Origin of the sequence: Agrobacterium sp. MCAB5 (assembly GCF_052114365.1) — a bacterium.
In the GTDB taxonomy this organism is placed as follows: Bacteria; Pseudomonadota; Alphaproteobacteria; order Rhizobiales; family Rhizobiaceae; genus Agrobacterium; species Agrobacterium tumefaciens.
Genome location: NZ_JBFREP010000015.1, coordinates 1 through 115,343, shown reverse-complemented (window position 1 = coordinate 115,343; position 115,343 = coordinate 1). Strand labels below are relative to the sequence as shown.

At 58.2% G+C, this 115,343-nt stretch carries 101 protein-coding genes and 2 pseudogenes (1 of these 103 running past the window's edge); 43 read left to right on the top strand and 60 right to left on the bottom strand.

The genetic code is table 11. The features are described 5' to 3' along the window. The 3 genes from AB4Z23_RS24845 to AB4Z23_RS24835 form a co-directional block, all read right to left on the bottom strand. Positions 1–871: the 5' portion of a nickel/cobalt transporter gene (locus AB4Z23_RS24845; RefSeq protein ID WP_060642665.1), read on the bottom strand. It extends 191 nt beyond the left edge of the window; the window shows 871 of its 1,062 coding nt (coding positions 1–871); it begins with the start codon at positions 869–871; its stop codon lies off the left edge, out of view. Then, entirely contained in the window at positions 865–1,506 is a 642-nt protein-coding gene (locus AB4Z23_RS24840) for a DUF1007 family protein (RefSeq protein ID WP_004430943.1), read from the bottom strand. The genes AB4Z23_RS24845 and AB4Z23_RS24840 overlap by 7 nt, the downstream gene beginning before the upstream one ends. A gap of 103 nt (positions 1,507–1,609) precedes the next feature. Next, on the bottom strand, positions 1,610–2,788 hold the full coding sequence (locus tag AB4Z23_RS24835) for a hypothetical protein (protein ID WP_065688489.1): 1,179 nt from the start codon (positions 2,786–2,788) through the stop codon (positions 1,610–1,612). Between the two features lie 270 nt (positions 2,789–3,058). On the opposite strand from AB4Z23_RS24835, the gene AB4Z23_RS24830 reads away from it, so the two are divergent. The 3 genes from AB4Z23_RS24830 to AB4Z23_RS24820 all read left to right on the top strand — a co-directional run bounded on the left by AB4Z23_RS24830 (position 3,059) and on the right by AB4Z23_RS24820 (position 5,850). Then, positions 3,059–3,346, top strand: coding sequence for a hypothetical protein (locus AB4Z23_RS24830; RefSeq protein ID WP_004430950.1), 288 nt, complete (start codon positions 3,059–3,061; stop codon positions 3,344–3,346). A gap of 484 nt (positions 3,347–3,830) precedes the next feature. Continuing rightward, a complete protein-coding gene (locus tag AB4Z23_RS24825; protein WP_441360923.1) occupies positions 3,831–4,478 on the top strand; it encodes an outer membrane protein in 648 nt (215 codons plus the stop codon). A gap of 190 nt (positions 4,479–4,668) precedes the next feature. Then, positions 4,669–5,850, top strand: coding sequence for an MFS transporter (locus tag AB4Z23_RS24820; RefSeq protein ID WP_013762339.1), 1,182 nt, complete (start codon positions 4,669–4,671; stop codon positions 5,848–5,850). Between the two features lie 216 nt (positions 5,851–6,066). Here AB4Z23_RS24820 and AB4Z23_RS24815 read toward each other — a convergent pair whose 3' ends face one another. The 3 genes from AB4Z23_RS24815 to AB4Z23_RS24805 form a co-directional block, all read right to left on the bottom strand. Then, entirely contained in the window at positions 6,067–7,059 is a 993-nt protein-coding gene (locus tag AB4Z23_RS24815; protein WP_013762340.1) for a WD40 repeat domain-containing protein, read from the bottom strand. Positions 7,060–7,303: 244 nt separating this feature from the next. After that, positions 7,304–8,425: a CobW family GTP-binding protein gene (locus AB4Z23_RS24810; RefSeq protein ID WP_441360922.1), complete on the bottom strand. Its 1,122-nt coding sequence runs from the start codon at positions 8,423–8,425 to the stop codon at positions 7,304–7,306. A 115-nt stretch (positions 8,426–8,540) separates the two neighbouring features. Then, a complete protein-coding gene (locus AB4Z23_RS24805; protein WP_060642662.1) occupies positions 8,541–9,341 on the bottom strand; it encodes a creatininase family protein in 801 nt (266 codons plus the stop codon). Positions 9,342–9,420: 79 nt separating this feature from the next. Here AB4Z23_RS24805 and AB4Z23_RS24800 point away from each other — a divergent pair, with 79 nt between their 5' ends. The 3 genes from AB4Z23_RS24800 (at position 9,421) to AB4Z23_RS24790 (ending at position 12,347) form a co-directional block, all read left to right on the top strand. After that, positions 9,421–9,930, top strand: coding sequence for a MarR family winged helix-turn-helix transcriptional regulator (locus tag AB4Z23_RS24800; protein ID WP_004430960.1), 510 nt, complete (start codon positions 9,421–9,423; stop codon positions 9,928–9,930). Positions 9,931–10,062: 132 nt separating this feature from the next. Then, on the top strand, positions 10,063–11,085 hold the full coding sequence (locus AB4Z23_RS24795; RefSeq protein ID WP_004430963.1) for a LacI family DNA-binding transcriptional regulator: 1,023 nt from the start codon (positions 10,063–10,065) through the stop codon (positions 11,083–11,085). 299 nt (positions 11,086–11,384) lie between these two features. Beyond that, positions 11,385–12,347: a 2-hydroxyacid dehydrogenase gene (locus tag AB4Z23_RS24790; RefSeq protein WP_013762344.1), complete on the top strand. Its 963-nt coding sequence runs from the start codon at positions 11,385–11,387 to the stop codon at positions 12,345–12,347. 133 nt (positions 12,348–12,480) lie between these two features. On the opposite strand, the gene AB4Z23_RS24785 is transcribed toward AB4Z23_RS24790, so the two are convergent. The 11 genes from AB4Z23_RS24785 to AB4Z23_RS24735 form a co-directional block, all read right to left on the bottom strand. Continuing rightward, positions 12,481–13,608, bottom strand: coding sequence for a Gfo/Idh/MocA family protein (locus AB4Z23_RS24785; protein WP_441360921.1), 1,128 nt, complete (start codon positions 13,606–13,608; stop codon positions 12,481–12,483). A 145-nt stretch (positions 13,609–13,753) separates the two neighbouring features. Beyond that, on the bottom strand, positions 13,754–14,566 hold the full coding sequence (iolB, locus tag AB4Z23_RS24780) for a 5-deoxy-glucuronate isomerase (RefSeq protein WP_013762346.1): 813 nt from the start codon (positions 14,564–14,566) through the stop codon (positions 13,754–13,756). 100 nt (positions 14,567–14,666) lie between these two features. Then, positions 14,667–15,575 carry a myo-inosose-2 dehydratase gene (iolE, locus tag AB4Z23_RS24775; RefSeq protein WP_060642660.1) on the bottom strand — a complete coding sequence of 303 codons (909 nt, stop codon included), beginning with the start codon at positions 15,573–15,575 and terminating at the stop codon, positions 14,667–14,669. Between the two features lies 1 nt (position 15,576). After that, positions 15,577–17,403, bottom strand: a complete 1,827-nt coding sequence (gene iolD / locus AB4Z23_RS24770) for a 3D-(3,5/4)-trihydroxycyclohexane-1,2-dione acylhydrolase (decyclizing) (protein ID WP_035200203.1) — start codon at positions 17,401–17,403, stop codon at positions 15,577–15,579. Then, positions 17,400–19,316 (bottom strand): bifunctional 5-dehydro-2-deoxygluconokinase/5-dehydro-2-deoxyphosphogluconate aldolase, encoded by a 1,917-nt coding sequence (locus AB4Z23_RS24765; protein ID WP_035200205.1) that lies wholly within the window; start codon positions 19,314–19,316, stop codon positions 17,400–17,402. The genes iolD and AB4Z23_RS24765 overlap by 4 nt, the downstream gene beginning before the upstream one ends. Positions 19,317–19,486: 170 nt before the next feature. Beyond that, positions 19,487–20,302 (bottom strand): MurR/RpiR family transcriptional regulator, encoded by an 816-nt coding sequence (locus tag AB4Z23_RS24760; RefSeq protein WP_004430982.1) that lies wholly within the window; start codon positions 20,300–20,302, stop codon positions 19,487–19,489. Positions 20,303–20,488: 186 nt separating this feature from the next. Then, on the bottom strand, positions 20,489–21,205 hold the full coding sequence (locus tag AB4Z23_RS24755; protein ID WP_013762350.1) for an ABC transporter ATP-binding protein: 717 nt from the start codon (positions 21,203–21,205) through the stop codon (positions 20,489–20,491). Beyond that, on the bottom strand, positions 21,186–21,950 hold the full coding sequence (locus AB4Z23_RS24750) for an ABC transporter ATP-binding protein (protein ID WP_013762351.1): 765 nt from the start codon (positions 21,948–21,950) through the stop codon (positions 21,186–21,188). The genes AB4Z23_RS24755 and AB4Z23_RS24750 overlap by 20 nt, the downstream gene beginning before the upstream one ends. Then, positions 21,947–22,954 carry a branched-chain amino acid ABC transporter permease gene (locus AB4Z23_RS24745; RefSeq protein WP_441360920.1) on the bottom strand — a complete coding sequence of 336 codons (1,008 nt, stop codon included), beginning with the start codon at positions 22,952–22,954 and terminating at the stop codon, positions 21,947–21,949. Before AB4Z23_RS24745 ends, AB4Z23_RS24750 begins: the two co-directional genes overlap by 4 nt. A gap of 1 nt (position 22,955) precedes the next feature. Further along, entirely contained in the window at positions 22,956–23,819 is an 864-nt protein-coding gene (locus tag AB4Z23_RS24740) for a branched-chain amino acid ABC transporter permease (protein ID WP_013762353.1), read from the bottom strand. Positions 23,820–23,901: 82 nt separating this feature from the next. Beyond that, on the bottom strand, positions 23,902–25,074 hold the full coding sequence (locus AB4Z23_RS24735; RefSeq protein WP_025595026.1) for an ABC transporter substrate-binding protein: 1,173 nt from the start codon (positions 25,072–25,074) through the stop codon (positions 23,902–23,904). A gap of 380 nt (positions 25,075–25,454) precedes the next feature. Between AB4Z23_RS24735 and AB4Z23_RS24730 the strand changes: the two genes are divergently transcribed. Continuing rightward, positions 25,455–25,826, top strand: coding sequence for a hypothetical protein (locus AB4Z23_RS24730; protein ID WP_013762356.1), 372 nt, complete (start codon positions 25,455–25,457; stop codon positions 25,824–25,826). 192 nt (positions 25,827–26,018) lie between these two features. Here AB4Z23_RS24730 and AB4Z23_RS24725 read toward each other — a convergent pair whose 3' ends face one another. The 5 genes from AB4Z23_RS24725 to AB4Z23_RS24705 form a co-directional block, all read right to left on the bottom strand. Further along, complete coding sequence (locus AB4Z23_RS24725) at positions 26,019–27,752, bottom strand: M14 family metallopeptidase (RefSeq protein WP_060642793.1); 1,734 nt, start codon at positions 27,750–27,752, stop codon at positions 26,019–26,021. Positions 27,753–27,757: 5 nt separating this feature from the next. After that, entirely contained in the window at positions 27,758–28,606 is an 849-nt protein-coding gene (locus AB4Z23_RS24720) for an ABC transporter permease (protein WP_004430999.1), read from the bottom strand. A gap of 6 nt (positions 28,607–28,612) precedes the next feature. Next, entirely contained in the window at positions 28,613–29,536 is a 924-nt protein-coding gene (locus AB4Z23_RS24715; protein WP_003499197.1) for an ABC transporter permease, read from the bottom strand. Between the two features lie 76 nt (positions 29,537–29,612). After that, positions 29,613–31,148 (bottom strand): ABC transporter substrate-binding protein, encoded by a 1,536-nt coding sequence (locus tag AB4Z23_RS24710; protein ID WP_441360919.1) that lies wholly within the window; start codon positions 31,146–31,148, stop codon positions 29,613–29,615. Between the two features lie 41 nt (positions 31,149–31,189). Beyond that, positions 31,190–33,010: an ABC transporter ATP-binding protein gene (locus AB4Z23_RS24705; RefSeq protein ID WP_060642658.1), complete on the bottom strand. Its 1,821-nt coding sequence runs from the start codon at positions 33,008–33,010 to the stop codon at positions 31,190–31,192. A gap of 523 nt (positions 33,011–33,533) precedes the next feature. Between AB4Z23_RS24705 and AB4Z23_RS24700 the strand changes: the two genes are divergently transcribed. Further along, positions 33,534–33,827 (top strand): putative quinol monooxygenase, encoded by a 294-nt coding sequence (locus tag AB4Z23_RS24700; RefSeq protein WP_013762362.1) that lies wholly within the window; start codon positions 33,534–33,536, stop codon positions 33,825–33,827. An 80-nt stretch (positions 33,828–33,907) separates the two neighbouring features. Here the strand turns inward: AB4Z23_RS24700 and AB4Z23_RS24695 are convergent, their stop codons facing one another. Then, positions 33,908–35,809 (bottom strand): bifunctional sugar phosphate isomerase/epimerase/4-hydroxyphenylpyruvate dioxygenase family protein, encoded by a 1,902-nt coding sequence (locus tag AB4Z23_RS24695; RefSeq protein WP_441360931.1) that lies wholly within the window; start codon positions 35,807–35,809, stop codon positions 33,908–33,910. Positions 35,810–35,930: 121 nt separating this feature from the next. On the opposite strand from AB4Z23_RS24695, the gene AB4Z23_RS24690 reads away from it, so the two are divergent. Then, complete coding sequence (locus AB4Z23_RS24690) at positions 35,931–36,626, top strand: TetR/AcrR family transcriptional regulator (protein ID WP_004431011.1); 696 nt, start codon at positions 35,931–35,933, stop codon at positions 36,624–36,626. On the opposite strand, the gene aroQ is transcribed toward AB4Z23_RS24690, so the two are convergent. From aroQ to pcaD, 12 genes are all read right to left on the bottom strand, one after another. Next, a complete protein-coding gene (gene aroQ / locus AB4Z23_RS24685) occupies positions 36,598–37,041 on the bottom strand; it encodes a type II 3-dehydroquinate dehydratase (RefSeq protein WP_004431014.1) in 444 nt (147 codons plus the stop codon). The genes AB4Z23_RS24690 and aroQ overlap by 29 nt on opposite strands. Then, on the bottom strand, positions 37,038–37,925 hold the full coding sequence (locus tag AB4Z23_RS24680; protein ID WP_013762364.1) for a shikimate dehydrogenase: 888 nt from the start codon (positions 37,923–37,925) through the stop codon (positions 37,038–37,040). Before AB4Z23_RS24680 ends, aroQ begins: the two co-directional genes overlap by 4 nt. A gap of 58 nt (positions 37,926–37,983) precedes the next feature. After that, positions 37,984–38,745 (bottom strand): amino acid ABC transporter ATP-binding protein, encoded by a 762-nt coding sequence (locus AB4Z23_RS24675; RefSeq protein ID WP_004431018.1) that lies wholly within the window; start codon positions 38,743–38,745, stop codon positions 37,984–37,986. A gap of 29 nt (positions 38,746–38,774) precedes the next feature. Further along, positions 38,775–39,614 (bottom strand): transporter substrate-binding domain-containing protein, encoded by an 840-nt coding sequence (locus AB4Z23_RS24670; RefSeq protein ID WP_013762366.1) that lies wholly within the window; start codon positions 39,612–39,614, stop codon positions 38,775–38,777. A 34-nt stretch (positions 39,615–39,648) separates the two neighbouring features. Next, entirely contained in the window at positions 39,649–40,485 is an 837-nt protein-coding gene (locus AB4Z23_RS24665) for a transporter substrate-binding domain-containing protein (protein WP_004431022.1), read from the bottom strand. A 43-nt stretch (positions 40,486–40,528) separates the two neighbouring features. Continuing rightward, positions 40,529–41,179 (bottom strand): amino acid ABC transporter permease, encoded by a 651-nt coding sequence (locus AB4Z23_RS24660; RefSeq protein WP_004431025.1) that lies wholly within the window; start codon positions 41,177–41,179, stop codon positions 40,529–40,531. Positions 41,180–41,189: 10 nt separating this feature from the next. Further along, a complete protein-coding gene (locus tag AB4Z23_RS24655; protein ID WP_004431026.1) occupies positions 41,190–41,858 on the bottom strand; it encodes an amino acid ABC transporter permease in 669 nt (222 codons plus the stop codon). 368 nt (positions 41,859–42,226) lie between these two features. Then, positions 42,227–43,288, bottom strand: a complete 1,062-nt coding sequence (locus AB4Z23_RS24650) for a 3-carboxy-cis,cis-muconate cycloisomerase (protein ID WP_019566998.1) — start codon at positions 43,286–43,288, stop codon at positions 42,227–42,229. An 18-nt stretch (positions 43,289–43,306) separates the two neighbouring features. Further along, positions 43,307–43,927, bottom strand: coding sequence for a protocatechuate 3,4-dioxygenase subunit alpha (pcaG, locus tag AB4Z23_RS24645; protein WP_025595017.1), 621 nt, complete (start codon positions 43,925–43,927; stop codon positions 43,307–43,309). A gap of 2 nt (positions 43,928–43,929) precedes the next feature. Then, on the bottom strand, positions 43,930–44,670 hold the full coding sequence (gene pcaH / locus AB4Z23_RS24640) for a protocatechuate 3,4-dioxygenase subunit beta (protein ID WP_441360918.1): 741 nt from the start codon (positions 44,668–44,670) through the stop codon (positions 43,930–43,932). Beyond that, a complete protein-coding gene (pcaC, locus tag AB4Z23_RS24635; protein WP_004431033.1) occupies positions 44,667–45,089 on the bottom strand; it encodes a 4-carboxymuconolactone decarboxylase in 423 nt (140 codons plus the stop codon). The genes pcaH and pcaC overlap by 4 nt, the downstream gene beginning before the upstream one ends. 3 nt (positions 45,090–45,092) lie before the next feature. Continuing rightward, positions 45,093–45,890: a 3-oxoadipate enol-lactonase gene (gene pcaD / locus AB4Z23_RS24630; protein ID WP_441360917.1), complete on the bottom strand. Its 798-nt coding sequence runs from the start codon at positions 45,888–45,890 to the stop codon at positions 45,093–45,095. Positions 45,891–45,985: 95 nt separating this feature from the next. Between pcaD and pcaQ the strand changes: the two genes are divergently transcribed. After that, positions 45,986–46,927, top strand: a complete 942-nt coding sequence (gene pcaQ / locus AB4Z23_RS24625) for a pca operon transcription factor PcaQ (RefSeq protein WP_019567002.1) — start codon at positions 45,986–45,988, stop codon at positions 46,925–46,927. Here the strand turns inward: pcaQ and pobA are convergent. Further along, positions 46,924–48,096, bottom strand: a complete 1,173-nt coding sequence (pobA, locus tag AB4Z23_RS24620; RefSeq protein ID WP_441360916.1) for a 4-hydroxybenzoate 3-monooxygenase — start codon at positions 48,094–48,096, stop codon at positions 46,924–46,926. The two genes, pcaQ and pobA, sit on opposite strands and share 4 nt — an antisense overlap. A gap of 119 nt (positions 48,097–48,215) precedes the next feature. On the opposite strand from pobA, the gene AB4Z23_RS24615 reads away from it, so the two are divergent. After that, entirely contained in the window at positions 48,216–49,139 is a 924-nt protein-coding gene (locus AB4Z23_RS24615; RefSeq protein WP_145166907.1) for a helix-turn-helix domain-containing protein, read from the top strand. Here AB4Z23_RS24615 and AB4Z23_RS24610 read toward each other — a convergent pair. Next, a pseudogene (locus tag AB4Z23_RS24610) lies at positions 49,109–49,701 on the bottom strand (IclR family transcriptional regulator domain-containing protein). The gene AB4Z23_RS24615 and the pseudogene AB4Z23_RS24610 overlap by 31 nt on opposite strands. Positions 49,702–49,837: 136 nt before the next feature. On the opposite strand from AB4Z23_RS24610, the gene AB4Z23_RS24605 reads away from it, so the two are divergent. From AB4Z23_RS24605 to AB4Z23_RS24565, 9 genes are all read left to right on the top strand, one after another. Beyond that, positions 49,838–50,545: a 3-oxoacid CoA-transferase subunit A gene (locus AB4Z23_RS24605; RefSeq protein WP_441360915.1), complete on the top strand. Its 708-nt coding sequence runs from the start codon at positions 49,838–49,840 to the stop codon at positions 50,543–50,545. Then, positions 50,542–51,237 (top strand): CoA transferase subunit B, encoded by a 696-nt coding sequence (locus AB4Z23_RS24600; protein ID WP_025595010.1) that lies wholly within the window; start codon positions 50,542–50,544, stop codon positions 51,235–51,237. Before AB4Z23_RS24605 ends, AB4Z23_RS24600 begins: the two co-directional genes overlap by 4 nt. Before the next feature lie 10 nt (positions 51,238–51,247). Next, positions 51,248–52,453 carry a 3-oxoadipyl-CoA thiolase gene (gene pcaF / locus AB4Z23_RS24595; RefSeq protein ID WP_441360914.1) on the top strand — a complete coding sequence of 402 codons (1,206 nt, stop codon included), beginning with the start codon at positions 51,248–51,250 and terminating at the stop codon, positions 52,451–52,453. A gap of 402 nt (positions 52,454–52,855) precedes the next feature. Then, positions 52,856–53,884 carry a LacI family DNA-binding transcriptional regulator gene (locus AB4Z23_RS24590; protein WP_441360913.1) on the top strand — a complete coding sequence of 343 codons (1,029 nt, stop codon included), beginning with the start codon at positions 52,856–52,858 and terminating at the stop codon, positions 53,882–53,884. A 282-nt stretch (positions 53,885–54,166) separates the two neighbouring features. After that, a complete protein-coding gene (locus tag AB4Z23_RS24585; RefSeq protein ID WP_013762379.1) occupies positions 54,167–55,108 on the top strand; it encodes a sugar ABC transporter substrate-binding protein in 942 nt (313 codons plus the stop codon). A gap of 142 nt (positions 55,109–55,250) precedes the next feature. Continuing rightward, positions 55,251–56,150 (top strand): sugar phosphate isomerase/epimerase family protein, encoded by a 900-nt coding sequence (locus AB4Z23_RS24580; RefSeq protein ID WP_004431052.1) that lies wholly within the window; start codon positions 55,251–55,253, stop codon positions 56,148–56,150. Positions 56,151–56,160: 10 nt separating this feature from the next. After that, a complete protein-coding gene (locus AB4Z23_RS24575; protein ID WP_441360912.1) occupies positions 56,161–57,171 on the top strand; it encodes a Gfo/Idh/MocA family protein in 1,011 nt (336 codons plus the stop codon). Positions 57,172–57,180: 9 nt separating this feature from the next. Then, positions 57,181–57,966 carry a TIM barrel protein gene (locus AB4Z23_RS24570; protein ID WP_441360911.1) on the top strand — a complete coding sequence of 262 codons (786 nt, stop codon included), beginning with the start codon at positions 57,181–57,183 and terminating at the stop codon, positions 57,964–57,966. 220 nt (positions 57,967–58,186) lie between these two features. Next, positions 58,187–59,233 (top strand): LacI family DNA-binding transcriptional regulator, encoded by a 1,047-nt coding sequence (locus AB4Z23_RS24565; RefSeq protein WP_065660242.1) that lies wholly within the window; start codon positions 58,187–58,189, stop codon positions 59,231–59,233. A gap of 10 nt (positions 59,234–59,243) precedes the next feature. Here AB4Z23_RS24565 and AB4Z23_RS24560 read toward each other — a convergent pair whose 3' ends face one another. The 6 genes from AB4Z23_RS24560 to AB4Z23_RS24535 are packed head-to-tail and all read right to left on the bottom strand — an operon-like array spanning position 59,244 to position 67,390. Further along, on the bottom strand, positions 59,244–60,302 hold the full coding sequence (locus AB4Z23_RS24560) for a carbohydrate ABC transporter permease (RefSeq protein WP_441360910.1): 1,059 nt from the start codon (positions 60,300–60,302) through the stop codon (positions 59,244–59,246). Between the two features lie 2 nt (positions 60,303–60,304). Beyond that, complete coding sequence (locus AB4Z23_RS24555) at positions 60,305–61,300, bottom strand: carbohydrate ABC transporter permease (RefSeq protein WP_004431062.1); 996 nt, start codon at positions 61,298–61,300, stop codon at positions 60,305–60,307. Position 61,301: 1 nt separating this feature from the next. Next, positions 61,302–62,408: an ABC transporter ATP-binding protein gene (locus AB4Z23_RS24550; RefSeq protein WP_441360909.1), complete on the bottom strand. Its 1,107-nt coding sequence runs from the start codon at positions 62,406–62,408 to the stop codon at positions 61,302–61,304. Further along, entirely contained in the window at positions 62,408–63,760 is a 1,353-nt protein-coding gene (pglB, locus tag AB4Z23_RS24545) for a polygalacturonase PglB (protein ID WP_441360908.1), read from the bottom strand. Before pglB ends, AB4Z23_RS24550 begins: the two co-directional genes overlap by 1 nt. Continuing rightward, on the bottom strand, positions 63,757–64,851 hold the full coding sequence (gene bglB, locus AB4Z23_RS24540) for a beta-galactosidase BglB (protein WP_013762386.1): 1,095 nt from the start codon (positions 64,849–64,851) through the stop codon (positions 63,757–63,759). The genes pglB and bglB overlap by 4 nt, the downstream gene beginning before the upstream one ends. Before the next feature lie 13 nt (positions 64,852–64,864). Next, positions 64,865–67,390, bottom strand: coding sequence for a hypothetical protein (locus AB4Z23_RS24535; protein ID WP_441360907.1), 2,526 nt, complete (start codon positions 67,388–67,390; stop codon positions 64,865–64,867). Between the two features lie 194 nt (positions 67,391–67,584). On the opposite strand from AB4Z23_RS24535, the gene AB4Z23_RS24530 reads away from it, so the two are divergent. Both AB4Z23_RS24530 and AB4Z23_RS24525 read left to right on the top strand, forming a co-directional pair. Beyond that, positions 67,585–68,865 carry an ABC transporter substrate-binding protein gene (locus AB4Z23_RS24530; RefSeq protein ID WP_004431072.1) on the top strand — a complete coding sequence of 427 codons (1,281 nt, stop codon included), beginning with the start codon at positions 67,585–67,587 and terminating at the stop codon, positions 68,863–68,865. A 231-nt stretch (positions 68,866–69,096) separates the two neighbouring features. Continuing rightward, complete coding sequence (locus AB4Z23_RS24525; protein WP_441360906.1) at positions 69,097–71,079, top strand: phosphatase PAP2 family protein; 1,983 nt, start codon at positions 69,097–69,099, stop codon at positions 71,077–71,079. Between the two features lie 56 nt (positions 71,080–71,135). On the opposite strand, the gene AB4Z23_RS24520 is transcribed toward AB4Z23_RS24525, so the two are convergent. Then, entirely contained in the window at positions 71,136–72,284 is a 1,149-nt protein-coding gene (locus AB4Z23_RS24520) for an ROK family protein (protein WP_441360905.1), read from the bottom strand. A gap of 145 nt (positions 72,285–72,429) precedes the next feature. Between AB4Z23_RS24520 and AB4Z23_RS24515 the strand changes: the two genes are divergently transcribed. The 6 genes from AB4Z23_RS24515 to AB4Z23_RS24490 all read left to right on the top strand — a co-directional run bounded on the left by AB4Z23_RS24515 (position 72,430) and on the right by AB4Z23_RS24490 (position 78,227). Then, a complete protein-coding gene (locus AB4Z23_RS24515; RefSeq protein WP_441360904.1) occupies positions 72,430–73,659 on the top strand; it encodes an extracellular solute-binding protein in 1,230 nt (409 codons plus the stop codon). Positions 73,660–73,744: 85 nt separating this feature from the next. Next, positions 73,745–74,785 carry an ABC transporter ATP-binding protein gene (locus AB4Z23_RS24510; protein ID WP_441360903.1) on the top strand — a complete coding sequence of 347 codons (1,041 nt, stop codon included), beginning with the start codon at positions 73,745–73,747 and terminating at the stop codon, positions 74,783–74,785. Then, positions 74,785–75,639 (top strand): ABC transporter permease, encoded by an 855-nt coding sequence (locus tag AB4Z23_RS24505; protein WP_441360902.1) that lies wholly within the window; start codon positions 74,785–74,787, stop codon positions 75,637–75,639. The genes AB4Z23_RS24510 and AB4Z23_RS24505 overlap by 1 nt, the downstream gene beginning before the upstream one ends. Then, positions 75,639–76,502: an ABC transporter permease gene (locus tag AB4Z23_RS24500; RefSeq protein WP_441360901.1), complete on the top strand. Its 864-nt coding sequence runs from the start codon at positions 75,639–75,641 to the stop codon at positions 76,500–76,502. Before AB4Z23_RS24505 ends, AB4Z23_RS24500 begins: the two co-directional genes overlap by 1 nt. A 46-nt stretch (positions 76,503–76,548) precedes the next feature. Continuing rightward, positions 76,549–77,445: a glycerophosphodiester phosphodiesterase family protein gene (locus AB4Z23_RS24495; protein ID WP_441360900.1), complete on the top strand. Its 897-nt coding sequence runs from the start codon at positions 76,549–76,551 to the stop codon at positions 77,443–77,445. Next, on the top strand, positions 77,433–78,227 hold the full coding sequence (locus AB4Z23_RS24490) for an inositol monophosphatase family protein (protein ID WP_441360899.1): 795 nt from the start codon (positions 77,433–77,435) through the stop codon (positions 78,225–78,227). The genes AB4Z23_RS24495 and AB4Z23_RS24490 overlap by 13 nt, the downstream gene beginning before the upstream one ends. 91 nt (positions 78,228–78,318) lie before the next feature. Here the strand turns inward: AB4Z23_RS24490 and AB4Z23_RS24485 are convergent, their stop codons facing one another. Further along, positions 78,319–79,452, bottom strand: a complete 1,134-nt coding sequence (locus tag AB4Z23_RS24485; RefSeq protein WP_004431088.1) for an ROK family transcriptional regulator — start codon at positions 79,450–79,452, stop codon at positions 78,319–78,321. Between the two features lie 294 nt (positions 79,453–79,746). Here AB4Z23_RS24485 and AB4Z23_RS24480 point away from each other — a divergent pair, with 294 nt between their 5' ends. The 4 genes from AB4Z23_RS24480 (at position 79,747) to AB4Z23_RS24465 (ending at position 84,679) form a co-directional block, all read left to right on the top strand. Next, entirely contained in the window at positions 79,747–80,739 is a 993-nt protein-coding gene (locus AB4Z23_RS24480; RefSeq protein ID WP_441360898.1) for an ABC transporter substrate-binding protein, read from the top strand. A 116-nt stretch (positions 80,740–80,855) separates the two neighbouring features. Continuing rightward, positions 80,856–81,941, top strand: a complete 1,086-nt coding sequence (locus AB4Z23_RS24475) for an ABC transporter ATP-binding protein (protein WP_441360897.1) — start codon at positions 80,856–80,858, stop codon at positions 81,939–81,941. Then, positions 81,938–83,623 (top strand): ABC transporter permease, encoded by a 1,686-nt coding sequence (locus AB4Z23_RS24470; RefSeq protein ID WP_441360896.1) that lies wholly within the window; start codon positions 81,938–81,940, stop codon positions 83,621–83,623. The genes AB4Z23_RS24475 and AB4Z23_RS24470 overlap by 4 nt, the downstream gene beginning before the upstream one ends. Positions 83,624–83,722: 99 nt before the next feature. Then, positions 83,723–84,679 (top strand): hypothetical protein, encoded by a 957-nt coding sequence (locus AB4Z23_RS24465; RefSeq protein ID WP_441360895.1) that lies wholly within the window; start codon positions 83,723–83,725, stop codon positions 84,677–84,679. Between the two features lie 32 nt (positions 84,680–84,711). Here AB4Z23_RS24465 and AB4Z23_RS24460 read toward each other — a convergent pair whose 3' ends face one another. Then, entirely contained in the window at positions 84,712–85,779 is a 1,068-nt protein-coding gene (locus AB4Z23_RS24460) for a linear amide C-N hydrolase (RefSeq protein ID WP_025594990.1), read from the bottom strand. Positions 85,780–85,917: 138 nt separating this feature from the next. On the opposite strand from AB4Z23_RS24460, the gene AB4Z23_RS24455 reads away from it, so the two are divergent. Both AB4Z23_RS24455 and AB4Z23_RS24450 read left to right on the top strand, forming a co-directional pair. After that, entirely contained in the window at positions 85,918–86,718 is an 801-nt protein-coding gene (locus AB4Z23_RS24455) for a hypothetical protein (RefSeq protein WP_441360930.1), read from the top strand. A 208-nt stretch (positions 86,719–86,926) separates the two neighbouring features. Then, positions 86,927–87,877, top strand: a complete 951-nt coding sequence (locus tag AB4Z23_RS24450; RefSeq protein WP_004431095.1) for a bile acid:sodium symporter family protein — start codon at positions 86,927–86,929, stop codon at positions 87,875–87,877. A 145-nt stretch (positions 87,878–88,022) separates the two neighbouring features. Here AB4Z23_RS24450 and AB4Z23_RS24445 read toward each other — a convergent pair whose 3' ends face one another. The 5 genes and pseudogenes from AB4Z23_RS24445 to AB4Z23_RS24425 all read right to left on the bottom strand — a co-directional run bounded on the left by AB4Z23_RS24445 (position 88,023) and on the right by AB4Z23_RS24425 (position 95,110). Next, complete coding sequence (locus AB4Z23_RS24445; protein ID WP_441360894.1) at positions 88,023–88,802, bottom strand: 2-keto-4-pentenoate hydratase; 780 nt, start codon at positions 88,800–88,802, stop codon at positions 88,023–88,025. 24 nt (positions 88,803–88,826) lie between these two features. Next, positions 88,827–89,061, bottom strand: a pseudogene (locus AB4Z23_RS24440) (fumarylacetoacetate hydrolase family protein); the annotation flags it as partial. Between the two features lie 247 nt (positions 89,062–89,308). Beyond that, positions 89,309–91,072: an ABC transporter ATP-binding protein gene (locus tag AB4Z23_RS24435; RefSeq protein WP_441360893.1), complete on the bottom strand. Its 1,764-nt coding sequence runs from the start codon at positions 91,070–91,072 to the stop codon at positions 89,309–89,311. A gap of 836 nt (positions 91,073–91,908) precedes the next feature. Continuing rightward, a protein-coding gene (locus tag AB4Z23_RS24430; protein ID WP_441360929.1) for an IS630 family transposase occupies positions 91,909–92,855 on the bottom strand; the annotation gives its coding sequence in 2 pieces (ribosomal slippage) (positions 91,909–92,516 and positions 92,516–92,855; 948 coding nt in all). A 377-nt stretch (positions 92,856–93,232) separates the two neighbouring features. Next, positions 93,233–95,110, bottom strand: coding sequence for a hypothetical protein (locus AB4Z23_RS24425; protein ID WP_174004430.1), 1,878 nt, complete (start codon positions 95,108–95,110; stop codon positions 93,233–93,235). 231 nt (positions 95,111–95,341) lie between these two features. On the opposite strand from AB4Z23_RS24425, the gene AB4Z23_RS24420 reads away from it, so the two are divergent. From AB4Z23_RS24420 to AB4Z23_RS24380, 9 genes are all read left to right on the top strand, one after another. After that, the gene (locus AB4Z23_RS24420; protein ID WP_441360892.1) at positions 95,342–96,811 is read left to right on the top strand and encodes a UbiA family prenyltransferase; all 1,470 of its coding nucleotides are present in this window, start codon (positions 95,342–95,344) and stop codon (positions 96,809–96,811) included. Between the two features lie 59 nt (positions 96,812–96,870). Then, positions 96,871–98,145, top strand: coding sequence for an FAD-binding oxidoreductase (locus tag AB4Z23_RS24415; RefSeq protein ID WP_441360891.1), 1,275 nt, complete (start codon positions 96,871–96,873; stop codon positions 98,143–98,145). A gap of 10 nt (positions 98,146–98,155) precedes the next feature. After that, positions 98,156–98,893, top strand: coding sequence for an SDR family NAD(P)-dependent oxidoreductase (locus AB4Z23_RS24410; RefSeq protein WP_441360890.1), 738 nt, complete (start codon positions 98,156–98,158; stop codon positions 98,891–98,893). Next, positions 98,893–99,825, top strand: a complete 933-nt coding sequence (locus AB4Z23_RS24405) for an NAD-dependent epimerase/dehydratase family protein (protein WP_111809807.1) — start codon at positions 98,893–98,895, stop codon at positions 99,823–99,825. Before AB4Z23_RS24410 ends, AB4Z23_RS24405 begins: the two co-directional genes overlap by 1 nt. 12 nt (positions 99,826–99,837) lie before the next feature. Next, entirely contained in the window at positions 99,838–101,121 is a 1,284-nt protein-coding gene (locus AB4Z23_RS24400) for an NAD(P)/FAD-dependent oxidoreductase (RefSeq protein WP_111809808.1), read from the top strand. Further along, positions 101,118–101,531, top strand: coding sequence for a GtrA family protein (locus tag AB4Z23_RS24395; protein ID WP_111809809.1), 414 nt, complete (start codon positions 101,118–101,120; stop codon positions 101,529–101,531). Before AB4Z23_RS24400 ends, AB4Z23_RS24395 begins: the two co-directional genes overlap by 4 nt. Before the next feature lie 93 nt (positions 101,532–101,624). Beyond that, positions 101,625–102,362, top strand: coding sequence for a class I SAM-dependent methyltransferase (locus tag AB4Z23_RS24390; protein WP_111809810.1), 738 nt, complete (start codon positions 101,625–101,627; stop codon positions 102,360–102,362). A 223-nt stretch (positions 102,363–102,585) separates the two neighbouring features. Next, on the top strand, positions 102,586–105,654 hold the full coding sequence (locus tag AB4Z23_RS24385; protein WP_174004433.1) for a glycosyltransferase: 3,069 nt from the start codon (positions 102,586–102,588) through the stop codon (positions 105,652–105,654). Between the two features lie 15 nt (positions 105,655–105,669). Further along, positions 105,670–106,593 (top strand): NAD-dependent epimerase/dehydratase family protein, encoded by a 924-nt coding sequence (locus tag AB4Z23_RS24380; protein WP_065660258.1) that lies wholly within the window; start codon positions 105,670–105,672, stop codon positions 106,591–106,593. A gap of 40 nt (positions 106,594–106,633) precedes the next feature. On the opposite strand, the gene AB4Z23_RS24375 is transcribed toward AB4Z23_RS24380, so the two are convergent. The 9 genes from AB4Z23_RS24375 to AB4Z23_RS24335 form a co-directional block, all read right to left on the bottom strand. Further along, the gene (locus AB4Z23_RS24375; RefSeq protein WP_441360889.1) at positions 106,634–107,518 is read right to left on the bottom strand and encodes a glycosyltransferase family 2 protein; all 885 of its coding nucleotides are present in this window, start codon (positions 107,516–107,518) and stop codon (positions 106,634–106,636) included. Between the two features lie 88 nt (positions 107,519–107,606). Continuing rightward, positions 107,607–108,473: a glucose-1-phosphate thymidylyltransferase RfbA gene (rfbA, locus tag AB4Z23_RS24370; protein WP_097171084.1), complete on the bottom strand. Its 867-nt coding sequence runs from the start codon at positions 108,471–108,473 to the stop codon at positions 107,607–107,609. Further along, complete coding sequence (gene rfbD / locus AB4Z23_RS24365) at positions 108,470–109,363, bottom strand: dTDP-4-dehydrorhamnose reductase (RefSeq protein ID WP_441360888.1); 894 nt, start codon at positions 109,361–109,363, stop codon at positions 108,470–108,472. The genes rfbA and rfbD overlap by 4 nt, the downstream gene beginning before the upstream one ends. 5 nt (positions 109,364–109,368) lie before the next feature. Then, positions 109,369–110,424: a dTDP-glucose 4,6-dehydratase gene (gene rfbB, locus AB4Z23_RS24360; RefSeq protein WP_441360887.1), complete on the bottom strand. Its 1,056-nt coding sequence runs from the start codon at positions 110,422–110,424 to the stop codon at positions 109,369–109,371. A 2-nt stretch (positions 110,425–110,426) separates the two neighbouring features. After that, positions 110,427–110,996, bottom strand: coding sequence for a dTDP-4-dehydrorhamnose 3,5-epimerase (rfbC, locus tag AB4Z23_RS24355; RefSeq protein WP_112199234.1), 570 nt, complete (start codon positions 110,994–110,996; stop codon positions 110,427–110,429). Positions 110,997–111,148: 152 nt separating this feature from the next. Further along, positions 111,149–112,045: a MurR/RpiR family transcriptional regulator gene (locus tag AB4Z23_RS24350; RefSeq protein WP_065660262.1), complete on the bottom strand. Its 897-nt coding sequence runs from the start codon at positions 112,043–112,045 to the stop codon at positions 111,149–111,151. A gap of 96 nt (positions 112,046–112,141) precedes the next feature. Continuing rightward, complete coding sequence (locus AB4Z23_RS24345) at positions 112,142–113,101, bottom strand: ABC transporter substrate-binding protein (protein ID WP_441360886.1); 960 nt, start codon at positions 113,099–113,101, stop codon at positions 112,142–112,144. A gap of 7 nt (positions 113,102–113,108) precedes the next feature. Next, positions 113,109–114,149 (bottom strand): FecCD family ABC transporter permease, encoded by a 1,041-nt coding sequence (locus tag AB4Z23_RS24340; RefSeq protein ID WP_441360885.1) that lies wholly within the window; start codon positions 114,147–114,149, stop codon positions 113,109–113,111. Next, a complete protein-coding gene (locus tag AB4Z23_RS24335; RefSeq protein ID WP_441360884.1) occupies positions 114,146–115,189 on the bottom strand; it encodes a FecCD family ABC transporter permease in 1,044 nt (347 codons plus the stop codon). The genes AB4Z23_RS24340 and AB4Z23_RS24335 overlap by 4 nt, the downstream gene beginning before the upstream one ends. Positions 115,190–115,343: the final 154 nt, after the last annotated feature.

Sequence of the window (115,343 nt, the reverse complement as noted above, 5' to 3'; positions counted from 1 at the left end):
TGGCAAGCACGGAAAGCACGCCGCCGAGAAAAATCCCGTTCAAGAGCGCAAAGCTCATGACGATGATGGCACCGGAGCATGGCCGCAGGCCAACTGCGATGATCGCCGACCACGCTTCGTGCAGGCTGAAATTCTTGCCTTTGAGAAGCAGCGGATCGGGCGCGTGCGATTTTCCGCAGGAGACGCAAAGATCACCTGTGCCGCTATGGGCGTGGTCCGCGAAAACCGGCTTGCCCTGAAACCTGAGGCCCGTGCCCATGCCCGTGGTTCTGACTGCTGTTGCTTCCCCCGCAACCGCGAAGGCTGCAACCGGTACGCGCCGGATGCGCAGCGACCAGAGCTTGCGTAGCAGAAGCCAGGCGCCGAACAGCGCCACCATGGCAAAGCTGGCGATCTCCATTGCCTGCGTGGCTTTCGTCATGGTGATGGAGGTGCCGCGCAGCACGAGCCAGGCTGCGACAACGAGGCCGATGGCCATTGCGCCCTGAATGAGTGCTGAAATGAAGGAAATGAGAATGCCGCGTTTCAGCTGCGTTTCATTGGCGATCATATAGGAAGAGATGACAGCCTTGCCGTGGCCAGGACCGGCGGCATGAAAGACCCCGTATGCAAAGGAGAGGCCAACCAGCGATGCCATCGCCCAATTGTCTTCGCGCATGGCTTTCAGGGCACCGGTCAGCGCCCGGTAGAACATCTGCTGGTGCACGTTGATCCATTGCATCAGCGGCGCGAACGGCCCGCCAGGGGCAAAGGACGGCTCGGCCGAGCCTATGCCGAGCGGCGATTGCGCATGGGCAGCACCTGCCACAGCCAGCACGCAGATCGCGACGATGGTCAGGTGTCCGCAAAGGCGCCCGTTTCGGCTCAGCATGTCACCTCCAGCCGGGTGGCGAAGAGTTTGGTCATGTCGGTGCCGGTCGGGTCGTTGAAGAAGGCGTCGGTGAGCGAACTCTGGTTTTGTGAGATCACCTCGTCCGGGTCGGGACGCACGACATGGTGCTTGCAGGCGGCGAGATCCTTGCCGACGGTCGCCAGATCGCCGTCTTTCGCAAAATCGATCGCCGTATACATGGTCGGGTCCCACGCGCCGAAGCTGAGCTTGCCCTTGATGGAAAGCGGCGTGTTTGGCTTGACGGAAAAGAACATCAGGATCTGCTTGTCCTTGTAGTCCACATGAATGGTGTCGGGCTTTGCGAAATCCACCTGTTTTCCGTTGGCGGTAATGAAGGTGTAATAGGAATATTCGCCGAGCGATTCACGCACGGTGTTGCCGATTTCGGCCAGCTCATTCTTGTCCAGCTTCAGGTCGCCGTTCTTGTCGTAATCCATCACCACGCTTGCCGAGAACATCTCGTCGAAACGCCAGATGTTGCGCACCTCCTGGATGGTACCGTTCGGCCCCTCGACGATTTCCATGCGCGCTTCGGCGAAAATATGCGGATGTGCCGCGGCGGCAACGGGAATGGAGGTCAGGCCAGCCGCAAGGAGCAAAAGTCGTCTGTTCATTATCCGGTCTGTCCTGCCTTCGAATCTCGGAGCTGGATTCTAGCAGAAATTGGGACCGAATTTCGACCTGATATGCGCTTTGGTGATGTGGCTGCCCTATGTTTCAGAAGGTGCCGGTGAAACGCGAGGTGACGCTCGATCCGCTATAGGACAGGTCGGTGTCGCGCTCGCCATGCAGAAGGCGGTTGAATTCCACCTCCAGCTTGCTGTTCTTGCCGGTGTCGAAGGACAGTGTGGCCACCAGCCTTCGTTCGCTGGTGTCGTAATTGTAATAGATCCAGTCCTTGTGGACACGCTGCAGCGCCAGGTCCAGCCCCACCTTGTCGGTGAGCTTGCTTTTAACCACGAACTGCCAACGGCGGTGGAACTCGGCAATGGGATCATCAGGGTCGAAAAGCGCGTAATCCTGGGAGAAGCCAGCACCGAAGGCGATGCGGTCGGTAGCCTTCACCTCGGCTTCGGCCCTGAGATAGGGCCGGGTGCGCTTCACCTTGTCGCTGATATCGTCGCCGGAAATGGTCGTCAGGCCCCCTTCGGCCAGAACGGCGAAGCGTTCGGAGAACTTGTAACCGTAGGCAAGTGATCCCCGCAACGTGCTGGCCGGAAAACGCTCGTATTTCTCCTGCTGGCTTTCCGGCACGACAATGCGGTCATAAGCAATTGTCAGTCCGGCCTCGCCGCCGGCCAGCGGGCGCACATGTTCGGCCTTGAGCGACAAGAGCGCTTCATTGGCCTCCAGGCGGGTGGGCTCGAAATAGGCCGGACGAAAACGCGCCCTGCCTTTCATCAGGCTGGCAAAACCCGCCGTCAGCGTGTTCTTTCCGCCAAGAGCAAGGATGCCGAGCTGTGTCGATGCCTCCAGCTTGTGGTCCAGTCGCCGGTAACCGATGTCTTCTTCCGGCAGATGCAGGAAGATATCGCCGGCATCGCTGCGTGTGCCACGCAGTTCCACGGCCCATTCCAGCCGCTCCGACAGACGCCTGGTCAGCCCCAGGCTGGCAATGGTGTTGTGTTCATTGGCAAAACGGTAACGGGGGAGGCGAACCTCCTCATGCTCGAGCGAATAACGCAGTTCCGTGCCATCAAGCACGAACTTTCCGTTAAGCCCGAAGCCCGCGCGCAGCGAAATCGCCTTCAGCCGGTTGGTATCGCCGAAGTAATTGGTGTCGTAGCCGATGCCGGTTTTATAGGTGATATTGTGATCATCGGCGTTTTCCCCCGCCTGCGCACCGCAGGTGCAGGCAAGCCCAAGAACAAGCGCGATGTATCCTCCCAGCCGCATTTGCATCTCCGGTCTCTAATTAAGCAATATCTTATATTTGGATGGTTAATAAAGTTTCAGGGGCGATATATTGTCGAGGCCGGAATTCATGGTGTATTCCACGGAAATTCCAGGAGAATAGACCGGCGCCAATCGCGTAAAACTTGATTAAAATCACCAGTATTAAAGTTAATTGTTTATTGTAATATTAGGCTTTGCTTGAATTAGAATCCTCTAAATATACAGTTCGACTACGCCATGGGGCGTGATCAAACATAAGAGGAGAGAGAAATGATTGCCAAATTTGCTTGCATAGCCGCTGTTCTTACTGTCGCTTCCGTTGGTCAAGCCAATGCCGGTGGTCTGCTGGGCGGTATCCTGTCCGGAAACAGTAACAAGGGCGGCGCACTCGTCGTCGTGTCGCCAAGCATCGATCTGGGTGTCAGCGGTATCCTGTCCAATAACGGGATTCTGAACGGCAACAAGACCGGTATCCTGAATGGCCTTCTCAACGGCAACAAGACTTCCGTCGATGTCATCGACAACAAGAACGATGGCGGCAAAAAGCGTCGCCACTAATGGTGTAGATCGAAAATCGACAGGGATTTTCGGCGTGAACGATGCGCGCAGGATATAAGCCGGAAGCTGTCCTCCAGCTACGTGTGTATGACACACGGTGCTTCCGGAAATAACAAACGGCGCATCGCATGACTGCAAGGGGGCCTTCGGGCTCCCTTTTTTTTGTGTGGCCGCCAATGACTGCACACACAAAACTGCGGGATGGCCACTACTCATGAGGGTTTTGTGACGCGATCGCTGTCGTCATATGTCGGGACTCACGGTTCGGGATCATCCGCGTGAGTTCTGATTTATATTTGATAAATATTGGCAATATTAACGGGAATACGTTCTGCAAGGGCCTTTTTGTCCGTGCCGTTTACTCGATTTTAACCACGATGTTCTTCAATCTAGGGGTGCGTCAACCCCGTCATTACGCTGCGTTTCTGGTCGCGAAAACTCGCATCACGCAGGTGCCGGGATGGTATTTTCAAGGAGCTATCGCATGTTGAAACAATCTCTTCTCGCCMTCGGCCTGCTCGGCATTCTTTCTGACGCATCCGTTGCCGCCGACGCCGTCGGCGATATTCCAGCGGCACCGGTCGTCAACGATGTTGCGCCTGCCTTTTCCTGGGACGGTGTTTATGTCGGTGCCTCCGCCGGTTATGGCTGGAACCGCGTGAAGTCGACCACTTTCGGTGTCACCACGAAGCATGAATTTGACGGCGGCCGTTTTTCCGGTTTCGCTGGTTATAACGCTGAAGTGGCCCCCTCCATCATTCTGGGTGTCGAGGGCGATCTCGGTTATGCCTGGGGCGACAAGACCATCGTCACCAGCGAGGTTTCCGCAGGCCTGAACGGCTCCGCGCGTCTGCGCGCCGGTTATGCGATCGACCGGGCGCTGATCTACACCGCTGCCGGCTACACCGCGACGGACAGCGAAGTGAAGGCGCCCTTCGGTGAGGACAGCAAGGTGCTGCACGGCTGGACGGTCGGCGCGGGTGTAGACTATGCCTTTACCAACAACCTGTTTGGACGCGTCGAATATCGTTACAACGACTTCGGCAAGGCAACCTACCATACCGGTCCGATCACTTCGACCGGCGATGTCAGCGAACATGTCGTCAAGGTTGGCCTTGGCGTGAAGTTCTGACGGTTTTTCCGTCTTCGACAAGGGGCGGCGCAAGCGCTGCGACGCCCCGGTGCTTAAGGAAACAGGGGTGGTGTGCTTCGTGAGGAACGAAAACACACATCGCCTTCCGCTCGGGCTTGAACAGCATACCCTTTTGGTGTGATGGTGGCATCAATCCACTTCCCGCTGCCGATCTCCAGTCGATTCTCCCATGCTACAGAAAAACACCTCGCCGGGCGTTTTTGATCGTCAGGCCTATATGATTGCCGTGCTGGTCTTCATCGCCGGCGGCACCAATGCGGCTGTTGTGCCATTTATCGGTTTTTACATCATACAGGTCCTTGGTCACCCGCCGGCCACGCTTGGTCTCTACAGCGTGACGGCAATGGTTGCTTCGATCATCGCCAGCCGCACTTATGGCGAACGTGTCGATGCCGGTGTGCGGGTGCGGCCATTGCTGCTGCTCTCTGTGTTTGGTGCTTTTATCGCAGCGGCGGCGGCGACCTCCGGGCATCTGGCATTGCTCGTGGCGGTGACGGCAACGGGAATGGGGCTTTCCAACGCCGCCAGTACCCTGATTTTCAGTTATGGTCGCTATTATGGCCGGGTAAAAGCACTGGATGCACCTGCCTATAACGCCTTTCTGCGGACAATGGTGTCGCTGGCATGGATGCTGCTTCCGGCCGCCGCCTATCTGATCCTCGATCTTGCCGGTGCGCAGGCCGTGTTCATGAATGCCATGCTGATGGCGGCCATCTGGGGCGGTCTTGCCCTTGCCTTCGTGCCGCGCGGCCAGACGTGCCCGATGGAACGACGGAAAGAGGGCGACAACGATACGCGGCGCAACCTGCCATTGTTGATGGCGGCAGCGGCCAGCTTCTGCATGTCTTTCGCCCACGCCCTGTGCGCCTCGGCCCTGCCGGTATTTCTGGTGCGCGAGGTGGGCCTGCCGGATTACGTGCCGGGCCTGTCGCTCAGCGTCAAATGCGCGATGGAGGTTCTGCTGATCCTGCTTGCGCCAAGGATCATGCGCCGGGTCAGCGCCCGCATCCTTCTTTGCATCTCTGCGGTGATGGCAATCGTCGCCTTCAACGTCATAGCCTCGGTCCAGACCCTTCCGGCCATGTTGTTCGGAGCAGCACTTGAAGGGGCCTATTACGGGCTTTGCGCCGGCACGTGCCTCACCTTCGTGCAGGGCTTTGCGCGCGGACGCACCGCGCGGGCGACCGCGCTCTACATGAATTCCATTTTCCTTGCCGGGTTGTTTGCGGTGCCGCTTATGGGGTTTGTGTCGCAATATGCAAGCTTCGGTACGTCGATCAGACTTGCTTCGGTTGGTGCAGGGGCAGCCCTGCTGCTGCTGTTCCTGACGCGGCGTCAGGTCAGCGAATAGCGAGACAACGCCGAGGTTTCTGGCGCTGACACCTATCAGCCCTCATCCCTGTGCTTGTCACAGGAATCCAGTCGATGCGCGTCTGCGTCCGAAAAGAGCCCCTTTCAGCCCAAGGACTTGGGCTGGCTAGATTCCCGTGACGAGCAGAGGAATGAGGGCGGATATTGAGCCGTATCGAGCCATCCGTCGAAACCGGACGTGCGCCTGTTGCTGTCCTTACGCCGAAATATCGACAATGCCGCAGTCGCCTGCCTCGGAGGCAAATGCGAGCAGTTTGCCGGTGGCGCTCCAGTCCATGCCGGTAATGGCGCCCTTGCCGGGGCGGCGAAGCAGGGCTTCCTTGCCATCCGCAAGCCGCACGCCAAGGATCATGCCGTCAATGAAGCCAATGGCCAGCACATCTTCCAGCGGGTGAAAAGCGACATTGGTAGCCATGATGTTGGCGCGGCTGCCGAGTTCTTCGGGTGCCTTGCCCATCGGGCCGTCCTTGCCAGAAAACGGCCAGACGATCGCGGCCGGGGCACCTGATGAGGCGAGCCACTTGCCCTTTGCCGACCACGAAACGGATTTCACCTTGGCGGGATAACCCGTCATGCGCATATGGCGGGCTTCCATGCCGCCCTTGGTGGCCTCCATCTTCCAGCCATGCAGGGCGTTTTCCTGCATGGTGGTGACGAGGAACTTACCGTCAGGCGAGAAGGTGACGCCGGTATGGGCACCTTTCCATTCCAGATCGACCGGATCGCCTGCACTCGCCACCCAATGCAGCGTCACGCCGTTATAGCGTGCAACGGCAATGCGCAGGCCCTTGGGCGCGAAGGCTATTGCCTCCACCGTGCGTTCTTCCTTGAATTCCTTGACCGTGCCGTCCGAGAGGCGCACGAAGCTGGACTTGCCGACACCATAAGCGACCGCCTTCTGCGGTCCGCCCGCAACGACGCCCACCCATTTGCGCGGCACATTGGCGATCTCGCTGAGGCTGCCATCATGGCCAATGCGCAGCACGCGCCCGTCCTCGCCGCCGGAAAGCAGCGTGGCGCTATAGGGATCGCGGATGCAGGTCAGCAGACCCTCATGCGCCTCAGTGACCTTCTCGCCGCCATCCAGCCGGTGAATGGTGCCGGCGGCGGTGGCAAACAGCGGAATGTCGCCGAGAAAATGGGTCGAGACCACGTGGCCTTCGATATCAAGCGGGGCAACAGTCGGCATGGGGCATCGGTCTTTCGTCTATGTGTTTGTCATTGATGGATTTCGGTCGCAGACCAGGTCGGGAAGACCCGTTGGTGCGGTTTCAACCCGTGGCGTCAAGGTCGGTCCTCGGGTCATACCCGGGGATCACTCGACCATCCATATGCTGGCCGCAATGGCTCCTCGGGTCAAGCCCGAGGATGACGTCGAAAGTGAGGACGGGCACCGAAAACACCAAGGGTGACACGGTGCCCCGTCAAGGATGTCAAGCCGTGGCAAGGCAGGCGTTGAAGCTCTTTTCCAGCTTTTCGCGGTCGAGTTCGCGGCCGATGAAGACAAGGCGGCTTTCGCGCTTTTCGCCTTCCTTCCACGGGCGCTGGTGATCGCCCTCGATGATCATGTGCACGCCCTGCACCACGTAACGTTCCGCATCGCCCTTGAATGCGATGATGCCCTTGAGGCGCAGGATGTTCGGGCCGTCCGTCTGGGTGACCTTCTGGATCCACGGGAAGAAGCGCTCAGGGTTCATTTCGCCGCCGCGCAGCGACACCGACTGCACCGTTACGTCATGAATCGGGGAGGCGGCGCCATGGTGGTGGTGATCGTGGCCGTGGTCATGATCGTGGTGCGCGTGATCATGGTCGTGATGATGGTGGTCATGGCCGTCGTGCCCATGATCATGGTGGTGGTGGTCGCAATCAGGACCGCATGCGTGATCCTCGTGGCCGTGCTCGAGGAAATGCGGATCGTTTTCGAGCGCACGTTCCAGATTGAAGGCGCCCTGGTCGAGAACGCGGGCGAGATCGACGCCGGAACGGGTGGTCTTGTAGATGCGCGCAGAGGGATTGATGGCACGCACGATATCCTCGATGCGGGCGACTTCTTCCGGCGAAACGAGATCGGTCTTGTTGACGATAACGACATCGGCAAAAGCGATCTGGTCTTCGGCTTCGCGGCTGTCCTTCAGGCGCAGCGGCAGGTGCTTGGCATCGACAAGTGCGACCACCGCGTCAAGCTCGGTCTTGGCGCGCACGTCGTCATCCATGAAGAAGGTCTGGGCGACCGGAACGGGATCGGCAAGGCCAGTGGTCTCGACAATGATGCCGTCGAATCGGCCGGGCCGGCGCATCAGGCCTTCGACCACGCGGATGAGGTCGCCGCGCACCGTGCAGCAGACGCAGCCATTGTTCATTTCGTAGATTTCTTCGTCGGATTCGACGATCAGATCGTTGTCGATGCCGATCTCGCCGAATTCGTTGACGATGACAGCGTATTTCTTACCGTGGTTCTCGGACAGGATACGGTTGAGAAGCGTCGTCTTGCCGGCGCCTAGATATCCCGTCAGGACGGTGACTGGAATGGGCTTGGCTGGTGCTGTTTCGGTCATGGAAACCTCGCGTGGAGAAAGGCCGGTTGAGGCCTCAAGGAATAAGTGTCGACGTCCATATAGGCGCGACGTTCGGGCAGTTCAAAGGGATTCTGGCTGGTTTCGGCGCAGTTTTTCAAATTTTGTTATGAAATAACGTTATGTCAAAAGCGTGGACGTCTTCAAGCAGTTCGACAAGGCCCGAAACGGCATGGGAAATGATCCTTTCGCCTTTCTCGGCTGAGGCGGCGGCGGCGTTTCCGGCAACGCCATCCGGGTTCAGGTCGCCCATAAGCCAACCGAAAGCGTGTGGACCATAGGCACGCAGATGCCTGAAACGGCTGGCGAAATCGCTCTGGCGGGAGGGGAAGTTGGCGGCTTTTTCCATCGCCACCCGCTCCGGGCAAAGCGCCAGCATGACCGACGTCTCGATATCGCCACCATGGATATCGATCGCCTTGTCTTCAGGCTTCACGATATCCACCGGCACGCCGAAACGAGTCCAGCTGGTGGCGACCGCCAGCATACCGAAGCGGGCGCGCGCCTCGGTGGCGACGATGGTCATCAATGGCGAATTGCCGCCATGGGCGTTCAACATCACGAATTTGCGCACGCCTTTTTCATATTCGGCCTTAGCAATGCCGAGCCAGCGCTCAACGGCCTCATCGTAACGCAACGACTTCGTGCCCGGCACATTCATGTGCTCGATGGAATATCCAACGGGCTCCACCGGCAGGAAGGAGACCGGCAGACTGGCGGGCAAAACAGCAGCCAAACGGGAGACAATGCCCGCCGCAATCAGCGTGTCTGTCTCGAAGGGCAGGTGCGGCCCGTGCTGTTCGTGCGCACCGAGCGGCAGCACTGAAATTGCACCTGTTGCGCGAAGATGAGGGTCTGTTACGTTTTCGTCGTGATAATGCGTGTATGAGTTTGGCATCTGGCAGTCCGCGCGTGCATTCGGTAAGGATTTCCAGCAACATATATCGGTTCCGCCACAGGGTAAAAGGCACTCGCATATGAGCAAGGACAAAACTGGGCATAAGGACAAGGGCGCCAAAAAGGACAAGGGCACCAAGAAAGTAAAGGACGCCAAAAAGAGGGATGAGAATTTCAACCCTGAGGAACTGGCGCAATCCATCACCCAGGCCGCCCGTTCCATGCGCACGGCGCTGAGCCACAGCCTTGCCGAAAGCGGCCTTTATGCCGGGCAGGACGGCGTTATTCTGGCGTTGGCGCAGGAAGGCAGCCTCACGCCTGGGCAGATCGCCCAGAAACTTGGTGTCAAGGCGCCGACCATGACGCGAACCATCGGCCGCATGGAAGCCCAGGGCTTCGTGGAGCGCAGTGGCGATGACGAGGATGGCCGCGTAACACTGGTGAAACTGACGGAGACGGGCCTGAAAAGCGTCGAACATATCAACGTATCCATCGCAAATTGCGGTGCGCGGGCGATTGAGGGGCTTTCGGCCAAGGACATCAGGACGGTGGTTAAACTTCTCAAGGTGATCGATACCAACCTTCAATAATTTGTTGAGTTTTTAAAAAACCACTGTCTTTTTGTTGATATTCCTTAAACCGGTTGCGGATTTTGTTTAAATTGTTTAATTGCGATTTAAACAGAAACGTCTGTCAATGACATGGGTTTGGGGAGAAATGCCGTGGCACAAAAGATCAAACTGTCGACGATCGCCGAAAGCCTCGGTCTATCGACTGCCACCATCTCCCTTGCATTGCGCGACAGTCCGCTGGTCGCCTCTGACACTCGCGACAAGATCAAGGAACAGGCCCGGGCGCTCGGTTACATCTACAACCGCCGGGCCGCCAGCCTGCGCACTTCGCGCTCCGGCATTATCGGCGTGGTGTTCCACGATGTGATGAACCCGTTTTATGGGGAAATTCTCAAGGCCATCGAAACCGAGCTGGATCGCAGCCGCCAGACCTTCATTCTGTCCAACCATTATGATTCGGTTGAAAAACAGCGCACCTTCATCGAAACGCTGCTGCAACTTGGTTCTGATGGTATCATCATGTCGCCCGCCATCGGCACGCCGATCGAGGACATGACGCTGGCTGAGGAAAACGGCATGCCCGCCATTCTGGTGGCCCGCTCGCTCGAGGGCGTCGACATGCCGACCTATCGCGGCGATGACAGCTATGGCATTTCGCTTGCGACCAATCATCTGATCAGTCTTGGCCATCGCACCATCGCCATGGTTGGTGGTACCGACCAGACCTCGACCGGCCGCGATCGTTATCAGGGTTATGTCAACGCGCTGCGCAAGGCGGGAATCGAGGTCGATCCGAACCTGCGTATTCCCGGCCCACGCTCCAAGCAGGGCGGTTTCGAGGCCGCAGTGCATTTCCTGTCGCTGCCGCAGAAGCCCACCGCTGCCGTCTGCTGGAACGATCTGGTCGCCATCGGCCTGATGAACGGCATTTCGCGCGCCGGACTGGTGGCGGGCGTGGATATTTCCGTGACGGGTTACGACGATCTGGAGGAGGCGGCCATCGCCACGCCGGCGCTGACCACGGTGTCCAATGGACAGGCCGAGGTGGGGCGCCTTGCGGCGCGCGCGCTTCTGGACAGGCTGGCGGGCAGCCACGAGCCGGATGGCGTGCACCTCATCAAGCCGGAAATGCGCATCCGCCAGTCGACAGGGCCGGTGCGTCCGAGGGTTTGAGCAGCGTTTCCCTCTCTTTCGTCATTCCGGCCTTCAGCCTAAAGCCAGCCAGCTCAAGCCCTTGAGCTGGAAAGACTCTTTGCGCCCCGCCGACGCGCGCCTCAAGTGCGGCATGACGGAGGCGGGCGCGTAAAAAAACGGCATGAAACTTCCGTCTGCCCCCATAGCTTCCCCTTATTGCCCTTTTCACGGCCGCCGTTGTTTGAAAAGATCGCGGCCCAGAAGAGCGGGATGGCGAGTGGTTCGCCCATGAATCCGCTCTGACGATATCGGAATGCAATCAGGAGGAATATCCACCCATGTCTGACAGACAAGCCGTCGTTCTCGTTCCCGGCAAGATCAACCCGCGCGTGCTCGAACGCCTCGAAGGCAAAGTCGAGATCGTGACAGTGCCCGCCGGTGCTGAGCCGGTTCTGCCTGATGGTGCGGCTGAGCGCATTAATGCCATCGCCGTTTCAGGCGTCGTCAACGCCAAATGGATCGATGCGCTGCCGAAACTCGAGATCATCGCCAATTTCGGCGTCGGTTATGATGGCGTTGATGCCAAACATGCCGCCACGCGCGGTATCGTGGTGACCAATACGCCCGATGTGCTGAACGACGAAGTTGCGGACACGACGATTGCGCTGCTGATCAACACGGTTCGCCGTCTCTATCAGGCCGAAACCTGGCTGCGTGAGGGAAAATGGGTTGGCGAAGGCCCCTTCGCGCTTTCGCCGTTTTCCCTGCGCGGCCGCAAGGTCGGCCTGTTCGGCATGGGCCGCATTGGCCAGGAAATCGCCAAGCGGCTGGAGCCATTCAAGGTGGAGATCGGCTATCATACCCGCAGCAAGCGCGACGGCCTGCCCTATACCTATTACGGTTCGCTAAAGGAGATGGCGCAGGCTGTCGACACGCTGATCTGCATCGTGCCCGGCACCCCTGAAACGCACAAGGCGATCAACGCGGAAATCCTCTCGGCACTTGGTCCGCAGGGCGTGTTCATCAATGTCGGACGCGGCTCCAGCGTCGATGAGGATGCGCTTTTGCAGGCCCTCAAGAGCGGTGCGGTGGGTGCTGCCGGTCTCGATGTGTTCTACGCTGAACCGAAGGTGCCGGAAGCGTTCCTGTCACTGCCGAACGTTTCCCTGCTGCCGCACGTCGCCTCTGCGTCCATCCCGACGCGCAATGCGATGGCCGATCTGGTGGCCGACAATATTCTCGGCTGGTTTAGGGATGGCAAGGTGCTGACGCCGGTGCCGGAAACGCCGGTTAAGGGATAACACCTCTCCGCCGTCATCCTCGGGCTTGTCCCGAGGATCCAACTACGTAGCGTTAAATCAATCGGTTGCAGATGCTTGGGACAGGCCCGAGCATGACGAAAGAGGCAAAGTTCCGCGCTAACCCCGCCTCTGCCTATTCCGCAATCTCACTCGTCGCGACCCATCGTCCCTCGGCGAAGGACCGGGCCATGGCATGAATGCTGCGCTCGATCTTCAGGCCTTCCTCGAAGTCGATGATATGCGCCGTCTTGCCCTCGACGGCCGCGATCAGTTCCCGGCACTCGATGACCTTCAGATCGTTGAAGCCGAGCCCGTGGCCGGGTGCGGGGATGAAGCGGTCATACGGCTTGTGGTGAGGGGCGGCGAGAATGGTTCTGAAACCCTGCTCCTCCGGGCGCCCGTCCGTGGTGTAGAGCTGGAATTCGTTCATCCGCTCCTGGTCGAAAAGGATCGAGCCGGTGGAGCCGTAAATCTGGATGGCGATACGGCCCTTGCGACCCCAGGCCGAGCGGTTGGCGATCAGCACCGCCGAAATGCCGCCTTCGAGCTTCAGAAGCACGCTGGCAAGATCATGCGTTTCCACAGCGCGCTCGCCGCCGCCACTTAGCGGCCGCGTCTCGTAAGGCTTCACCATATCGGTGATCGCGCTTTCGGCATGGCCGAAAAGGGAAAACAGAAGTGACAGCGGATGAACAGCGAAATCATCCAGCGCGCCATAGCCGGAGGAGGCTTCGCTCTTCCAGTAGAAGGGCTGGGTGGCATCCGCCATGAAGTCCTCATCCATTTCCGCACGGACATGGTAGACATTGCCGATCGCGCCTTCGTCGATAAGGCGGCGCATATGGCGGATGACAGGGTTCTGGATGTAGTTGTAGCCCATGGCCGCCGCCTTGCCCGAACGGCGGGCCGCATCGCGCATCTTCACGGCATCCGTGAAGGCAGGCGCCATCGGCTTTTCGCACCAGACGTGTTTGCCGGCATCAAGGGCGGCAATCGCCATTTCGGGGTGAAAGGCATTGGGTGTGGTGACCGAGATCACATCGATTTCAGGGTCGGCAAGCAGATCGTGCCAGTCGCCGGTCGAGCGGGCGAAACCGAACTCGGCGGCCTTCTTCGCCGCAAGCTCGGGATTGACCTCTGCCAGTGTGACCAGTCGTGGACGCTCCACATCGCCGAAAACGCTGGTGACGTTGTTCCACGCCAAAGCGTGGCACTTGCCCATGTAACCCGTGCCAATAAGGCCAACGCCAAGAGCGGCCATGGTCTCTTCTCCCCTAAATCATTACGATGAAATCAATACGTTCGATTGCTTTTTTCTCTACGGCAATCGCGACGCGGACTTTCCTCGCCCCTCATTCCTGTGACAGGCACAGGGATGAGGAGGGTGCCGTGGACGCTGGCATGCCTCAGGGATTGTCGCGCTTGAAAATCCAGTCGTGATCGGGGTGGTTCTTGAAGCGCCATTTGCGCATCGGCCCGGCCATCACGTTCAGATAATACATTTCGTAGCCATAAGGCGCGCCGCAGGGGTGGTGTCCCTTGGGAACCAGCACGACATCGCCGTCCGCTACAGCCATGGTCTCGTCCAGCGACCCATCCTCGGTGAAAACGCGTTGGAAACCGAAACCCTGTGCCGGGTTGAGACGGTGATAATAGGTCTCTTCCAGATAGGTCATATCGGGGTAATTGTCTTCGTCATGCCGGTGCGGCGGATAGGACGACCAGTTGCCCGACGGGGTGAACACTTCCGTCACCAGGAGACTATCGGCGACATCGCGTTCTTCCATGGCGATGGGGAAAATGTAGCGCGTATTGGCGCCTTTGCCGCGCTCGGTCAGTTGCACGCCATCGGGACCGATCTGTTGCGCTTCGCGGCTACCTTTTTCACCCGGTGCGGTGCAGACACCGACGGTGCAATCCGTCGTGGCTGTCAGCGACCATTCGGAGCCGGCGGGGACATAAACGCAGTGCGGCGGCTTGCGCTCGAACACGTTCATGCGGTCGCCGAGTTCACCGAACTCCTTGCCCCCGGCGGAAATCTTCGCCTTGCCTTCGACAAGCACCAGAATGACTTCCGTATCGCCAGTCTTCTCGGCTGCGGTTTCACCGGGCTTCAGACGATAAAGGCCGAAACCGACATAACCCCAATCCGCGCTTTGGGGCGTGATGTCGTGCACCTTGCCGCTTGTCGCGACCGGCTTGCGCAGAAGTGAGGTCATGTTGGTGTTCCTTTTTGGTCAGTCGTTCAATTTTTCGGGCGGCTATTCCCGCGTTTCCCTCATCCCTGTGCTTGTCACAGGGATGAGGGAGTAAAGGGCCTCAAGCCGCCTGAGCCTTGTCCAGTCCGGCCTCACGCGCAAAAGCCTTCAGCGATTTCAGGCCGAGGCTCTGATATTCGAAGGGGTTGCGCACATCCGGGTCCTGTTCGGCCTCGATGACCAGCCAGCCGCTGTAATTGTGCTCGGCGGCAATTTTCAGAACCGGCGGGAAGTTTACGCCGCCCTCGCTGTCACCCGGCACGGTGAACACACCGCGGCGAACGCCTTCGAGGAAGGAAAGCCGCTCGTTCCGAACCTGATCGGCAATCACCGGCCGCACGTTCTTGGCGTGGATATGGCCGACGCGGTGCATGTATTTCTGCGCGACGCGCACGGGATCTCCGCCGCCGAACAGGCAATGGCCGGTATCGAGGAGCAGATGGGTCTTCGGCCCGGTATGCTTCATCAGAAGGTCGATTTCGTCTTCGCTCTCGACCACGGTTCCCATGTGGTGATGGTAGACGAGGGTGATGCCCTGTTCGGCAGCATAGGCCGCCAGCGCCTCCACACCCGCGCCGAACTTCGCCCAGTCCTCGGCCGCAAGGCGCGGACGGTCAACCAGCGCCGTGTCGTCGGCACCGTGAACGGCGTTCGAGGTCTCGCAGACGATGATGACTTTCGAGCCCATGGCTTTCAGCAGATCGAGCGCCGGCTGCATGGCCTTCTTTTCGGATTCGATGCTGTCGGTCAGAAGGTTCAGCGAATGCCAGCCGGAGACGAAGGAAAGGCTACGCGGCGCAAGCACACCCTTCAGGCCTTCCGGGTCAGTCGGGAACTTGTGGCCCTTCTCGATGCCGTCGAAGCCGATCTTGGCGGTTTCGTCGAGGCATTGTTCAAGGCTGATATGGGCGCCCAGCGTGCGGTCGTCGTCGTTGGACCAGGCAATCGGGTTGGTTCCGTAACGGATCATCTTACTGTCTTTCCTTGATATGGTTTTCGTAGCGCGCGCGCGCCGGTCCGATTTCGGCCCGGTCGGAAACTTCGGGTACCGCCACATCCCACCAGTGGCCACCGGCCTGCGGGGTCGGATAGGGGTCGGTATCGATGACGATGACAGTCGTGCGGCTGGATTCGCGAGCAGCCGCAAGCGCCGCTTCCAACTCGGCGATGGTGGAAACCTTGCGCGCATCCGCGCCCATAGAGCCGGCATGGGCGACGAAGTCGATGGCGATGGGGTTGACGTTGGTGTGGGCGTAAAGGTTGTTGAACTCCGCGCCGCCGGTTTCCATTTGCAGCCGGTTGATGCAGCCGTAACCCCTGTTATCGGTGATGACGAGCGTGATCTTGACGCCCATGGCAACCGATGTCGCAAGCTCGGAATTCATCATCATATAGGAGCCGTCGCCGACCATGACGATCACGTCCCGGTCCGGTTCCGCCATCTTGATGCCGAGGCCGCCGGCAACCTCATAGCCCATGCAGGAGAAGCCGTATTCCATGTGATAGGAAAGCGGCAGCTTGGATTTCCACAACTGGTGCAGCTCACCCGGCATGGTGCCCGCCGCGCACATGACGACGGTATTGTCGCGCGACTGGCGCTGCACGGCGCCGATCACCTGCATGTCGGTGGGCAGGCTGTTGGCGTTTTCCTCACCCGGTGCCGCCGTATCGGCATCGGCCTTCTCGAACCATGCCGCCTTGAGCTTGGCATCCGGTGCCGTGAAGCGGTGGCTGCCAAGGGCGGCCGACAGTTTTTCGAGACCGATCTTCGCATCCGCCGTCAGGCTGATCGCATCGTGTTTGGCGCTGTCATAGGGCTGCACGTTGAGGGCGAGGATCTTGCGGTCCGGGTTCTTGAACAGCGCCCAGGAACCGGTGGTAAAGTCCTGAAAGCGGGTGCCGACGCCGAACACCAGATCGGCTTTCTCGCTTATGATATTGGCGCTTTCGGCACCCGTGACGCCGACCGGGCCGAAATTGAGATCGTGATCCCACGCCAGTGCCGATTTGCCGGCCTGCGTTTCGACGACCGGAATGGAATGGGTTTCCGCAAAACGCTTCAGCGTTTCGGTGGCGCCGGAAAAATGCACACCCCCGCCGGCAACGATGACGGGGTTCTTCGCAGCCTTCAGCGCGGCGACGGCCTCTTCGAATTCCACCACATCCGGTTCCGGGCGGCGTTGCCGCCAGACGCGCTTTTCAAAGAAGCTGACGGGATAATCATAAGCTTCCGCCTGCACGTCCTGGCAGAAGGCAAGCGTTACCGGGCCGCAATCGGCAGGGTCGGTCATGGTGCGCATGGCGCGGGGAAGGGCGGTCAGCAATTGTTCCGGGCGCATGATGCGATCGAAATAACGGCTAACCGGGCGGAAGCAGTCATTCACCGTCATCGTGCCGTCGCCGAAATCCTCCAGCTGCTGGAGCACGGGGTCGGGACCGCGATTGGCGAAGACATCGCCGGGGATGAGAAGAACCGGCAGGCGGTTGACATGGGCGAGCGCTGCCGCCGTTACCATGTTGGCAGCACCGGGGCCGATGGAGGAGGTGACCGCCATTGCCCGCCGGCGACGCAGCTGCTTGGAATAGGCAATCGCCGCATGCGCCATGGATTGCTCGTTCTGGCCGCGATAGGTCGGCAGTTCCTCGCGAATGCCATAAAGCGCCTCGCCGATGCCGGCGACATTGCCATGGCCGAAGATGGCCCAGACACCGGCAATATAGGTCTCGCCATGCTCATTCATCTGCGCGGCGAGGTAACGAACCATAGCCTGCGCAGCCGTCAATCTGATTGTCTTCACGCTGCCTCTCCCTTTTTGGCGCGCGCCTCATCCCATATGCGGCACAGGCTGGTATAGCGCTGCGCCATGTCCTTCACCGCTTCCTCATCGGTGATCTTGCCACCGAGCCAACCCCGCGCGGCGTCGGCGAAAATCGTGCGGCCAACCGCGAAACCTTTGACCAGATCGAAACCGGCGGCAAGGCGGAAGCTCTCCTCCAGCTCGCTTTGCGGTGCGTCGAGACCAAGAACGACGATGCCGCGCACGTAAGGATCGTTGCGATGCACGGCGTCGCAGGCATTTTTCCAGGCGGCTTTGGTTTTCATCGGCTCCAGTTTCCACCAGTCGGGATAAACGCCGATCTCGTAGAAGCGTTCGATGATGCGCGCGGCGGTCAGATCGTCGGTCGGGCCGACCTTGGAGGGAATGACCTCGAGCAGCATTTCCAACCGGTTGCGGCGTGTCGCCTGGAACAGACGCATCACCGTCTCCTCCTGCGCGGCGCGCATTTCGTCGGTATCATCCGGGTGATAGAAGCACAGAACCTTGACGACATTTTCCAGCGGCCATTCGGAAAGCCCGCCGAAATCCTTGCCGAGTTCCGGTTCCAGCGTCAGCGGGCGCGAACCCGGCCATTCCACCGGCCTGCCGATCCACAGACCGGAGCCGCTGGCTGCGAAAAGCGCATCGCGTCCGAGGCGGCCATCGCAGAGAATGCCGTAACCCGCCTTGCCACCGGCGACCGTTTGCGCGGCCTCGAGGCAGAGCTTCTTGAAGGCGCCGATGCGCTCATGTTTAATGCCGAGTTCGTCGGCGATCGCTTCCAGTTGCATGCGATGGTCGAAGGCGAAGACGCGCATTGTGTCCCATTCGCCCTTGCGATTGGTTGACCAATGCACCTGTTCCAGCGCCTCGTCCTTGCGCAGCGCCTTGTTGCGGATGCCGGCCTTGAAGAAATATTGCAGCTCTTCCCAACTCGGATAGGCGGGCGTGCAGCCGTGGCGGGAAACGGCAAAGGCGCCACAGGCATTGGCGTATTTCAGCGTTGTCGGCCAGTCCTCGCCGCGCAGCCAGCCACGGAAAAGCCCGGCCATGAAACCATCGCCCGCGCCGAGAACATTGAAGACCTCGATCGGGAAACCTTCGCCCGTCTCGCCATCGTCCAGGCTTGCCGGAATTTCGCCGGCGAAAACCGAAGCACCCATCGGGCCACGCTTGCACACCAGCGTCGCGTTCGACACCTTGCGTACGGCGTTCAGTGCGGCCAGCGTATCGGTCGAGCCGCCGGCAATGTGGAATTCTTCTTCCGTGCCTACAATCAGATCGAAGAGATGCAGGGTGGATTGCAGCTTGGCGGTGACCTTCTGCGATTCCACGAAGCGGCTTTCGCCATCGCCATGGCCGGCAACACCCCAGAGATTGGGTCGATAGTCGATGTCGAGCGCTGTTTTCGCACCGTTTTCGCGGGCAAGTTTCAGCGCCTTCAGTACGGCCGCTTCCGTCTTCGGATGCGACAGATGCGTGCCGGTGGCGCAGACACAGCCTGCTTCGGCAATAAAGGCGGGATCGATGTCGTCTTCGCTGAGCGCCATGTCGGCACAGTTCTCGCGATAGAAAATCAGCGGAAACTGGTTCTGGTCGCGAATGCCGAGAAGCACCAGCGCCGTCAACCGCTCCGGGTCGGTTTTCACGCCGCGTACGTCCACGCCTTCGCGCACCAGCTGTTCACGGATGAAGCGGCCCATATGCTCGTCACCAACGCGGGTGATGACGGCACTGGCAAGGCCGAGCCGCGCAGCGCCGGCCGCAATATTGGTGGGGGAGCCGCCAATATATTTGGCAAAGGAGGCCATGTCCTCCAGCCGGCCGCCGACCTGTGAACCATAAAGGTCGACCGACGAGCGCCCGATCGTGATAAGGTCAAGTTTTTTCAAAAGCTTCCTCCTTCGGACCCCGCATTGAGGGAGCCTGATGTCAGTGGGCCTCCTCCGCCCACTTTCTGTCTCACCACCTTCGGGTGCATTCACGAGACGGACAATTATGGAATGCCCGTTTCATGAATTTGGATCATAAATTCTATTTTTTATGTTTTCAATAAAAATATTCAGGCTGTTTTGCGCGTTCCCACAGCGACAGCGAGTGTAATGGCGAGACAGAGCGTGGCGGAAAGCGAGCGGAATGCGCCAAAATCGATTTCCGTTACCGTGAGTAGCGTCGCGCCGGACTTGCGCAGCGGATTGACGGCCGAATCGGACATGGCGACGACCGGAATACCATTGGCGCGGGCCATTTCCGCCAGTTCCAGCGTTTCAGCCGAATAGGGGGAGAAGGTGATCGCAATCAGCGCGTCATCGCGGGAGATGGCGCTGAGGTTGCCGAGGCCACCGACGGCGCTGTGCAAAACCGCAGGTACCTTCATTTTCTCGAAGGCGTAAGCGAGGTAACTGGCAATGGGGAAGGAGCGCCGCAAACCGATGATATGCACGGTGCGCGCCTGTGCCAGCGCCGAGACCGCCTCGTCAAGCTGCCGTGTATCGACCGATTTCAGCAGCATTTCCAATGAAGAACGGCCAGCCTCCACGAACTCCGCCAACAGGCCCGACGCGCTCTCGTCGCCCTTTTCGCGCAGGTGGTCCAGCCGGGTCGCATAATCCGGCCAGCCGCCGACATAGGAATCGCGAAACAGGCGCTGCATCTCCGAAAAGCCGGAAAAACCCATGATCTGGCAAAAGCGCATGAATGCAGACGGCTGCACGCCGGCACCTTCTGCCATTTCGGCGACGGTGGAAACGGCAATGCGATCCTGATTGGACGCGACATAATCCGCACATTGACGTAATCGTTTCGGCAGGCCTTCCGCGACCTGAAGCAACCGCTCCTCAAAAGCCTTCACGGAGTCTGGCGCATCGATTGCCGTCATTGTCGTTCCTTTGTGCAGATTGAAATCGTGTGCACTTTAACTGCAATGGAATTTTTATTCCATTGTGTTTTTTACGAACGGATCATGAAGCGGGATCGGGATTTGTTGCGGTGTGTGATCGGGTTAACTTTCATCATTCCGGCTCGAGGCCGGAACGATGAAGAGGGGGTGATTGACGCTTTTGGGTCAGTGCAATCCACCCACACCAAGATGCGTATCAACAATATCCGGGTTCGCCGCAAGATCGTCGGACGGTCCTGACCAGACGATGCGGCCGCGTTCCATGATGATGGCGTGGTCGGCGAAGTCGATGGCCATCTGGATGCGCTGTTCGATGAGAAGAATGGTCATTTCGCCCGATTGCGCGAGTTTCGAGAAGGCCGCCATCAGTTCCTCGCAGATAACAGGGGCGAGACCTTCGAGCGGTTCATCGAGAAGCAGCACCTGCGGCTGGCCGAGGATGGTGCGAGCGGTGGAAAGCATCTGCTGCTCGCCACCGGAGAGTTGCGAGCCGAGATTGCGGCGTCTTTCCTTCAGGCGCGGAAACAGCGTGTAGGCTTCCTCGATGGCTGATTTCGGCCGGCCCTTGAGGCCGACGAAGAGGTTTTCTTCGACTGTGAGTGTCGGAAAGACATCGCGGGTCTGCGGCACGTAACCGAGACCGGCGAGGGCGCGGGCAGCACTCGGCAGGGCGGTGATGTCCTGCTCGCCGAGATGGATATCACCGGCAAATCGTTTCGTCTGCCCGGCAAGCGTGGCAAACAGGCTCGTCTTGCCAACGCCGTTACGCCCGAGCACCGCGAAACGCGAACCGGCGGGAACGGAGAGCGACAGACCCTCGATGACACGGGTGGGGCCGTAACCGGCGGTCAGGTTGGCGATTTCAAGCGGCGCTGCGGGCATTGGCGTAACTTCCGAGATAGGCTTGGCGGACTTCTGCGTTGCTGGTGACTTCGCCAGGCGAACCGTCGAATATGACGGCGCCTGCGGCGAGCACGACCACACGTCTGGCGAAACGGAAGACCAGATCCATGTCGTGTTCGATCATCAATATGGCGAGGTCGGCGGGCAGGCGATCGAGCGCCTGTTCGATACGCGCCGTCTCCGTCGAGGGAACGCCGGCGGCAGGTTCATCAAGCAGCAGGATTTTGGGCCTGAGCGCCATGGCAAGCGCGATCTCGATCAGCCGCTGCTGGCCATAGGCGATTTCACGAACGCGGGTTTCGGCGATGGCAAGCAGGCCAAGCGTTCCGAGAATGTCGCGCGCCTCGCTCATCACCGTTGGCATGGCGCGGTAACGGCCGAAAATCCGGCCCGTTCTGCCTTCCCTTTGCAGAATGGCGAGTGCGACATGTTCCTCCGGCGTCATGTCCTGGAACAGCCGCGTCACCTGAAACGAGCGGACAAGTCCGCGCTTCACACGCTGACTGGCGCTGAGCCCCGTCACGTCTTCTCCGGCAATCCGCACGGTTCCGGCGGATGGCTTGATGTTTCCGGTAACGAGGTTGACGAATGTGGTCTTGCCGGCGCCGTTGGGGCCGATCAGCACGGTGCGATCGCCGGGCGAAAGCGACAGCGAGACATTGTTGGTAACGACGAGACCGCCGAAATTTTTCTGCAGGCCGGAAACTTCGAAAATAGCGCTCATTTGCGATCTCCCCGCAGGCGCGCGATGATCTGTTCGCCCGCGCCATAAAGGCCGCGTGGCGCAAACAGCACGACGGCGATCAGAAGCAGGCCGACGATTGTGAGCCAGTGGAACGGGTTAGCGGCGGAAACGACGTCCTCGAACCACATGAAGGTGACGGTGCCGATCAGCGCGCCATAAAGCGAGCCCGCGCCACCGAGAACCAGCATGACTAGCGCTTCGGCAGACAGCGTGAAGCTGAGGCTGTCGAGGCCGACCACCTGCGTGGAGATGGCGTTCAGCGCGCCGCCGATTCCGGCGACGATGCCTGATATCACGAACATCTTCAAAATCGTGCCATTGACCGAACCGCCCATGGCCTGAATGCGGATGCTGTCCTGCTTGACGCCGCGACACAGCATGCCGAAGGGCGAATTGACGACGACGCGAAGTGCCAGAAAAACAAGAAGCAGCAGGCAGACGCCGTAGATATAGGCGGTGCGGCCGTAAAGATCGAATTCGAAGGTGCCGAACAGCGCATCGGGCGAGACGCCGGCAAGCCCGTCGCTGCCGCCCGTCCAGTCCGACGCCTTGTTGGCCGCCTCATGGAAAAGATGGACGACGGCGATGGACAGCACCAGTTGCGGCAGGCCGTGCGCGCGCAACAGAACGGTGCCGGACAGCAATCCCGCGATGCCGCCCACTGCTGCGCCGATGAGGGTCATGAGAAGCGGGTCCGTGATACCGTAGTGGGCAGCGGCAATGCCGGCGGCATAGGCGCCAGCACCGAAAAGGGCCGCATGGCCAAGTGTCGCCACGCCGCAATAGCCGGTAACGAGATCGATGGAGAGCACGAGAAGCGCTAYCGCGATGATGCGCGTCAACAGCGCCAGATTATCCGGAAACAGGAAGTAACCGGCGATGGCGGCGATGATGATGAGCAGCGGACCGCCAATCGCGCGCAGGGGCGAGCGGGCCTTCGGCGGTTTTGCCGTTTCAGTGAGGTCGTTCATGAGCACCGCCATCTCATTTCGCCCTTCCAAGAAGGCCGCGCGGAAACAGCGTGATGATCACGATGACCGCCAGATAGAAGAAGAATTCGCCATATTCGGGGGCAAGATACCGCCCGGTCGTATCGATGGCGCCAAGCAGCAGACAGGCGATCAGCGCGCCGGGGATCGAGCCTGCGCCGCCGACTGATACGACCACCAGGAAGGTGACCATGTAGCGCAGCGCATAATAGGGTTCGACCGGCAGCAATTCTGCGCCGATGACGCCGCCCATGGCCGCAAGGCCGACGGCGATGGCGAAGCTAACGGCATAGATGATTTCGGTGCGCACGCCGAGGGCTGCTGCCATGGCCGCATTGTCCACCGCTGCCCGCAGCTTGATGCCGAAGGCGGTCTTTTCGAACGTGAACCAAAGTGCCGCCGCCACCACGAGGCCAGCGACGATGGCGAAGATGCGGTGGGTGGCGATGGTGCGAAACCCGAGATCGGTGGGACCGGCCAGTTCCTGCGGCAGCGGAATGGTTTTGAGCGTTGGCCCGAACACGAAATTGGCGATGCCGATGATGCAGAAGGTGATGCCGATGGTCATCAGCACCTGCGTCAGTTCAGGTGCGCCGTAGATGCGCCGGTAGAGAAACCGTTCAAGCGGTATGGCGATCACGATGGTGCCGACAATCGCAACGAGGATTGCCGCCGCGTAACCAAGGCCGAGGCCATGGGCGGCATAGGAGGCGAGATACCCGCCGATCATGGCGAAGGCGCCGTGGGCGAGATTGACCACACGCATCAGCCCCATTGTCACGGATAGGCCGATGGAGATGATGAAAAGCACCATGCCATAGGCAAGCGCATCGACAAGGATGCTGAAGACCGTCTGCATGTTCGAAAGCTCCTCCCGATGCGTTTGCGCCCGTGCCGGAGCCGCCCGCAAAAGGCGGCGCCGGTCATTTCCGTCTCAATACTTACTTGGCGGCGGCAAGGCCCGGATCGCCCTGTTTTTCGAAAGTCTGGACTTCCTTGTTGTAATAATTGCCGTCATCGCCCTTGGAGACTTCGCGCAGATAGATGTTCTGCGTGATGTGGCGGCTCTGCGGATCGATGCTGACAGGGCCGCGCGGGCTTGTCCAGGAAAGGCCCTTCACCGCCTCGACAGCCTTTTCCGCATCCTGTTTGCCGCCGGTCGCCTCGATCATCTTGGTGATGACATACATGCCGTCAAACGCGCCGACCGCGGGGAAGGACAGTTCCTTCTGATTGCCAATGGCCTTGGTTGCGGCCTCCACGAAGGTCTTGTTTTCGGCTGAATCGTGGGAGACGGCATAGTGGAAGGTAGTCTGCATGCCGAGTGCTGCTTCGCCAAGGGCCGGCAGATCCGATTCCTGTGTAAGATCGCCCGGCGCGAAAAGCTTGATGCCTGATGATTTCAGGCCGTTGTCGTTGAAGGCCTTCACGAAGCCGAGCGTCGTCGGGCCGGAGGGCAGGAAGGCGAAGACGCCTTGTGCGCCGGAATCCTTCACGCGCTGCATGATGGGGCTGAAATCATTGGTGGAAAGCGGCATGCGAATGCTCTCCACAACTTCGCCGCCAGCGGCGGTGAAGGCTGCCTTGAAGGCGTTCTCCGCGTCAACGCCCGGGCCGTAATCGCTGACCAGCGAAATGACCTTCTTGACGCCGCCATCAAAAGCCACCTTGGCGATGGGCGTGGATGTCTGCCATGTCGTGAACGAGGTGCGCACCACATAGGGGCTTTTGGTAACGATGGCCGAGGTGGCCGCATTCATGATGACCATGGGCACATTGCCCTGTTTCAGAAGTGGCGTAACCGCCATGGCGTCGGGCGTAAAATAGAAGCCCGCGAGATATTGCACGCCTTCCTTTACAACCAGCTCCTGCGCCAGCGCCTTGGATTGCGCCGGATCGGCCTGCGGCACATCGCGGTAGACGACTTCGACAGTGTCATTGCCCACCTTGTTGCCGTGAAGCGAAAACCAGGCGTCTATGCCGGCCTTGAAGTTCTTGCCCTGCAGCGCGAAGGGGCCGGAGAACGGGCCGACCACGCCGACCTTGATCGTCTCGGCATAGGCAACGGAACTGAAGCAGATGGCCGCGATTGCGGCGGTGATCCGTAATTTCATGATTTCCTCCCAATTGATCCGTGGCTCCCTCCACCGATCCAGCCAGTCAAACTGGTAAGTGCGATGGCCAAAGTAAAATGAAAAAAAAGGGGGCAATAAATAACCTGATGGTTATGGATTGCTACCTTATCCGGTTCTGCCCGATATTGGATCATACAATAGGGATAGTCTGGCGATTCTCAATTGCCGCAGCCGCTGCAGCCATCACGAAAGGTCCCGTTGCAGCATGCTGCTTCCAAATGCCGCCGTTATGAAAAATGCCCTGCTCCACGGGGCCGGAAAATGACGATAATATGCACGTAATCCCGGTGCCTTAACCAGTTCTAAGGGGATTGTCCGTAGTCTCCCGAAGCATATTTTGAATTTCATTTGGTGTCTTGATGGGCGAATATCAGAATAAAGCCGTTGATCTTATGCGGAATCGCGTTGGCGACAGTATACTCAACAACAAGATCGAGCGCCGCGAAGCTTTTCTCCGCAAGGCGCTGGCGCTGTATCACGTCATGGGCGGCGCGGCGGATGGCATGCGCGCCGCGGTGGAAGATGTTGTGCACCTGCCGAAGCCGAGCGTCGATGTCGCTGTTGGCGACGTGATGCATGAACTGGCAGCAATCGGTCACGTCGCCGATCTCGATATTATTCAGGCCGGATATAACAAACTCGATGCCGCCAATCTGCATATTTTGAGCAAGGGCAAGCGGCTTTTGCAGAAGCAGCAGGAAAAGAAGCTTGCCGCCACGGCTGAGAAGTAAGCCGTACAAGGCAACTGAGGGTGATGACAAAGCTCCCTCACACCCGGCGTCATCGCTGGATTGCCCCAAGGATCCAATCACGTCCAACTAGACCAAGACGTTGCAGCTGCTCCGGACAAGTCCAAGCATGACGGACGAGGGCTTCGGGACTTCGTCATCATTCTGAGGCCCCCAATCGGGGGCGCTTCAAAATCAGGCAACGTCCGCGACGAAAATATCCTGCCAGGCGTCGTAAGCGGAAAGAACCGTTTCCATCTGCGCCGTGTGGCCGGTGATGAAGTCATCGCCGTAGATCGTCTCATCAGGATATTCGGTAATCAGCGTCATCGGCACTGTGTGGCGGTCGTCGATGGACGACAGGCACGGGAAACCGTTGATGATGCGGAAACCGGTTTCACCGGCGTGAATCTCATAAAGCGCGATCTGGCGGTTGTTGTAATCCAGCAGGCCCGGAATGGCGCCGAGATGGCGGGTAACCCGGTCGAGCAGGGCTTCCGCCTGCTTTTCCCAATCCGCATGGTGGCGGATGATGAGGAAGAAACCCTTCGGCAGGGTCCACATGGCGAAATTGCGCGGCACATAACCGGAAAGCGGACGGGTCCATTCGTGCGAGGGATAACCGTGCAGGTTCACATGCAGGCTCGCGCCGCTCATCTCCTGCGCGCTGAAACGGATTGCCTTCTCGTTGAGATGGACGCCCGAATTTTCCCGCGTGCGATATTCGAGATCGTCGCCGAGCGCCGTGTACCGCGCCGCATGGTGCATGTGGCGTGGATTGTCGGCGCGCAGCCGCTGGTGCAGGGCATAACCATCGGGGTTTTCCAGCGGCGAAATGGTGAAATGCGCGCCCTGTCTTTCCGCAAGTTTGCAGGCGGCGCGGACGGCGCCAACGATGCCGGTGGTTTCATTGGGATGCTGGCCGCCGCTGATCATCACGGCGGCATCGCTGCCCGCGACATAACGGGCGGCAAGAACGCGGCCCGACCGCGAGCGGGCCTCGAACGCCTCGCCGTCGATCTCGGCAAGCATACGCGCGATCTGACCCGCCGCCACCGGTTCGCGGGCCTCGTCGATCCGCTGTTCGCCGCCATCCAGGAAAGCGGTGGTGAGTGCACGGGTCTCGATACGGACCGAAACGTCGCCGTTGCTTTTGACGACTTCCGGAACGATCTGGCCGGGTTTCAGGCCGCGGTCGCCCAGCGGCCGGCCGGACTTCTTCTGGAAGAATTCGAGGAGGGAGAAATAGAAATCCTCATGCAGCGCTTCACGCAGGCTGACCACCTCTTCCCCGACCGGCAGCGCCATGTCTTCGGACGGGTGCGTGACGCGGATGTTCAATTCCTCGAAATAGGGTTCTTCATCGCCCCAGCCGTGATTGGCAACGGCATTGATTGCCGCTTCGAAAAGCTGCTCGTAATCCGTCTCCAGCCGCTCGCCCGTAGCGTCACCGGCCGGACGGAACCAGCCGGTTGGCGAGACATTGGTTTCGCCGACGATATCGGTATGAACCCGGTTGGGAGCGAGAACCTTCAGGGTTTCCTTCTTGCCGTTGCGGCTCAGCGTAACGTCATAATGAAGGGCGTCGTCGTCGCGGGCGATAAAATCGATCTTCGCGTCGCCGGCTAGTGCCGCCAGCGGATAGGCCTCCAGCCGGAAACGATTGGCGGGTGCATTGGCGTGCACCGGGTAATGCACCTCGATGGCATCGACGCCACCAAGATTGATCTCTTCCAGAAAGGTGAAGAGAAGTGGCTTGTAGGCGCTGCGGATGCGGGCACTGACGCCTTTTTTCTTCAGCCTTTCTTCGGCCTCGCGGCGGCTTTTGGCGTCATCGAACGTCCATGCCTCGAAGGACTGGCCGGGCGCGGCATTGGCGAGAAGCACATCCAGAGTACGCTTGAAGGTCTGGTCGAAAATCTGGCTCATCACGATCACCTTGAGGTTCTGCCGGTGGGGTCGAGGCTGTCGCGCAGCCAGTCACCGAGAAGGTTGAGGCCAAGCACGGTCAGAAGGATGGCAAGACCGGGGAAGACGCTGACCCACCATGCCGTCTGCAGATAGGTGCGGCCATCCGCCAGCATGCCGCCCCAGCTCGGAATGGTCGGATCGACACCGAGGCCGAGGAAGGTGAGGCTGCTTTCCAGCAGGATGTTGTTGGCGACGTTGAGCGTCATCAGCACGATGACCGGGCCGATCAGGTTCGGCAGAAGGTGCTGGAGGATGATGCGCCAGTCCTTCACGCCAATGGCGCGGGCGGACAGGATGAATTCCCGTTCGCGCAGCGTCAGCACCGAGCCGCGCACCAGACGGGCATATTGTACCCATTGCGAGACGATCAGGAGGATGATGGTGTTGGTGAGGCTGCCGCCAACAATTGCGATGAAGGTGATCGCCAAGAGAATGAAGGGCATGGCGAGCTGGATATCGGCAAAGCGCATGACCAGCATGTCCCAGAAGCCGCGATAATAACCGGCGACCAGGCCGACGATCACGCCGAAGACCACGGCCCCGATGACCGAGGTGAAACCGACGAGCAGCGAAATCTTGCCGCCGGCCACGACACGGGCCAGTACGTCACGGCCGAGCGGATCGGTGCCGAGCGGATGGGCGGCGCTAGTGAAGGGCTTGGCAAGGCGCGCCATCAGGTCGATCTTTTCGGCACCGCCCGGAAACAGCACGTCGGAAAGAAGAACGGCAAGGCAGATGACGACGGTAAGCAGGGCGCCGAGGATGAATTCGAGATTGTTGAAGCGCGACAGGCGCGAGGTTTTGGCAGCCATCGTCAATTACTCCGTGCGGATGCGCGGATCGACCAGCCCGTAGGCGATATCGACCAGAAGGTTGATGCCGACGATCATCAGCGACAGCACGGTGATGACGGCCTGAAGCACGGGATAGTCGCGCGCGCCCACCGCATCGAAGGCGAGCGTGCCGAGACCCGGCCAGTTGAAGACGCGCTCGATGACGACGATGCCGCCGAGAAGTCCGCCGAATTGCAGGCCGAAATAGGTAATCAGCGGAATGGCGCAGTTACGCAGCGCATGCTTGTAAAGCACCTTGTTTTCGCTGAGGCCCTTGGCGCGCGCCACCATGACATATTGCGAGCGCAGCGTATCGAGCATCGCCGTGCGCACCAGACGCACATTGGTAGCCGTCAGGATAACGCCCATGGTGACCGATGGCATGATGTAGCTTGCAAAGCCGCCCATGCCGCTTGGCGGCAGCCAGCCGAGCGTGATGGAGAAAAGCAGCACCAGCATGGTGGCCAGCCAGAAATTGGGGAAGGACAGGCCGACGAGCGAGAAGATACGGATCACCTGATCGGCCGTCTTGCCGCGCGAGGTCGCGGCCTTGATGCCGAGCGGAATGGAAAGCGCAATCGACACCGCCATGGAGATGAAGGCGAGAAGCAGCGTGGCGGGCAGGGCATCGGCGATGAGCCGCGATACCGGCGTGCTGCCGGTGAAGCTGCGGCCGAAATCGAGCGTAACCAGGCCTTTCAGGAAGCTGAAATATTGCACGAAGAACGGCCGGTCGGTTCCAAGCGCCGCACGAATGCGCGCCAGATCGTCTTCCGTCATGCTGCCGCCGCCCTGGAACATGGTGACAGCCGGATCGCCCGTCAGGCGGATGGCGAAGGAAACGAGAAGGGTGATGGCGATGACGACGAAAATCGCCTGCAGCAATCGCTTGATGAGGAAACCGGCCACGTTTTTTACCTTGAAGAGAGACCCGACCTTGCCCGCGGGATGGCGGGCAAGGCGCTTTTTGGGAGGATAAGCCTGATTATTCGACGGTGACGTCGGTCAGCTTCAGGCGGTTATCCGGCGGTGCCACGAAACCCTTGACCCGCTTGTTGATGCCGTAAATGGCATTGGTGTTGTAAAGCGGAATTTCCAGCGCGCGCTCGGCGGCATAGGCGCCGACTTGCTTGAGGATCTTTTCGCGCTCGGCTCGGTCAGTCAGCGGGCGCTGCGATTCCAGCAGCTTGTCCAGCTTCTCGTCCTTGTCGTAAGGATTCCACTTTTCACCCGAGTGGTACATGGAATAGGCTGTGTTGTCGTAATCGAAGGTCCAGCCGCCCCACTTCTGCTGGAACATGGCGCCGGTCTTGCCCTGCGGGATGATGTCGTTCAGGAGCACGTTGGTCTCATAGGGCTTGATGGTGGCGGTGATGCCGACCATGGACAGATAGCTGGAGATGACCTGCGCGACTTCGTTCATCGTCGCATCGTTGCCTCTGATATCGATCTGCAGTGCCGCACCCGGCTTGACGCCGGCTTCCGCGAGCAGCTTCTTTGCGCCTTCCGGATCATAAGGCAGCGGCTTCAGATCGGCGTCGTAACCGAAGGACAGCGCGCTCTGGAAGCTGGCGATTTCCGAGGCCTGACCGGCAAGGATCGACTTGACGATCGTGCCGCGATCAACGGCCATGATGATGGCCTTGCGCACCTTGGGATCAGCGGTGATGCCGTCACGAGTGTTGAAACGCAGCGCATCCACCGTCGGGCCTGGAACGCTGACGATCTCCAGCTTGGAATCGCCTTCGATGACCGGGATCATGCCGATCGGGATGGTGGGCGGAATGACGAGATCGACGCGGCCGGCCTGCAATTCGGCAACCGCAGTCGCCGGCTCGGCGATGAAGCGGAATTCCAGTTCGGAGAGCTTTGGTGCGCCGCCCCAGTAATCCGGGTTGGCTTCAAGCGTGATGTTGGTCTTCGGCGCATAGGAGACGAATTTGAACGCGCCGGTGCCGACCGGGTTGAGGTTGAAATTATCCTCACCCTTTTCCTGAATGTATTTCGGCGGCACGATCATGCCGCCATAACCGGCAAGCTTGGTCAGAAGCACCGGATCGGGCGCCTTGAGCTTCATGTCGACGGTGTAGTCGTCAATGACGTCGACGCTTTCGATGGCGACATAGTTGGAGCGCTGCGGGCCCTTGGCACCCTGTTCRCCGAGAAGGCGCTCGAAGGTGAACTTGACGGCGGCGGCGTTGAAGGGCTCGCCATTATGGAACTTGACGTTCTGGCGCAGCTTGAAGCGGATGCGCTTGCCTTCATCCAGCTCTTCCCAGGATTCGGCAAGGCCGGGCACAAGTTTCAGGTCCGGACCGCGATAGGTCAGGCCATCGAAGATGTTGGTGGCGACAGCTGCCCATTGCACCAGGAAGGTGTCGATCGGATCCCAGCTGCCGGGGTCCTGCGGGCTGGAAATGGTCATCTTGCCAGCGGCGAAAGCCGGCGCTGCGGTGAAGGCCGTGCCGGCCAGCGCAAGCGCGACGAACGTTGCCGTCATCCCCTTTTTGATTTTTGTCATCTACCTGTTCCTCTTCAGATGGTTACGGTTTTGGTTATTGTTCAGGCACTCTTCGCGATGAAGTGGCCTGGATTGATTTCCTCATGGGCGAGAATGGCGGGCTCATCGCCGACGCGGCGCACGGGATTGGGAATTTCGCCCTCGATCATGGCGATGCGGCGCTCGATCAGGGGATCGGCAACCGGCACTGCGGAAAGCAGCCGGCGCGTATAATCATGCGTGGGCGTTTCGAAGACCTGCTGGCGGCTGCCCATTTCCATGATCTGGCCGAGATAAAGCACCGCGACGCGGTGGCTCATCTTTTCCACCACCGCCATGTCATGGCTGATGAACAGGTAAGCAAGACCACGTTCCGCTTGCAAATCCATGAACAGATTGATGATCTGCGCCTGGATGGAGACATCGAGCGCCGACAGCGCTTCGTCGGCGATAATGAGCTTAGGATCGGAGGCGAGCGCGCGGGCAATGCAGACACGCTGCCGCTGGCCGCCCGAAAACTCGTGCGGATACCGCGATGCATGTTCCGAACTCAGACCCACCCGTTCCAGCAGCTCATCCACCCGGCGGCGCACCGCCTTGGCATCGTTGATCAGGCTGTGGGTGTTGATTGGTTCGGCGATCGAGAAGCCTACCGTCTTGCGCGGATCGAGCGAGGCGAAGGGGTCCTGGAAGATATATTGCACTTCCTGCCGCATGCGGAAACGTTCCGCCGCCGACATCTCAGAATAGCTGCGGCCGTTGAAGGATATTTCGCCTGATACCGCCGATTGCAGCTGCTGGATTGTGCGGCCGATGGTGGATTTGCCCGAACCGGATTCACCGACCAGCGCCAGTGTCTCCCCGGCGTGGATGTCGAAGCTGACCTTCTGCACGGCGCTGCAACGGTGCGTCGCCTTGCCGAACAGGTTCTTGCGAATATCGAAGCGAACGAACAGGTCGCGAACCGAAAGCAGCGGCTTCTCATCGTATTTTGCGGTGTTCTGCACCCGTTCCTCGCCCACCACGACCGGCTGGCCATCCTGCAGGACGGTGAGCGGAAGGCGCTTGGGAAACTCTTCGCCGGTCATGCTGCCGAGGCGCGGAACGGCGGAAAGCAGCGCCCGCGTATAGGGATGCTGCGGATTGGCGAAGATGTCCTTGACCGGGCCTTCCTCAACCTTCCTGCCTTTCCACATCACGACGACGTCATCGGCCATTTCCGCCACCACGCCCATGTCATGGGTGATGAAGACCATGCCCATGCCGAGCTTCTTTTGCAGGTCGCGCATGATGTTGAGGATCTGCGCCTGAATGGTGACATCAAGTGCCGTCGTTGGTTCGTCGGCGATCAGCAGCTTCGGCCGACAGGCAAGCGCCATGGCAATCATCACGCGCTGGCGCATGCCGCCGGAAAGCTGATGCGGATAACGGTGCAGAAGCTCGGCCGCATCCGGCAATCGCACCATGTCGAGCAACTTTTTTGCCTCGGCCATGGCCGCCGCCTTGCCCATTTTCTCGTGCAGGACAAGCACTTCGCAGATCTGGTCACCGATGGTGAAGACCGGGTTCAGCGACGTCATCGGCTCCTGGAAGATCATGGCGATCTCCTTGCCGCGGATCGACCGCATTTCCTTCTGCGATGCCTTCAGCAGATCCTTGCCTTCGAACATGATGCGACCGGCGGGGTAAGTCGCGCCCATCATATCCGCAAGACGCATGGTCGAGAGCGACGTGACCGATTTGCCCGATCCGGATTCGCCGACGATCGCCACCGTCCTGCCGGCTTCCACGGCAAAGGAAATATCGTCCACGACGCGGCTGTCGCCGAACTCAACGCTCAGGTTTTCAACCGAGAGGAGGGCGTTGCGGTTTGCGGCAGTCATGTCAGCGTCTCCGGCTTGGCATGCGCGGCAATGCCGGCGCGGCCATCTGAAATAGTGAGGGGGCAAGGGCGTGGGGCAGGCGCGCGGGATGAAACGCTGTGCCGGAGGATGGGAGTGTCAAAAAGAAAGCGCATGGCGTTTCAGGCGCGATGTAGATTGGCTGCTGCCGGTCGATACGGAAATTGCGACCTGGTCGAAGTGCTACGGGCGACCTCACCGGTGCCGGTAAAATGCCTGTTGCCAGTCTCAGAATCGATGATGCGCATGAACTTGTATTCCCCACCCCTTGTTTTACAAAAAAGCTAACAAAACAGGACAATCATGTCCAGAGTGTTGAACAATTTTTGTATACTGCTCTACAAATACGCAAGTGCATTTATTTTGGGCGCGGGTGTGCCGAAGGGCCGGACCCCGATTAAGGGATGTTTTTAGTCTGTATTGAGGATGTATCGATTTCAGTGGTTGTGGGTGCCGCTGCCCGTGATACAGGCCGGACGAAGACCATTGAAAAAGGATACCGGGTATGACGAATAGAACGGGTGCGGTCAGGCTATCCGGCTTCCTCCGTTGCGCATCGGTGCAGGATGTCCAACTTGTGGAAAGCCATCTACCCGATCACATTCGCCTGACCAGAGCGGAGCCGGGCTGTATTTCTTTTGAGGTATCGCAGACCGAAGACCCCCTGATCTGGAGGGTGGAAGAGCTTTTTGTGGACCGCGCTGCTTTCGATTTTCATCAGCAGCGCACGCGCGCATCTAAGTGGTTTGTGGCCACCTCCGCCATTCCACGGGACTATGAGATAGTGACGCTGGCGTAAATAAAGACAGGCCGCAGCGGCATTCCTGCCGGCTGCGGCCTGTTTGGATTTTTGAAGCACCAGTGGACTGGTGTCTGCGCCTATTCCTTCGGCATGCCGATCGGTGGCGCAAGACGCCGCTGCGCAGCGATGCGGAAGGGGGCGTTCATCGCGCCATATCCGCCGTAGGCACCGCGCCTTTCGACGATTTCGAAGAAGAACCCTTCGCCGAAGGTGCGGCTGTAGATCTGGAAATATTCGCCGTTGTCGTCCCTGTCGTAGAGGATGCTTGCTTCCCGGAGTGCGTCGGAGAATTCCGGTTCCAGCCCGAAGCGGGCCTMCAGATCGTCATAATAATTGCGCGAGATCGGCAGGGCGTGAAAGCCGCGCGCATGCAGAGCCTTGGCGGTGGCGAAGATATCGTCCGTGGCGAACGCGATGTGCTGGATGCTGGTGCCGAAACCTTCCGCCAGAAATTTGCCGGCGAAGGTCTTTCGGTTGTCGGCGCCGTTCATGGTCAGGCGGAAACGCGGGGAGGGCACGCTTTCTATGGCCTGGCTGCGCACCAGACCGCCGGGATCGACCACATCCACCATCGGAGTGCGGCGCGTTGAAAACAGCGATGTGTAAAACAGAAGCCAGGTCAGCATTTCATCGTAATGCGTGGTTTGCGCAAGATGGTCGATGCGGGTCAGTCCGGTATTGCCTGCCGGTGCCGTCGCATCTACCGGTGCGAATTCATTGTCCCAGATGGAGGCGAGCGCCGTGGACCCGTCGAGGAAATAGATGACGCCATTGCCCACGCCCTGAATGGCTGGAACCGCGACTTCGCCGGATTTGCGCGGTTCGGCGAATGTCGGCGCGCCCAGAGCTGCCGCACGCGCAAGCGCTGCCTGCGCATCATCGACCTTCAGGCCGAATGCATAGGCATTGGTGCCGTGGATGGAGTAGGATGCACCGGCGAAACTCTCACCGGTACCGCCGGTATTGATGACGATGCGAATGTCGCCCTGCGTGTAGAGATCGACRTCGCGATTGCGGTGCCTCGCGGTTTTATCAAAACCAAGTGTGGCGAGCAGCGCTTCCAGATTGGCCTTTTCCTCCGGTGCCGTTGTGAACTCGACAAACTCCACGCCTTCCGTCTGCACCCGCTCAGGCATGGCGGGCGCCTCGATGCGGATGTCGGGCTCCAGACGGCGCACCTGATCCATGAGGTTGATGAGCGAACGATGGCCGTCCTCAGCCAAAAGGCGCGCCGAGCCACCGCGGAACTGGTCGTTGAAGATTTCGAGCGACAGCGGGCCGCTATAACCGGTTGCGGCGACAGCGCGCATGAAATCCACCACCGGCAGATCACCTTCGCCGGGCATGTTGCGGAAATGCCGGCTCCAGTACAACAGGTCCATGTCGATCAGCGGTGCGTCGGCCAATTGCACGATGAAGATCTTGTCGCCGGGAATGGAGCGGATGGAGTTGGGATCGATCTTGCGCGACAGCGTGTGGAAGCTGTCGAGGATGATACCGACATTGGGGTGATCGGCGCGGCGCACCACTTCCCACGCATCGCGATGATCGCTGATGTGCCGGCCCCAGGCCAGCGCCTCGTAACCCACGCGAACACCATGCCTGGCCGCAAGCTCGCCAAGCTCGTGGAAATCGGCGGCGGCGCGGTCTATKCCACCCAGCGACACCGGCGAGACATTCGAGCAGATCAGCATCAGATCGGTCCCGAGTTCGCCCATGATGTCGAATTTACGCCCTGCGCGCTCGAAGGCGCGGGCGCGGTGCGGTTCCGGCATGCCTTCGAAATCGCGGAACGGCTGGAAAAGCGTGATATCCAGCCCATGATCCGCCGCAAGGGCCCTAACCTCGCGCGGCGAGGCGTCGTAGGTCAGGAAATCGTTCTCGAAAATCTCCACGCCGGTGAAACCGGCTTTCGCAATGGCCGCCAGTTTCTCCGGGAATTCGCCGCTGATGGAGACGGTGGCGATGGAAGTACGCATTGGCACGCCCTGTTTGCCTGTGTCATAGCTCGCCATATTGCGTTCCTTTTCAGCGTTATGTACTAATTGGTTAATAATAGGGGTGCGGCGGCAAGCCGTATACCCTGCTGATGGATGGATCATGACAAAAAGCGCAACTTCGAACGGCACCAGCGAAACCCGGCAGGCGAAGCGCGATCCGGAAGGCGTGCGCCGAGACATTCTTTCCGTTGCGATGGAGGAGTTTTCGCAAAACGGCCTGTCGGGAGCGCGCATCGACGAGATCGCCGCCCGCACGCGCACGTCCAAGCGGATGATCTATTATTATTTTACCGACAAGGAAGGGCTTTACCAGCGCGTTCTTGAAGAAGCCTATGCCAAGGTGCGTGGCGGCGAGAGCGATCTGGAGCTGGATGGTCTGGAGCCGGTTGCGGCGCTCGAAAAGCTCTGTCGGTTCACTTTCGATCACCATCGCCGCAACCCGGCTTTCATCCGCATGGTGATGATCGAGAACATTCATCACGGCCGGCACATGCAATCGTCCGGAACGATCCGCCAGCTCAACCGGCCGGCCATCGATGCCCTGGAAAGCGTGCTGCTGCGCGGCCAGAAGAGCGGCATTTTCCGCAACGGCATCAATGCGCTGGAACTGCACTGGCAGATCAGCGCGCTGTCCTTTTTCAACGTCTCGAACGTCGCAACCTTCTCTTTCATCTTCGGCGACGGGCTGTTTACCGAGAAGGGTCAGCAAACATTGTCGCATCACGTCAGCGACATGGTGTTGCGATATGTGCTGAGCCCGGACCATATCACGAAGATCGGGAAAGACGGCCGATGAGGTGGCTGAGCGCCACCCCGTAACCTTCGATGCCGAGACCGGCGATCACGCCTTCGGCGCGCGTCGAGATATAGGAATGGTGGCGGAAGATCTCCCGTTTGTGGATGTTGGAAATGTGAACCTCGATCACCGGTGCCTCGAAGGTATTGAGTGCATCGAGGATCGCCACCGAGGTATGGGTAAAGGCACCGGGATTGATGACGATGCCTGCCGATGTGCCGCGCGCCGCATGGATCCAGTCTATCAGCTCGTATTCCCGGTTGCTCTGGGCAAAGAATATCTCGTGCCCCGCCGCCTCGGCAATCGCGCGGCAATTGGCCTCCACATCGGCCATCGTCTCGTAGCCGTAGATTTCCGGCTGGCGTTGGCCGAGCAGGTTGAGGTTCGGTCCGTTAAGTATGGTGAAAAGGCTCACGCCACACCCTCTTTCGTGCAAATTTCGGTAAAATGTGCCGTCATGCGCTCTGCATCAGGTTCACGGCCGCAGAACAGCCGAAACGCGCCAACAGCCTGAAACACCGTCATGCCGCCGCCGGGCAGGGTGCGACAGCCTTTTTGGGCCGCCGTCGCCAGAAGCTCGGTCACCAGCGGCATATAAACGATATCGGCCACCCAGTGCCGTTGTTCAAGGAGGTCGGCCTTGACCGGCATGCCGGGATGGGCGGGCATGCCCATCGGTGTGGCGTGGATCAACCCATCCGCGAAGGGCAGGGAATCTGCCGGGTCTTTCACGGCAAAGGCGTGGCCTTCGCCAAAACGGGCGTTGAGTTCGGCAGCCAGATGCTCGGCGCGGCTGAAATCGCGGTCGCAGATATCGAGATGGGTAATGCCGAGTTTCAGCGCCGCATGGGCCACCGCAACGCCTGCACCACCAGCACCGACCAGCAGCGCCCGGTCTCGTTTCGCATCCGGCAGGCCGCGCATGAAGCTCTCGTAAAATCCGTACCAGTCCGTATTGTGCCCAATGCGACGTCCGTCCTTGAAGACGACGGTGTTGACCGCGCCGAGCATGCGGGCATCATCAGACAATTCATGCAGGTGCGGAAGGACCGCCTGCTTGAAGGGATGGGTAATGTTGGTGCCGGCAAAGCCGCGCGATTCCAGCTCATTGAGCAGATCGGGAAGCGCGCTTTCCGGCAGCTTGCGCGCCACGACATCGACAAGCTCGTAGGAATAATCGAGGCCGTGGGCAGCCCCTTCGCGCATGTGCAGCGCGGGAGATTTGGAAAGCTGGATGTCGGCGCCAATCAGGCCGACCTTGAAGGATTTGGTGTCTGTCATGATCAGGTCATCGCTCATCGAACGTGGTGGGAGAGGCGGGGGTCATCCCCGCCTGCCTGTCGGCTCCGGGTGAGCCTTAGTGATGGGCGAGAATTTCGCCGAGGAATGTGCGGGTACGCTGGTGCTTGGGATCGCGGAAGAACTCGTCCGGCGGGCCTTCCTCGATGATTTCGCCTTCCGACATGAAGACCACACGGTCGGCAACCTGCCGGGCAAAGCCCATTTCATGGGTCACGCAGATCATTGTCATGCCGTCGCGGGCAAGACCGATCATCGTGTCGAGCACTTCCTTGACCATTTCCGGATCAAGCGCCGAAGTCGGCTCATCGAACAGCATGGCTTTCGGCTCCATGCAGAGCGCACGGGCAATCGCTGCGCGTTGCTGCTGGCCGCCGGAAAGCTGCGCCGGATATTTATCGGCCTGATTGAGAATGCGCACGCGCTCCAGATATTTGCGCGCGGTCGCTTCCGCATCGGCTTTCGACAGGCCCTTCACCCGCATGGGCGCCAGGGTGCAGTTTTCCATGATGGTCTTGTGCGGGAAGAGATTGAAGCTCTGGAACACCATGCCCACTTCACGCCGAACGGCATCGATGGCGCGGGTCGAATCCGAAAGCGTGGTTCCTTCGACCGTGATCTTGCCCTCCTGGATTTCTTCCAAATGGTTGATGCAGCGGATAAGGGTGGATTTTCCTGAACCGGACGGGCCGCAAAGAACGATTTTTTCGCCTTTGCGAACCGTCATGTTGACGCCTTTCAGCGCATGGAAGGCTCCATACCACTTTCCAACCCCTTCAAGGGCGATCAGCGGAGCCTGTGCGGCGGAGGATTGCGACATGGAACTTTCCTTCATGCTGGGAAGCAGCGTTAGTTAACGGTGTAGGGAATGTCAGGAAGCGAGGCCGGGAAGTCCGGAACCGGGCGCTTCATCCATTTGGCATAGACTTTTGCGAGCTCGCCATTGGCCTTGGCTTTGTCGAGCCAAGCGTTGAGTGCCTCGTTCCAGTCCTTTTCACCGGGGCGCGTGGCGGCGCTGTTGTAGAGGGTCACGAGGTCGAACTTCACCTCGTAATCCTTGCCGCCAGCGGCTGCGAGACGGTCACCATAAAACTGGTTGCCGCCGATTGCCTCGATCTGGCCCGACAGGATCGCCTGAATGGTGGCGGCGTCATCGTCGAAACGCAGAATTTTTGCCTTGGTACCGGCACCTGCGGTCAACGCCGTGTCCATCGGACTGGATTTCGGCGCGCCGACGGTCATTCCCGTGAGATCGTCGAAGTTGGCGATCTTCTTGTCCTTGGTGGCATAGACCGACATGACGTTATGCGCGTAAGGCTGCGCATATTGTACGTTTTTCGCGCGTTCCGGCGTCATCCCCATCGACGCGAACAGGGCATCGACCTTTCCGGTGCGAAGCGACGGGATGCGGTTGGCGACTGCAAGCGGTACGAACTCCACTTTCAGTCCAAGATAGTCCGCAAACCCGCGGGCCAAATCCGCATCATAACCTTCCTGAACACCAGAGGAATTTATGAAGCCCCAGGGCGCGTTGTCGCCCTGAATGCCGATGATGATCTTGCCGCTGGACTTTGCTTCTTCAAGTGTTCTGGCTTCTGCGCCTGCGGGTGTCAGGATTGGCAGCAAAGCTGCTGCCAATCCGACGGCGATGGCTGTTCGCCAACGCGTCTGTTTGTTAAAGATTCCCATTGGTTACTCCTCCCAATCCAGCCTCTTCCGGTCTTCACTTCACGGTGAAAGGAATATCCGGCAGGCTTTCCGGGAAAGCGGGAACTTCGCGCTTCATCCACTTGTCGTAGATCTTGGCAAGCTGRCCATCCGACTTGATCTTGTCGAGGAAGGCGTTGACGGTCTCGTTCCAGTCCTTTTCACCCGGACGGGTGCCGGCGCCGTTGTAAAGCGTCGTCAGGTCGAACTTCGGCTCGTATTTGCCGTTGGCAGCCTGATTGAGGCGGTCGCCATAAAACTGGTTGCCACCGACAACCTCGACCTGGCCGGAAATCAGCGCCTGAATGTTGGCGGCATCGTCGTCAAAGCGCAGGATCTTGGCCTTGGAGCCTGCACCTGCCGTGATCGCCGTGTCCATGGCGCTGGACTTAGGAACGCCGACGGAAACGCCGGTCAGATCGTCATAGTTGCCGATCTTCTTGTCCTTGGGGCCGTAGACGGAAAGCACGTTACCGGCATAGGGCTTGGAATACTGGATGGTCTTGGCGCGCTCGGCGGTCATGCCCATGGTTGCGAACAGCAGGTCGACCTTGCCCGTCAGAAGGGCCGGAATGCGGTTTGCCACGGCAAGCGGTACGAATTCGACCTTGACGCCGAGATATTCGGCAAACGCCTTGCCGATATCGGCATCGAGGCCGTCCTGAACGCCGCTCGAATTGACGAAGCCCCATGGCGAATTGTCGCCCTGAATGCCGATTACGACCTTGCCCTTGGCCTTGGCCTCATCCACCGTGCCGGCGAAGGCGTCGACCGGTGCGATAAAGGGCAGGGCGACCGTTGCTGCGGCGAGCGCGAGCAGGGTGCGACGTGAGAATTTACCGTTGGATTTCATCTTTTGCTCCTCCTTACAAAGCTTGATGACATGTTGATGGGTATTAGCGGGAAGCGGCTTGCATCCGCTTTTCTACACTGGCGCCCCACAGGGAAAGCGGCCAGCAGATCAGGAAATACATGATGCCGACGATGGCAAAGACCGTCAGCGGACGGAACGTCTGGTTGGAGACGATCTGGCCGGCGCGGGACAGTTCGACGAAGCCGACAATGGCGGCAAGCGACGTGCCCTTGATGAGCTGCACCAGAAAACCGATGGTGGCGGGCAGCGAAATCTTGAAGGCCTGCGGCAGAACCACGTCCTTCATTCGCGACACGTAGTGCAGGCCAAGCGCGTTGGCGGCTTCGGTCTGACCCTTCGGCACAGCCTGAATGCCACCGCGCCAGATTTCACCCAGAAAGGCGCTGGCATGCAGGGTGAATGCGATGGCGACCGCAATCCAGGCATCGACATTCAGGCCCGCAAGCGCCACGCCGTAATAGACGACGAAAAGCTGCATCAGGAGCGGTGTGCCCTGGAAAATCGCGATGAAGCCGGTGCTGGCGCGCTGGATCGCCGGGGTTTCGGCAACGCGGCCAAGCGCGACGCAAAGGCCGAAAATGCCGCCACCGATGAAGCCGATCAGGGTCAGCGCAAGGGTCCATTTCAGGCCCTGCAGCAGGAAGAACAATTCGTTGGAACCGATGGATGCCATTGTCTTTTCCTCACTTGACCGGATAGCTGAACGATGTGCGGGAGATGAGGGAAAATACCCCCATCATCAGCGAGGAAATGACCAGATAAAGCAGCGTGATCGAGAAATAGACCTCAAAGGAGCGGAAGGTGTCCGCTTCGATCTGCTGGGCCACCGAGGTCAGCTCGTAAGCCGCAATCGAGGTACAGACCGAAGTGGTCAGCGTCAGCATGATGAACTGGCTGGTGAGTGACGGATAGACCGCCCGAAGCGCCGGCTTCAGAATGATGTGCCGGAAGATCTGCGCCCGGTGCAGGCCAAGCGCCAATCCCGCCTCAACCTGACCCTTGGGAATGGAATCGACGCCGCCGCGAATGATTTCAATGGCATAGGCGCCGCCGTTCAACGCAAGCGCAATGATGGCCGTGACCGTGGGGTTAAGCTTGATGCCGATTTGCGGCAGGGCGAAGAAGATGAAGAATATCTGCACCAGAAACGGCGTGTTGCGAATGGCTTCCACGAACCCGATGACCAGACCGCGCAGCAGCTTGAAGCGCGAGCGGCGGGCCACGACGCCGAGAACCCCGATGACGGTGGCAAGCGACATGCCGGCGATTGCAAGGCCGATCGTTGCAAGACAGGCCAGAAGCAGCTCGGGCAGACGGTCTATGACCGCCGAAAAATCGAGACTGTAAGACATATTTCCTCCCAACCCGTTCGGGTCCGAACAGACGTTTCGCCTTGTTCGCATCGCTTTGGAAACCCTGTGGCTCCAAAGCCCTCCGTTTGTTTTTACCGTGCCGGGGAAGCTCCACACTTCTGTGCCAGCATAGCGTTAACCTGAATGTTTGTACCAGTTAGTTCAATTTTGTGTCAAGCGCCAACTCCGGTTAGAAACAGCTTAAAGATCACTTTTTCTTCATTCRTCTTGTTCAAGAAAGTCGTTTTTTATCAACGACTAATGTGATTGGTCGCAAGCGTTTTCATCGCGCGCCCGCGCCATTCCCATCTCGCTGGCAAAAGCGCCCGAAGGCCGCTCAGTCCTMGCGAAAATCTGTCATTCCCTYTTTATTCTTCGCTTGCTCCCAGCCGGTCGATCTGCCCCGCGAGGCGCTCGGCGATCAGGAGTGAGGACCCCGTTGCCGTCACCATTTGCGGCAGCGACAGCCATTCGAGCATCCAGCCCGCGCCCGAACGTTCCTGTTCGTGAACGAGAGACTGGTGCAATGCCGAAATCTGCACGGCGTTGAAGCGTGCCAGCGTCACCAGCGTTTCCGCATTGACCGGGTTCTGCTTGTGCGGCATCGCCGAGGAACCACCCCCGCCGCTCATGCGAATTTCGGCGCCTACTTCGGCCAGAAGCGCGATATCCTGCCCGAACTTGCCAAGCGTGCCGGTGACGAGCGACAGCAGATTGGCAAGCTCGGCGATACCGTCGCGCTGGCTGTGCCACTGCGGCCTGTCAGAAAGGCCGAGACGCTTTGCGAGATCGGCGCGGACAGTGCCGGCATTGTCGCCGAGCTTTTCCAACGTGCCGGCCGCGCCGCCGAACTGGACGGCAAAACCGTGCTGCAAAAACGTGTCTATCCGAACCAGATGCCGTTCCAGCGGATCGATCCAGCTTGCCACCCTRTCGCCGACCGTKATGGCGATTGCGGCCTGCATGCGGGTATATCCCGTCAGCGGGTTGCTGCCATCGCGGGCCGCAATATCACCCAGCGTATCGATGAGGCGGCCGAGCCGTGCCGCGATGATTTCCGCTGCCGCCTTCAGCCGCAGCATCAGGCTGGTATCGATGACATCCTGGCTGGTGGCGCCGAAATGCAGCTTTTCCGCCGCAGTACCGGCAACCGCCGCCCGCATCTGCCGGACAAGTTCCGGCACCACAACGCCGTCCTTGGCGACGCCATGGCGAAGCGCGGTGGTATCGGCGGCAAAATCGGAAAGGCGCGAGACGATCGCATCCGCCGCATCCGCTTCAATGACGCCCGCCCCGGCTTGCGCCTGCGCCAGCGCCGTCTCGAAACGGATCATGGCATCGATATCCGCTCTGGCCGAAAACAGCTCAACGATTTCGCTGTCGCCAAAAAGGCCGGAGAGAAACGGATGTTCGAAGGGGGAAAGGCTCATCTCAGGTTACAGCTCCGCTCAGATATCGAAAAACACGGTTTCGCCCTCGCCCTGAAGGCGGATATCGAAACGATAGATGTTTCCTTCCTCCTTTTTGGCGACAAGGGTGGCGATGCGGCTTTTCTGCTCGACGCGGGCAAGGACCGGATCGGCGGCATTGGCCTCCTGCTCCTCGGGAAAATACATGCGGGTTTGCAGGCCGATATTGATACCGCGCGCCACGATCCAGAAAGTGATGTGCGGCGCCATCCACCGGCCGTCGCGGAAGGGMACCTTGCCGGGCTTGATGGTGTCGAAGATGAATTCGCCGGTATCCATGTCGCCGGGYGAGCGGCCCCAGCCGGTGAAATTCGGATCCGCCTTGCCGCGTGTTTCGCTGGGGCTGTTGTAATAACCGTCCGTATCCGCCTGCCAGATTTCGATCAGGGCGTCCTTAAGCGGCATGCCAGCGCCGTCGTAGACCGTGCCACGCACGCTTATGCGTTCGCCGCGAGCCTTGTCGTTATAGAGCGCGCCGGAGCCCAGGTCCTTTTCGAACACGCCCTCGATGCCAACGAAATTGGGGGTGCAGCCGATATGGACATATGGACCTGCCGTCTGCGACGCTGATTCCTTGAGATAACCGAGCGGCTGGACCATGATCAGTTGCCTTCCTTGCGATTTTCGAAAAACGTGGAGCGGCGGCCGCGAAGCACGATGTCGAACTTGTATGCCAGCATGTCCATGGGAATGTTTGAATTCATATCCAGCGGCGCGATCAGCCGCTTGATCGCATCCTCGTCCGGGATGGTTTTGACGATCGGACATTTCCAGATCAGCGGATCGCCTTCGAAATACATCTGAGTTATCAGCCGCTGGGCAAAACCGTGGCCGAAGACCGAGAAGTGGATATGGGCAGGCCGCCAGTCGTTGACGCCGTTCGGCCAGGGGTAAGCGCCAGGCTGGATGGTCTTGAACCAGTAATAACCGTTCTCATCCGTGATCGTGCGGCCGACGCCGCCAAAATTCGGATCGATGGCGGCGAGATAGGTTTCCTTCTTGTGGCGATACCGCCCGCCGGCATTGGCCTGCCAGAATTCCACGAGCGCACCGTCCACGCCGCGGCCGCGCTCGTCCAGCACCCGGCCGTGGACCAGAATGCGCGGGCCAATCGGCATTTCGCCAGGGCGGGCATAATTGAGGATCAGGTCGTTATCCAGCTCGTTCAGCAGGCTGTGGCCGAAAACCGGCCCGGTGATCTCGCTTTTGGTGCCTTCCAGCGAAATCAGGGCGCGCTGCGGAGAACGCAGGAYAGAGGTCTTGTACCAGGGAGCATAGGCCAGCGGATGAATGTCGCGGTCGCGTGCGAAGAACGGCCCGGTTTCGGGCTTTGTATTACTCATTTCGTCTCCTCCTCGTCGCGGGAACTATCGGCTTTCATGCCGGCCAGAGCAAGCTTGGCGGTCTTGAAAGCGTGGTTGGCGGCGGGCACGCCGGCATAGATTGCGACATGCAGCAGCGCTTCGCGAATATCCGCTTCGGTGGCGCCGGTATTGGCGGTGGCGCGCACATGCATGGCAAGTTCCTCGTCCTGCCCGAGTGCGGCAAGCAAGGCGATGGTGACCATCGAGCGCTCGCGCTTCGTCCAGTGGTTACCGGACCACACCGTGCCCCAGGCCGCTTCGGTGATGAGCTGCTGAAACGGCTGGTCGAACCCCGTYGTCACCGTCTGCGCGCGGTCGACATGCGCGTCACCGAGCACGGCGCGGCGYGTTTTCATGCCCTGCTCAAATCTCTCGTTCTTGTCGATATTGTCCGCCATCTGTCAGTGCTCCGGCAAGGTCTTCAGAAAATCACCGACCGCCTGCGCATAGGCGAGCGGTTGTTCAAGGCAWGGAATGTGGCCGCAGCGTGCAATGGTGGCGAGACGRCTTGCGGGAATGAGGTCCGCCAGTGATTGCACCAGTGCTGGCGGTGTCGACCCGTCTTCATCGCCCGCCACGCAGAGCGTCGGAACAGCGATGCGGCCCGCTTCGTGCGTGAAATCGGCATCGCGTATGGCGGCGCAGGTGCCGCTGTAACCGGCCTCCGGCTGTTGGGAAAGCATGTTGCGCGCGCCCGCATAAACCACGTTGTCCGGCTGGCGAAAGGCTGGTGTGAACCAGCGCTCCATCACCGGATCGATCAGCGAGGCAAGGCCATCAGCGGCGATCTTGTCGATGCGCGCGTTCCACATCTCGGCGGTGCCGATCCTGTGGGCGGTATTGCTGAGCACAAGGGCACGCACGAGATCGGGACGCCGGGCATAAATTCCCTGTGCAACCAGTCCACCGACYGACAGACCCCAGATGACCGCATTGTYRACGGAAAGATGATCGAGGATGGCAATCAGGTCGTCCGCGTGATCGTCTATCGAATAGGCAGGGCGGCCGATATCGGACAGGCCATGGCCACGTTTGTCGTGCAGGACGAAAGCATATTTGTCGCCAAGTTCCGCAATCACCGCATCCCAGATACGGAAATCGGTRCCAAGYGAATTGATAAAGGCGATGACCGGCTTGCCGCTTTCCAGTTCGTGCGCACGATAATGGATCGCGTTTTCGCCACAGCGCAGAAAATGCATGATGTACGTCCTCCTGTTGACGATATTGCAAGCRCGTTCCGGTTAAGTAAAATGACATTATCGGTGAAAAATATAACCAATGGATTATATGTTCGATGGTCGAGCAGCGTATAAAGTTCCGGCATCTTCAGACCTTCGTGGAGGTGGCGCGCCAGAAAAGCGTCATTCGTGCGGCGGAAATCCTGCATGTCAGCCAGCCGGCGGTAACGAAAACCATCCGCGAACTCGAGGAGATTCTGGGCGTCTCGCTGTTCGACCGCGAGGGGCGCGGCATCCGCATCAGCCGCTATGGCGAGGTGTTCCTGCGCCATGCCGGGGCGACGATGACGGCACTTCGCCATGCGGTCGATTCCGTCTCGCAGGAGGCGGCGCGTGCCGGCCCGCCGGTTCGCGTCGGTGCCTTGCCGACCGTATCGGTGAGGATCATGCCGAAAGCCATGGCGGGATTTCTTTCGGAAAAAACCGGCAGCCCGGTCAAGATCGTCACCGGTGACAATGCCGTTCTTCTGGAGCAATTGCGCGTCGGCGATCTGGATCTCGTCGTCGGGCGCCTGGCTGCGCCGGAAAAGATGGCGGGATTTTCCTTCGAGCATCTCTATTCCGAAAAGGTGCGGTTCGTCGTGCGCGCCGGCCATCCGCTGCTGTCGCCGGGCATTTCGGTTTTCGATCACCTGCACGAGTTCCCGGTATTGATCCCCACCCGCCAGTCGGTAATCGGTCCCATCGTCGAGCAGTTCCTGATCGCCAATGGGGTGCCGGCCTTGCCGATCCGCATCGAAACGGTATCGGATGCGTTTGGTCGCGCGTTCCTGCGCACCAGTGATGCCGTCTGGATCATTTCGGAAGGSGTGGTCGCAGGCGATGTGGCRGATGGAACTCTGGCGATCCTGCCGGTCGATACCGGCGATACCAGCGGTCCGGTCGGCTTGACGGTGCGGGCCGATACGCAGCCCTCACTGCCGCTGTCGCTACTGATACAGGCCATTCGCGAAGCTGCGCGCGAACTGCTCGACCCGAAGCCCGAAACTGTTTCCTAATAGGGAAGCCCGACATAGTTTTCCGCAAGCGCCGTGGAGGCAGCGCGGGAATGCACGAGGTAATCCAGCTCCGCTTCCTGGATGCGCTGGCCAAATTCGCCGGTATCGGGAAAGCGGTGCATCATTGTCGTCATCCACCAGGAAAAGCGCACGGCCTTCCAGACGCGGGATAGCGCTTTCTGCGAATAGGAATCGATGCCCGCTTCCGACCCTTCACGATAAAATTCGATGAGCGCCTCGCTGAGATAATGCACGTCGCTGGCAGCAAGGTTGAGGCCCTTGGCGCCGGTCGGCGGCACGATGTGGGCGGCGTCGCCCGCCAGAAACAATCGCCCGAAGCGCATCGGTTCGCACACGAAGGACCGAAGCGGTGCGATGGATTTTTCAAACGACGGTCCGGTCACCAGGGCATCGGCGTGGTTTTCCGGCAGGCGGCGGCGGATTTCATCCCAGAAGCGCTCATCGCTCCAGTCCTCCGGCCGGTCTTCCAGCGAACATTGCAGGTAATAGCGGCTGCGCGTGTGCGAGCGCATGGAACAGAGCGCAAAACCACTGGGATGGTTGGCATAGATGAGTTCGTGGCTGACAGGCGGCACTTCGGCCAGAATACCGAGCCAGCCGAAGGGGTATATCTTCTCGAATTCCTTGATCGAGCGCTTAGGCACGGATTTGCGGCTGACGCCGTGAAACCCATCGCATCCTGCAATAAAATCACAATCTATCCGATGGCTTACGCCGTCTTTCTCATAGGTGACATAGRGGCTGGCACCATCGAAATCATGMGGCTCCACATTCAAGGCTTCATAGATTGTGGTRAGCCCCGCTTTTTCGCGGGCATCCATCAGGTCGTGCGTCACCTCCGTCTGACCGTAGACCATTACCCGTTTGCCGCCGGTAAGATCGAAGAGGTCGATACGGTGATCGCGCCCGTCAAAGGTCAGCGAGAAACCGTCATGYGGCAGACCTTCCTTGTGCAGGCGTTTGTCGGCGCCAACTTTTTCCAGAAGGTGCACTGTRCCTTCTTCCAGCACCCCGGCGCGGACCCGACCGAGGATGTAGTCCTTGCCGGCCCGGTCGAGAATGACGGTATCGATGCCTTCATTGGCAAGCAGCTGACCAAGCAGCAGACCCGARGGACCGGARCCGATGATGACGACCTTGGTGCGCATTAGTTTCCTCCCGGAATTGTCTCCTGTCAGGAAATTGACCAAAGCGCGCGACAAGCTCAATGGACTTTCTGATCCGTAAATTGCACAATTCGACCATGATGAGCGGAGCCGGGGGTGACATGCGGGTTGCGGCGAATGAAGGCCTATATGGCGAGGAGACTGCGCAAGGAACCGCTTTCCGCTTTCATTGCGAGACGCTTTTTTCCAGAAGCAGCCTGCATCGCTTTGAAATCGGCCTGCACCGGCATGCCGCGTTCCTGCAAATCTTGTACATTTGGGGCGGCGAGGGCGATGCATTGCTGGATGGCCGCACCGAGGCTATCCGCCCACCGGTCGCCATTGTCGTRCCGCCGGGTTTCGAGCACGGCTTTCGTTTTTCGCGYGATATTGGCGGGGTGATCGTCACCGTGCTGCCSGGCGCGCTTGCCGCATCCGTRCAGGCGCTGCTGCTGCGGAATTTCCAGCAGCCCGTGTTGTTGCCGTTACAGGATTTCTCCGAGGGCGAGCGATTGCGCAGGGATTTCGAACATATCTCCGCGGAGTATGAAAGCCACGAGATAGGCCGGGAGGCCATGATCGAAGGTCAGCTTGCTACCGTGGCTGCGCTTCTTGCGCGAGCGGCGCGGCCTCTACTGGAGAGAACCGGGGAAGGTCCTGCGGAACAGCGCTTCGAACTCCTGCTGTCACTGATCGCCCGACATATTCGCGAGCCGCGCAAGGCGGCGTTTTATGCGCAGAAGCTCGGCCTTTCCGAGACCCATCTCAACCGTCTCGTCCGTTCCGTTTCCGGGCTCAGCCTGCAACGGCTTGTCGCCAGGCGACAGATCGAGATCGCCCAGCAGGAACTGATCTTCACCGTATCGACCGTGCAGATGATTGCGGAAGATCTCGGTTTTGCCGACCCGGCCTATTTCAACCGCTTCTTCAAGCGGGAAACAGGCATGACACCGCGGGCATGGCGATTGGCTGAACGGCGGAAAATGGGAGATGACGGCGCGGCTTCGGCCTCACCTCAGGCAAGCATTCTTCCCAGTTCACGCTGAACGGAAAGCAGTGCCGGCAGATATCGCTCCACCAGATCGTCCATCGACGCTACCGAGGCGGCAAGCCCGACATTGAGTGCTGCGACCGTCTGCCCGCGCACGGTTTTCACCGGCACGGCGATGGAGCGAAGGCCGATCTCCACCTCCTGATCGATCAGGGCATAACCACGATTGCGGGTCGCCTCGAGTTCGTCGAGCAGGGCGTCGATACCGGTCATCGTCTTTTCCGTCCGTGCCACCAGCCGCGAGTGTTCCAGGACCTCGCGCTGCCGTTCCGGTGTAAGGGCTGAGAGGAGAACGCGGCCCATGGAGGTGCAATAGGCGGGCAGGCGCGAGCCAGGCATGAGGGCGATGGACATGACCCGCTGCTGGGCGGCGCGCGCCACATACACGATTTCGGTTCCGACAGTGTCAGCAGACAGCGCCGCGTGGTGGCGCGGTCAAGGCCTGCGATGTCAGCGGCATCTGATATGGACAGGCGCGGGCGCTCGGCGCTGAACGCCTCGATCACCTTCAGCCCCTTGGCGAGACCGCCCATCATGTCTCTTTCGTTGACGGCCATGTCGCGGCTCCATTTGTGCGATATACGAACAAAAATCATATAACGCACAAAATTCTTGCCGTCGAGACGGATTCGGATTTAGCTCTCCGCCAAGCGGCCTTGCGGGTTCAACCGTTCGGCTGGATGGAGGATTGATATGGATAAGACAATCAACAGCGCAGCCGAGGCCATTTCCGGTATCGGTGACGGCGCGACTGTCATGATCGGCGGTTTTGGCGGCTCCGGCGCGCCCATCGAGCTGATCCACGCCCTGATAGACAAGGGACCGAAGAACCTGACGGTCATTAACAACAATGCGGGCAATGGGCGTATCGGCATTGCCGCAATGATCGATGCGGGCATGGTCAAGAAGATGATCTGCTCGTTTCCGCGCTCTTCCGATCCGCGCGCTTTCACCGACAGATATCTGGCCGGCGAAATCGAGCTGGAACTTGTGCCGCAGGGCACGCTTGCCGAGCGTATCCGTGCCGGTGGCGCGGGCATCCCGGCATTCTACACCCCGACTGCCTTTGGTACGGAGCTTGCCAATGGCAAGCCGATTGCCGAATTCGATGGCCGCTCCTATGTGCAGGAGCGCTGGCTGAAGGCGGATTTCGCCATCGTTAAGGCTGAGCTTGGCGATACCTACGGCAATCTCACCTACAACAAGGCGGGGCGCAATTTTAACCCGCTGATGTGCATGGCGGCAGCCACCACCATCGCCCAGGTTTCCAAGATCGTCGCTGCCGGCGAGATCGACCCCGAGCATGTCGTCACGCCAGGCATTTTCGTCAACGGCGTCGTGGAAATCGCCGATCCGCAACAGGAAGAAATTCTCATTCGCGCGGGAGTAGCCTACGCATGACCCAGCCAATCAACACTCGCGACGATATCAAGCTTTCCAACGCCCAGATCGCCTGGCGCGCGGCGCAGGACATTGAGGATGGCGCTTACGTCAATCTCGGTATCGGTTTTCCCGAAATGGTCGCCCGTTACCAGCCGCCCGGCCGTCAGGCTATCTTCCACACCGAAAACGGCATCCTGAATTTCGGCGAAGCGCCGCCGGAAGGTGAAGAGGACTGGAACCTCATCAATGCCGGCAAGAAGGCGGTGACGCTGAAGCCGGGTGCCTCCTTCTTCCACCATGCCGACAGCTTCGCCATGGTGCGCGGCGGGCATCTGGATGTGGCGATCCTCGGCGCCTATCAGGTGGCGCAGAATGGTGATCTCGCCAATTGGCGCGTTGGCTCCAAGGGCGTGCCCGCCGTTGGCGGCGCCATGGATTTGGTGCATGGCGCCAAGCAGGTTTTCGTCATCACCGAACAYGTGACGAAGAACGGCGAGCCGAAGCTTGTCGAAAAATGCGCCTTTCCGCTGACCGGCGTCGGCTGCATCACCCGCATCTAYACCAGCCATGCGGTGATTGACGTCGTGGATGGCCGTTTCGTTTTGCGCGAAAAGCTGGCTGACATGAGCTTCGATGAATTGCAGGCCATGACCGGCGCGCCTCTCCATGTCGATGGCGAAGTCGCTGATCTTGTCGCCCCGGAACTTTGAGGAACAACCGATGACCGATGCATTCATCTGCGACTATATCCGCACACCGATCGGCCGTTTCGGCGGTGCATTGTCTTCAGTGCGGGCTGACGATCTCGGTGCTGTGCCCTTGCGGGCGCTTGTCGAGCGTAACCCGTCCRTGGATTGGGAAGCCGTCGAGGACGTGATCTTYGGCTGCGCCAACCARGCGGGCGAAGATAACCGCAATGTTGCCCGCATGTCGCTGCTGCTGGCCGGCCTGCCAGTTTCKGTGACCGGAACCACGATCAACCGGTTGTGCGGTTCGGGCATGGACGCTGTCATCGCCGCTGCCCGCGCCGTCAAATCCGGCGAGGCGGAATTGATGATCGCAGGCGGCGTGGAAAGCATGAGCCGCGCGCCCTTCGTGCTGCCCAAGGCCGAAAGCGCTTTTTCACGCAACGCCGAAATCTACGACACGACCATCGGCTGGCGTTTCGTCAACCCGCTGATGAAGGCGCAATATGGCGTCGATTCCATGCCGGAGACCGGTGATAACGTCGCCGTCGATTATCAGGTCTCCCGCGAAGATCAGGACGCCTTTGCCGTTCGCAGCCAGCAAAAGGCAGCCGACGCGCAGGCCAATGGCCGCCTCGACAAGGAAATCGTCTCGGTCACGATCCCGCAGCGCAAGGGCGATCCGCTGGTGGTGTCTAAAGACGAACATCCGCGCGCGACGAGCCTTGAAGCCCTTGCAAAGCTGAAGCCGGTCAACAAGCGCGACGGTGCGACAGTGACGGCGGGCAATGCATCCGGCGTCAATGACGGTGCGGCGGCTCTCATCATCGCTTCGGCTGAAGCCGCAAAGAAATACGGCCTGACGCCGATTGCCCGCATTCTCGGCGGAGCAACTGCCGGCGTTCCGCCGCGCGTCATGGGCATTGGCCCCGCGCCTGCCTCAGCCAAGCTTCTGGCGCGTCTCGGCCTGAAACAGGAAGAGCTTGACGTGATCGAGCTGAACGAAGCCTTCGCYAGCCAGGGTCTCGCAACGCTTCGCCAGCTCGGCATTGCCGATGACGATGCGCGGGTGAATGCAAATGGCGGCGCGATTGCGCTTGGGCATCCGCTTGGGATGTCCGGTGCGCGCATTGCCGGCACMGCAGCACTCGAGCTTTCTCTGACCGGCAAGCGTTATGCGCTYTCGACCATGTGCATCGGCGTCGGGCAGGGMATTGCCGTGGCGCTCGAGCGGGTCTGACGGGACCGCGGCATTCGGTTCTGTTGAACGGTCCGGATGCCGCTGCCGCCGTGTCYTCACATATGTCGGCARGTGCTCAGGAACTCCACGCATGATTTTCTCGCGTTGGTGCATTCCAACTCCCCTCATTCCTGTGCTTGTCACAGGAATCCAGCCGACGCGCGCCTGCGCGRCGGAGGGAGTCTTTTCGGCCCAAGGACTTGGGCTGGCTGGATCTCTGTGACAAGCRCAAAGATGAGGGACGTGGAAAAGCAGGCCTCGCACCAGACACCCCAGCCATCAATATTTATGCCGCGTGCTATGGCACCCCTCGCCGAAATCTCGGTATGCGTTGGATTCTATCATAATCCGTGACATGTTTTGCGGGGTATGACAGGATTCTTTCCGYGCAGGGGTGTCTTCATGAAGCGTCCGACAATCACAGATGTTGCAAACGCCGCCGGCGTCAGCGTTGCGACTGTCGACAGGGTATTGAATGGTCGCCTGCCGGTGCGGGAGGAAACTTCGCGGCGGGTGTTCGAGGCGGCGGAAAAGATCGGTTTTCATGCCACCAACATCATCCGCCAGCGCATGCTGGCCGATCTGCCGTCATATAATCTCGGAATCATTCTGCGGAAAGAACGGCACTCCTTTTACCAGRCATTTGCCGAYGAGCTGGAGCTTGCGGCGCGCAACGTGAGGGATCGCCATCTGAACCTGCGCATCGAATTTGCGCAGTCGGGCGAGCCGAGCGAGCTTGCGGGCCTTCTGTCCGGCATGAAAGGTCGGGTGCAGGCCGTTGCGGCCACCGGKCCTGACCATCATGACGTTACGGCGGCCGTTGAGGCTCTGAAGGCGAAGGGTATTCCCACCTTTTCCCTGCTTTCCGATTTCGCGCAGGGTGTGCGGGAGGCCTATCTTGGCGCGAATAACATGAAGGTTGGGCGCACGGCGGCGTGGATGATCTCGCGGCTGGCGCGCAGCAAGGGCAAGGTGCTGCTATTGCTCGGTGGCCACCGTTTTCACGGTCATTCGCTGCGGGAAACCGGCTTTCGSAGCTATATCAGGGAATATGCGCCGGARTTCGAGGTGATGGAYGCGCTGATCACGTTGGAAACGCGGCGGCTGACCTACGAGCTTGTCATGGACACCATCGCCAAACACCAAGATCTCGTCGGCATCTATTGCATCGGCGGGGGCATGGAAGGTGTGATCGAGGCCTTGCAGCAGGAGAACCGCCAGGAAACCATCGTCTGCCTCGTCAACGAGTTGACGCCGGAATCCCGTCAGGCGCTGCTTGAGCGGCGTATTACCGGCGTGTTCCAGACACCGCTTCGCGAACTATGCACGGACCTYGTTGCCACGATGGTTCACACCATCGAACACGGCATGGCGGAAACGCCGGGACAGAGATTTGTGCCCGCTCATCTATGGGTTCCTGAGAGCCTTTGATCGTTTGATAGATTCTATCATAAATGCCGCGTCTATTTCTATCAGCCATGATGGTTTTGCCCGCCGAAGACGCGTTGACGCCGGCCCCGGACTAGGATCATGTTGCCGGCATGTGGAGCGGGCAGGAGGCTGATCCACGACAATAACGATGTTTCAAGGTTGCCAAACGCCGCAGATTTCCATCTTCGGCGAAGGGTATCCTTTTGCCGGCGATCGGCTGTGGCGCGATGCACTTGCGGCTGTGCGACCGGTTTCTTTTCAAGAGTTTCGGAGGAGGATGACATGAAAAGACATTTTGCGATTGCGGCTCTGGCCACCATGCTGGCGACCACGGCTTCGGCTCAGACCATCGGCGTTTCGATGGCCCTGTTCGACGACAATTTCCTGACCGTGCTGCGTAACGGCATGATCGACTATTCGAAGGGCATGAACGGTGTCTCGCTGCAGATCGAGGACGCCCAGAACGATGTCGGCAAACAATTGAGCCAGGTGCAGAACTTTGTCGCGGCTGGCGTCGACGCCATCATCGTCAATCCCGTCGATACGGATGCGACGGTGGCGCTTTCGCAGGCGGCTGCCGCAGCCGGCATTCCGCTTGTCTACGTCAACCGCCAGCCGGTCAATCTCGACAACCTGCCGGACAAGCAGGCCTTCGTCGCTTCCGATGAAAAACAGTCGGGAACGTTGCAGACGCAGGAAGTCTGCCGGCTTCTGAAGGCTGCCGGCAAGACGGAAGCCAAGGCCGTGGTGATGATGGGCGAACTCTCCAACCAGGCAGCGCGCATGCGGACTGAGGACATCAAGGAGGTCGTCGCCACTCCGGATTGCAGCTTCATCAAGCTCGTTGAGGAGCAATCMGCCAACTGGTCGCGCACGCAGGGGTCGGACCTGATGACCAACTGGCTCTCGGCTGGCGTTGAGTTCGATGCGGTGATTTCCAACAATGACGAGATGGCGATCGGCGCGATCCAGTCGTTGAAGGCGACCGGCCGGCCGATGGATGGCGTCATCATCGCTGGCATCGACGCGACCCAGGATGCACTTGCCGCGATGGCGGCGGGCGAACTGGATGTCAGTGTTTTCCAGAATGCCGCCGGCCAGGGCAAGGGCGCGGTGGATGCCGCGCTGAAACTCGCCAAGGGCGAGACGATCGACAAGAAGGTCTTCGTGCCCTTCGAACTCGTTACACCCGCCAACCTCAAGGATTATCAGGCGAAGAACTGATTTCGGCATTCACTGGGAAAGCCGGCAATAAACCAGGGGCCGCTCATGGAAAAGCAGGCCCAAGGCCGCGGTCTCTTCTCCCGGACCGCGGCCTAACCGGTCCGCAACGACCTCAACAGATACCGACGACAAGGAAGCGTAAATGCGCATCGCCATCGACCCGTTCATGCACCGCCATCTCAGCCTCGAAGCCCTTCCCGCCAAAGTTAGGGAGCTCGGCTACGACTGGATCGAGCTCAGCCCGCGCGCCGATTTCCTCGAATGGTTCAAGGCGCCGCGCGTGTTTCCCGAAAGGATACGCTCGTTCAAGAAGGCGCTGGCGGCCGAAAACGTCAAGATTGCCTCGCTGCTGCCGATGTATCGCTGGGCCTCCAATGACGAGACCGAGCGGCAGGCGGCAGTGAAGCACTGGAAACGCGCCATCGAGATCGCCGTCGAACTGGAGGTCGACACGATGAACTCCGAATTTGGCCGTGGACCGCATCCCGACAAGGGTTCCTGCTATTGCTGCCATACCGGCTCGATGATCGAGGCCTGCGAGGATGCCTGGTGGCGTTCAATGGAAGAACTTGTGCCGATCTTCGAGCGCGAAGGCATCAATCTGCATGTCGAGCCGCATCCGGAAGACTGGTGCGAGACACTTCAGCCGGCGCTCGACATCATCCGCACCGTCAATTCGAAGAATGTGAAGTTTCTCTATTGCGCCCCGCACACCTTCTATTTCGGCGACGACACCAAGGCGATGCTGCGCGAAGCGAAGGATGTGCTCGCCCACGTGCATGTCGGTGACACCTTCAATCACAAGGCCAGTTCAGGGCTGCGCTACATTCTCAACCCGCCCGGCACGCAGGCGCGCGTGCACCAGCACTTGAACATCGGCCAGGGTGAGGTGCCGTGGGACGACTTCTTCGGCACGCTTTCCGAAATCGGCTTCGACGGCATCATGACCTCCTGTGTTTTCGCGTGGGAGGACAGGGCCGATGAATCGGGCAGGTTCATGTGCGCCGAGATCAACAACTATATCGAAAAATACCGCAAGTGAGGTTTTTCCCATGACTGTGAGAATTGGTGTCATCGGCACCGGGGCGATTGGCCGTGACCATGCCCGCCGCATCAACAAGGTCCTCGGAGGCGCAAAGGTCGTGGCGCTGAGTGACGTCAACCCTGCATCCGCCGAGGCGGTGAAGAACGACATTGCTGCGGACGCCGTCATTTTCGCCACCGGCGAGGAACTGATTGCATCGCCGGATGTGGACGCCGTTCTGGTGACATCCTGGGGTGCCACGCATGAGCAATATGTGCTGGCCGCCATTGCCGCCGGCAAGCCCTGCTTTTGCGAAAAGCCGCTGGCGACAACGGCGGAAGGGGCAAAACGCATCGTTGACGCCGAGGTGGCGCAGGGCAAGCGGCTGGTTCAGGTGGGCTTCATGCGCCGTTATGACGCCGGTTATGTGGCGTTGAAACAGGCCGTCGACACCAAGATCGGCGCACCGATCATGGTGCACGCCGCCCATCGCAATCCGGCGGTTCCGGAGCAATATGTGACTGCTATGGCCATCCACGACACGATGATCCACGAGATCGACGTGCTGCGCTGGCTGCTCGACGATGACTATGTTTCGGCGCGGGTTCTCTTTCCCCGCTCGGCGGCCAGAAGCCATGCGCAGCTGAAGGATCCGCAGATCGTCATTCTGGAGACCACCAGGGGCACGCTCATCGACGTCGAAATTTTCGTCAATTGCCATTATGGCTATGATATTCAGTGCCAGGTGGTGGGAGAGGATGGCATCGCCAGCCTGCCAGAACCGATGTCCGTCCAGACCCGCCTTGGCGCCAAGCTACAGAACGATATCCTGACAGACTGGAAGGATCGCTTTATCGCGAGCTATGATGTCGAGCTGCAGGATTTCATCCATGCGGCGGCGAAGGGSACCGCGGCCGGACCKAATTCCTGGGACGGTTACGTGGCCGCCATCACATCCGATGCCTGCGTCRCCGCGCAGGAAACCGGTGGCGCTGCGGTCGCCATCGACCTTCCCGCGCGKCCTGCCCTTTATAAGTGAGGATATCTCATGCGTTTTGCCATCAACCACATCACCGCACCAAAACTCTCCCTCGAGGACTTCTTCGCGACAGCGCGCAATCTTGGCCTTAGCGAAGTCGAAATCCGCAACGACCTGCCTGACATCGTCGGCACGGTGGACCCGGCTGCCGTGAAGGCYGCGGCCGAAAAGGCCGGYGTGACSATCRTCTCCATCAACGCGCTATACCCATTCAACGTCTGGTCGGGCGATCTGCCAAAAAGGGCAGTCGTGATGGCTGATTACGCCGCCGCAAGTGGCGCGAAGGCGCTTGTCATGTGCCCGCTCAACGAGGGCCGACGGGTACCCTTCGACGATCTCGTGGCCGCGCTGAAGGCCATGAAGCCCATCCTCGAGGAACGTGGGCTGACCGGCCTTGTCGAACCGCTCGGTTTCCCCGTCTCGTCGCTGCGCACCAAGGCTGAGGCCGTCAAGGCGATTGACGCGGCAGGCGGGGGCGATGTCTACAGGCTGGTGCACGACACTTTCCATCATCATCTGGCAGGAGAGACGGTGTTTTTCCCCGAACGCACCGGCCTCGTCCACATATCAGGCGTGACAGACCCCGCTGTCTCCGTCGCCGACATGCTGGACGCCCACCGCGTTCTGGTGGATAGCGACGACCGGCTGGAGAATCTTGCCCAGATCAGGACGTTGGAGGCAGCTGGCTACAAGGGGCCTTACAGCTTCGAGCCTTTCGCGGCTGAGGTGCATGAGTTGAAAGACCCGGCTGCTGCCGTCAGAGACAGTATCGACCATATCTCCCAGACGCTATGACTGCCTCACCGCCTGCGGTTTGCTGCAGGCGGTGCTTGCGTTCGAATACAAGCTGATTGGTAGAAAACACAGAGAAATCAATTCCGCTTTTACGGATGATGCTGTAATCTTTGCGTGACAAAACAGAGCAGCAATCGGGCTCGGGTATTCTTGAAATCAACTGCTTTGTGCCGGTTTCTTGCCCGCCCCATCCTTAAAAGAGCGGGTGAATTTCCCTTTTATGAAAATAGACAGGAAAACGACGCTTAAGGATGTGGCGCAGCAGGCGAATGTTTCGCTCAGCACCGCTTCGCACGCCCTTAACGGCACGGCCCCCTTGACCACGCTGGTGCGCGAGCGGGTGCTGGAAGCGGCCCGTTCGCTCGGTTATCTCGAAAACCGCCGGCAGAAGGCGACGATTGCGACCCTGCGCGTGGTGTTGCTGGCAATGACCAACGATGCGGCTCCGCAAAGTGATCTCAACATGGTCAGCTGGACGATGCTGAACGGCTTCCGGCGCGAATGTGAACGGCGCGGCATTCGCATCGTTCCCTTCGTCAGCGCCACAAGCCGGCTTGACCCTGTCGCGGTGGCGCAGGCGGCGGATGCCGACAATGTGGATGGTATCGTGGTGTTGAACGATGACCGGTCGCAACTGGTTCAGGCGCTTTCGGCGCTCGGCAAACCGGTGGTGCTGATCAATGGCGAGGACCCGGCCATGATCGTCGATACGGTGACGGCCGAGAACCGTTTCGGCGCCCGCCTTGGCATCGAGCACCTGCTTTCCCTTGGGCATCGCAATATTCTGCACATTACCTGGAAGGGGCGCACGACGATCCGCCGCCGTTTCGACGGCTATAGCGACGCATTTCTTGCGGCGGGGTTTCCGGTGCCTGCGGATATGGTCATTGAGGTGGAGAGTTATGAACCCCAATGGGGCGAAACCGCCATTCGTCGCCTGCTGGCCGAGGAGCGCCCGCTCAGAAATGCAACGGCGATTTTCTGCGCTGCCGACAATCTGGCGCTCGGCTGTCTGAAAGCACTGACGGAAGCCGGTGTCCGGGTTCCCGATGACGTTTCGGTATTGGGTTTTGACGATATCATGCCGGCGGCCTTCAGTGCGCCGCCGCTCAGCACCATTCAATTGCCCGCCGACAGGCTGGGTGGTGCGGCACTTTCCCTGCTGGAGCAGCGGCTTGTCGCCGCCGACCCGACCCGGCCTGCGCACCGGCTGGAACTTGGCTGTCGACTTGTGCTGAGGGGCAGCATCGCACCGCCCCCCAAGTGATACCGAGCTTTTACTTCATGCCCGTCCCAGCAATGCCTGTCGTGATATAGCGTTGCAGGAACAGGAACACGACGGTAACCGGCGCCAGGCTGAGGAAAGTCATGGCAAGAATATAGTGCCATTGCACCGAGAACTCGCCCTGGAAGGCGTTCAGGCCCACCTGCAGTGTGAAGTTCTCGCGGCTGCTGAGGACGATCAACGGCCAGAGGAAGTCGTTCCAGCGCCACAGCACCGAGAAGATTGCGAGAACCGCTAGTGCAGGTGCCGTCAGCGGCAGGATGATGCGCCAGAAGATGCGGAATTCGCTGGCCGCATCGACGCGCGCGGCTTCGATCAGTTCGTCCGGGATCGTCAGCATATATTGCCTGAGCAGGAACACGCCGGTTGGCGTCGCGACGGTGGGAATGATGACACCCCAGAGATTGTCGACGAGGCCGACACCGACGATAACAAGATAGGCTGGCACCATGACGACGGTAAGTGGGATCATCAGCGTGGAGATGATCAGCACGAAAATCGCCTTCTCGCCGCGGAAGCGGTATTTCGAGAGAGCAAACGCCGCCATGGCGTTGACGATCAAGGTTAAAACCGTCGCGACAACAGTGACGAAGACCGAGTTTTTCAGGAAAGTCAGGAAGTTGAACTGGGTCAAGGGATCGGTGAAATTCTGCGTCGCGATCGTCAGTTTCTGGACGGGCGACATTTCGCGTGTGTCGACGCTGACCGGCGGGCCGGGATTGGCCGGATCCACCATCTGCGCCTTGATGCCAACGCGCCGGACCATGGCCATCTCCCGCTCTATGCCGTCGATGGTGACGGTCCAGAGGCTGAGCGGCCTGTCATAACCTGGAACTTCCACCTGCACGGCGGCGCGCGGCAGAAGGCTCGGCGGAAACCGTGTGATCTCGGCTTCGGGCTTCAGCGAGGACATGGCGGCCCAGACGACGGGTATCAACACCGCGAGCGTGCCGCCGATGAGCCACACCCAGGAGAGAATATCGGTGAGACCGATCCTGCCGGGGCGGCGGGTTCGCGTCAGGAAAGTGACTGCGTTYATATTGCCGGACATGATCAGGACTCCATCTTTTTGCCGAGGCGCAGTTGCACGAGCGTCAGCGCGAGAAGAACAAGGCCCATCAGAACCGATGCGGCGGATGCGAGGCCGAAGAGCCTGAGATCGCTGCCGAAGGCCATCTGGTAGATATATTGCACCACGAAYGTRTTGGCCGTGCCCGGCCCGCCGCCATTGGTCAAAACCCAGGCTTCATCAAATATTTGCACTGAGCGGATCATCAAAAGGATCAGTACGACGAGAAGGTTGGGAGCCAGCAGCGGCAGGGTGATGCGCAGCAATGTGCGTCGGGGCGAAGCGGCGTCGATTGCGGCTGCCTCATAAAGGTCTTTGGGAATGGCCTGCAGCCCGGCCAGCAGGATGAGCGTGTAAAAGCCCATGTGGAACCAGACGGATACGACCACGACGAAGAAGCGCGACCAGCCGACATCCAGCAGGAAGATTTCCGGCGGCACGCCGAGCATCTGGAAGAAGGCGTTCAGCAGTCCGTTGCGGTCAAGAAACCATTTCCAGATGAGGCCGATGACCACAGGTGACAGCAGCACGGGATAAAAGAACATGGCGCGGAAGAAGCCGCGCGCGGCAATCGCCCTGTTAAGAATAAGGGCCGTGACCAGCGCGACGAACAGCGTGGCGACAACGTTGAAGCCGACGAACCAGAGCGTGTTCCAGATCGCTGTCCAGAACAGCGATTCCCGGCAGCTTCCAGGGTCCATATAGCTCTGGCAATCGAGCAGCTTGCCGAAATTCTCCAGACCGACAAAGGGGCGGTCGGTGATCAGCAGCTCGGTGCCGCCGGTAAAGGCGTAACCGACGGCAATGGCAATCGGCAGGAAGGTGAAGATGCCGAAAAGAACGAGGTTCGGCATCAGGAAAATATAGGGCATGCGCCTTTTGCCGATCAGCCGCTCTATGAGGTTGAGCGGCACTTCGGCAATCGCCATCACGGCGTCGAGCACGCGGTCGGACAGTCTCGCAAGCGTCGGATTGGCCATGCTAATCTCTCTCGTGGCTGTCAAGGCGCGGCAGCGCCAGTTCGGTTTCGGGGTCGAAGRCATGCACCCTTTCGCGCGCCGGCATGATGTTCAGAACTGAGCCTGAAGCGGGTGCGAAGTGGCCAGCCTGGTGCACGATGATCTGCTCTTTCTGGCCCTGAAGATTGCCGTAGAGATAGGTCTCGGTGCCGAGGCTCTCGTGATACTGCACTTCGAAGGGCAGGCCCTTTTCCTGCGTGATGACAAAATGCGAGGGGCGGATGCCCGCCAGAACTGCCTTTCCGGGGGTAGCCACGGCGGGATCGACGAGGCAGGGCAGGGACACGCCGTATCCGGAGTCGATTGCGAAACCGCCGTCGCTGCCGGCGACGAATGTGCCCTTTAGTATGTTCATGCGCGGTGAACCGAGGAAGCCGGCGACGAAGAGGTTGCGCGGATTGTCGAAAAGCTCGAGCGGGCTGCCAACCTGTTCGATGCGGCCTGCACGCAGCACCACRATCTTGTCGGCCATGGTCATGGCTTCCACCTGATCGTGGGTCACATAGATCATCGTCGTCTTGATATCGCGATGCAGCCTTGTGATTTCGGCGCGGGTCTGCACGCGCAGCGCCGCATCGAGGTTCGACAGCGGCTCGTCAAACAGGAAAATGTCAGGCTCGCGCACGATGGCGCGGCCGATGGCGACGCGCTGGCGCTGGCCGCCGGAAAGCTGTTTCGGCTTGCGGTCGAGATAGGGTTCGATAGCCAGCATGCGTGCCGCCTCGTTGATGCGGCTTTCGATTTCCGCCCGCTTGAAACGCAGGTTTTCAAGGCCGAAGGCGAGGTTCTTGCGCACACTCATATGCGGATAGAGCGCATAGGACTGGAAGACCATGGCGATCTTGCGCTCGGCCGGCGAGAGCGCGCTGACATCGCGTCCGCCAATGCCGATGGTGCCTGACGTCACATCCTCAAGGCCGGCGATGATGCGCAGCAGCGTGGATTTTCCGCAGCCGGAAGGACCGACGAAAACGACGAATTCCCCGTTCTCGATCTGAAGATCGATATCATGCAGGACATGAACGGCACCGAATGCCTTGTTGAGGTTTTCCAGCTTTAGACTTCCCATTACCTGCTCCCTTCGGGCAAGGTCGTCTCTGCGACGATCTCTTTTGCATTCCAGCCCTCGGGTAAGGGCATCGTTCTTCCAATGGCAACGTCGCGCGCAGAAAATCCGTGAACGCCGGACAGATACACCGCAGGCATGCCGCCGGGGTAATCTTCAAGTCCGACGATCCTGCCGTCGGCGCTGCGTGTCCAGGCATTGGCGCGGCCGGCAGCCTCCGGACTTGGCGCAATGTCCGCATTGGTCGGGCGAAGATCATATTGCGGGCCGGTGCCGAGTTTGCCGGGCTGCTGCGACAGTGAAATGCGCGCGAGCGTGACATTGTGGATGCCGGCGCTCGAGGTGGCGACGAGGTTTATCGCSCCTTCCATCGAGCCGYTCAGGTCTTCCACCACAAGGTTTTCAACCTTACCGGCCTGACGTTCCGGCCGGCGGTCTACCACGGTGACRGTCACGGCTTCGCCCGATCCCCAGAACCCGCCCGGCGTTTCGTGGCACTCCGCCTCGATCCGCGAAAAGCGGATATTGCGCATGGCGCCGCCATCGCGGGAGAAAAGGCCGATGCCGCGATTGGATGCGATGACCTTGCAGTCCTCGAACGCCACATCGGTGAAATCGCCGAAGGATTCCGTGCCGAGCTTCAAGGCGCAGCTCATGCTTGAGACAGTGCAGCGGCGAACCGTGATATCGGCGCAGGCGCCAACAGCCTTGCCATCCGGTCCGGCGCTGGTCTTCAGGCAGATACCGTCATCGGCGGTGGAGATGGAGCAATCCTCGATCAGTGCGCGCCGGCAGGCATCCAGCACGATGCCGTCGGTGTTGGGCAGGCGGCGATCGTTTTCGACACGGATGTTGCGAAAACTCAGATCTTCGCAATCGACCATGTGCAGGGTCCACATTGGTGAACCGCTGACGACGAGGTTTTCAAGGCGAACGTCGCGGCAGGATTCCAGAACCATGACACGCGGCCTCTTTTTCGCGGGCACATAGGTTCCCATGGCTTCGTCGTCACCGATGATGAAGTTCTCACCGCCAGCCTCGATACGGCCGGGGCCGGTGACGGCGATGTTGCTCGCGCCCTTTGCGACGATCATGCCGCGATCSGAATCCTCGGCGATGACAGAAACGGRCGTATGGGCATAGGCGTCGTAGTCGGAAATCGGCGCGAGCACCGCGTCTTGTGCAAGGTGAAGTTCCACGCCGCTTTTAAGATGGAGGCCGCTGCTGACATGCCGTCCGGCCAAGAGCGACACGACGCCGCCGCCTGCAGCCGATGCTGTATCTATTGCCTGCTGGATATCGGCAGTGGCGTCACGTCCCTCGGCGGCTATGGTGATATTGGTGTGAGCACTCATGATGCCTGCGGCCTCTTCAGAAAGACGTCGATCAGCAGCAGCATCGTCAGCGCCTGCCCATAGGGTGTCGGCAAATTGGGAATGCGGCGGTAGAAATCGAGGTCGTGGCCCATGGGCGTCCCGTCCGACACACCGTGCACGACGCCTTCGTCATCGATATTGCCCAGCACTGCCTTCAGCGCCCGCTCGGCATGGGCGCGGTTTTCTTCGCCGAGAATGCCTGCCTCGATGCCGCGCAGAATGCCATAGGCGATGCCAGCGGTTGCCGACGTCTCGACCGGCGAAGTCGGATCGTCGAGGAGCGTGTGGAACATGCCATCCTCGCGCTGATACTGGCGCAGCGAACGCACCTGGCTTGCAAGCACATTGGCGAGGAAACGTTTGTCCTTTTCGGCAAGCGTCGGCACCAGTTCGAAGAGTTCGGGGATTGCAACGGTGATCCACGAATTGCCGCGTGCCCAGAAGGCATGCGCAAAATTGTGGCGTCCGATGAAGGTCCAGCCGTGATACCACAGCCCGGTCACGGGGTCTGACAGGTAACGCGCATGGATCATGAACTGGTAGACTGCCTCATCGATCCAGTCCTGACGTTTGCAGACCACACCGGCGCGKGCAAGGAACAGACAAGCCATGAACAGCGTGTCGTCCCAGAGTTCACCCTCGTTAAGCCGCTCCTTGACCACRTGCTGGAAGCCGCCATCTTCGGTTTTCGGCAATTTGTGCACAAGCCAGTCGGCCCAGTCTTCTACCAGCGCCCGGAAATCCGGCCGGTCGACATGTTCGGTGAGGATGACGAGCGGCAGCATTGGCGCGGAACTGTTGATCTGGCGTGGCGGCAGGCCACGATCGATCTGCCAGCCGTACCAGGTCACGAGATCGTCCAGAGCTTTCTGGTCGTTTGCGGCAAGCGCCCGGCGCAGGAAGCCGTAAAGGCCAACGCCCACCTCCCAATCCCATTCATCGAACTGGATCTTGCCGTCGGAACTGCCGCTTGCCAGGCCTTCCTGTATGCCCTTGAGGCGGCTGAAGGCGGCGGCGACGCTGTCGATCGTCGTTCTGAGAGTGTCTTTCTCGATGCTTTGCTGGTTCATCTGGTCATTCCGCTTAGGAGTAAAGTGGCTGTGCCATGCCGTTGCCTGCGGCGGTTTTGGCACTGTCGAAGGTGATCTGTGGCTGTGGCTGCTCGTGGTCGAAGGCCATGGCTTGCCCGCCGATGGTGAAGTTGCCGTCCCAGTTGAGGGAGAGTTCGGGGCCACCGGGTGGCGTGACAGACAGCAGGCGCCTGTCGGCGTCGAACATGACCTGCGTGGCGAGAATTCTTTCGCGGAAGTGCGCGAATGCGTTCGTATCTCCGCAGCCGATAATGCCGATCCAGCCAGCGCGGCGGCCAGGTGATCTGATCTCGCGGTCGGCGGTGGCGCCTGCTGTTACAGGTTCAAGCCCATTGGTCGCATAAAGTGCTGCAAAGCCGCGGCCCGCGCGGGTAATGAGCCAGTTACCGTTCGTCACCACCTCGTCCAGCCCGTCGCGACCGAGATAGGCATGGGTCCAATCATTGCGGTGATCATCCGTATCGAAGATCATCATGGCGATATCCCGGTGCTGCGCCACGCGCGGCAGGATGCCGCTGCCGGCCCAAWAAGAGGGGCGCTGTGTGCCCCACGGATCATCTTCGCCGGGATGGTTGACCCACAGCCGCGCCATCGGATGGCCGGCAAGCTTGATGTCCATGACGTGCTGCTGGTGGCCCTTGCGACCTGTCTTGTGGTCCACCACAGTGGAAAGCTGGGCTGCTTCGTTCTTGAAAAGCACGAGTTTGCCCGGCTCCAGTCCCTGCGCATAACGCGCCTCGACCATGCGGCCGCCTGTCAGTTGCGASAGGGCGGCAAGATGCGGTGGCGGCAGGTAATCTCCACAGCAGAACATCGGCAGCGAGGCGACGCCATTGTTGAGCCAGCCCTGACCGAAGGCAACTTGCGCAAAAGGTGCAAGTTCGGTCAGCGGCCCGGCGCGCAGCTCCTTGTCATAGGCYCTGCCCTGGGAACCGGAGGGAACGCCACCAAGCGTGTGCAGAGCGATCATTTCGAAAATGAGATCGAGCTGGTGGCGGGCGCGGGCGGCAAGTTCCGGTTCGGCCCAATGTTCGATGGCGAGAAGGCCGATGAAATCCACCGGGTAATAGGCGGCCGAATTCCATTCGGCGAGACCGTGCGCCTCGACGCTGYCGAACCAGCGTTGCAGCCGGTCTGCGGCCAGCGCCGCCTGCTCCCTGCCGGTGCGCCCGGAGGCGCTGAAGATGGCGTCCGGCAGATAGTCTCCCGCGAGCAGCTGGCTGGTATGGAAGCACAGAACGTGGTTTTCGCTCCAGAACCACATGACGTCGTTGCCGGGTTCGTCCACCCAGTAGCGATAGGAGAGAATAGAAGAGTTGATCCGCTCAAGCATCTGAGGGGGAAGCCGGTCACCATAGGCGCGCACCAACCAGAGAAGCGGCACCAGCACGAAATCGGAGCAATCCTCGCGCCGGTCGATGGACCGCAGCGTTGCGTCGACGATGCCGGAAATCGTCTTCATGTCACCGCTGCCGGTAGCGACCATGGCCAGCGCGCGGCCGATGCGCCATGCACCAAAGCGGGCGCTGAAGGACAATGCCGCTTTCTTTCGCTCGGCAATATCGGTGGCGGCCGGTTGTGGCGCCATATCGCMCATGAAGGCTGCGTCGATGACGCGCGTYACSGTTCCGGCACCTGAGCCGATGGTGATCCTGACGCCATGATATCCGTCCGAAATGCCTGCCGTCTCGGGGATCGTCAGGGTCGATTGCCCGGCTTTCAGCACGGTATCGACCTCGGCAAGGGCGGCGCGCTCGTGGCCGTGGCTTTTCACCGCAATGTGGACGGGAAGGTCGCTGGCAGGTGCTGCCCCGAAAACCAGCTCGAGGGCCGCGCCGGAAAAAACGTCGCGTGCGGGGCGAACATCGCGCACCAGTGCGGCAAGACGTTTCGTTTCTTCCCGGTCGAGCGGCACCGGTAGCACGACGGTGAGCGGCGTGGCGTCCGTAACCTCAAGCTCGAAGAACCAGATGATGTCACGTTCCGCCAGATCTTCGCAAAGCAGCAGCACTTCGTTATCGCCGGCCGCAAGTTCGAGCGTCATATCGCGGCTGCTTTCGACATTGCGGATAAAGGGCTCAAAGCGGACCTGCTCCACGCCGCCCACCCAGATGCGCACGCCGCCGCAGGTGCGCAGCCGGAAATGCGCCTGTCTTGTGGTGTCGCTGCGGAACGTGCCCTTCAGCCAGCGCTGTACATGAGTCGGAATGTGCCAGAAACCGGTGAATTCAACGCGTCGGTTAGAACCCGGCAGGTTGAGGTGCGAAACCGTAAAGCTGGAGTCGGGCGCGATGTCACGGCCGATCATCGTCTGTTGAAAGGCCTTGCGGCAGGGCAGGTCGCCAACATCTACAAAGCCGTTGATGAAGCGATAATCGACCCGGTCTTCCGCCGGTGCCGCAATTCCCGGAAATGAGGTTTCCACCAGATCCGAGACGATCCAGGCGGTAACCGTTTCGCCCTGCGGTACGGTATATGTGGGCTGCGACAAGCCCGTCGCCAATGGTCCATCCGTCATAATGGATCGCCTCCCGTCGATCTTTATGAAATTATTTTCACAAATCTATTTTCGCTTTGTTGCATCGATTTGTGCGATTTAGCCGAAACAAACAGCTTGACGTTTATTCTGTCAAGTCGCAAAACAAGCGAAATCGAATTAAGACGAGGAGCTTCAATTCGATTTGTGAAAAGTTTTTCATTGGGAGGATGAGCATGCTGAAACTGTTTTCGGGCGTCAGCGCCCTCGTATTGGCCTCTATCGCCGGCCTTTCGGTCGCAGAGGCCGAGACAAGAACGATCACGTTCCTTTTTACGGATGACGACCAGGGTTATGTGCAGCGCATGTCTGAACTCAGCAAGGAGTTCGAGGCGGCCAATCCGGGCGTGAAGATCAACTTCGTGTCTTCCGGTTATGATGCCGTTTCCAAGCAGCTGCCGGTACAGCTAGCGGTGGGCGAGGGGCCGGATGTTGCCAAGATCACCGACTGGCAGCTCGCTTCCTACTATCTCGACATGCGCCCCTACATGAAAGATGCGGATGGCTTTGCCAAACTGCACGGTTCGAGCCTTGCCCAGCTTCGTCTGCCTGGTGTCAACGATCCGCAGTCGATCAACGGTTACATGGCCTCGCAGACGCTGAACCTGCCCTTCGTCAACAAGACGCTGTTCGAGCAGGCGGGTGAACCCTTGCCCGGGCCGACAGCGAAATTGAGCGAGATCGTCGAGGCGTCCGCGCGCGTTGCCAAGTCGACCGGCGTGCAGATTCCCTTCACCATGGACCGCTCCGGCCACCGCTTCTCCGGCGGCGCCTTCGCTTATGGTGCGACCTATGTGAAGGACGGCAAGTTCAGCTTCCCCGACGACGCGGCGAAAAAATACATCTCCGACATCTATTCATGGACGCAGAACGGCAGCTTCCCAAAGGAAATGTGGGGTGCTGCGGGTGGCTCGCAATACAAGAACATGGGCGATGAATTCGTCAACGGCAATGTCGTGACCTATCTGGCCGGCAACTGGATGGTCAATCCGTTCCAGAACAAGATCGGTGACAGCTTCGAATGGACCGCGATCAACGCCCCCTGCGGCGATGCCGGTTGCTATGCCATGCCCGGCGGCACGGCGATTGTCGGCTTCAAGCGCACCAAATATCCCGAAGATGTCGCCCATTTCGTCGAATTTCTCGGCTCTGAAAAGGTGCAGCGGGAAATCGCCGAAAATTACGTGATCCTGACGGGTGCCGAAATCGTCGATCCGCAATACAAGCTGAAGAGCGAAAACGCCAAGGCGGCGATGAAGGTCTTCCTGGACAACAAGAAGAATGTGCCGCAGGCCGCCCGCGAATTCGAGCACGCCAAGGGTGGCACTGCCATGTATCAGCAGATCGTCCAGCGCATGAGCCAGCTCATCGTCGGCGAACTGACGCTCGACCAGACCTACAAGGTCCTGGAAGACGATGTCGCCAAGATCAATGAGGCCGTTGCGGTCAAGAAATGATGAGCGCCCGTTCTTTCATCACGAAATAACGATGCTCTCGATCTGCCCGGAGTTATGCTCCGGGCATACTTCGCCGCTTGTTCGCCGGCTGTTGTGGCATATGCGATCTGACTTAATCAGCAAGTCGAAAAAAAACTGCAATACGCCCGGCATAAAAGCTGACGGCGAGGCGCGCCGGAAGCTGCGTGCCCGCTTCGTCACGCGTCATTCGCTGAAATCATAGGATTCGTCATGGCTAAACTGAAGATGTCGTCTTTTCCGTTCGTGCGGTCGGCCTTGCTTGCCTCCGTCGCATTGCTGGTTCTTGTCCCGAACGCACAGGCATTCGAGCGCACTCAACCCGCAGGTCAGGGTTATGCCATTACGGTACCCGAACCCGCAGCAAGATATCCGCTGCCGCTTTCCGACACCTATCGCAACCAGACTGGCAAGAATGCCAAGGGCGAAGACGTCCGTGCCTATGACGACCGCGACAATCCCGTCATCGAAATCCTCTCGGGTTTTAATCGCATCTGGACGCTGGGCGATGAAAAATGGGCGGATGGCGGCGCCAATGGCGACGGTCCGAGTGATTTCAGCCATGTGAAGGCCGTCAATCCCGCTGTCTGGCAGGAAAACATGCGTTACGTGCTTTCCGTAACCGGTGAGAACCGCACCCCCGCCGCGGCCTTGAACGCCTATATGAAAGACCGCCGCTCGCAGGGTTACAGCATGATCGACGGCATGGGGCCGCTTGCTCCGTGGTATCGCGAAGGCGCGGGCGCGACGACGACCATCAACCACACCCTGGCGGATTTCGATCCGAACGAGGTCATCACGCGCAAGGAAGAGGACAAGGGCACCGAGGCTGGAGCGGCCGATTCCGAGCTGAAGGATGTCGTGGCCCTCATGAAGGTAATGCGTGGCCCGGAAGGCACGACGTCGCCAGCGAAATATTTCTATTCCACGCCGCGCCCATGGCGCATGAATGCCAAGGGCGAGGTGATAGAGACAGGCACCGAGACCATCGGCGACCGCAAGTTTGAAACTTACGAAACCGATCCCGGCGTCATTGTGCCCGCGCTCAAATATGCGCGCGAGAACCGTGGACGCGGCAAGGATGGCGGCTTTCCGAGCGGTCACACCAATGCCGCCTATCTCGCTGCCATCACTTATGCCTACGTTGTGCCGGAGCGGTTTTCCGAATTGCTGACTGCCGCTTCCGAGCTTGGCGAAAGCCGTATCGTTGCAGGGATGCATTCCCCAGTCGACGTGATCGGCGGCCGCATTACGGCCACCGCGATAGCCGCCGCTATTCTGCAGGATCCGAAAAACGCCGATCTCAAGAAGGCCGCGCATGATGAATTGCAGGCCTATTTTGCCAAACGCTTACCAGCGGGACAGTCCCTGATCGACTTTGCCCATAGCGCGAAACCGGATGTAGACCCTTTTGCGGATGCGGCGACCAACGAGGCTGATTATCGCCGGCGTATGACCATGTCCTTCAGCCGCGACAAAACCGTTGGCGATGCGCCCATGGTGGTGCCGAAGGGTGCCGAGGTTCTGCTGGAGACACGCCTGCCTTATCTCGATGCCGCGCAACGCCGCGCCGTCCTGTTCTCCACTGGTATCGAGGCCGGTTATCCGCTGCTTGACGACAGCAATGGCTGGGGCCGGATCAATCTGGTGGCCGCCGCTGCCGGTTATGGTGCCTTTAACGGCGATGTCGACGTGACGATGGATGCTGCAGCCGGCGGGTTCAATGCGGCTGACCGCTGGACGAACGATATTGCCGGGGCAGGGCGTCTCGTCAAATCCGGCAGTGGCGCGCTCACGCTCACCGGCGCCAACAGCTATAGCGGCGGCACCGTCTTGCAGGACGGAACGCTTGTTGCATCGTCCACCAACGCGCTTGGTACAGGTGGCGTTCTGGTCTCCGGCGGAACGCTTTTGCTGAACGGCGACAGTGACATCGTCATTGGCGGCGATTATGCCCAGACGGGCGGCACGCTGGCGCTTGATCCGCAAAAGGCTCCGCTGCTGGTCAAGGGCAACGCGACGCTTGATGGCGCAACCCTGCGGCTCGCCTTCGATGGCGCCGCACCCGCTGCCGGCACGCGCTTCAACGTCATCGCCGCAGACGGCCTGACTGGYACCTTCGCTGCGATCGACGCGGGSAATGTGAAGGTGCGRCCGGTTTAYACCGGCTCGGCGCTGTCCGTGGTGGTCGAATAGGCTGCGAGGCCAAGGTTTCGCGGGCGCGGTCTAATCGCCGCGCCCGGCCGGCCCGGTTACAGGAAATAACGGACCCTGAGCGGCAGCAGGGCGGCGCCGAGTGCCGAGGAATCGCCTTCTGTCTCGCTGAGCACCAGTTTTGCTTCCTGCGGGCCGATGCCGTAACGGTGTTCGCGTTGYGAGGGCATGTGTACACGTTCGATCATCATCCGGCCGAGTGCGCGCGGCAATTGTCCACCAAAGACGATCRCCTGTGGATCGAGAACCGCAATCAGRCTCGCCACCAGCCGGTCCACCTGCGGCATGGTCCGCTCAAGCCATTCCTCGACGCCCGGCCAGGCAGGGTCAAAATGCTGATAGAGCGCTTCGATCGAATCTATCTCGCTCCCGTGTTTTTGCAGCGTCGCGATCAGATATTGCAGCGCCGGCCGCCTGTCGGCTTCATCCGGGTTGAAGATGCCGCTGAATTCGCCGGCATTGCCGTGAAAACCGTAGAAAGGCTGACCTCCCAGAATGAGGCCGCCGCCGAAACCATAGTTGAAGGATAGATAGGCGAAGGTCTGGCACCACAGTCCCACGCCGCGAAGGCTTTCGCCGATCGCGCCGGTGGTTGCGTTGTTTTCCAGCCAGACCGGCAGACGGAATTTCTCTTCAAGGATCGGTTTCAGGTCCATCAGCGACCAGTCGCGCAATGGTTCCGGCGCGTTGAACGCCCGATCTTCCGACACGAAAAATCCCGACATTGAAAAGCCGAGGCCGAGCAGGCGTTCGCGCGGGATGCAGTGGTCCGCCAGCAACCGTTCCAGAGCGAGCGACAGTGCGGCAAGCGTCATTTCGCGATCGCTGGGAAGGATCCGCAATTTTTCTTCGACAACCACCATGCAGCGGAAATCGGCAATGCAGATCACCACGGAGTCAGTGTTGATGGAAATTCCGAGCGAATAGGCCGCCTCAGGCACCAGTTCAATCGTCGGGCTCGGCTGGCCACGCGTTCCTTTAAGCGGTGCGCCGGTACGCAAAAGGCCGCGTTCCAGCAGGCCTTCGATCAACCGATGCACGGATTGCTGCGTCAGGTTCGTGTGGCCGGTGATTGTTGCACGGGCAATGGGGCCGTGGCGGCGCACGATATCGAGAATGAGGCGCTCATTCTCGCTGGCAAGCGGCTGGCGGTCGAAGGTCTGGCGCGGTGTCTTATCTGTTGTCATGGCCTTGGATAGCGGCTGCACAAGGCCTTCGCAACTCGGGCCGCGCGCCGGGGGCGGCATTTTTCACTGGACTGTCACAAATAATACACTTAGAGTGTAGTAATAAGAAGCCGGTCAATAACGGATCCCCAGGAGGAACCATTCAATGAGCATGAAATTTATTGCGATCGCCGCGCTTGCGCTGGCGACGAAGGTAGCGCCTTGCCTTGCGGCGGACACCAACATGAAGAACCTCGACTTCGATCTGTCGAAGGTCACGCGCGAAAATTTCTATGACATCGTCGTTCCCGCTGCCAAAGCAGAAGGCACGGTGACGATGTACAATTTCGCCGGCAGTTTCGCGGATACGTGGAAAGAACTGATCACCCGGTTCGAGGCCAAATATGGCATCAAGGTCACCTATAGCGACGTRAAGGGTGATCAGGCGAACCAGCARCTCATCGCCGTGCAGGCGGCTGGGCAGGATTCACCCGTCGACGCCTATTTCGCYGGCGGCGGCGGCTATCCGCTTTTGTCTTCCAAGGGCGTCGTCGGCAATATTCCGCTGACGAAGATCTTGCCCAACATGGCCAATTACAATCCGGAWYTGGCCGAGACCGTYTTCGGCAAGGCGCATGGCGGCAGTTTCCCTCTKGTGCATCTCAACCAGACCGCMCTCGGYTACGATTCCGCCTTCGTGAAAGCCGAAGACGTGCCGAAGAGCTTCGACGATCTTCTCGTCTGGGCTGAAAAGAACCCGAAGCGCCTTGGMGTCACCCTRCCAGCCAAGGGCGGCTCSGGCGGCGGCTTCATCTATTCSGTGGCGCTCAATTATCTCACCGGCGACTGCCGCAAGCAGCTYACMGACTATAATCAGACGCTGCAGCAGGCCGAAGACTGGGCAATGACGTCCGAGTGCCTTACGCCGGTCTGGGATTATTACCGCCGTCTTCTTGCCGTGGCTGAACTGACCAACGGCAACGCCGACACGCTCAACCTGATCAACAACCAGCAGCTCTACATGGGCACCGTCTGGGAAGACCAGGTCATGAGCTTCCTCGGCACCAAGCAGTTGCCGGAGAGCTTCCGCGTCACGCTGCTGGAAAAAGGCCAGGTCGGCTCGGGCGATGCCATTTTCGTGCCGGCAAATGCCAAGAACGTCGCATCCGCGCTCCTTCTYATCGATATGGCGATGAGCAAGGAGTTCCAGCTCTGGAAGCTGGAGAACAAGGCTTCGCGSTCTCCGCGGGCGGATGTCACCAACGACCTGATGCCCAAAGCCGTACAGGAGCATGTTCTGCCGCAAAGCGTTTATCCSCGCCTGTCGGTTCCGGCGTTCTGGGACATGTCGACGGCMCTTGCCGAAGCGCTCGATGAAAAAGTGCTCAACCAGTAACACCTGCCCGGATCGACCGGACCGTGGGGCTGGAAACCGCCAAACGGTCCGGGAGCMTTGGTCGCAACCATGAGGGAGCCTCGCCATGAGTGAACTCGAGATCAGCAATATCAGCAAGGATTACGGTTTGAGCCGGGCGCTTCATCCCGTGTCGATCACTGTCGAGCGGGGCGAATTCGTCACCATTCTCGGCCCCTCGGGCTGCGGCAAGTCCACGCTTTTGCGCATCCTCACCGGCATCAGCCAGCCTTCGGGAGGCGAAATCCGGCTGGGCGGCAAGCGTATCGATCAGGCGCCGCCGGAAGCGCGCGACATCGCCATGGTTTTTCAGTCCTATGCGCTTTTCCCGCATATGTCGGTTGCCAAAAAYCTYGGYTTCGGCCTGAAGATGAAGAAGGTCCCGAAGGACGAGCGCGCGCGCCGCATCGCCCATGCGCTTGAAATCTGTAATCTTGCCGGCCTGGTGGACCGCATGCCGCGGCAATTGTCCGGCGGGCAGCAGCAGCGCGTGGCGCTGGCGCGCGCCATTGTCATGCAGCCAAGCCTCTTGCTGTTCGACGAGCCGCTCTCGAACCTCGACGCCAAGCTCCGCGACACGCTGCGTCATGAACTGACTGAACTTCACCGCCGGATCGGCGCGACCAGCCTTTATGTGACGCATGATCAGGCCGAGGCCATGGCGATGTCGGACCGGATCGTGGTGATGAATGCCGGCCGCGTCGTTGAAGTGGGAACACCGCTCGAACTTTACCGTGCGCCCAAACACGCCTTTACYGCCGGTTTTCTGGGKCAGACCAACCTTTTGCCGGTTTTGGCTGAGGGTAGGCAGGCGCAATTGYCCTGGGGGCAGTCCGTAACGCTGGATGCGACTGCGGCCGGTTCCGCACAGATTTCGGTTCGCCCGGAAAACATCCACATCAGCGCCGACGAGGCGGGTGCCGGCACTGTCTCTGCCGTTTCCTTCATGGGCGCCAATGCGCTCTATACGGTCGAAATCGGCGGCCACCAGATCAAGATCAGCCAGTCCGGTGCGGAAAATCTTATCGATGCGGGACGCAGGGTCGCCTTGCGTTTTCCCGGATCGGTGCATCTGCTCGATGACGGGCAGGCAGGGGAGGCGGCGTGATGCGCGGGGTGCTKCGCGACAGGCGCGCCCAGCTGCTGGTCCTGCTTGCGCCGGGGGTGGGTTATTTGCTGATCTTCTTCGGCGGYCCGCTGCTYTCGGCACTGATCGGCAGCTTCAGGCAGGACGATGGCAGCTTCACGCTGATGTTCTACGAGCGGATCTTCACACGTCCGTCGATGATCCGCGGCCTGACGACTTCCATCTATTACGGTGTCATGCCGGTGATGGTGTCGCTTGCGGCTTCGGTGCCGCTGGCGCTTCTGATCCGCAAGAGCTTTCTCGGCCGCAAGCTGTTCAGCGGCCTTTACAAGCTGCCGATGGCGGTGCCGGGCATCATCGTCGGCCTGATGGTGATCGTCGTTTTCGAAAGGGGCGGTTTTCTCGACCGGCTGGTCGCGCCGCTCGGGCTTGAATTGCCCAAACTCGTGCGTGACGACTGGGGCATTGGCGTCATTCTCGCCAGTGTCTGGAAACAGATACCATTCATGACGCTGATCATCACCAGTGCCTTTGCCGCCATTCCGGAGGACATCCGTTACGCGTCGCGCACGCTCGGCGCCTCGAGGCTGAAGACCTTTCTGTTCGTCGAAGTTCCGCTCGCGATGCCMGGCATCACCGCCGCCATCCTTCTTACCTTCATCGGCTCSATGGGCTCCTACGCCATYCCCGATATTGTCGGTCCGCCCACTGCCCGGCCGCTTTCGGTTCTCATGGTCRCGGARTTCAATCAGGGGCGGTTCAATCAGGTCTATGCCATGGGCATGGTGCTGAGCCTCTTCGCGGTCTCCGTCCTGCTTCTGTATTACTTCCTGACATCCCGCATCGGCCCCGGCCAAACCCGAGGAGACGCATAATGAGCGCCATTGCCCTCGATCCCGTCACCATGACWCGTCGCCGCACCTTYACGCCGGACGACCGGATTTTCGTCTCCATCGGGCTCTTTACCGCGCTGGCGCTCGCTATCGCCGTGCCTCTGGCGCTGATGTTCCTGTGGAGCATTGCCGATGGATGGACGCCGCCTCTGGTAGTGCCGGAGGATTACACCACCACGCGCTGGGCGAGCATTCTTGGCGATGCAAGCCTCATCCAGGCCACCGTCAACAGCATCCTCATCGCCATCGTCGTGACTTTCTCGACGGCCGCGATCGCACTGCCGACCGCGTGGGCCATGGCCCGTTTTCCCTTCCGGCTGAAACGGCTGGTGGAGATCTTCATTCTGGCCCCCATCATCATTCCGGGGCTGGTCGTCGCTGTCGGCATCGGCCAGGTGTTTCTTCTTTTCGGTCTCGCTTATTCGGTGACCGGGGTCATCCTTGTGCAGATCGTCGGCACGCTGCCGCTGATGATACGGCTGATGACGGCGACGCTMGAAACCATTCCCGACGACCTGATYCATGCCGCCCGTTCGCTCGGCGCGGGAACGGYCGGCATTGTCATCCACATCATCCTGCCGCTTGCGGTGCCCGGCCTTCTGGCCGGTGGCCTGATGTCCTTCATCGGCAGCTTCGAGGAATTCGACAAGTCCTTCATCGTCGGTGCGCCTGTCGTGCARACGCTRCCGATCAAGCTCTACATGTATCTCGACCCCTATTCGATGCAGATCCCGCTCGCCTCCATCGTCTCCTTCATCCTGCTTCTTCCCGCACTCGTCGTTTTCATCATCGCCGGMCGCATTCTGCGTGACGACCTGATGGCGGCGGGCATGGGGAAAATCTGATCCGGGCAACACAACTCCGGTAAACGCAACATCCGAAAGTGAAAAAATGCCTCAAACCCTTGCAGCCCAACGAAAAGTCTCCAATCCGTGYRAYGTTCTCGCCCTCTGCTCGCGCGACAATCCCGCGATCCTCACCATCGCCCATCGTGGGTTCTGGACCGCAACCGCTGAAAATTCGCTGGCTTCGGTTCGCGCAGCGGTCGCTGCCGGGGTGGAGATGATCGAGATCGACACGCAGGCGACGGCCGATGGCCGGCTGGTCGTCATTCACGACGAGACGCTCGACCGCACGACGACGGGGCGGGGGACAGTGAGCGAACTGGCCTTTGATGTCGTCCGTGCCGCACGGCTGAAGGCAGGTGCTGGCGGCGATGCAGCCGATGTGACGGAGGAATGCGTACCGACGCTGGAAGAATTGCTGGAAGAGGCGCGTGGCAAAATCACCGTCAATATCGATACCAAGTTCGCCCGTGACCTGCCTCAGGTCATGGAAACCGTACTGCGCCTCGGCGTCGCGGATCAGGTTCTGGTGAAAACCGATATCGATCCTGAAGCCGAGCATTTCGATGTGCTGGATACCGACTGGTTCGGCAAAATCCCGCATATGCCGATGTTTCCRGTGAGAAAGGGCAAGTTTGCCGAGGATCTGCGCCGCATCGAAGCGTTGCGCGCGCCGATGATMGAGGTAAAATTTACCGATATCGCTGATCTGGTCGAAGGCCGCGCCGAAATGGAGCGTCAGAATATCCGCCTCTGGATCAACACGCTCGACGTTTCCCATTGCCTCGATCTCAACGACACGCGCGCACTTTCCGATGCAGAAGGTGTGTGGGGCGCACTGGCGCAGGTCGGCGTCGGTGCAATCCAGACGGATGAAGTCGAGGCCTTCACGGGCTGGCTTAAGGGGGATGCAGGCGAGACGGGCAGGTCATGGACACGATGAACCAGCGCCTCGAGCGTGCAGCCGGCATCATMGAGGAGGCGATGGGTCTTGCCCTTCGCTTTTTCGAAGCGCGCGGCAGCATCGCCACCCGCACCAAGGGTTTTCAGGACTTCGTCTCGGAAGCGGATACCGCGGTTGAAAGGCTGGTGCGCGACCGGCTGGCGGCGGCATTTCCGGGTGAAACCGTTCTCGGCGAGGAGATGGGCGGGATCGCAGATGACGCCTATTGGATCATCGATCCCATCGACGGCACCGCAAACTTCCTTCGCGGCTCACCACTCTGGGGCATCTCGCTGGGCTTCGTGCGCAACGGCKKCCCGGAAATCGGGGTCGTCGCCATGCCAGTCTTCCAGGAGATCTATTCGGCTGCCGAAGGAACAGGGTTGTTGCTGAACGGCAAGCCGCTTGCGCGCGATGTTCCATTTAAGGAAGTGCAGGTGATGTCGCTCGGTGACAGCGCGTCTGCCGATGCCGCGGAGGTGGCGGCGCTCAATGTCGGCTTGAGGCATGCGGGCTGGGTGGTGGAATCCATCCGTTCGACCTCGATTTCACTGGTTTTTGCAGCGCGCGGTATCTTCGATGGCCATCTGCAAAAACTGACGACCATGTGGGACATCGCCGGTGGCGTTGTTCTGGCAAGGGAGGCGGGTCTTGACGTGCGGATTGGAACGCGCGGCGAAACCGGCATTCCCTGGGTTGCCGCCGCAACGCCTGAATTGATGGCCGTGACGGAGACGCTCTGGCCTGAGATCGCGGAATTGGTCCCGGCCGAACTTGCCTGAAATTTCCATAAAAACCGGTGCCGGGTGAGAGATCCATACACCCGGCACCAACCAATGGCTATCGGATCGAAAAGCCTCTGACGACTGGTGGTTATGCCCAACCCTTCAGCGCCCGGCCGGAATAATAGCTGGGCGTTGTGGCGCGGTAGATCGGTATGCTGGCGGCACCGAGATGGGGCAGGTCGCTCATCATCGATTTGCGTATTTCAGGTGGCTCGACGAAAAAGTCTTCGCCGAGCATTTCCAGCGAGCCGATGCGCTGCACGATGTGTTCAAGAACCCAGTCGGGTAGCGATCCGCCAAAAATGATGGCGCCGGGATCCATCGTCCGGGCAACCGTCAGCGCCAGCAGACGAAGCTGGTCGGTCGCCCTTTCCAGCCAGGCAACCACGGCGGGGTGGTCGCAATAGCTTTCATCAATATCYTTCAAACGCCGGATGCCCACTCCGTGGGCGGCCAGCGTGTCGCAAAGGTCCTGTCCAGAGGGACGTGGATGGGATTTGGGAAACAGGCCGCCAAACTCGCCGGCATTGCCGTTCGTGCCGCGATAGAGATGGCGCTGAACCACAACGGCGCCGCCTATGCCGTATGTCAGCCAGATCATCGCAAAATTGCGGATGCTTCGACCCGCTCCGTAATACAGCTCCGAGAGGATGACGGTATTGCCGTCATTTTCGTGAAAGACCGGGAAATCGAAATAGGGCTGGAAGTCCTTGTCCACGTCGATGTCGCGCCAGCTCTCGAATTGCTTGATGCGAAAGACATGGCCTCGATCACGTTTGAAGTGGCCTGGAAAGCTGATGCCGCAGCCAAGCACATCCTTCTTTTTGATCTTTGCCTTTTCAACCACTTGTCGGGCGGCCGTCTCGGCCATCTCCATGATATGCTCGAAACTGTGCCCCTCAAGCTCGGACCTGATTTCCTGCCTGATCGTGCCGTTGAGATCGGCCAGGCAGACACGTAGATCGTCCGGGTTGAAATAGACCCCGAGCGTGAAAAGTCCGTTCGGATTGATCTCGATGGCAGTGGATGGCTTCCCCCGTTTGCCGTCGCTGCGCGCTTCCTCGGCTTCCAGGATCAGGCCGGATTCCAGAAGATTGGCCGTCAGGCGGGTGAGGGTCGGTGCGGAAACATCCATCTCGCGCGCCAGTTCGATGCGCGACATGCCTCCCTTGCCGCGCAGGATTTCGAGCAGACGCCGTTCATTGTAGCCGAGGTCGATCAACCAAGTCTCCCACGAGAAGTTAAGTCGGATGATTAGCGCAATTTCAGTGGCTGTGCACCTTGTTTTCCGGAACGTCCTGACTTTTCAGGTTCGAAGATTAAGCGCGGCTGTCTTCAAATGTTGAGTTTTTTCAGACGGATATTGGATTTTTGTATTCAAGATAAATTGCAGCTTGACTAATTAATTTACGTAAAGAAAATAAATACCAGACGGCGGGTAGCGACACGCAAAATCAATAAGAAATTATGTCGTACTGCCTGGCCAGTCAGGGAACAAAAAAACGGAGCACCCTTTATGCGTCAATCATGCACTATTTTCGCGCGCCTTGTTGYTGGCGCAACTTTCCTTGCCAGTGCGGCTTTCGCCCATGCGGAAGGTACCGTCGTGGTCTATTCGGCAGCGCCGCAGCAGCTCATGGATGAGTTGCTGCCTATGTTTGAAAAGAAGACCGGCACCAAGGTCGAGCTTGTCAAAGCCGGGTCCGGCGAGCTGATGAACCGCATCAAGGCGGAAAGCGGCAAGGCGGCGGGCGAYGTGATCTGGAGCGTTGATGGCACCGTCATCGACTTTTCCGCCGACCTCTTCGAACCTTACAAGCCTGTCGAGGCAGCATCGATCAACCCTGCCTTTTCGCCGAGCACCAACTGGGTTCCTTTTACCGCAGTCGTTACTGCCTTCATCGTCAACAAGGAAGCGCTGAAAGGCGCGCCGGTTCCGACATCCTGGGCCGATCTTGCCAAGCCTGAATACAAGGGTCTGATTTCCTCGGCCCGTGCCGATCAGTCCGGCTCCGCCTATATCCAGATGGCGACGGTTTTGCAGGATTTCGACAGTGAGGAGAAGGGCTGGGAAGTCTATACCGGCATTCTCGGCAACTCCGTTCTTTCCACCTCTTCAGGCGCTGTTCCGCGTTTCGTCAATGATGGCGAGCAGGCGGTMGGTATCACGCTCGAAGACGCCGCCCTGCGCTACAAGCTTGGCAGCGCCCCGGTAGAGATCGTYTATCCGAAAGAAGGCACGGCAATCGCGCCTGACGGCATGGCGCTCGTCAAGGGTGCGCCGAACGCCGAAAACGGCAAGGCCTTCATCGATTTCATCGTCTCCAAGGAAGCGCAGGAAGTCGTGGTGAAAGCCGGTCGTCGCTCTGTCAGAACCGATGTTCCTGCCAATTCGGCGCTCGTTCCGCTGTCCGATGTTCCGGATGCGAAATACGACTTCAAGTGGGCTGCGGACAACCGCTCGCGTCTGATGGAAAAGTGGAACGAGATCCTGCTCGACGTCCAGTAAGAACATTGCCGGGGGCGGCGCGTCAGGCAGCCGTCCCCTGCTTACCTCTTTCACAACAGCATTTCGTTCCGTCCACCGTGGTCGCGTGCCGCGCAGGATATGTCATGGAGCAGCACATGGCCGCCGTAGAAATTACCAGCATCAAGAAAAGTTACCGGGATGTCGTTGCCCTCTCCGACATCAACATCTCCATTCCCTCCGGATCGTTTTTTACGCTTCTTGGACCCAGCGGTTGTGGCAAGACGACCCTTTTGCGCACGATTGCCGGTTTTCACCAGCAGGATAGCGGCAGCATCAGCATCGAAAGACAGGCGATCGAACATGTGCCCGCCCACAAGCGCGATGTCGGCATGGTCTTTCAGGATTATGCGGTGTTTCCGCATATTTCGGTATTTGACAACATTGCCTTCGGTCTGAAACAGCGCAAGGCGTCTTCAGCCGAGATCCGCGAACGGGTCRGCAAGATTCTCGATGTCGTGCAGCTCGCTCCCTATGCCAAGCGTATGCCTCACGAACTCTCCGGCGGCCAGCAGCAGCGTGTGGGTCTTGCACGCGCACTCGTCATCAACCCGAAAGTGCTGTTGATGGACGAGCCGCTGTCCAACCTCGACGCCAAACTTCGCGTGGACCTGCGCCGGGAACTGCGTGAAATCCAGCAGGCCATGAACATCACCACGGTCTATGTCACGCATGATCAGGAAGAGGCGCTTGCCATGTCCGATCTGGTTTGCGTCATGTATGGCGGCGTCATTCAGCAGGCTGCACCACCCTGGGAAGTCTACAACAATCCCGCCAACCGCTTCGTCGCGTCGTTCGTGGGCGCAAACAACTTCCTGACGCTTGATCGTGCAGGCGGGCAGACATCCATTTCCGGCCACAAGGTCGCATTGCCGCAGGCGGATGCGATTTCCCCGCAACGGAAGATCGTCGCCGCCATCCGCCCGGAGGCGATTTCTGTCGGTCCTGCCGCGATCGATGGTGACGAGCGCATCGAACTGCCCGTGACCATAAGACTGGTCAGCTTCACGGGGCGTGAGATGAACGTTGCAGCCGTTCTCTCGTCGGGCGAGGAAATCGAGGCGATCACCAAGCCATCGCCTGAGATCATTGCACTGCAGCCCAACCAGAAGACCACTTTCTCCTGGCGCGCGGCCGATGCGAAGCTGTTCGGCGAGGGCGTAACCGGGGAGCGCCTGTCATGACGGATATGACTGCGACTGCAACTCCCGGCGGTTTCCGCCTGCGACTGCCAGGTTTTTGGACAAGCGTGACGGTATTTGCCGTCATCCTGCTGGCGATCTTCCTGATCCTGCCGATTTTCAGCGTCTTCTTCATMAGTTTCTTCGATGCCAAAACCGGKGCSTTCGGTCTCAGCAACTAYGCGGAAGTGTTCACGCGACGWTTTTACACCGTCGCACTCTGGAATACGCTTCTGATCGGCGTGCTGGGCATGCTGGGCGCCTGCCTTCTCGGTATTCCGCTTGCCTTTTGCACGTCCCGTTACCGCATCAAGGGGCGCACTTTCATTGCSACTTTCGCGGTTCTGGTTCTGTGCGCACCGCCRTTCATTGGTGCTTACGCCTGGATTATGCTGTTCGGTGCCAAYGGTGCTGTCACCAATCTCTTGTCCTTCGCCGGCATTTCATTGCCGACGATCTACGGRATCCCGGGCATCGTGATGGTCTTCAGCCTGAAGTTCTTTCCYTACATCTTCCTGATGACGGAGAACGCGCTGAACACCATCAACAAGTCCTATGAGGACGCGGCGGAAAATCTCGGCTGCACGGCGTTCGAGCGTTTCCGCAAGATCACCTTGCCGCTGGTCTTTCCGGCAGTCAGCACCGGCGCGATCATCTGCTTCGTGCTGTCCATCGCCGACTTCGGAACGCCTGCAATCCTCGGCAAGGGCATCAGAACGCTTTCGACAATCGCCTATGCGCAATACACCTCCGAAATGGCCGGTACGCCGACCATGGCGGTGACGATTTCCATGGTGATGATTGCAATTTCGATGGCGGCACTTCTGTTGCAGCGGCACATTCTTGCCAAGCGCCGTTACGCCAGTTCACTGACCAACAGGCCGGTAAAGCAGTCCATGCGCCCGTTGAAGTCGTTCATCGTGCACGGCTTCTGCTATCTGGTCGTCTTCATCGCCATGCTGCCGTCGCTCACGGTCATCTRCACCTCGTTCCTCGCAACCAGCGGTCCCGTCTTTACCGGCGGCTTCGGGTTRGACAGCTATGCCCGTATCCTTCGTGATTCACCGCAGGCGATTGCCAACAGTTTCACGTTTGCACTGGCTGCCGTGGTACTGATTGCGATCGTTTCCGGCCTGCTGTCCTTCATCGTGGTGCGACGCGACAATGCGGTCTCCGGCTCGCTCGATCTCCTGCTGATGGTGCCTTACCTCATTCCCGGCGTTGTCATGGCGATCGGCTACGTTACGACGTTCCGCTATCCACCCTTTGATATCACGGGGACGGCGCTCATCATCATCGTCCTGGTGTTTATCCGCCGGCTGCCCTACGGCGTCCGCTCCACGACATCGATCCTCAGGCAGATCAAACCGTCCATCGAGGAGGCTGCGGTCAATCTCGGGGCTTCGCCGGCAAAGACCTTCGTGTCGGTGACGGTGCCGCTGATGCTGCCMGGTCTCATCATCGGTTCGCTGATGAGCTTCATAACGGCTATCAACGAGCTGTCCTCGACGCTGATCCTCTACACGGCACGAACGATCACCATGCCGGTTCTCATCTATGTTCAGGTGATTGACGGCGAGTTTGGCACGGCTGCGGCGCTTTCAACCGTCCTTCTGGTCAGCACCGGACTTTGCGTCTTCATCGTGTTCCGCCTCTCGGAAGACAAAGAAGCCTCTTTCGTCTGAAACCATAYCAKCCCTCACCAAAMGMCTGCAGGAGCGGCGACATACGTGTCGCCGCCAGCCTCCCTCTGCCCAGCCTCCCTCTGCAAGGAATACACGACGATGAATATCGCGAGCTTTTCGCAATCGAAATACAAGAACGCCGCRACGCCCGGGGACGATGTSGCGCTGATCATACCGGGACGGGTTCTGGCCGTTTTTGACGGTGCGACCGACCCGACCGGTGCAAGTTACGGCGGCTTGAGCTCGGGCCGTATCGCAGCACTTGCTGCCGCAAATGCCGTGGCGAAAATGGGCCTCGATGGCACACTGGAAACAATTGCCGCGCSSAAGCTYTTYCAGAACATCAGCGATATCTTGAAGCAGGAGGCCGAGCGCATCAATGCCAGCCATCCACCGTCGACAACCCTGGCAATCGTTGCCGACCTGGGAGACAGTTTCCGCCTGCTTCTGGCWGGCGATTCCGGTGTGCGTATCAACGGCTCCCGGTTGCTGCAGCATGCCAAGCTTATAGACAAGGTAAGTACATCGGCGCGCATCCTTGTCTTCAAACAGCTTTTTGCCGCTCTGAGGGATGGTGATGCAGCCGAGGCACGCACGCGTGCGACCATCTTTTCCGGCCTGCGTTCCGCTGTCRAAAACGGCATCATGACTGCGCAGGAGGCGGAGAATGTTGTCATTGCCGCAGCCCGCATGAGCGGTCTTGAGAGCGATATCGAAGCGGTCGAGGAATTCCTGATGGGAGGAATTCGCGTCCAGCCGCAATTCGCAAACAGGCAGGGACACGTACTGGGATACGCCTCGGTCAATGGCGGAACGGTCATAGAAGAGGGGACGGTCGATCTTAGCATCGCCAAGGACACGCTTGTGAGCCTTGAAATCTTTTCCGACGGCTATCTGTCTCTGCCGGCTGGAACCGATGTCGCTGACTGGGAAGCGGAATTTGACCGCGTCGAGGCGGCAGATTTTCACAAACTCGCCGACTATCCTTCGGTAAAAGGCTCGACAAGCACCGAATTCAGCGACGACAGGACGGTCGTCTGCCTGAATGGCTGGTAAGGGCAGGGTGCGGCGCCGTCGCCGCGGCACTCTCAAAGTCCGAGGAATTTGAAAGGCTTGCTGTCTTTCAGCCTGTCGTTCGCCATGCCGGAGTAGATGTGGATCTGATTTGGCCCCAGGTCGAGTTTCTTCACGGAGCCTGTTTCTTTCGAGACGTCGAGCTTAGTCATGTCTATCCAGAAGATGTTCGGCGTCAAAGCGGATTCGAAGAAATAGAGCTTTCGCTTGTGGTCGATCACCGTGCGCCAGCGCGTTGAAGAAATGTTCGGCTGGTCGGGGGTGGTTATGCCATAGGGCACCGAGACGTTGCGGATGACGCTGAACACGCTGGCGATTGCCTCGACCGGGTCTTCGCTTTTGGGGATTGCATTGGCGTAAAACGCTGCGCGGGCAAATCGGTCCGATGCCCGGTTCGTGCCGGGAAGCATCACCGTGCCCCCGATTTGCGTCCAGTATTCGTTGAGGGCCAGCTGTTTGTCGAAAGTCGGGGAATTGGTCATCACCTGGTATTTGCGGCTGTGGTGAATGACCTGTTTGCCATCGATATATTCAACGATTGCGCTGTCGCCGCTSGCATCCGACAGCGATAGATGCAGCGTTGCGAGACGTTCTTCCCCCGGCACACTGTCCGTCACCACCGTGAAGGGGTTCTTCTCGAGTGCGTTGACGGCCTCGCCGACCGTGGCGAAATTGTCGAGTACATATTGCGCCCATGCCGCAATGGACAGTCCCGGAGACTTGCCATCATAGGCTGGGTAACTCGACTCGACCAGCCAGAGCACGTTGGCGGCAAGGCCAGCTTCGTTCATGCCATCCGTGGTGGAAATATCGTAGCCCGAGGCAATGACGCTGCCGTATTTCGAGGTCCATTTGACCGAGTTCGGCCCGGCCTCGCCAGACCGCTCCATTCCGCGCGGAAAGACCCAGATATTCGTGCCAACATCTGTTTTCCAGTCCATGGAGCGGGCAGTCATGACCTGGTCGTTTTCACCCAGATAAACGAACCGTGTGCAGGCTTCAGCCACCGATGTCGCAAGCGTGGCAATGGAAAAAACGGTGGCGGTGCAGGCAGACAAAAAAGGAATGGTCTTCGGTCGCATGGTGCATCCTCCGGTGCTCGCGGCGCGATTGCAGCGTATGATAGAAAATCGGACTTGTTGCCGGATGTCAAATCGGTTTACCTTCGGTGCCGGACGGRGGGTAAGCCTTTGCTAAAATTATCTATTTTTTCGACCGTTATGGTTTTTTCCGCAAGCTTGGCCTTAGGTGCGGATGCGCAGAGTTTCACTCCCGCGGGAGTTGATCAACCCGATTGGACGCTTCAGGTTACGGGCTATTTGTGGGCAACCGGGTTGAACGGCAACATTTCACCGTTCCGGCGTGCGCCGACSCTTCACGTCGAGAAATCATTTTCYGACGTCATGGATGATCTCAACTTCGGGGGATTTGTTAATATCTGGGGGCGGTACGACCGCTTCGTTCTGTCCGGCGACTTGATGTATGTCTACACGACCGACAGCAAGGCCACCGGCCCGTTGCCGGCCCTGCAAATTCCCGGCTTGCCGACGCTGCCCCCGGGGGCGGCCATCAACGCTGATGTCGATACCCAGGAATTCATGGCAACGCTGCAGGCCGGGTATCGGATCGTGGATACGGAAGGATTCACGCTCGATGCGCTGGCGGGTGCACGCTTCTGGCATATTTCCAACGAGGTCGCGGTTACGGCCAGTCACCCATTGATCGGCAGCGTGTCGGCAACCCAYAAGGAAAACTTCGGCTGGGTGGATCCAGTCATCGGCGCAAGGGTATTTTTTGGCGTGACGGACCGGCTTTCACTTCAGGGKCAGGTCGACATCGGCGGATTTGGCGCAGGATCGGATCTGACATGGTCGGCCCTGGCGACGATGAACTACATCTTTACCGATACACTCTCTGTCTCGGCCGGCTACAAGGTGCTTGATGTCGATTATTCGCATGACGGCTACGTCTTCGATTCGCGGCTGAGTGGCCCTGTTGTCGGGCTGACCTATAGGTTTTGACGGTTTACGCCCGACGCACACCCTGTGCGGTCTACCCGCCTGTGGTTGTGAAGATGCACTTCRCCCGCTGCGTCCGYGCTTTGCACTGATGTTTGTTGGGGCTCGTCCTGATCTCATCCGCGCATGGACCACTGACCGTCCCGCGTGACCTTGACACAGCGACCATGCCGACTAGACGGGGTCTCATGTTCATTKTGGGAGTATAGACATGAAATCGCTGGCAGCCGTTTCGGCTTTCGTGGGAAGAACCTTTGCGGTCTGGGTCATCTTGTTTGCCGTGCTCGGCTTTTATTTTCCAGAAACCTTCAAGCAGATTGCGCCGTGGATCGTTACGCTTCTGTCGATCATCATGTTCGGCATGGGGCTCACACTTTCGGTCGACGATTTTCGTGAAGTCGTGAGGCGCCCTGTTGATGTCACCATCGGGGTGCTCGGCCAGTTCCTCATCATGCCGTTACTTGCGGTGCTGCTGACCCTGCTAATCCCGATGCCACCGGAAGTGGCAGCAGGTGTCATCCTGGTTGGCTGCTGCCCTGGCGGCACATCGTCCAATGTCATGACATATCTTTCGAAGGGCGATGTCGCCCTTTCCGTCGCCTGCACGTCAGTGACGACGCTTGCTGCTCCCTTGGTGACGCCATTCCTCGTGTGGTTGTTCGCCAGCCAGTTCCTGCCTGTCGATGGCTGGGCAATGTTCCTGAGCATCGTCAAGGTCGTTCTGGTGCCGCTGGCACTTGGAGCCGCCTTGCAGAAGCTGTTGCCGAACGTCGTCAAGGCGGCTGTGCCTGCGTTGCCGCTTGTCAGCGTGATCGGTATCGTTCTGATTGTTTCGGCGGTTGTCGGCGCATCGAAAGGTGCGATAGCCCAGTCCGGACTGATGATATTTGCCGTCGTGGTTCTCCATAACGGTCTTGGATATCTGCTTGGCTATTTTGCGGCGAAGGCGACGGGTCTCTCCCTCGCCAAGCGCAAGGCAATCGCCATCGAGGTGGGAATGCAGAACTCCGGTCTCGGTGCCGCTCTTGCGACGGCATATTTCTCGCCTCTCGCAGCTGTGCCCAGCGCCATCTTCAGCGTCTGGCACAATATCTCCGGCGCGTTGCTGGCCAACTGGTTTTCGGGCCGGGTGGACACGACGGCGACGACGAAAGCCGGATAGGATCGCCGGACGAAGATTGGCCGACGGGGGATGTGAAGCAGCCCGAAGAGGTTCTTCGGGATATGACGCTGCAGGTCCGCAACGCCTCGACCAAAATCGCCATCGACGCGGAAGCACTATCCGCGTCGATGGCCGAAGGCGACGATCAAGAGCATGAAAGTGTGAAAGCCCCGACCGGTTTCATATCGATATAGGTGTCGGCGGCAAGGTCGCTTGTTATCGCCCCACAAAGGCTGCCGGTGGTGACGATCTGTCCGCGCTTCAGCGTTCCATCCCTGTTGAGGGGGGAATTGGCGAAAGCGATAAGCGGGGCGAGTGGGTCGGTATTAGGGTGTTTCACCACCGCATCGAAACGGATATCTGTGCCTTCGGTCACCGTCAGATGCGGCAGATCGCCGGTATTGTCGGCAAAGGTATCAACGATTGCCGCGTCGATTTCCGGCCCGAGAACAAACCCGCGATTGGCAAGGCGATCCGCCAGAAAAAGCGGGAAGGGGACTTGGTTCTTCTCCACCAGCCGGTAGCCGAGCAGCTCGACTCCGAGGTGAACGGCGTCGATATGCTTTAATATATCGGCTCTGCTGAACGGGGACGTCGTTGGGGCAGGAATATCGGAGGCGAGGGTGAAGCAGATTTCTACTTCGATGCCTTCGATGTCCGCTCCCGAAAAAGACGCGACGTTATCCTCATCGACGCCATAACAATCGACCATCGGCGCAGCAACCGCGTTCCCGTCCGGCCGGATCGCCAGCTTCCAGCCYCCCACCGTTTTGCCTGAAGCTTCAACGAAAGCGCGTTGAACGGCCATGGCTTCCTCAAGGCCGTCTGGAACGAGGCCATCCACCTCGATTGACGCTAGCGGAATTTTGCTGCTGTTCAGGCCTGCTTTCAGAAGGCGCTGGGCCAGTTTTTCGATCGCCGTCATTCCAGTCATCATCCCTCATTCTGTCTATTGGCCGAATGCTGTCACGATTTGGCGCTGCTTGCCAAGGCCATCAATGCCAAGTTCGACAACATCTCCTGCTTTCAGGAAGACCGGCGGCTTACTTCCATGGCCGACGCGTGGYGGCATGCCGGTTGTGACGACGTCACCGGGCATGAGCCGCATCGAGCCAGAGCACTAGGTTTTGTAGATCGTCGATTTGGTCCGGGTTCACAAGCCATGGGTCGAGCGGGCTCAAGCTTTGGCCGAAGAGGAGCGGCAATCGTGGTTGCCATCCGTCAGGGGAAGGAAGTCGTCGGCACCATGAGCGTTGCCGCGCCGCTAATAGGGTTGAGCGATGAACGCGTGGCAGATTCTGCCGCTCCTGGTGAGGGCAAGCGAGCGATATGGATATCGCCTTGTAATCGGCATAACCGGCCGAAGGTATCTGACGTAACAGGCAAGCTTAATAAGGATCGGGCGGCAATGCCGCCCGATAATTGTTTGACTTAGGCTACGTCCGCATCGAACTGGATGCTGTGCAAGCGCTTGTAGAGACCATCCGTTGCGAGYARCTCGCGACGGCTTCCCTGCTCCACAACCTGACCATTATCCATGACGACAATCTTGTCGGCCCGGTTGATCGTGGAGAGCCGGTGGGCAATGACAATCGACGTCTTGTTAAACGTCAACCGCTCAAGCGCGTCCCGAACAAGCGCCTCGGATTCGGAATCGAGCGCGCTCGTWGCTTCGTCGAGGATCAATATGTCCGCATCTCTCAGCATGGCGCGGGCGATGGCAACACGCTGACGCTGGCCACCGGACAGACCGGARCCGTTTTCGCCAAGCTTGCTKTCATAACCATCAGGCATGCTCATGATGAAATCATGTGCGTTKGCCGCTTTGGCCGCAGCGATGATTTCCTCATCGGTAGCGTTGTCACGACCGACAGAAATGTTGTGCTTCACCGTTCCCGAGAAGAGGAAGGTTTCCTGACCCACGTAAGAAACATGCTCGCGCAAGCTTGCGAAGGACACATCGCGCAAATCCATTCCGTTGATCTCGACCGAACCGCTTTGCGGATCATAAAGACGCATCATGAGGTTGATGATCGTCGACTTGCCGCTGCCGGAAGGCCCGACCAGCGCAGTCATCTTGCCACCCTCGAAGAGGACACTGACGTCCTTCAGAACCGGCTGGTTAGCAACATACTCGAAGCTGACGTTCTTGAGTTCCACATTGCCGCTTGCCTTGGGGAGCGGCTGGGCATCCTTCTTTTCGGCAAGTGTCAACGGAGCGTCCAGAACCTCGAACATCATACGCACGCCGATCATACCGCCCTCGATCTGGACACGCATGCGAGCGAGACGCTTGGCTGGCTCATAGGCGAGAAGCAGGGCAGTAATGAAGGCCATCAGGTCGCCCGGCGAACCACCTTTTTCAAGAACGGTGTAACCGGATACGGCGATGACAGCGGCAATGGCGAGACCGGACAGCGTCTCCATGATCGGGCTTGTTGCCGCTTCAAGCTTCGCAATGCCATTGGCGCGTTGCTCGACATCGGATACCGCCTTGTTCATGCGCTGGCGCATCAGATTTTCGAGAGAGAACGCCTTGATGACGCGTACGCCGATGCTGGTTTCCTGCACGACGTTGACGATTTCTCCGAGTGAAGCAAGTTCCGCTTCCATGATCTTGCGAACACGACGCAGAACGAGACGAACGCTGAAGATCGCCAAAGGACCGATAATCATGGAAATCGCGCTCAGAAGGAAATTCTGGGCGAACATCACGATAATCAGGCCAAGGAGTGAAAAGAGGTCACGGACGAAAGACGTTACGATCGTGTCTATGACGCTTCGGGCCGCTTGTGCATTGTAGGTGACGCGCACAAGCAATTCGGAGGACGGCAGGTTCTGAAAAAAGGAGACTCCCTGTTTCAATAACCGGTCATAGATTTTTCGCTGTTGCTCGGCAACAATGCTGTTGCCCGCTTTGCTGAGGTAGTAGCTCTGTACAAAGGTGGCGAAGCCTTTAACGATGAAAATGGCTGCAACTGCAAACGCGATCTCAAGGACAACGTCGAAACCCTGCTTCAGATAAACACTGTTGACGATATCACGCATGATCCACGCGCTGAGAGAGGTCGTACCTGCGACGATAAGCATTGCCGCAATCGCCGCAGAATACCAGCCAACGTGTTTTTTGAAGTTTTCCTTAAAGAGCCGCGCTAGCAGCTTTTTGTCGTCTGGCGACAAAAACGATCCGATCACTGCAATATCCTTGCGAATTCAAGATAAATAACGTTCCGAGATAAGACCTGCTCACCGCCCCATGGCAAAGGTAATTGTCGTGTCACCTAGTCAGCATGTCACTTGTATTCACCTTGCTACACTGGTCAATCCACGTTGCGCTTACTTAAGTCGACCGCTACTTAGGGATATCCGGCGCGCGAACCCAGATATTCCGGTAACGATTTGCGCATGTCAGGACGAGACGCTTCTGTCCAGCGCTATATGTGGCCCGCATTAGCTGCTAGCAAATAGTCTCCCGCATTCTGTCTGTCAATATCGGCGTTCTGGCCTGGTTCTCCGGAGAGGCGCGATCTGCCTTCTAGTTGAGCGCTCCGAATGAATGGTAATATTAGACGCTCTATTGCGGCAAACGAGACTATCGCAAGAAGGCGATGAGTGCGTCCAACAGCGTGTGGTCAGGTTTGGCGAAGATAACCGCCATCTTCTAAAAAATTACAATCGTGCCGTGACGTCTTCACCAGGTTGGGCGGCTCCTTTCCAGCGGTTCGTGACCGATCCACAGCAAGAGGAGCTGGATTTGCTCGCTGGACTTTCCCATTCGGACACTGCCGGTGTCACCTCGGCGCGACTTGTCCTTACTGTGAGACAGCCCGATAAACATTTGAAAGTCGAAACGACGTATTCGATTAGCCAGAGATGAGGCATTTTTGAAGGTTGCCTTTGACCGATTTAACAAGTCCAGATGGTTGCTTCTCTTGATTTGCAAGACTTCAGTGAAGCACCTCGAATCCAGTTTCACTGGAGCTTCCTGTGTATGCATTCAAGTAAAACGCGCGCTCTAGAGCGTTTCCCTTTCATGTTGGATCATATCCGCAGGAATTGAAGTAGTTCTGAGCTTCTTGCGGTTCGACCATATCAATCAGCTTGCCGATGCGATCCCACAGTCCGGTGACGGTTCTCTCTGCAGCTTTTCGCAGGAGAGCCTTGAGCTTGGAGAAGGCCTTCTCAATGGGGTTGAAGCCCGGGCTGTAGGGCGGAAGGAACATCATTGTCGCGCCGACCGCCTCGATCAGTTCTCTTGCTGCCGGTCGTTTGTGGCTGGACAGATTGTCGAGGATGACAACGTCTCCTGGTTTCAATGTCGGAACCAGAACCTGAGCGACATACGCCTCGAACCACTCACCGTTGATCGGTCCGTCTATGACAAGTGGCGCGACCATTCCCGTGTTGCGGAGGCCCGCAACCAATGTGGTCGTCTTGCGATGACCGTGAGGGAAACCCATCCGCAACCGCTCGCCCCTGCGGCATCGCTCGTGAGTACGGGCCATATTGGTCGCGGTCCAGGTTTCGTCGATGAACACGAGCCGCTCTGGATCGAGATCGAGTTGCTCCTCGAACCAGCATTGCCGCTTTTCCAGCACGTCCGGACGGCTTTGCTCTACCGCGTGGCCAGTCTTTTTTTGCGCGTTTGTTCGTGCCGAACAAGAAAGCGATGCAGCGCCGACTTGCTGATGGAAATGCCTTGGTCAGCCAAGGCTTTGCAAAGCTCGAAAAGGGTGCCGTCACGGTGCTCGCCGAGCCAGGTCATGATCAGATCGGCATGCGCTTCTGTCTTGTGGGAATTGCGATCGCCGCCGAGCGGGCCGGGTCGAACATTTCCCTGCTGGATTTGCAAGTGACGCCAACGGCTCACGCTGGCTGCGCTCACGCCGAAACGCTCGGCAGCCTCTCTATGCGATGCGCCGCCGTTCACGGCAGCGAGCACACGTATGCGAAGATCAACGGAAAGGGCTCTCGACATATCTGCCGACCTCCATCGGCAGATAGTTTGAATCAGAAGGAGACTGATTGGCAAAGCCATCCGATTCAATCAGTCAGGGAAACGCTCTAATTGGGGCGCCCATTACCAACGTTGCCCCGCACAACGATCAGCCCTAGGAGTGCTGTAGTGACAGTTTTTTTGTGCGACCGGCGGGCGGGTGTTATTCAAGGCTGACAGGAGAAGGCGCTACATTTGATCGCAACGGCTGGATCCGCATCGTGCCGCGGTCTCTTGGAAAAGACGCTGCAACTCTTCCCACGTCTTAACGGCACCTCTGCCACAGCCAAATTGACTACTGCTTCCGTCAATTAGTCAGAAATCACGCTTTGGATTGTACGTACTGCCGGATCATTTGTTTAATGACGGAGCCGGCAGATGTTCTTGACGTCTCCTCGCGAACGAACGATGGCAACGCCTTCAGAGCCTTGGCCTTGTGCAAGTGGCACTAGCGCTGAAAATCCGCTCAAGTTGTCCAAAGGCATTCTCAGTTGTGAGTTTACGTCGTCTCTGGGGGTTCTTAAAGCCTCGACATATTTGGGCTTGCCGTCAGATGCGGCGAGCTGAACATAGACTCGCTCATGAACGCTTTTGTCGCCCTCTGCGGGGATAACCCAGCCGGCCAACTTGGCAACGCGAACACCATTATCGTCAACAATTTCGCTCACGTCGATTGCGCCGTGGCATTCGGTAGAAACGGCGTTTTCGTCGTTGAACGCTGTTCCGGAAAACCCAATTTTACAATCGTTGACGACTGCGGTGTTCCATTGTCTCTGAACAATAAAGTCAGCGAACTCGGCTGGTGCAATACTATTGTTTCCGCAAGATACGAGCGCAGCAACCTTTCCGGCATCCATGTAATGATCCGGATTTGCCAAAACGAGTTGCGTATCGGCAAAGCCATCTTTAATCATGAAAGACTTGCGTTCTGCCATATAAGAAAATGTCGAGCTCCAATCGTTACCCGCCGCGATAAACTGGCGGTCGTCAGGAAGCGCGTTGCGAAGAGACTTCCCTACGGCCACATCTCGATCGTAGCCGTTGAATTCTTGCGAGATCGCTGGATAGTACTTGATGGAGAAATAAATGTAGTTAGACGCGATGATGATAACGACAAGGGTCATAACCTTTTTCGGTGCGAAACCGTACAATGTTCCCAGAGCGACCGCCGCCGCGAACAAGAGAAAAACCAGGTTTGCGGTCTGATAGTAAGTGTGCACTAAATGAAGATTGGGAAACATAAAAAATGGTAAAAAACCAAGCGCCAGCGCTATGCAAAAGAGCACAAGTTCGATCTTTCGTCCCTGCTTAATGCACCATATTGGAAAGTAAACGAACAAGACCAACCCAACGACAGCGCCGAGATTTCCAACGAACATCCTGATCAGGATGACTTTTTCGTAGAGTGCTGGTTCAAATCTTTGAGCGAATGTGCCCCAGTTCCAAGGGCTCAATCGGGCGGATGTAAGATACTTGCCCAATACATTCAGAGACTTTTGATCGTCGGTAAATTTTATCCAGATATAAGCGACTACAACCGGGATTAGAAAGCCGAAAACCGGCACGGCAAGGACTCTCAATTTGAAGAGCGATTTGAATCCCTCGGCCTGACGCAATGTCACGTAAGCATATATTAAGGCCATTACGATTAGCACGGGTAATGCTGTCGTCGATTTCTGCAGCAATGCGAGCGTAGCGCACAACAGCAGAAGCGCGTTGCAGCTAGCGGTAAAGCCCTCACGCACACCAAGCGTAAAATAATATAAAAGTGCGATAGTAAAGAAAAGCGCGGTCGTCTCGATCATGAAAGACCGGCCCCAATACAAATAAACGGGAGAAGATAGTATCAGTGCCGCAAATATGTAGAATGATTCGCGGTTTAGCTTGAGAATCCTGCAGATTCCGGCAATCGGCCAGAGGCACGCCAATAAAAACACGTAGCTTACCAGCCGTCCCACTGCATCAAGTGACAAGTTGAATGTTTTCGCAATACCGGCAACGATACCCTGGTAGAGCGGAAATTCGAACGGGATCGCCCAAGGTCTGCCGCCGACCGGCGTTTGATAAGCGAGGGCGAAGCCCTCTTTTATAAACCAATAAGACGTCAAAGCCGTTTGAGCTTGGCGAAACGCATACATATCGAGCGGCGGCTGATTGACGTAATATATCGTAAAAAAGGCAGACACGCACAGCGTAGCAAATGCTAACAGGGCCAAGCGCGAATTGATGATTGTCATTATGAAACTGCTGCCTTCTGCCTTTAATTTGCTGAGCTATCTCGTTTAGGCTGGAAATTGTCAAGTTGATTAGACCCCGTATGATTGTAGGTGGGGCACGACGCACTTCCCCGAGGCAATGTCACTAGAAAGTCATTCACAGGCGTAATTTTCAATTCAAAAAATGAGCGGATAGCAATAGGTCACTTATTCTCGTATAGGCGATAGCGAACCAAGGAAGTAAGGGCCACTATGAGTTTCCACCTTTCATCAGAAGGACAAAGTTCCTCAGAGAGTGACGCCCTCTCGGAATTACCCATCATTGTTGATTTGGATGGAACGCTTCTTCTGTCGGATACGCTTTATGAAGCTGCGGCGCTCTCGTTATTTCGAAAACCTATGGCATTGATGTCGGCCCTGCCAACTCTTTCGCGTGGTCGCCATGTGCTGAAAGCCACGATTGCCAAACAGGTTGATCTTACTTCACTTGTTTTGCCTTTCCGTGACGATCTTGTAAACTGGTTGCGCCAGAAAGCCGGTGAGGGGCATACTCTGCATTTGTGTTCCGCCGCCGACCAGACGATCGTCGATGTTGTTGCGGCGAAGGTAGGAATATTCAATTCCGCCGTAGGGTCCAGTGAGAGCAACCTGAAAGGTCCGGCCAAAGCAAGCTATCTGGCCTCGCGTTTTCCCGAGGGTTTCATCTATGTGGGCGACAGCGGCGCAGACCTCGCGGTTTGGGCCGCTGCGGATGCGATAGTTTTGGCCGGTGCGAGCGACGGCGTTGCCGCCAAGGCTCGAAAACTCAATAAGCCCGTTGTCGCTGAGTTTTCCAACTCGCCGATCGGCTTGAAAGGGTTTTTGAAGGCGATTCGCGTTCATCACTGGACAAAAAATGTTTTGATTTTCGTTCCGATGATCCTTGCCCACGAGTGGGCAAATGCAGCTTTACTCGTCGAGACGCTCTTGGCATTTCTTTGTCTGCTTGCAGTAACATCCGGTACGTATCTTTTGAACGATATTGCAGATCTGCATGCCGACCGACAGCACTGGTCGAAACGAAACCGCGCTATGGCCAGTGGCCGTTTGTCGATCAGATTTGGCTTCGTACTCGCTCTGGCGCTTATTTTTATCGGTTTTGTCGCTGCAGCGCTGCTTTCATTGCAGTTCGCTTCTGTGCTTTTAGGTTACTTTATCGTCACGGGGGCTTATTCACTTGGGCTAAAACGTATTCCTCTACTCGATACGTTGATAATAGGGATTCTCTTTACATCCCGTGTGGTGATGGGCGCTGTTTTGCTTGAGCACTCGCGTCCGGCTTGGCTGTTGACATTTGCAGTGTTCTTTTTCTTTTCCCTCGCTGTGGCGAAACGACATACCGAGATAGTTCGGGCGTCTACCAGTGGCGCGGCCAGCCTTAAGAGCCGAGGCTATGAAGTGGGAGACGCGCCTCTGACGCTTTCTCTTGGCGTGAGCGCCGCGATGGCTTCGCTTGTCGTTCTCGTTATTTTCATCTTGCTGGAGATGCTGGCGGGCAATGAATATGCGCGTCCCGAATTCCTGTCTGCCATTCCTGTTCTGCTGTCGATATGGCTCGGCCGTATTTGGATATTGGCGCACAGGGGCCGCATGAATGACGACCCCGTCAGTTTCGCCATCAGGGACAATCCGAGTATCGGCCTCGGTGTCGTCATTGCAATCGTTTTTCTGGTCGCGCTATGAGCCGTTTTGCCTCCACCTTTGGAGTTAGCTCGTGGGGTGGCGTTCTGAGGACGCGTCATATGTTGTCGCGTCCGACCTGGCGAGACGAATTGTCATCACTGATGGATGAGGCCCGTCAGCAGGATATTCCGCTGTTGGCGTGCGGTCTGCGCCGTTCCTATGGCGATAGCGGCCTCAACCCGAATGGAGGGTTGATCGACATGACTGCTCTCGACAGGATGGTTTACTTCGACCCTCAAACAAGGGTTCTACGTGCAGAAGCAGGTTTGTCCATCGATGCCATCCTCAGGATCATCGTTCATCAGGGATACTTTATACCGGTTACCCCCGGCACCCGGTTTGTAACGATAGCTGGCGCTATCGCGAACGACGTGCATGGTAAAAACCATCACAGAACCGGCACTATAGGCCGTTGGGTAAGGCGTATCGGCTTGTTGCGGTCGGACGGACAGGAAGTCGAATTGGCTGCGGACGACAGCACCGGCCTCTTTGCTGCGACAATTGGCGGATTGGGGCTGACGGGGCTGATAACGTGGGCAGAACTGGAGGTCATACCTATCCAGAGCGCTATTATTGACGCAGAAAACATCCCATTTGCTAATACACGAGAATTTTTCCGCTTGGCTGAGGAGAGCGAGGCAGGTTTCGAATATAGCGTTTCATGGATTGACTGCCTTTCTGGTGGCGACAAGCTGGGTCGGGGAATTTTCACGCGTGGAAACCACGCCAAAACTGGCTCCCGTTTGTTGGATAATGGCAATACCGCGCTTACCATGCCCGTCAGTTTGCCAGGCTTTGCGATGAACAGCTATTCCATTCGCACCTTCAACGCTGCGTACTTCCACCGGGGTAGTAAGAAAAGCGGAAAAACCAGAACAGGTATTTATCCGTTCTTTTATCCGTTGGACTCAATCGGCCGCTGGAATCGCATGTATGGTCGGAGGGGAATGTATCAATACCAGTCCGTTGTCCCTCGATCGGTGCAGGAAGACGCGACGAATGAGATGTTGAAAACAATCTCGGCTAGTGGACAGGGCTCGTTTCTTGCGGTCCTTAAGACATTTGGGTCGCTCAAGTCGCCTGGGATGCTCTCGTTCCCACGCCAGGGAACGACTTTGGCTTTGGATTTCCCCAATCGGGGAGAAACAACGCTGAAGTTGATGGAGCGTCTGGATGCTATCGTGATGGAGGCTAAAGGACGCCTCTATCCCGCCAAGGACGGCAGGATGCCGGCCAGGATATTCCAAGACGGTTATCCGGATTGGCATCTCTTCTCAAAACATATCGATCCGGGATTTCGTTCAGGTTTTTGGACGCGGGTGGCTCAGGATTAAAGGAAAAAAATTGCGAGTTATTCTCTTGGGAGCAACCTCCTCCATCGCTATGGCGACTGCGCGGATTTATGCCGCTGAGGGCGCATCAATTTTGCTTGTCGGTCGCGCTATGGGCCGTTTGGAGCAAACTTCGGCTGACCTGAAGAGCAGGGGTGCAGGGCGTGTTGAGATTGCTATCTGCGATCTCGCAACGCCAAATGACGCAACCGGTCAACTGCAGGGTTTCGTTGACCAGATCGGTGGTGTCGATCACATTATCCTTGCCTATGGCATTCTCGGCGATCAGCACGCGGCGGAACGCGATATAGAACACGCTGAAGAGATTTTGAGGGTCAATTTCAATTCTGCCGCCGCTTGGTGCTTGGCTTCGGCAGATCTGCTTGAGCGACAGGCTAGGGGCACTTTGGTGGTTATTGGATCGGTGGCGGGTGATCGCGGGCGTCGCGCCAACTATATCTATGGTGCTGCAAAGTCCGGATTGGCTATACTTGTCCAAGGCATCGCGCACCGTTTTGCAAACAAGGGGCCTCGAGCCGTTTTGGTGAAACCCGGGCCGACAATAACTCCGATGACGGAAGGTATGAACAGGTCCGGTCTTCTTTGGGCGAGGCCTGAGCAGATTGCTGCAGTTGTTCATGCCGCAGCTTTACGCGGCGGGCCGGTCGCTTATGCGCCCGGGTTCTGGCGTTACATCATGCTGGTTATCCGAAATATCCCCAGCCGTATCTTCAACCGGATGGAGATATAATGAAGAAAATTCTCATAACCGGCGCTGCGGGTCTAGTGGGGCAAAATATCATTGCGCGTCTCAAGGGCGTCGACGGCCTTGAAATTATCGGTATCGACAAGCATCCAAGCAACACAGCGTTGCTGCGCCAGCTGAACCCTGACATCAAGGTCATTGAAGCTGATCTGGCCGTACCCGGAGAATGGCAAAATGCGTTCCTGGGCGTCGACGCTGTTCTGCTTAATCAAGCCCAGATCGGTGGCTTGGACGAACACGAGTTCACCGAAAACAACGTGACTGCGACAGAAAATATCGTCGCTGCAATGCGTATGCATAAAATACCTTATTTTGTGCATATCTCGTCTTCAGTGGTAAATTCAAAAGCCGATGATTTCTACACGCGATCGAAAACGGCTCAGGAACAGTTCATCGATACTGTGACGGATATTCCGCATGTGATTTTGCGTCCAACGCTGATGTTCGGCTGGTTTGATCGTAAGCATCTTGGGTGGCTTCGCCGTTTCATGGATCGCACACCGGTCTTTCCGATTCCGGGCGACGGCAAGTTCATCAGGCAGCCTTTGTATGTGGGAGATTTCGCCGCGATCATCATCTCTTCCATGGAAAAAATGCCGACAGGGACTTACGATATCTCGGGGTTGGAGCAGGTTTATTATGGCGACCTGATAAACTTGATTCACAGTACCGTGAAGCCCAAGGCTCGCATCATCTACATCCCCTACAAAATATTTTGGTGGCTTCTTTTTATCTACGGAAAGTTGAGTTCAAGGCCGCCTTTTACAACCAGCCAACTTGAGGCACTTGTGATACCCGAAACATTTCCGGTAATTGATTGGCCGGTAGTCTTTGGAGTGGAGGCAACTCCGTTGCGCAGTGCAATCACCGAGACCTATTTGCACCCGACATACAGCAAGATTGTGCTGGATTTTTAGGAGACAGTACCAATGAGCCGCATTGTGGTGATCGGGGCGGGGGCCATGGGGCTTGCCGCAGCACATCGTGCCGTAAATTTGGGCCACGAGGTCGATCTGATCGAGAGTGATGCAGTAGCCGGTGGAATGGCTGCCCATTTTGAGTTTGGCGGGCTATCTATTGAACGATTTTATCACTTCGTCTGTAAATCCGACGAGCCGACATTTGCGCTGATGCGCGAGCTTGGCATCGCCGATCGCATGAAGTGGCGTGGAACGTCGATGGGATACTTCATGAAAGGCCGGATTCATCCTTGGGGTGATCCAATCTCCCTATTGCGGTTCCCGCATCTGAGTTTGATCGCGAAGTTCCGTACGGGCCTTCAAATGTTCCTGACGACGAAAGCGCGCAATTTTTCGAAGATTGAACATAAGACCGCCCGGCAGTGGCTTGAACAGGGTTCGGGCAAAGAAGTGTATAATACACTTTGGAAGCGTCTGATGGAACTGAAGTTCTACCAACTTGCTGACGATATTTCGGCCTCATGGATTGCTACGCGCGTGCGCCGCATCGGCAATTCCCGGCGTTCGTTGTTTCAGGAAGAACTTGGCTACATAGATGGTGGAAGCCAAGTTCTGGTCGATGCGCTTGTCGACGCCTATACAAAACAAGGCGGACGCCTGCACCTCTGCGAAGCCGCCGAACGCGTCGAGTGCCTGGACGGCAAAGTGACGGGTGTACGAACGAAAGCGCGGTTCTTGCCGGCGGATGCGGTTATTTCCACCCTGCCGACGCCGTTGGTCTCCCGCTTGGTGCCTGATCTACCCGAGGCGTCGAAGAAGAAATACGATGAAATCCGCAATATCGGCGTGGTATGCCTTCTCTTCAAATTGAAGAAGTCAATCAGCCGTCATTTCTGGATCAACATCGTGGATGACACCATCGAAATACCCGGACTGATCGAATTTTCGAATCTTCGTCCTGTGAAGGATACGGTCGTTTACGTGCCGTACTACATGCCGACGACGAATCACAAATGGAGCTGGAGCGATCAGCAGTTCATCGATGAAGCTCTGGGCTATATCAAAAAAGTAAATCCAGACGTTGGCGATAGTGACGTTATCGATGTGAAAGTTGGGCGTCTCGCTCATGCGCAACCCGTCTGCGAGCCAAATTTCTATGAGAAACTACCGCCCGTACAGACCCCGATTTCGGGGCTGCAGATTGCCGACACGTCCTATTATTATCCAGAGGATAGGGGCATTGCGGAAAGTGTAAGGCTGGGCAGATCAATGGCTGAAGCTGCTTTGAAATGAAGCCGGTTTCTGAAATGATCTCATCACCTTTCGTTCGTTTTGTGTTGTCAGGTGGCATAGCTGCAGGCGTGAACGTTTTGTCGAGAGCAGCATTGTCCACAATCACCAGCTACTCTGTTGCCATCGTGATAGCATACCTTATCGGGATGACGACGGCCTATGGCCTTATGAAGCTATTCGTTTTCGCGGAGTCTGGTCGCCGGCCTGAGGTGGAGTACCTGCGCTTTGGCTTGGTGAACATGGTTGCGTTAGTGCAGGTGTGGGTTGTGAGCGTCGGGCTGGCTACCTGGCTGTTCCCAGTCACTGGGTTCGGTTTTCATCCTGAGGCCGTGGCGCATGTAATCGGTGTTTTAAGCCCGGTCGCTACGAGTTACTTTCTGCATAAGTACTTTACGTTTTCGTCCAGTTAGAGCTGGAGCCAGAACGATGGGAAATCAGATATGTTCGAGAGCGACGTGATCTGGAATGGTTTATCTTCATGTTTTTGAAGCGGTGGAAATAAAATGCAATGTGTGGTTTGCGGCAGCGACGAATTCGTCAATAACAATGTAATTTGGGATGAGCTCGCTGAGGAATGGGGCATAAACAGCTTCGAACGGGGCTATATTGATCGGCAACAGGGTACGCAGTGTTTGGGTTGCGGGTGTAATATTCGCAGTCAGGCCCTTGCACGTTCTATAATGCGTCATTGGTCGTGGAAGGGTAGATTTGCGGACTTCGTTATTCGTAGTAAGGGAAAAAAAGTTCTAGAACTCAATGAGTGCGCACAGCTATCGAACTACCTGAGGCAAATGCCTGATCGAACACTTGGAGAATATCCGGAAGTCGATATGCATTCGCTCCCATACGCGGATCAAACTTTCGATTTGATTGTCCATTCGGATACTCTCGAGCATGTCGAAAACCCTGTGAAAGCCCTGTCAGAGTGCAGACGGGTTTTGAAACCGGGCGGTCTTCTAGCCTACACGGTTCCGATAATTGTAGACAGGCTGACGCGTGATCGGAAGGGATTGCCAAACAGCTATCATGGTGCTCCAAGCTCCAACGCATCCGACTTTCAGGTTGTTACCGAATATGGAGCTGACGCTTGGAAGCATGTCGTTGAGGCTGGGTTTGTAGATGTCTGCCTGAGCACGTTCGACTATCCCGCGGGAATTGCAATTAGTGCATCGTGCGCAAGCGATCATCAGCCGGAAGCCTCGTGGTTGGGAAAATTCCTTTCAAGAGGAAAAAAATCGTAAGTCTTTCTCAGATGGCCGTCGCTTGGAGGTATCAATAGTGCCTCTGAGCGCCTCCCGAATCCGTCACGGCGTTTTGAGAAGCGTGAGGTGTGTCTGAACTTCCGCACAACAGCTGCAAATAATCCCACTTGTTTWTAGGGGCGGGATCATTGTCTCGACTTGAGCCAGAGAATAGGGTATCCGCCTCGAAACATAACAGCTGCGTATTTTGCCGAGGAACAGTATGACCGACGATCTTGATTTCACCGGCGAACGCTATCTACCGACGATTGGTGGCAATATCTATCTCGAACATATGCATCGGTATCATCTGGCAAAAAATTTTGTCAGAGGTAAAGACGTTCTGGATATCGCAAGTGGTGAGGGTTTTGGCACTGCACTCCTGGCGGAAACTGCCCGATCAGTGATTGGCGTTGATATTTCAGATGAAGCAGTCCGACACGCGCAAGTGAAGTACAAAACCGGGAGCATTTCGTTTAAGGTGGGGTCGTGCGAAGACATCCCGCTCCCGTCGGCGTCTGTGGATGTCGTCGTCTCATTTGAGACACTTGAACATATTGAGGCCCATGATCGCTTTATGCAAGAGATCAAACGCGTCCTGCGGGCTGATGGAATACTGATCATTTCGACGCCGGAAAAACACGCCTACACCGTCGCGACGGGGCTGGTAAATCCCTTTCATGTAAAAGAACTTTTTAAGAACGAATTCAATGAACTCTTGGGGCAACATTTTGCTCATGTCTCGATGCATGGCCAGAAGATAGGTTTCGGCTCGATCATCGCATCAGAAAACCAGTCTGCGCGGTTTTTTGAAACAGACTCTGGAAGTGGCGCAACTGCGGCCGGTATCGATGCGCCGATGTATATGATCGGTGTCGCATCAGATCGACCCGTTGAGAATGTGAGCATGAGCGGGGTTTTCTCGCAGGATATTCAGTCTTCCGAACCCGTCTTGAAGCGCGTAGAGTTCGAGGAAGCACAGTGGTCTGATGCGTTGATGAAGGATATTGACCATATTTCCGGTCAAGTAGATGCGCTTCAGCGAAGCAATTGGATGAGCAGTGCTTCTTTGGCAAAACTGTTGAAGCGACTGATTTACGCCCGGCTGCTTTATACACTGTCGAAAATAAAAGCTTTCAGTACGCGTCGACGGAAAAGATTTTTGAAGTCTGCTGAGAAACGCGATCCCATGTTGCTGTCGCGCAAGGTGGATCAGTTTTGCCTCGACTATTATCAAAAGATCACAACAAACAAAATTATCGCGGCTAGCCGTTCAAACCTCAGTGCGCGTAGCGGCGTGAGGGTGACAGCTATTGTTCCCAATTTCAACCATGCCCGTTATCTACCTCAACGCCTCGACAGCATCTTGGCGCAGACTTATCCTCTCATCGATATTCTGGTCCTTGACGACTGTTCCACCGATGACAGCCGGTCGGTGATCGATTCCTACGTCAAACGTTTTCCAGAGCGTATCAGGGCAATTTACAATACCGAGAACTCCGGCAATGTTTTCCGCCAGTGGCAAAAGGGCCATTCCCAGGCAAAAGGTGACCTCGTCTGGATTTGTGAAAGCGACGATTTTTGCGAGCCCACATTTGTTGAGCGGACGATAAGTGCATTCCGAGATCCAAGCGTGATGTTAGCGTTTGGCCGCATTCAGTTTGCCAACAGTGATGGCAATTATTTCGCGGGACTGGATCACTATCGGGAAGATAGTGAACCCGGGATCTGGGACGTTCGAACCGTCCGCCCCGCGGCGGAATGGTTCCGTGGCGGCTTTGGAGTAAAGAACGTGATTGCAAATGTCGGCGGCAGCTTGTGGCGCCGGTTCGACATTTCCGACCAAGTCTGGGAAGAAGCGCGCAGCTTTAAGATAATGGGAGATTGGTATCTCTACTCGGTTATTGCCGGTGGTGGACAGATTGCATATGAACCGAGCGCAATAAGCTATTTCCGAATTCATGAGAGCAATACGTCCGGCAGCAGTGCCCAGTCTAAACCCGAATATTACAAGGAATACGCGCGACTGATGGCGGCGTTGAAAGGCCGCTGGGATATTCCGGATGATACTCTGCAGCGCTTTATCGAGGTATGCCGCAGTGTTTCAAAAGGTGCCGGCTTGCAGGGAGCAAATTTTGACGAGCTGTTGAATGCGTCGGCACTTCACGCCATACCGCGTGACAACATCCATGTGCTTATTGGTATTTTAGGCTTTTCTTTCGGCGGCGGCGAGATATTCCCTATTCATCTCGCAAACGCGCTTCGCCGCAAAGGCGTGATGGTTTCTATTCTGCAGATGCACGATGTCGATGACCATAGAGATGTCAAACGGATGCTGAATCCGGGAATTCCCGTCTACACGGCAAATGCGGTTCGTGACATGGGCGTAGACAACTTTATCAAAAATGCCGGTATCTCCATCGTCCATTCGCACGTTGCCAATGTCGAGGGGTTTTTGCTCGATGGTGTAGGCGTTTCAGTTCCTTTCATCTCTACGCTGCACGGCTCCTACGAAGCTATGGATGTTGCAACGACCAGGATTTCGCGTTGGAGTAAAAAAATTGATCGGTTCGCGTATACGGCTGATCGAAATTTGACGCCGTTCAATAACTTGCAGATTCCGCAGGACAAATTTCTAAAAGTGAAAAATGCGATGCCTGTCGATGATGTCTCATTTCCAAAAAATCGAGCGCAACTCGGTGTCGCGGATGATGCGGTGGTATTTGCTCTCGTCGCAAGAGGAGCGGAAGGAAAAGGTTGGGCTGAAGCTGTAAAGGCCTACCTTATCCTGCGTGAACGGCGGCCAGAGGTGCCGATGGCATTGCTSATGGTTGGCGAAGGACCTGCAACCGATGCTGCAAAACAGTTGGCGGCTTCCGATTCAACAATTCACTTCCTCGGCTACGTGACAGAGATTTATGGTCTCTATCGCATGAGTGATGTCGCCCTGATACCCACGCGCTTTCCGGGGGAATCTTATCCTCTTTGCCTGATACAAGCGCTGCAGGTTGGTGTGCCCTGCGTTGCAACCGATATCGGTGAGATCAGGGGCATGTCTCAGATCGGCGATCGGCAAGCTGGCATCATTATCGCCAATGATAGCGATAATGTCCGGTTCGTGGCAGARTTGACGGCAGCAATGGAAAAGATTTTGGACAAAACGCTTCGTGAGGGGCTGAAGGAAAACGCAGAAGCTTTGGGGAAGACATACGACATCGATGTGTTGGCTGGCGAGTATCTGGATGAGTATCGTACGATCCTGACGCGACGTTCCTCTCCGCAGTCGAATTAAGGTGATTGGCTTTTCATGAACATATTGGTTCTCGGCGGAGGCGGCTTCATAGGCTGCCATCTTGTGGAAGATCTGGTGGCGGCAGGGCATGCCGTCACGGTTATGGGAAGAAGCCGGCTATCCTCACGTCCTCTTTCAACTGAGGTTCAGTACATCTCGGGAGAACTGGCCGATAGCAAACTGATGCGCAAGGTCTTRCGAGATGTCGATGCCGTTGCTCATCTTGTAAGTGGCACGGTTCCGTCTACGGGTGACAAGGATCCAGGCAGAGACGTGGAAGTCAACCTGCTGGGAACCCTCAGTCTTCTGGAAGATATGGCCGCGTGCGGCGTAAAACGGATATTGTATTTGTCGTCCGGTGGCACGGTTTATGGAAAACCGCAGGAAATTCCGATTCCGGAAGGCCACATTCTGGATCCGATATGTTCATACGGTGTGGTGAAAGTCGCAATTGAGTCCTATCTCAAGCTCTACGAGATGAAGGCCGGCTTGCAACCGATCGTGATACGTGCGTCCAATCCCTACGGCCCGTATCAGGGCAATCTTGGGGTGCAAGGCATCATTGGGACTTATCTGAATCTCGCTCTCAAGCATCAACCGATCGAAATTTGGGGTGATGGTTCGACCATCAGGGACTATATCCACGTAAAGGACCTCGCCAGCCTTTGTGTCGCCGCGCTGCAAAGCGACAAGATCGGGATCTACAACGGCGGTAGTGGTACTGGCACGTCAGTCCTGCATATAGCGGAAGTGGTTCAGGAGATTACCGGAAATCCCATACCGATCATCTACAAGCCCCATCGCAGTCTGGATGTTCCTGTATCGGTTTTGGATGTGGAGCGGGCAAAGATGGATTTCGACTGGAATCCGAAGATTGGCCTTAGGGAAGGCATTGCTGGCGTGTGGTCTTGGCTCAAGGAAAGCCAGGTAAAATCCTAAGGTACTTGGAGAGCGAAAAACTTGCGAGTGCTGAACTCTGTTAGAGGCCGATAGGATTCTTGCTGGTCGCCCCCTTGAAAAAACCGACAGCCTTTGCCCGACGCCGCGCTGAAAAAAGAACGGTTGGCGAAAGTAGAAGCGCAAGCGCCTGAACGAATGTCGAAGTTTTTGGGAAGGGTCTCTTGTGTTTGATGCCCGTGTAAATCCTCGATCGAGCCATGTGAAAGGCCTTCAGATGCGCGATCTGAGGTGAACGCCCTGAAGAATGTCCCGCCGCATGAACGGTCAGGGAATTGCGCACGAACATGAGTGGCCCCAGTTGCGCAAGACGCAGGGAAAGGTCGTCATCTTCGTGATAGAGGAAAATATTGGGGTCAAAGCCTCCAACTTTTTCGAAATTTTGCTTCGAAACAACAAATGCGGCGCCGCTGAGGACCGGCACGGGGCGGTCGGCGTCTGGCCATCCCTTCTTCATGTAGTCGCTGCGCGGCAGGAGCCACGAGCGACGCTTGAAGTACTCACTTCCATCCGCGTTGGCGATTCGCGGATTGAAAGCGACTGCTGAAGGATGTTGCTCTATTGCCTCGAGCAGTGCCTCAAGAGCGCCGGGCTTCAATCTCGCGTCTGGATTCAAAAACAGGATCCAGGGTGTCTGGACGACTTCCGCTCCTGCATTGCAGCCTCGGCCAAAGCCTAAATTTTCATCAAGCCGGACGATGTCGATGTTTCTTCCTTTAGGAAGATTTGCGAAACTGTTAGTYCGCCCGTTGTCGACAAGAACGATTGGCGTCTCCTCGGGRATCGATGCGATCATGTCAACAATGAGCGCATCGCTCTTGTAGCAAACGGAAACGATTGTCACGGCTGAAAGTGGGAGTTTTGCCATTTCGTATCCAATGGGTGGGTAGCGAGTGCGCGCCTGCATTCATTATTGTCTCGAGCCTGTCCGACGAACAGACGTCTAACGAATTCAGTCTCCATCTTACATCAATGGCATATGATCAAAGCGCTTGCTAGGATGCCGCAAGTCTTCTCAAGTAAACACCGTAATCACCTTTGCCGGCCTTTTCGGCGATTTCTGAAAACTGGGCCTTCGTAATGAATTCCTTGCTGAAGGCAACTTCTTCAGGGCAAGCTATCTTGAARCCCTGACGCTTTTCCAAGGTGCGCACAAATTCCCCGGCTTCGAGCAGGCTATCCGGCGTTCCGGTATCAAGCCAGGCGTAACCGCGGCCCATGATGGATACCTTCAGCTTTCCGCGTTCCAGATAGATGCGGTTCACGTCCGTTATCTCATACTCGCCGCGCGCGGAAGGCTTGAGATTGGCGGCGATGTCCACGACATCGGCGTCATAAAAATACAGACCGGTAACGGCCCAGTTGGATTTGGGCTTTAACGGCTTTTCTTCAATGGACAGCGCGCGCATCTCGCTATCGAATTCAACGACACCATAACGTTCAGGATCATTAACGTGGTARGCGAAAACKGTGGCTCCGTCATTGACGTCGGTACCGCTTTGCAAGAGCTCCGGCAGTCCGTGCCCGTAATAGATATTGTCGCCGAGGATCAGGCAGGACGGGGAGCCACCWATGAAGTCGGCACCGATCATGTAGGCTTGGGCAAGCCCGTCCGGGCTAGGCTGAACGGCGTATTCGATCGAGAGGCCCCATTGGGAACCGTCTTTCAGAAGGTTCTGGAAAAGCGGCATGTCATGTGGTGTCGAGATGATGAGGATCTCRCGAATGCCSGCCAGCATCARCGTSGTCAGCGGATAATAGATCATCGGCTTGTCGTAGACGGGCAGGATCTGCTTYGASACCGCCAATGTCATAGGATGCAGACGGGTTCCGCTGCCTCCGGCAAGAATGATGCCCTTCATGGCATTTCCTTTTTGTTCTGCGCTAGGGCGGCCATGACCGCGCGCGTTGATGTCTGCCATTCCGGCAATCTTATTCCATAAACTTCTTCCAGCTTGCTGCAATCAAGYCGGGAGTTTGCCGGGCGTCGRGCCGGGGTAGGGTATTGTGCGGTCGTGATGTCATTGACRATMATCGACTTTCCGCCGTTTTCCGCAGAAAACTCGAATATCTGCTTGGCAAAACCTGCCCAGTTCGTTTCACCTGTKCCTGACATGTGAAAAACGCCGCGAAGATGCGCCGAAGGATCCGTCGCAAGTCTTTTTGCGATCGACACAATTGCGACGGCGATGTCGTTTGCCGAGGTGGGGCACCCAAACTGGTCCGCAACCACATTGATCGCGTCGCGGCTCTCGCTTAGCCGCAACATGGTTTTTACGAAATTGCTGCCATATTCCGAATAGACCCATGCCGTTCGCAAAATGGCGTAGTTTTCGGTGTTTTCAGAAACGGCGTGTTCGCCTTCGAGCTTTGAGCGRCCGTAAACGGARGCYGGTCCWGTKGGATCATTCTCGACGTAAGCRGTKGCCTTGGTGCCATCGAACACATAATCGGTGGAGATATGAATGACGGGAACACCGACGTCATTTGCGGCTCGTGCGACGGCTTTTGCTCCGTCCCGATTGACGGCAAAAGCGATGTCTGGTTCGCTTTCCGCCTTATCCACGGCGGTGTAGGCAGCGGCCGATACCACGACATCGGGTTTCGCGTCCCGCAGCGCTTTGAAAACAGTGTCAGGTCGCGCAAGGTCAAGCTCCGGCCGGCCGAGAGCAACAATCTCCAGACCAGGTCCGGCCTGTGCCTGAAGCGCACTAACGACCTGTCCATTTTTCCCGGTGACTGCCAGCCGCATCCGGTTCAGTCCTTCGTCAGAACGCCGAGGCGCTCACCTGAGTAGACGCCTTGACGCAGCGGCTCCCACCACCATTCATTGTCGAGATACCATTCAACGGTCTTGCGAATTCCAGTCGCAAAATTTTCCTGTGCTTTCCAACCCAGTTCCGTTTCGAGCTTTGTTGCGTCGATAGCGTAGCGGGCATCGTGACCAGGGCGATCCGTGACGTATTTGATAAGCTCGGCATGAGGCTTTGACTGCGGGCGCAGTTCGTCCAGGATGGAGCAGATGCAATTCACCACATCGATGTTCTTCTGCTCGTTTCTGCCGCCGACATTGTACTTTTCGCCGGCTAGCCCCGTCTGGACAATGAGCCACAGAGCGCGGGCGTGGTCTTCCACATAGAGCCAGTCGCGGATGTTGGCGCCGTTTCCATAGACCGGAAGCGGCTTGCCTTCCAAGGCGTTTAGGATGATCAGCGGAATGAGTTTTTCCGGGAAGTGGAATGGCCCGTAATTGTTGGAGCAGTTGGAAATCACGACCGGAAGGCCATAGGTCCGCTGCCACGCCGTGGCGAGATGGTCGCTTGCGGCTTTCGAAGCGGAATAGGGCGACGAAGGATCGTAGGGCGTTGTTTCTTCGAAGAGGCCATGCTCTCCGAGCGAACCGTAGACCTCGTCGGTCGAGACGTGAAGCATGCGGAAGGCTGATTTTGCGTCTTCGGCAAGACCGTTCCAATATTGCCGCGCTGCTTCCAGCATCGTGAAAGTGCCATTGATATTGGTCTGAATAAAATCAGCCGCGCCGGTGATGGAGCGATCGACATGGCTTTCGGCCGCCAGATGCATCACGTAGTCCGGCTGAAATGTCGCGAAAGCGTCATTCATTGCGGCACGGTCGCATATATCAGCCTGAAGAAAGCGGTGGTTTGGCGCGTTTTCGATAGGCTTCAGTGAAGCTAGATTTCCCGCGTAGGTCAGCTTGTCGAYTGTRAGRACATCCGCGCCGACTTCGCTTACGAGATAGCGCACAAGGGCCGACCCGATAAATCCGGCGCCGCCGGTGACTAGAACGCGCATCATCAATTTCCAGTTTTTTGATAGGTGAAATATTCAGGCAATTCGGACAGAGACGGCTGCTTGGCATCCTTGTCGGAAAGCACGCAACTGTCCATCTTTGGCCAGTTGATGCCGATGGCGGGATCATCCCATTTGACACCGCGATCATGGACGGCGCTATAGGGAGCTGTCACCTTGTATGAGATAACGGTGTCGTCAACCAGCGTCATGAAACCGTGGGCAAAGCCTGCCGGAACCCACAGCTGCTCGCCGTTTTCCGGTGAAAGCTCAACGGCGGTCCATTGTCCGAACGTGGGTGATCCGGTTCTGATATCTACCGCAACGTCCAATAGTCGTCCACGAAGGCAGCGGACGAGTTTGCCCTGTGCGAAGGGTTGCGTCTGGAAGTGAAGGCCCCGAACAGTTCCGGCCTGCGCGGACAGAGATTCATTGTCCTGCACGAATTCGACATCCGAGACATTCTCGCGAAACCATTCCCGTTTGAAAACTTCGCTGAAGTAACCCCTGCTGTCTCCAAACCGAGCCGGAGTTATCTTTTTTAAGCCTGATATCGAGAATGCTTCTACCTGCACGTCGCGGATCCTGTCTGGTCTGCCTGCTTACGGTGATATGACTTCAACGCTTCGGACAGTCAATAACGCTTTATCAGTCTACCACACAAGAGTATCTCGTCTCTGACAGGGAGTATAACGGATAGCTTGCCGGTCCGAACCTCGCCTCGACACTATGTCCGCTTGTGCGGCCTGATCGACGTTCTCAGTTCCACCAGTCTTTCCAGTGTCTCAAGGCTTCGATCGGTGCGGGCAGCGGAGAGGGCGAGCGCCATGGTTTCCATGGCAATGAAGGATGGGGCGTGTAGCGCTACCCCTTCGTTCTTTGCACGGGGCAGTAGGAGATAAGCGTTGGCGTGTTTTTTGAGCACGCTGTCTTCCTGGCCGAGCAGCATGATAATCGGGATGTCGAGGCGACCAGCCTCAGCGATTGCGGTTTGGGCTTCGCGGTGGGCGCGGCCGTGCAGGAGCATTATGAGGACGTGGCCGTTTTCAAGGTCGAGCAATTGTTCGGCAAGCGTAATGCCGGTGGCGTTCAGCGCATATGAGCGAACGCCTGAGCGCTGGAACAGCCGGGCGGCATAGGTGGCGATGATGCCGGAGGCTCCGATGCCGAGGACGCCGATGCCGCGTGCATCCGCTAGAAGACGCACGGCGGCGGCCATGGCGTCGCGGTTTTCCACAGTGGCCAGCATTTCCAGCGTGTTTTTCTGGTTCTCGAGAACGAAGTCGATTGCCGCGTCGCAGTTGCCCGATATGGATTTCGTGGTAGCGGCCAATTTTTCAACCGGCGAATCCGTCACGCCGAGATAGGCCTCCAGAGTTTCCTTGAGGTCGACCAGCCCCTGAAACCCAAGTGCCTGAATGGCGCGAATGACCGTCGCATCGGAGGTATTGGTCTCAAAGCCGATCTCCAGCGCCGATTTACCGAGAACGGCATGGCGGTGGCCGTCAATATATTCGGCAACGGCAAGCAGCCCTGGCGAAAGACGGTCGCGGCGCTTGCGAAGTTGCTCACCGAAACGGTCTGTATGTCTAGGCCTTGATGTACGGGTTTCGCCAGTCGTCATGGGACTTTCCGTGAAGGTGAGTTTCTTACTCTTCTTCACGGATTAGCAGTGCGCCAAGCTCGCAGGCAAGCGCTTTTGTCGCGGCAATCGTTCCCCCTACTTTTCAGCCGTGGGCCTTACCGTGAGATGCGACTGGATGGCGGAGACCATGAGGCTGAGGGCGGCGTAGGAGTTGGAGATTGCCTCCTCCCGCGGCAGAAGGATGTAGCGACCGTTGCGGCAGGCCTGCAGAAAATTGCAGAAACCCGGCATTACAGCTTCCATCATGTCGATTTCGGCCTGCGGAGAAGCGCCGGTATCGGAACGATAGGGATCGAAAATGAAGTCGGCGTCGAGCTCCGGCAAACGCTCTGCGCTGATCTCGATGCGCTCGCCGTCTGGAATATCGTCGATGATGGCTGGGAAACGAAAACCGGCATCTCGCAGCACCCGGCCGAGCGCACGATACGTATGGTAGACGCTGATCTTGCCATTTAGTGGCTGGAACACCGAGACAGTGCTCGCGCCGGTATCGACCGAGGCCTTTAGCGCTTCGATCTGCGCCCGGTAGCGTCGGTCCAGAACGGCAAGTCGCGCCTGCGTGCCGGTCAGTTCAGCCAGCATCCTGTAGATATGCGGCGCGCCGTCCTTCGTATTGTCGATGGCGACGGTCGGGGCAATCTGTTCCAGTTTTTCGATAGGGGTGGGGCGGTCCGGTTCGGTCAGGATGAGATCGGGCTTGAGGGCGACTATCGCTTCCAGATTGGCGTTGATGGAGCCGATATAGGCGACGTCGCTATTGTCGAAATCGACACCGGTCAGAATGGCGCTGGAGCGCAGGTAGGGTTTGCCGTCTCCACCCATGCGGCCATGGCTACCCACTGGTATCACACCCAATTCTATCAGCGGGATGGTGAGATCGATGTCGTGCAGGGCGACGATACGTTTCGGCTGTAAGGGGACAGACACGGTGCGGCCGAGGTCGTCGGTAAAGGTCCGGCTGTCCTCCGCGTGAGCAACGTATACCCCCAGAAGAAGTCCGGCGGTTGAAAAGAAAGCGAGAATGGTTTTGCGCATGAAAGACCTATAGTCGGTGCCGGTGAAACCAAAGAAGGGTAAGAAGCGTGGGGGCGCCCACGGCCGAAAGAACGAGCCCGGTCGGCAATTCCAGCGGTGAAAAAGCGGTTCGGGCAATCGTATCGGCAATTGCAACCAGCGTCGCTCCTGCCAGACCCGCGCCCATAACAAGCCCGGTATGGGAGCTGCCCGGCAGCAAAAGTCGGGCGATATGCGGGCCGATCAGGCCGACAAAACCGATGCTGCCGATAAAGGAGATACAGGACGCGGTGAGAACGACCGCAAGGATGACATGCAGCGCTGATAGCCAGCGTGTGTGAACGCCGAGTGCCGCTGCATTATTGTCGCCGAGCGCCTGAACATCGGCGGCACGGGCGGTGAGGAGAACAAGACAAAGGGTGATGGTCAGGATGGCTGAAAGGATGGAGACGGCGCTCCAGGATGCGCCTTGCAGGTTTCCTACCATCCAGATCATCGCCGTCTGCAAATTGCGGATATCAAGCGATGCCATAAGGATAAGCAGCAAAGCTGATAAAAACCATGAGAAGCCGATGCCCGTCAGAACGAAGCGCAGCCGTGAGGTGACACCGGAAAGCGAAAAGACGATTGCAGCACTCGCCATCCCACCGGCGATACCGGCCAGGGGGCGGAATATCACCGGCAGTGACGGCAACAAAAACAGGCAGCCCAGCACCGCGAGCAACGCGCCTTCGCGCACGCCGAGCAGGCCCGGGTCGGCAAGGCTGTTGCGGGTGGTCGCTTGCATGATGGAACCGGCAACGCCCAGCATGGCGCCGGAGACCATGGCAAGCGCCAGGCGCGAAAAGCGAAAGTCGAGAACCATCACGGCGTCATTCGAGGCGGGATGATTATTTCCAGCGGTCAATAAAGACCACAGGGAGGAGGCCGGGATATATTGGCTGCCGGCGGTAAGCGACCAGACGGCGACAAGCGTAAGGCAAAGGGTAAGCGTCACCATAATAGCCAGCCGCTGCGGCAAGAGGCGAATTGAAAAATGCGCCAGTCTGATGACCCTGTAACGGTTCATTTMAGCACCCTGCGCACCAACCAGAGAAAGACCGGCGCCCCGACAAGGCCGGTCATTGCCCCAGTCGGCAGTTCCTTTGGCGCAAGGATYAGGCGGGCGGCGAGATCGGCGGCGATCAGTAAAACCGCGCCGCCGAGCGCGGCTATGGGAATGGCAAGCAGAAGCCGCCCCGTTCTTAGCCGCGACACGAGTGGTGGCACCACCAGACCGACGAAACCGATAGGCCCGGTGACGGCTATGGCCGCGCCACAGAACAGCGATATTGCGGCAAGCGCCAAGATTCGGGTCGAGCGGACAGGTACGCCAAGCGTTGTGGCGGTGGTCTCACCCAAAGCGAGCAGATCGAGCCGCGGCGCGACGGCCAATGCAAGGAGAAGTGCGATAATGGCGGCAGGCAGGGCGGCGGCGACGGCTGCCATCGAAATGCCTGCCGTATCGCCAACCAGCCAGAAGCGCATCTGCTGTAATGTTTCCTCGTTGAGAATGAGGATGGCGGAGGTAAGGGTTCCGGCAAGCGTCGACAGCGCGATRCCGCAAAAGACGAGTTTTGCTGGCGTCAGACCCTGCCGTCCGGCGGACGCGAGCAGAAGGACGAGCGAGAAGCTGATGCCTGCGCCCGTSGCCGCCAGCACAGGGCGCAAGGCCGGYGTTGCGATTARCCCCASCGGCGTCACGGTCGCCGCGACGACYGCGAGGCTCGCGCCCGCATTTAATCCMAGAATATGCGGCTCGCCCAGCGGGTTTCGAAGCATCGTCTGCAACAGAAGCCCTGCCACTCCAAGGCAGGCGCCGGCTTGCAGCGCCGCAAGCAGACGCGGAAGTCGCAGACGCAGCAAAACCTGCTGGTCAAAATTGCGGGCGTCGTAGGAAAATATCAGGTCGTTCAGAACATGTGGGGCAACGGCGCGCGGGCCAGAGCCAACATGTGCCAGAATCAGAAGCAGCATGGCCAGAAGCGTAAGCAGTGCTGCCGCAAGCGCACGGCCATAGGCCTTTTCCTGAATGGCGGGCTTGCTGTAACTCATCCTGGCGAACATCATGCCGTGCCAGTCCGTCCGGGCAGGGGAAGAAATACCGGCCTCGCCGTGACCGGATGCGTGAGCTGGGCGACAGGCATGTCGAAAACGTCCGAGATGATTTGGGCATCGCACAGCGTCGCTGTTTCCAGCCGGTGCCGCAGCCGTCCATCCTTCA

Coding starts and splice junctions, on each gene's coding strand:
- AB4Z23_RS24835 (WP_065688489.1), bottom strand. CDS start 2,788: ATGCGGCTGGGAGGATACATCGCGCTTGTTCTTGGGCTTGCCTGCACC.
- AB4Z23_RS24840 (WP_004430943.1), bottom strand. CDS start 1,506: ATGAACAGACGACTTTTGCTCCTTGCGGCTGGCCTGACCTCCATTCCC.
- AB4Z23_RS24425 (WP_174004430.1), bottom strand. CDS start 95,110: ATGACAATCATCAATTCGCGCTTGGCCCTGTTAGCATTTGCTACGCTG.
- AB4Z23_RS24800 (WP_004430960.1), top strand. CDS start 9,421: ATGAGCAAGGACAAAACTGGGCATAAGGACAAGGGCGCCAAAAAGGAC.
- AB4Z23_RS24680 (WP_013762364.1), bottom strand. CDS start 37,925: ATGAGCGATGACCTGATCATGACAGACACCAAATCCTTCAAGGTCGGC.
- AB4Z23_RS24655 (WP_004431026.1), bottom strand. CDS start 41,858: ATGTCTTACAGTCTCGATTTTTCGGCGGTCATAGACCGTCTGCCCGAG.
- AB4Z23_RS24605 (WP_441360915.1), top strand. CDS start 49,838: ATGGATAAGACAATCAACAGCGCAGCCGAGGCCATTTCCGGTATCGGT.
- AB4Z23_RS24415 (WP_441360891.1), top strand. CDS start 96,871: ATGTTGTCGCGTCCGACCTGGCGAGACGAATTGTCATCACTGATGGAT.
- iolE (WP_060642660.1), bottom strand. CDS start 15,575: ATGATCCGTTACGGAACCAACCCGATTGCCTGGTCCAACGACGACGAC.
- AB4Z23_RS24660 (WP_004431025.1), bottom strand. CDS start 41,179: ATGGCATCCATCGGTTCCAACGAATTGTTCTTCCTGCTGCAGGGCCTG.
- AB4Z23_RS24730 (WP_013762356.1), top strand. CDS start 25,455: ATGGGCGAATATCAGAATAAAGCCGTTGATCTTATGCGGAATCGCGTT.
- AB4Z23_RS24345 (WP_441360886.1), bottom strand. CDS start 113,101: ATGCGCAAAACCATTCTCGCTTTCTTTTCAACCGCCGGACTTCTTCTG.
- AB4Z23_RS24790 (WP_013762344.1), top strand. CDS start 11,385: ATGTCTGACAGACAAGCCGTCGTTCTCGTTCCCGGCAAGATCAACCCG.
- AB4Z23_RS24720 (WP_004430999.1), bottom strand. CDS start 28,606: ATGGCTGCCAAAACCTCGCGCCTGTCGCGCTTCAACAATCTCGAATTC.
- AB4Z23_RS24350 (WP_065660262.1), bottom strand. CDS start 112,045: ATGACGACTGGCGAAACCCGTACATCAAGGCCTAGACATACAGACCGT.
- AB4Z23_RS24530 (WP_004431072.1), top strand. CDS start 67,585: ATGCTGAAACTGTTTTCGGGCGTCAGCGCCCTCGTATTGGCCTCTATC.
- AB4Z23_RS24690 (WP_004431011.1), top strand. CDS start 35,931: ATGACAAAAAGCGCAACTTCGAACGGCACCAGCGAAACCCGGCAGGCG.
- AB4Z23_RS24755 (WP_013762350.1), bottom strand. CDS start 21,205: ATGCCCGCAGCGCCGCTTGAAATCGCCAACCTGACCGCCGGTTACGGC.
- AB4Z23_RS24420 (WP_441360892.1), top strand. CDS start 95,342: ATGAGTTTCCACCTTTCATCAGAAGGACAAAGTTCCTCAGAGAGTGAC.
- AB4Z23_RS24760 (WP_004430982.1), bottom strand. CDS start 20,302: ATGACGGCAATCGATGCGCCAGACTCCGTGAAGGCTTTTGAGGAGCGG.
- iolB (WP_013762346.1), bottom strand. CDS start 14,566: ATGACCTCACTTCTGCGCAAGCCGGTCGCGACAAGCGGCAAGGTGCAC.
- AB4Z23_RS24785 (WP_441360921.1), bottom strand. CDS start 13,608: ATGGCCGCTCTTGGCGTTGGCCTTATTGGCACGGGTTACATGGGCAAG.
- AB4Z23_RS24750 (WP_013762351.1), bottom strand. CDS start 21,950: ATGAGCGCTATTTTCGAAGTTTCCGGCCTGCAGAAAAATTTCGGCGGT.
- AB4Z23_RS24815 (WP_013762340.1), bottom strand. CDS start 7,059: ATGCCGACTGTTGCCCCGCTTGATATCGAAGGCCACGTGGTCTCGACC.
- AB4Z23_RS24830 (WP_004430950.1), top strand. CDS start 3,059: ATGATTGCCAAATTTGCTTGCATAGCCGCTGTTCTTACTGTCGCTTCC.
- AB4Z23_RS24700 (WP_013762362.1), top strand. CDS start 33,534: ATGACGAATAGAACGGGTGCGGTCAGGCTATCCGGCTTCCTCCGTTGC.
- AB4Z23_RS24820 (WP_013762339.1), top strand. CDS start 4,669: ATGCTACAGAAAAACACCTCGCCGGGCGTTTTTGATCGTCAGGCCTAT.
- AB4Z23_RS24705 (WP_060642658.1), bottom strand. CDS start 33,010: ATGACTGCCGCAAACCGCAACGCCCTCCTCTCGGTTGAAAACCTGAGC.
- AB4Z23_RS24395 (WP_111809809.1), top strand. CDS start 101,118: ATGAAGCCGGTTTCTGAAATGATCTCATCACCTTTCGTTCGTTTTGTG.
- AB4Z23_RS24725 (WP_060642793.1), bottom strand. CDS start 27,752: ATGAGCCAGATTTTCGACCAGACCTTCAAGCGTACTCTGGATGTGCTT.
- AB4Z23_RS24810 (WP_441360922.1), bottom strand. CDS start 8,425: ATGACCGAAACAGCACCAGCCAAGCCCATTCCAGTCACCGTCCTGACG.
- AB4Z23_RS24405 (WP_111809807.1), top strand. CDS start 98,893: ATGAAGAAAATTCTCATAACCGGCGCTGCGGGTCTAGTGGGGCAAAAT.
- AB4Z23_RS24670 (WP_013762366.1), bottom strand. CDS start 39,614: ATGGGAATCTTTAACAAACAGACGCGTTGGCGAACAGCCATCGCCGTC.
- AB4Z23_RS24580 (WP_004431052.1), top strand. CDS start 55,251: ATGCGCATCGCCATCGACCCGTTCATGCACCGCCATCTCAGCCTCGAA.
- AB4Z23_RS24740 (WP_013762353.1), bottom strand. CDS start 23,819: ATGCAGACGGTCTTCAGCATCCTTGTCGATGCGCTTGCCTATGGCATG.
- AB4Z23_RS24565 (WP_065660242.1), top strand. CDS start 58,187: ATGAAAATAGACAGGAAAACGACGCTTAAGGATGTGGCGCAGCAGGCG.
- AB4Z23_RS24340 (WP_441360885.1), bottom strand. CDS start 114,149: ATGAACCGTTACAGGGTCATCAGACTGGCGCATTTTTCAATTCGCCTC.
- AB4Z23_RS24450 (WP_004431095.1), top strand. CDS start 86,927: ATGAAATCGCTGGCAGCCGTTTCGGCTTTCGTGGGAAGAACCTTTGCG.
- AB4Z23_RS24400 (WP_111809808.1), top strand. CDS start 99,838: ATGAGCCGCATTGTGGTGATCGGGGCGGGGGCCATGGGGCTTGCCGCA.
- AB4Z23_RS24390 (WP_111809810.1), top strand. CDS start 101,625: ATGCAATGTGTGGTTTGCGGCAGCGACGAATTCGTCAATAACAATGTA.
- AB4Z23_RS24675 (WP_004431018.1), bottom strand. CDS start 38,745: ATGTCGCAATCCTCCGCCGCACAGGCTCCGCTGATCGCCCTTGAAGGG.
- AB4Z23_RS24805 (WP_060642662.1), bottom strand. CDS start 9,341: ATGCCAAACTCATACACGCATTATCACGACGAAAACGTAACAGACCCT.
- AB4Z23_RS24735 (WP_025595026.1), bottom strand. CDS start 25,074: ATGAAATTACGGATCACCGCCGCAATCGCGGCCATCTGCTTCAGTTCC.